A 105186-nucleotide genomic window follows, 5' to 3' on the forward strand; every position below is an offset into this window, starting at 1 on the left:
ACAGTCAGAATCGAGCCTTGTCCCTCCTCCTCCCTTCAAGTCCTACCATACAAGCGAGCCTGCTCGCGAAGAGGCCATGGCAGACGCTATAACTTATTCGTCGTCGTCGAAGTTGTAGCTACCGGGCGCCAGGTTCTCGAACCGCGTGTATTTGCCGATAAAGGCCAGGCGAATAAAGCCGATCGGCCCGTTCCGCTGCTTACCGATGATGATCTCGGCAATGCCTTTGTGCTCGGTCTCCGGGTGATACACCTCGTCGCGGTACACGAACATGATCACGTCGGCGTCCTGCTCGATCGCTCCGGATTCACGCAAGTCGGAGTTCACCGGGCGCTTGTTCGGACGTTGCTCCAGGGAACGGTTGAGCTGGGACAGCGCAACGACCGGGCAGTTGAATTCCTTGGCAAGGGCTTTCAGGGACCGGGAGATCTCGGAAATCTCGTTGGTCCGGTTGTCACCGCTGGAGCCCGGGATCTGCATGAGTTGCAGGTAGTCGATCATGATCAAGCCGACTTCGCCATGCTCACGCACCAGACGGCGGGTTCGTGCACGCATTTCCGAGGGGCTGATGCCGGCGGTATCGTCGATGAACAGCTTGCGATCGTTGAGCAGGTTGACCGCCGAGGTCAGGCGTGGCCAATCGTCATCTTCCAACTGGCCGGAACGTACCTTGGTCTGGTCGATTCGGCCGAGGGACGACAGCATACGCATGATCAGCGATTCGCCTGGCATCTCAAGCGAGTAAACCAGAACCGCTTTCTCGCTGCGCAATACGGCATTTTCCACCAGGTTCATGGCAAAGGTGGTCTTACCCATGGACGGGCGGCCGGCGACGATGATCAAGTCCGCCGGCTGCAGGCCGCTGGTCTTCTCGTCGAGGTCGGTGTAGCCGGTGGAGAGGCCAGTGATGGCGTTGTCAGTGTTGAACAGGGTGTCGATGCGATCGATGGCCTTGGTCAGCAGGTCATTCACACCCACCGGGCCACCGGTTTTCGGCCGGGCCTCGGCGATCTGGAAGATCTGCCGTTCGGCTTCGTCGAGAATCTCGGCGGCGGTACGGCCTTCCGGGTTGAAGGCGCTGTCGGCGATCTCGGTGCTGATACCGATCAACTGACGCAGGGTCGCCCGCTCGCGAACGATCTGCGCATAGGCCTTGATGTTGGCGACCGAAGGCGTGTTTTTCGCCAGTTCGCCCAGGTAACCAAGGCCGCCGACCTGCGAGGTCTGACCTTCCTTGTCCAGTTGCTCGGACAGGGTCACGACATCGATCGGCATGTTCTGATCGGCCAGCTTGGCGATCGCACGGAAAATCAGACGGTGGTCATGTCGATAGAAATCGCCGTCGGAGACTTGATCAAGCACGCGCTCCCAGGCGTTGTTGTCCAGCATCAGACCACCGAGTACAGCCTGTTCGGCTTCGATGGAATGGGGCGGCACCTTCAGCGCGGCGGTTTGCAGATCGTATTGCTCGGGAGCAGAAATTTCGTTCATGGCCACTTGGTTGTTTGAGGAAAAGCAGGGATTTGAAAACGGGCGTTACCAGAAAGACAAAGGGCACGACCTGTGAACAGGATCGTGCCCGATGTTACCGGCAAGCACCCGAGGGTGCCAGCCGACAAGTGCTGCTTAAGCTGCTACCACGACAACGCGTACGGTGGCTTCAACTTCGGCGTGCAGGTGCACGGCTACGTCGAATTCACCTACGTTACGGATAGTGCCGTTCGGCAGACGAACTTCGCTTTTCGCTACTTCAACGCCAGAGGCGGTCAGTGCGTCAGCGATGTCGTGAGTACCGATCGAACCGAACAGCTTGCCTTCGTCGCCAGCGGTGGCAGTGATGGTCACTTCCAGCTCGGCCAGTTGGGCAGCGCGGCTTTCAGCCGACGATTTACGATCTGCTGCGGCTTTTTCCAGCTCAGCACGACGCTCTTCGAACGCAGCCAGGTTGGCTGGGGTCGCAGCGGTAGCTTTGCCGTAAGGCAGCAGGTAGTTACGACCGTAACCAGCCTTAACGTTCACTTTGTCACCCAGGTTGCCCAGGTTGGTGACTTTTTCCAGAAGGATCAGTTGCATGTGAAAATCCTCTTAACTTTTAACCTTCACCGTTCGCGTCATCGGCGTCTTTCGGCGCGAGACGACCGCGAAAATCAATCAGGCTGTCGACGATGGCCAAGACCACCAGCAACGGATAGATCAGCTGCATGAACAGCAACAGCGTGACGTACAACCCCACCAGCCAGAATTTGGCCAGTCGCTTTTGCGCCACCAACCCGTGAATCAGGGCCAGCCCGGCGAAAACCAGCGGTACGCTGCACAGCGGTACCAGCATGGACATCTGGACACCAAGGTTCGGTGTCACAACCATGCCCGCCAGCAGCAACATCGCGGGACCCAGCGGGATTCGGACGGCGCGAAACTCGCGACCAAAACCACCGGGGTTGTACAACAACGCCTGCCAGTAGCGCCCGACAATCAGGCTCAGCACACTGACGATTTGCAACAAGGCCGCAATCAGGCCGGTCAGGATCGGTGTAATCAGGGACGCGAAACGCGCTTGCTCGTCTACCGACATTTGCTGGTAGACCTCACCGAGTAGCGACGGCATGACTTTTATCAAAGCCTGCGCCAGCATCTCGATCTGGGGACCAAAAACCGCCCCCAGCACCACTGAAAACACCACTCCCATCGCTATGCTGACCAGCAGCACGCGGTTCCAGGACTCGCTTGCGCGCAAAACCAACGCAAGGCTCGCAGACCCCAGTAGCACCAGAAGTGCCCGTGGGTCGTCGGAGTAAAGCCACCAGATCAACGCTGGCAGCAGTCCCAGAGCAAGAACGCCCAGGGCGTCCTTCAATCCGCGCCGCAGGAGCACAAGGCATCCGGCGGCAGCACCCAACCAATACAACAACGGCAATGCCGCGCATCCAGCCACTACGAGAGTGGCCTGCATACGGCCCCGCATGATGAACTCAGCTAAGGCACGCATACATTCAATCCTTTGCTACGTGTCGACTGCCCGGTCTCAGCGGCCGTGGCTGTCGGTGTAGGCCAGCAGGGCCAGGAAGCGGGCGCGCTTGATAGCGGTGGCCAGCTGACGCTGATAACGTGCTTTGGTACCGGTGATGCGGCTTGGAACGATTTTGCCGGTCTCGGATACATAAGCTTTCAGAGTGTTGAGATCTTTGTAATCGATCTCTTTCACGTCTTCAGCGGTGAAGCGGCAGAATTTACGACGACGGAAGAAACGTGCCATTTGATAGGCTCCTTAAAAGGTCCGTGGATTACTCGTCAGCGTTATCGCTGTTGTCGCTGTCATCACTATCAGCGCTTTCAGCGCCTTCGTGCTCAGGACGGTCGCGACGCTCACGGCGCTCACTGCGGTTTTCTTCAGCCTTGAGCATCTCGGATTGGCCGGTAACGGCTTCTTCGCGACGGATGACCAGGTTACGGATCACTGCATCGTTGTAGCGGAAGTTGTCTTCCAGCTCGGCCAGGGCCTTGCCAGTGCACTCAACGTTCAGCATCACGTAGTGAGCCTTGTGAACATTGTTGATTGCGTAGGCCAGTTGACGACGGCCCCAATCTTCCAGACGGTGGATTTTGCCGCCGTCTTCTTCGATCAGCTTGGTGTAACGCTCAACCATGCCGCCGACTTGCTCGCTTTGATCCGGGTGGACCAAAAAGATGATTTCGTAATGACGCATGAATGCTCCTTACGGGTTGTAGCCTGCCGCTCAAAAGCGGTCAGACAAGGAGTGAATGACACTTATGGACTTGTGGACGCTAGACACGTTGGTGCCTGCCATCACAGCAAGGGGCGCAATTGTAGAGAAGGGGCGTGGGAGGCGCAAGGGAATTGGTGATTATTTGAACAACCCTCAATTCATGCCACACCACAAAACACTGTAGGAGCGAGCTTGCTCGCGATTGAGGCGCTACATTCAACATTGATGCTGAATGTTACTCCGATATCGCCAGCAGGCCGGCTCCTACAGGTGGTGTTTCAATCAGGGTTTTTTGGCGGCAGCCTTGGCTTTGACGCTACGCTGACGCTGCGCTTCGAACAGGCATACGCCCGTCGCCACGGAAACGTTGAGACTGCTGACGCTACCGGCCATCGGCAAGTTCACCAGATAATCGCAATGCTCGCGGGTCAGGCGGCGCATGCCTTTGCCTTCGGCGCCCATGATCAGGATGGTCGGACCGGTCAGGTCCTGGTCATACAGACTGACCTCGGCCTCCCCTGCCGTGCCCACGACCCACAGGCCACGCTGCTGGAGTTTTTCCAGGGTACGCGCCAGGTTGGTCACGGCCACCAGCGGAATCACTTCCGCCGCCCCGCACGCAACCTTTCGCACGACCGGCGTCAGGGTTGCGGACTTGTCCTTCGGCACGATCACCGCCAGCGCACCCGCCGCATCGGCAGAACGCAGGCAGGCGCCCAGGTTGTGCGGATCGGTCACGCCGTCGAGTACCAGCAGCAACGGTGCGCCTTCGGTGCGATCGAGTAGCTCGTCGAGCATCGCCTCGCCCCAGACTTGGCTCGGACTGACGTCCGCAACCACGCCCTGGTGCACGCCCTCGACCCAGGCGTCCATTTCACGACGCTCGGCCTGGCCGACCTGCACACGATTTTCGTTTGCCAACTCGATCAACGTCTGCACCCGCGGATCACCGCGACCTTCGGCCAGCCAGATCTGCTTCACGCGCTTCGGGTGATGACGCAACAATGCTTCTACAGCGTGTACGCCGTAGATCTTTTCCAACTGACTCATGACTTGGCCTTAGGTTTACGCGCCCCGCCGCTTTTGGCTGGGGCCGAGCCCGCTTTTGGCGGACCTTTACGATGCTTGCTCGGTTTGGCTGGCTTGCCGCCGACAGCCTTGTCAGGCGCCGACCGACTGGTCTTTCCCGCAGACGCCGCTTTACCGCCGCTTTTCGCGCCGGCGAGCAACGCCTGCTTCATTTCACGGCTCTTGCGCACTTCGGCATTTTTCGCCGCCGCATCGCTCGGACGATAGGCCTCGACTGCCTTTTCCTTGGCGGGACGACGACCGGTTTTCGCCGGCGCCGGCTCTGCTTCGGCTTTGCCAGCAGGTACCGCGGTTTCGCTGCCACGTTTTTTGCGGCCGATCGGCGCGCTGATGGTTTTTTCGGCCATCTCGAAGTCGATCTTGCGCTCGTCGAGGTCGACGCGCATGACGCGTACTTCAACGGTGTCGCCAAGGCGGAAGCTACGACCGGTTCGCTCACCCGCCAGGCGGTGATGCACTGGATCGAAGTGGTAGTAATCGCCCGGCAGCGCGGTGACGTGCACCAGGCCTTCGACGTAAATGTCAGTCAGCTCGACGAACAGGCCAAAGCCGGTGACCGCAGTGATCACACCCGGGAACGACTCGCCAACGCGATCTTTCATGAACTCGCACTTGAGCCAGTTCACGACATCGCGGGTCGCTTCATCGGCACGGCGCTCGCTCATCGAGCACTGCTCGCCGAGCTGCTCCAGGGCTGCTTCGTCGTACGGATAGATGCGCGCCTTCGGAATGGTCATCGCACCGGCACGGCGAACGTGCGGGGTGTCCTGCTTCGAATGGATCACGCTGCGGATCGCCCGGTGAGTGAGCAAGTCCGGGTAGCGGCGGATCGGCGAGGTGAAGTGGGTGTACGCCTCGTAATTCAGGCCGAAGTGACCCTGGTTATCGGCGCTGTACACCGCCTGGCTCAACGAACGCAGCATCACGGTCTGGATCAGGTGGAAATCCGGACGATCCTTGATACCAGCCAGCAGTGCCTGGTAATCCTTCGGCGACGGGCCATCCTTGCCTTTGTGCAGGGACAGGCCGAGTTCGCCGAGGAACGCGCGCAATTTTTCCAGGCGCTCCGGCGGCGGGCCGTCGTGAACGCGGTACAACGCAGGAATTTCGTGCTTCTTGAGGAACTCGGCGGTGGCCACGTTGGCCGCCAACATGCATTCCTCGATCAGCTTGTGCGCGTCATTGCGGATGGTCGGACGGATTTCCGCGATCTTGCGCTCGGAGCCGAAGATGATCCGGGTTTCCTGGGTTTCAAAATCGATCGCGCCACGCACGTGACGAGCCGCCAGCAATACCTTGTACAACGAATACAGCTGCTTGAGGTGCGGCACCACGTCAGTGTATTCACCACGCAGCTTGCGGGCTTCGCTGGCTTTGGGCGTTTCCAGCATCGCGCTGACCTTGTTGTAGGTCAGGCGGGCGTGGGAGTGGATCACCGCTTCGTAGAAGCAGTAGTCGGTCATTTCGCCGGATTTGGAGATAGTCATCTCGCAAACCATGGCCAGGCGATCGACCTGCGGGTTCAACGAGCACAATCCGTTGGACAGCTGCTCAGGCAGCATCGGGATCACGCGCTCGGGGAAGTACACCGAGTTGCCACGAACCTGAGCTTCGGCATCCAGTGCCGAACCGAGCTTCACGTAGCTGGAAACGTCGGCAATCGCCACGTACAACTTCCAGCCGCCGGAGAACAGGCGCAGCTTGCCCGGCTTGGCTTCGCAGTAGACCGCATCATCGAAGTCGCGGGCATCTTCGCCGTCGATGGTGACGAACGGCAGATGACGTAGGTCGATGCGCTTCTCTTTGTCTTTCTCTTCGACTTCCGGCTTGAGCTTGCTGGCTTCCTTGAGTACGGCATCAGGCCAGACATGAGGAATGTCGTAGGTACGCAGGGCAACGTCGATCTCCATGCCCGGCGCCATGTAGTTGCCCACGACTTCGACCACATCGCCTTGCGGCTGGAAGCGTGGTGTCGGCCAGTGAGTGATCTTCACTTCGACGAACTGACCGATCTGCGCGTTCGCGTTACGACCCGGCGTCACCAGCACTTCCTGCTGGATCTTCGGATTATCTGCGACGACGAATCCGATGCCACCTTCTTCGAAGTAACGACCGACGATTGTCTCGTGAGCACGGGACACCACTTCGACGATCATGCCTTCGCGGCGACCGCGACGATCCAGCCCGGAAACACGCGCCAGTGCACGGTCGCCGTCAAACACCAGGCGCATTTGCGCCGGGCTCATGAACAGGTCGTCACTGCCGTCGTCCGGCACCAGGAAGCCGAAGCCGTCGCGGTGACCGCTGATGCGGCCCAGGATCAGGTCGAGCTTGTCCACCGGCGCATAAGTGCCGCGACGGGTAAAGATGAGTTGAGCATCGCGCTCCATGGCGCGCAGGCGGCGGCGCAGGGCTTCGATCTGGTCTTCCGTGGTCAGACCAAACTCTTCGACCAGTTGCTCGCGGTTAGCAGGCGAACCTCGATCAGCAAGGTGCTGAAGGATCAGTTCGCGGCTAGGAATGGGGTTTTCATATTTTTCCGCTTCACGAGCGGCCTCGGGATCGAGGGACTGCCAATCGGCCATTAGAGAGTTTTCACCTTGTCTATATACGGGTTAGTTTGGCATAGGCGTAATGAAACGGGAAATTTCAGGCTAAGACGCCTCATCTAAAGCCCTATATCGACACCAGGATGTTGATTTAAATACCGCTGGTGAAATTTTTCAGGTTTTTTTGGTGTCGGGGGTTTACAGTTAAAAAGACGCTCCGTATAGTGCGCGCCATCGACGACGGACAACGTTGCCGATACTGCCCAGATGGTGAAAATTGGTAGACACGCCAGCTTCAGGTGCTGGTGACCGCAAGGTCGTGGAAGTTCGAGTCTTCTTCTGGGCACCAATTTCGAGCTTGAGATTAGTTCAATTTCAAAGCTCACACAAAACCCGCGAAAGCGGGTTTTTTGCATTCTGGGACCTTGATTAATTAAATTTAAAATCAGGGGTTTACAGATCAAATTGCTCTCCGTATAGTGCGCCACATCAACAGCGGCAACGCTCGCGATGAATGCCCAGATGGTGAAATTGGTAGACACGCCAGCTTCAGGTGCTGGTGACCGCAAGGTCGTGGAAGTTCGAGTCTTCTTCTGGGCACCAATTCAAATTCAAGGTCACGACCTTGAATTTCACAGAAACCCGCGAAAGCGGGTTTTTGCGTTTCTGGCCCCTGTAGGAGCTGCCGAAGGTTGCGATCTTTTGATTTTGGTTTTTAAGATCAAAAGATCGCAACCTTCGGCAGCTCCTACAGATCAATTGCTCCGCCCAGAGCGCATATGAGAAACAATATCGTTTATCATTGTTGCAAGATTTTGCAATGCGACAGTGAGGAACCCTGCGAATGATGTTTCGAAATACCCTGCGCCGCGGCCTGACCACCACTCTGCTTGGCCTGGCACTCGCCACCCCCCTCACCCAGGCTGCCGATCCAGTCTCCCTTACACTCTATAACGGCCAACACAAGGAAGTCGGCGATGCGGTCGCCATAGCCTTCGAAGCCAAGACAGGCATTCACGTCAATGTGCGCAAGGGCAGCAGCAACCAGCTTGCCAGCCAAGTCGTCGAAGAAGGCGATCGCTCTCCCGCCGATGTGATCTACACCGAAGAGTCGCCGCCACTGAACAAACTCGGCGAGCAAGGCGTTCTGGCCAAGGCCGACGACACCACGCTGGCCGTTCTGCCCAAGGACTATGTCGCCGCTGACGGCACCTGGATTGGCGTCACCGCTCGGGTGCGTGTCGTCGCATTCAACCCGAAGTTGATTGACGAAAAAGACCTGCCGAAATCGGTGATGGAATTCTCCGATCCAAAATGGCAAGGCAAGGTCGGCTTCGTCCCTACCAGCGGCGCCTTCCAGGAACAAGCCGTGGCGATCATCAAGGTGCACGGCATGGAGGCTGCGGAAGAATGGCTGACCGGCTTGCGCGCTTTCGGCAAGACCTACAGCAACAACATGGTTGCCCTAAAAGCCGTGGAAAACGGCGAAGTCGCGACGGTGCTGGTAAACAACTACTACTGGTTCGCCTTGCAGCGCGAAAAGGGCCAGCTCGATTCGAAACTGCATTACTTCACTGGCGGCGACGTCGGCGGCCTGATTACCGTATCGAGTGCGGCCGTGCTGAAATCCAGCAAACATCCAAAAGAAGCCCAGCAACTGCTCGCCTACATGGCCAGTGAAGAGGGCCAGCGCGTGATCACCCAGACCACCGCCGAATACCCGCTACACAAAGGCATGCAATCGGATCGCGGCCTCAAGCCTTTCAGCGAACTGCAAGCACCGAACGTCACGCCCGCCGACCTCGGCAATGCCGAAGAAGCCTTGGACCTGGAACGCGAGGTTGGCCTGAACTGATGAGCGCATCGCTATCCGCCTCCGCCTCGCACGGTCGATACGTACCAGGGCGCAGGCGGCCTTCCATCTGGTTGATTCTGCCGGTGTTACTGCTGGTCGTGCTCAGCTTGCTTCCCCTGGCCTACGTCGGCCTGAAGGCCTGGCAAGCGGGTTGGGCCCAGGCGCTGCATCTGCTGTGGCGGCCTTATGTGTTTGGCCTGCTGCGCAATACCCTGGCGCTGATGATTGGCGTGACACTGACTTGCGGCGTGATCGGCCTGTCGCTGGCATGGCTGCTGGAGCGCAGCAATCTGCCGGGGCGACGCCTGTGGGGCGTGATTCTGTGTTTACCGTTCGCCGTACCGGCGTTTGTCAGCAGTTTTACCTGGGTGTCGCTGAGCGCACATTTCGAAGGGCTCGGCGGGGCGATCCTGATAATGAGCCTGTCCAAATACCCGCTGATCTTCCTGCCGGTGGCCGCCACCCTGCGCAATCTCGACCCCTCACTCGAAGAGTCTGCCCGCACCCTGGGGCAGAATCGCTGGGGAGTATTTTTCCGCGTCACCCTACCGCTGCTCTGGCCTTCGCTGCTGGCGGGATCGCTACTGATTGCCCTGCACATGTTGGTGGAATTCGGTGCACTGTCGATCATTGGCCTGCAAACCTTCACCACCGCGATTTACCAACAGTTCGAGCTGGAATTCAGCAACGCCAACGCCGCGATGCTCTCGGCGGTGTTGCTGGCACTGTGCTTGATGTTGCTGTGGCTGGAACTGCGCGTTCGCGGCAAAGGCCGGCATGTACGTACAGGCCAGGGCGCGGCGCGACAGGCAGAACAGGTCAGATTGGGCCCCTGGATGATGGCTGGGCAGCTTTACTGCCTGTTGCTGGCGATCATCGGCAGCGGCATTCCTCTGGGAATGCTGGCGTACTGGCTGGCCGTGGGCTCGTCGGCGGCATTCCCGATCGCCGCGATCAGCGAGGCGCTGCTTTCCTCCCTGGCCCTGTCCTTGGGCGGCGCGGCGTTTTGTCTGCTGCTGGCGTTGCCGGTGGGGTTGCTGGTGGTGCGCTATAAAGGGCCACTGGCAATCTGGGCAGAACGTTTGCCGTATCTGCTGCACGCGCTGCCAGGCCTGGTGATTGCACTGACCCTGGTGTATTTCGCGCTCCACTATGTGCCGGTGCTGTACCAGACTTCGACACTGCTGTTGATTGCTTATGCGCTGCTGTTTCTACCGCTGGCCCAGGCACCGATTCGCACAGCACTGAACAAGGCTGCGCCGCAACTGGAAGAGGCGGCGCGCACGCTGGGGGCATCTTCGTTCAGTGCGTTTTGCCGGATAACGCTGCCAATCATTTTTCCGGCGCTGGGAGCAGCGTTTGCATTGGTATTTCTGGATGCGATGAAGGAATTGACGGCGACCTTGCTGTTGAGCCCAACCGGGCTCAACACGCTGGCCACTGAGGTGTGGGCGCATACCGCGAATGTGGAGTTTGCGGCGGCGGCGCCTTATGCGGCGTTGTTGATATTGGTGTCGGGGCTGCCTGTATATCTATTAACAACCCGGATGTATTTGAGCCGCTGAGATCGCTTTCGCGAGCAGGCTCGCTCCCACAGGGCTCGGTAGATCACCTGTGGGAGCGAGCCTGCTCGCGAAGAGGCCAGGCCAGGCCAGGCAAAACATCAAGCCCTGAACTGCCCCAAGCTGGCTTTGAGCTGCGCCGCCAGGCCATCGAGCACCTTGCCGCTGGCCGTGGTTTCCACCACCGCCTGGGCCGCCTTTTCGGCTTGCACATGAATGGTCTCGACCCGACCTCGCACAGCCTGTGCTCCCCGAGCCTGATGCTCGGCAGCCTGGGTCGCCAGGCCGATTGCCGTGTGCACCTGCTCGACCGAAGCCTGCACCGATTGCTGCAACCGCGCGCTGTCACGCAGAACCAACAGGCCTTCACTGGCCTGGCGCCCGGCCTGGCCGATTGCCGCTACGGCCTCGCGGGCACCTTGCTGCAACGCTACGATGTGCGCCTGGATATCGCCGGTGGAGCTTTGCGTCTTGCTCGCCAACGCGCGCACTTCATCTGCCACCACCGCAAAGCCGCGACCGGTTTCGCCGGCGCGCGCTGCCTCAATGGCCGCGTTCAGCGCCAGCAGGTTGGTCTGTTCGGCAATCCCATGAATGACCGTCAGCACTACCTCAATCTGCTCACTCTGCTGTGCCAGGCGCTCAATCACTTGCGCGCCAGTCTCAACCTGGCCCGCCAACGCTTCAATCAGAGTGCCGACTTTCGCCGAAGTCCGGGTGTTTTCGTCGGTGGCCTGGCGGATATCCACCACCTGCTTCAATGCCGCTTGCATGGCCTGGCTTTCCGACTGCGCCTCATCCGCCATTCGTGACAAGGCCCGCAGGCTTTCAGCCACCTCATCGCGCTGCATGCCCGCCGCCGCATCCGCCCCCGCGTTGCGCAATGTCATGGCGCCAATTTCCACACCGGTACGCTGGGCGACATCACCCGCCTCGCGCACTATCGGCTGCAATTTGTCGACGAAGCGATTGACCGCCGACGCCATATCGCCGATTTCGTCCCTGCTGCTGATCTGCACACGCTTGGTCAGATCGCCCTCACCCGCCGCCAGGTCATCCATGGCGACAATCAACATCCTCAGGCGGTTGACGACTCGGCGCCCGAGCACGACCGCCAGCAACAGCAGGACACCAAAGCCCACCAAAGCCAGGCTCACTCCAATACGCCAGCGCAGGGTTGTCGCGGCCTCCTGCACGGTGGCGGTGGTATTGGCTTTCATTTCAGCGGCCGTGGACTGCGCCGATTGCAGACGTGCACCCATGGCCGCTGCGCTGTCGGCCGCCGCGCCTTTGAGGCTGTCGCCCACCAACTGGTCGCCACTGGCAATCAACGCCGAGAAGCGCTTGTCCAGTGCCGCCAGGTCGGCCTCTACCGACGCCGTCGAGACGCCCATCAAGACCTTGCCGATCTCCACGCCATTAGGGTTGATCGAGGCCTCGACGTAGAAGACCGACGGATCGTTCTTCGCCGCGTCCAGCACCTTGTCCAGTGCGCGCTCGCCCTGGCCTTTTTCCAGCAGCGCCTTGTTGATCGGGTTTTCCCGGTTGAGGTAACGCGTCAGATGCTGGCCCGTGGCGTCGTCGTACACCACGAACAGGACATTGGGGTTGCGCTGGGCCCGACGGGCAAACTCGGACAAGGTCGGTACGTCGTTATCCCACATGGCGCGAGGCGCCACCGAGGCCAGAAGCTGTGCCATGTCGCTGGCGGAATCCTTCAGGTCTTTTTCCAGGGTCGAACGCAACTGGGCCTGCTCGTCCTTCAATCGCGAAGACAAGCCAGCCGTGAGGCGTTGACGCGTACTGGCAGACAGGCTGTCCAGGCTCGACGTGACTTCACGCCCCGCCTGCTCGAGCTCACCGGACAGTTTTTGACTGTCCGCCCCCAGGCGCTGGGCGAGATCGGCTTCCAGCGCCGTCACAGTGCTCCGGGTCAGCGCGACCGCCACCAGCACCTGCACCAAAAGGGCGATACCAAGGGTAACGAATACAGGCCGCAACAAACGGCTTTGTAACAACGAGAGAACAGCTGACACTTGAAATCCCTCTGCATTTGCGCCATTAAATTGATGGCACGCCCGAAAGTGACGCTTTAGGCAAAGGTAATAGCAAAGGTCATGCCGTCCTACAGACATATACGACAAAGGCCCCTATTGAGGGGCCTTTGTGTTTTACATCAACAGCTTATCAAGCGAACGGATGGCGCAGAACGATGGTTTCGTTGCGGTCCGGACCCGTCGAAATAATGTCGATCGGCGCGCCGATCAGCTCTTCGACGCGTTTGATGTAAGCACGGGCGTTAGCTGGCAGCTCTTCCAGGGTTTTGGCACCCACGGTCGACTCGGTCCAGCCCGGCACCTCTTCGTACACAGGCTGCAGGCCCACGTAGCTGTCAGCATCAGTCGGGGCAACGGCGTTGCCTTGCGCATCTTTGTAGCCGACGCAGATGTTGATGGTTTCCAGACCGTCGAGCACGTCCAGCTTGGTCAGGCAGATGCCCGAGATGCTGTTCACATCGATAGCGCGACGCAGGATAACAGCGTCGAACCAACCACAACGACGAGCACGGCCGGTAGTCGCGCCGAACTCGTGACCTTGTTTAGCCAGGTGCGCACCGACTTCGTCGAACAACTCAGTCGGGAATGGACCCGAACCTACACGCGTGGTGTAAGCCTTGGTAATGCCCAGGATGTAGTCCAGGAACATAGGGCCAACACCCGAACCTGTAGCTACGCCGCCAGCGGTGGTGTTAGAGCTGGTCACGTACGGGTAGGTACCGTGGTCGATGTCCAGCAGGGAGCCTTGGGCGCCTTCGAACATGATGTCTTTGCCAGCGCGACGCAGGTCGTGCAACTCGGCAGTCACGTCCAGCATCAGCGGCTTGAGCAGCTCCGCGTACTCTTTGCATTCGGCCAGGGTCTTGTCGAAGTCGATGGCCGGCTCTTTGTAGTAACCCACCAGCATGAAGTTGTGGTATTCCACCAGTTCACGCAGTTTGTCTTCAAAACGCGGCATGTTGAGCAGATCGCCCACGCGCAGGCCACGGCGTGCAACCTTGTCTTCGTAAGCCGGGCCGATGCCGCGACCGGTGGTGCCGATCTTCAGCTCGCCACGGGCCTTTTCACGGGCCTGGTCCAACGCAACGTGGAAGGACAGGATCAGTGGGCAGGACGGGCTGATACGCAGGCGCTCGCGCACCGGTACGCCTTTTTCTTCCAGCTTGGTGATCTCGCGCAGCAGGGCGTCAGGTGCAACCACCACGCCGTTGCCGATCAGGCACTGCACGCCTTCGCGCAATACGCCCGAAGGGATCAGGTGCAAGACAGTTTTTTCACCGTCGATCACCAAGGTGTGACCGGCGTTGTGGCCACCCTGGTAGCGCACTACGGCGGCAGCATGTTCGGTCAGCAGATCAACGATCTTGCCTTTGCCCTCATCACCCCACTGGGTGCCCAGGACTACGACATTCTTACCCATAACACTTGTCCTCATTCGCGCAAACTTGGTGCCGGCGGCAGCCGGCAGGAAAACTCAAGAAGCCAGTGGCGATACTTGCCAAAGCCCGTTCTGCTGAATCAATTGCCGGTCGCAGTCCGCTTCACGGGCGGCGGCCAAAGGTTGCCCAGGCAATGCCTGGACAACACGCTGACCCTCACTGCGCAACTGGCAAACCTGCTGCCAGAGTGCCGCATCCGTACTGTCAGGCATCCAGATACCGCCAGACGGTAGCTGGATCTCAGCACGCCCCAGGGTCACCAGGGTTTTCAAATCGGTAGAGAAGCCGGTTGCCGGACGAGCGCGACCGAAGTCGGCGCCGATGTCGTCGTAACGACCACCCTGGGCAATGGACTGGCCCACACCCGGCACGAACACGGCGAACACCACACCGGTGTGGTAGTGGTAACCGCGCAACTCGCCCAGGTCGAAGTACAGTGGCAGCTGCGGGAAACGCACGGACAAACGCTCGGCGATTGCCAACAAGTCATCCAATGCCGCCAACACTGCAGCCGGGGCCTTGGCCAGACGCTCACGCGCAGCCGCCAGCACTTCACGGCCACCACACAAGTCGACCAGGGCGCGCAGCATGCCCGACAGGTCAGCCGGCAAGCCTTCGGTCAAGGTAATGACCTCATCGATGGCTTTGCGTTGCAACGCATCGAACAACTGCTGTTCAACTTCACCGGACAGACCGGCGGCGCGGGCCAGGCCGCGGTAGATACCGACATGCCCCAGGTCCATGTGGACATCCGGTACATCAGCCAGTTGCAGCATGGCGAGCATCAGGCTGATGACTTCCACGTCGCTGCTCGGGCTGGCATCGCCATACAACTCGGCGCCCAACTGGATCGGGCTGCGCGAGGACGACAAGGCACGTGGCTGGGCATGCAGTACGCTACCGGCGTAGCACAGGCGACTTGGCCCTTCGCGGCGCAAGGTATGCGCATCGATGCGCGCCACTTGCGGCGTGATGTCGGCACGGAACCCCATCTGCCGGCCCGATTGCGGGTCGATGACCTTGAAGGTACGCAAATCCAGGTCCTGGCCCGCGCCGGTCAGCAGGGACTCCAGGTACTCGATATGGGGAGTCACGACAAACTCGTAACCCCAGCTCTGGAACAGATCCAACACCTGGCGACGCGCTACTTCAATACGCGCCGCTTCCGGTGGCAGTACTTCTTCGATGCCATCTGGCAATAGCCAGCGGTCTACCGTTGCCATTACGCCTTCCCCTGTATCCGGGCGGCCAGCCTGCGGCCGAGCCTTGAGTGAAGCAGAAAATGATCAGCCCATGTTCATAAATCAGGCGCAGGAGCAACGAAGCGAAACGCCTGTTACCGGCTTCGCCAATCACTTTCCTCGAAAAACCTGTCGAGCATTCAGCTCGGGCACCTGCACAAAACAGCATTCAAACATGCAGACGCAAAAAAGCCGGGAATTTCCCGGCTGCCGCATCATACACACGTTTTCCCAAAGGATCACCCCGCCAGAGGTATTAGCCGCCCGGCGGGATGAATCAGGTCAACGTTGTATCAAGGCTTGGCTTTTTCCAGGTAATGGAAGAAGTCACTGCTTGGGTCCAGGACCATGACGTCGGATTTGTTCGCGAAGCTTTCACGGTAGGCACGCAGGCTACGGTAGAACGCGTAGAACTCCTGATCCTGACCGTAGGCCTTGGAGTAGATCGAAGCGGCCTCAGCGTCACCATCACCGCGAATCTCTTCGGATTCACGATAGGCTTCAGCCAACAGCACGCGACGTTGACGATCGGCGTCGGCACGGATGCCTTCAGCCAGCTCGTTACCCTTGGCGCGATGCTCGCGAGCTTCACGCTCACGCTCGGTGCTCATACGTTCGAACACGCTGCGGTTCACTTCCTTCGGCAAGTCGATGGTCTTGACCCGAACATCGACAACCTCGATGCCCAGCTCCTTTTCAGCCATCTTGTTCAGCGAAGCGGTGATATCCGCCATCAGCGCATCACGCTCACCGGACACGACTTCGTGCAAGGTGCGCTTACCGAACTGGTCACGCAGGCCCGATTCGAGACGACGGGACAGACGCTCGTCGGCAATCTGCTTCAGACCGGAGGTCGCGGTGTAGAAACGCTCGGCGTCCTTCACCCGCCACTTGGCGAACGCATCGACCATCACGGCCTTCTTTTCCAGCGTCAGGAAGCGTTGCGTCGGTGCATCCAGCGTCATCAGGCGAGCATCAAATTTACGCACCTGGTTAACGTAAGGCACCTTCACATGCAGGCCTGGCTGAACATCGGCCTGGACCACGCGACCGAACTGCAGCAACACCGCACGCTCGGTCTGAGCCACGATGTAGAAGCAGTTCCAGGCTGCGATCGCCACGACGACGCCGACAATAAGGGCGATCAGCGATTTATTGCTCATCAGCGACTCTCCCTGGTACGTGCTTGCTGTTGCTGCAGATCAGCTGCCGCACGCGCATTCGCTTCATTGCTGGTGGCTGCCGCGCCGGTCACCTGGGTGCTGGTGCTGCGACCACTTTCGACCATTTTGTCCAGCGGCAGGTACAGCAGGTTGCTCTGGCCATTCTTGTTACCGGTCACGAGAACCTTGCTGGTATTACTGAAGACTTCCTGCATGGTGTCCAGGTACAGACGCTGGCGGGTGACTTCAGGTGCCTTGCGGTACTCGGCGACCAGCTTGCTGAAGCGATCGGCCTCACCCTTGGCACGCGAGACGGTTTCGTCACGGTAGCCATTGGCATCTTCAAGGATGCGCTGGGCCTGACCACGAGCTTCCGGCACGACGCCGTTGGCATAGGTTTCAGCCTGGTTGCGCGAACGCTGCTCGTCTTCACGGGCGCGGATCACGTCATCGAAGGCTTCCTGTACTTCGCGCGGTGCCGCTGCGCTCTGTACGTTCACCTGGGTAACGGTGATACCGGTGCGATAGGTATCCATGAAGCGTTGCAGGCGCTCCTTGATCTCGCTGGCCATCAATTCACGACCTTCGGTTAACACCTGGTCCATCGCGGTGGAACCCACCACATGGCGCAGGGCGCTGTCGGTCGCGTGCTGCAGGCTGATTTCCGGCTGATCGACGCTCAGTACGAAGTCCTGCAGGTTGCTGATCTTGTACTGCACGGTCAGCGGCACTTCGACGATGTTTTCGTCTTCAGTCAGCATTTGACCTTGCTTGGTGTACGCACGCTCACGCGTGACGTTTTCCATGTACTTCTTGTCGATCGGCGGGAAGTAGATATTCAGGCCGGGGCCGACGGTTTCGTAGTACTTGCCGAAGCGCAGCACCACGGCTTGCTCCTGCTCGTCGACGACATAGACCGCGCTGTACAGCCAAACGGCTGCCAATACGACCAGGCCGATGCCCAGCAGGCCGCCGAAGCCGCCGCTCTTGCCCGAACCACCACCATCATCCCCGCGTTTCTTGCCACCACCGAACAACCCATTCAGGCTTTCCTGCAGCTTTCGGAAGGCCTCGTCGAGATCCGGCGGCCCCTTGCGGTCGCCGTTATTACGACGCTTGCCACCCCAAGGATCCTGATTATTCGAGTTGCCACCCGGCTCATTCCAAGCCATAGCGCTCTCCATCTGATAAAGCAAAGACGCACCCACGGCGCGCCGACCAATGCTACAGAATGCCTGTCACCACGGCACAACCGCTTTCTCAGGCTTTTATTGCAAAGTGTGTTGCTCGATGAATTCCACCGGTTGCAAACCTTCGCGGCTCACCAGCCGATTCAACTCGGCGCGTGGCAAACGAACGGCCAGCAAACTGATGCCTTCGTCGTCATGTTCTTCCTTCTGTACCGCCCCGAGTTCGAAGAACTGCGCACGCAGTCGAGCAAATCGGTTGGGCAAGCGCAAGGTGCCAACAAACAAATCATCCCCAAGCAGTTCGGCCACGGCCTGCCTGAGCAGGTCCAGGCCTGTACCGTCCTTGGCCGACAACCAGACCCGCTGCGGCTTGCCATCGGCATCGCGCTGGATCTGCGGCTCCACGCCCTCAAGCAAATCGAGTTTGTTATAGACCTCCAGGATCGGCAAGTCTTGAGCCCCGATCTCCCCAAGCACCACCATGACCTGTTCAATCTGGGCCATGCGCTCGGGCTCATGGGAGTCGATCACATGCAGCAGCAGGTCGGAATTGCTCGACTCTTCGAGCGTAGCCCGAAATGCCTCGACCAGCTTGTGCGGCAGGTGACGAATGAACCCCACGGTGTCGGCCAGCACGATCGGCCCGAGGTCATCGAGTTCGAGTCGGCGCAAGGTCGGGTCGAGGGTGGCGAAGAGTTGGTCGGCGGCGAAAACTTCGGAATCGGTCACCGAGTTGAACAACGTCGACTTGCCGGCGTTGGTGTAGCCCACCAGTGAAACCGTCGGTATGTCAGCCCGCTTGCGGCCACGACGCGACTGCTCGCGCTGGCTGCGGACCTTTTCCAGGCGCCCCTTGATCTGCCGTAGGCGAACCCGCAAAAGACGCCGGTCGGTTTCCAGCTGGGTTTCACCCGGACCGCGCAAGCCGATACCACCCTTCTGCCGCTCAAGGTGAGTCCAGCCGCGAACCAGCCGCGTACTCATGTATTCAAGCTGGGCCAGTTCAACCTGGAGCTTGCCTTCATGGGTGCGGGCGCGTTGGGCGAAGATATCGAGAATCAGACCCGTACGGTCGATCACGCGACACTCGAAAGCGCGTTCGAGGTTACGTTCCTGACTGGGCGTGAGGGTGTGATTGAAAATCACCAGTTCTACCTGCTCGGCTTTGACCAGATCGCGTAATTCCTCGACCTTGCCACTGCCAATCAGGTATTTGGCGGATGGCCGATGACGCGGCACGTTGAAAAACGCGACGGTCTCGGCGCCAGCCGAAATTGCCAACTCCTGAAACTCCTGCGGATCTTCGCGCGCCTCAGGGTCCTGTCCATCCAAGTGAACGAGAATGGCCCGTTCACCACCACCGTGGCGCTCAAAGAACAAAGGAGACTCCTATCAGGCGTTACCTGGCTCAGCATCACCTGCTTCGGATTCGGTTGCGCTAGGCAGACGAATTGGACGAACCGGCACTACTGTAGAGATAGCGTGTTTGTAGACCATTTGGCTGACGGTGTTTTTCAGCAGGATAACGAATTGGTCGAAAGACTCGATCGTACCTTGCAGTTTAATCCCGTTGACCAGGTAGATGGACACCCCAACTTTCTCTTTACGTAAAGTATTCAAGTAAGGGTCTTGTAGCGAATGCCCTTTTGACATGTGCCGCACTCCTTTAAGGATTCAATATAAAAAAATAGGTAAACAGATGGCTTTGGCCGCCCCACCCCCAAGGATAGACGGCAATTGCAAGGACTCAGCTCAATATGGAGATGGTCCCCAGGTATTTCAAGGCGCGCGGCAGATTGTCGCAATCGAGACTGTCCAGCCAGTGTAAATCAGCCCAACTGCGAAGCCAGGTGAACTGGCGCTTCGCCAATTGGCGCGTGGCAATGATTCCACGCTCCTGCATCTCGGCTGACGTCAGCTTGCCATCCAGGTAATCCCAGACTTGGCGGTAGCCCACCGCACGTATAGACGGCAACCCTGTATGCAGGTCACTTCTATTACGCAGGGCTAGGACCTCGTCGATGAATCCCTGTTCCAACATTAAGGTGAATCTTTGTTTAATTCGCTCGTGCAGTACCTGGCGATTCGCCGGAGCAATGGCCAAGTTCGCGACAGTATAGGGCAATTGTTGCCGTCCCGAAGCGGCTGCTTCAGTACTTTGCGCAGATTGTCGCAAGCGAAGCGCAGTCATGCTTTGACCGCTGACACGGTAAACTTCCAGCGCTCGACTCAAACGCTGCGGATCGTTCGGATGAATACGTGCCGCGGAAACCGGGTCAATAACCGCCAATTGCTCGTGCAGCGCCTGCCAGCCAAGGCGTGCAGCCTCTTCCTCGATCTGCGCGCGGACCTCCGGGTCGGCGGCCGGCATATCCGCAAGCCCTTCAACCAACGCCTTGTAATAGAGCATTGTGCCGCCGACCAGCAGCGGAATTTTGCCCCGCGCGGTGATCTCGGCCATGGCTTGCAGGGCATCGCGACGGAAATCTGCCGCCGAGTAGGCCTCGGCCGGGTCGAGAATATCGATCAAACGGTGCGGGAACTCTGCCAACAGCTCTTTTGATGGCTTGGCGGTACCAATGTCCATGCCGCGGTAGACCAGCGCCGAATCGACACTGATCAGCTCGCAGGGCAGCACTTTGGTGAGCTCGATGGCCAGGTCGGTCTTGCCGGCGGCGGTCGGGCCCATCAGGAAAATCGCAGGGGGGAACTGGTTCATCAACGACCGCGCAAGAACAGTTTGTCCAGATCGTCCAGGCCCAGCTGGGTCCAGGTCGGTCGGCCATGGTTGCATTGACCGCTGCGCTCGGTGTTTTCCATGTCGCGCAGCAGACCGTTCATTTCCGGCAGGGCCAGGCGCCGATTGGCCCGGACCGCGCCATGGCAGGCCATGGTGCCGAGCAATTCGTTGAGGTGCGCCTGAATCCGGTCGCTGGTGCCATATTCCATCAAGTCGGCTAACACGTCACCCACCAGTCGATTGGCCTCAGCCTGTTTGAGCAAGGCTGGTATCTGCCGAATGGCCAGGGTTTCCGGGCCGAGGCGCTGCAGTTCGAAGCCCAGGCGCTGGAACCAGGCAACATGCTCTTCGGCGCAATCGGCTTCACGTTGACTGAGTGCCAGGGTTTCGGGCACCAGCAGCGGTTGCCCGCTCAAGCCTTCGCTGGCCATGGCGACTTTCAGGCGTTCGTACATGATCCGCTCATGAGCGGCATGCATGTCTACCAGCACCAGCCCCTGGGCGTTTTCCGAAAGGATGTAGATGCCTTTGAGCTGCGCCAGCGCGTAGCCCAGCGGCGGAATGTCGTCCTGACCAGCTGGCAGCGCTACCGCATTGGCCTCGGGCAACGGCGCGAAGAATTCGCGATAGGCGGCCTGTGCTTCTGCAACCGGAACAGCTGACTGGGGACGCGGGGTGTATTGATATTGATATCCAGCCCCTGCCCCCGAACCGGCGGGCGCATTGATCGAAGGCTGTGCCTGAGGCTGTTCCAGCAGCGCATTGGCGGCCAGGCGCATCTCACCCTGCGGGCCGAACTCACCGGCTTCGAGGCCGGTAGGCCGCACTGCGGCTGTCGCAACCGGCGCCGCCAGATGATCGTCCGGCCGCACATCGCCCAAGGCACGGTGCAGGGTGCCATAGAGAAAATCGTGAACCATGCGCCCTTCACGGAAGCGCACTTCGTGCTTGGTGGGGTGCACGTTGACATCGACGCCCGTCGGGTCGACCTCGAAGAACAGCACGAACGTCGGATGCCGGCCGTTGAACAATACGTCGCGATAAGCCTGGCGCACGGCGTGTGCCACCAGCTTGTCGCGCACGGCACGACCATTGACAAAGAAATACTGTAAGTCCGCCTGGCTGCGGTTGAAGGTCGGCAACCCTACCCAGCCCCACAGATGCAGGCCATTGCGCTCGATTTCGATCGGTAGCGCCTGCTCCAGGAACCCGGGTCCGCAAATGGCCGCCACGCGCCGGGCGCGAGCTGCATCGTCGCGGGCTTCGTGCAGGCTGAGGATGGTCTTGCCGTTATGACGCAGATGAAAGGCCACGTCGAACCGCGCCAGGGCCAGGCGCCTGATGACTTCCTGCAGGTGATCGAATTCGGTTTTTTCGGTCTTGAGAAACTTGCGGCGTGCTGGAGTATTAAAGAACAGGTCACGCACCTCGACCGAGGTACCCACCGGATGAGCCGCAGGCTGCACCCGCGGCGCCATGTCACGGCCCTCGGTCTCGACTTGCCAGGCCTGCTCGGCATCGCGGGTGCGCGACGTCAGGGTCAGGCGCGCAACCGAACTGATCGATGCCAATGCCTCACCGCGAAAGCCCAGGCTCATGACCTGTTCAAGATCTTCCAGGTTGCGGATCTTGCTGGTGGCGTGTCGCGCCAGGGCCAGCGGCAGGTCATCGGCGGAAATGCCGCTGCCATCGTCGCGCACCCGCAGCAACTTGACGCCACCCTGCTCCACGTCGACATCGATGCGCTTGGCGCCGGAGTCGAGGCTGTTTTCCAGCAACTCCTTGATCACCGAAGCCGGCCGCTCAACCACTTCGCCGGCGGCGATCTGGTTCGCCAACCGTGGGCTGAGCAGCTCGATGCGAGCGCTGTTGTTCACGACTTCGTTCATTCCTTGGCCGCCAGTTCAGTGCCTGGGATGGTCAGGTGCTGGCCGATCTTGAGCTCATCGCTCGACAGGTTGTTGGCGCTGCGCAGGGTCGCTGGGGACACTTGATAGCGCACCGCGATCATCGCCAGCGTCTCGCCCGGGTTTACCCGATGGTCACGAGGACCTTGAGCGATTTTTCCGGAATCACGCAGCCAGGCAATGTAAGTGCCCGGTGGCGGATTCTGCTGGAAGAACTGGCGCACGCCGCTGCTGATGGAGCGCGCCAGCGCCTGCTGGTGGCTCGACGCAGCCAGCTTCGAGGCTTCGTTGGCGTTGGAGATAAACCCGGTTTCGACCAGGATCGACGGGATGTCCGGCGACTTCAGCACCATGAACCCGGCCTGCTCGACGCGTTGCTTGTGCAGTGGCGTGACCCGGCCGATGTTGCTCAGCACTTTCTGGCCGACGTTCAGGCTGGAGGTCAGGGACGCGGTCATCGACAGATCGAGCAATACGCCAGCCAGCATGCGGTCCTTATCGTCGAGACTGACGTTGCCGGCACCCCCGATCAGGTCCGAACGGTTTTCGCTGTCAGCCAGCCAGCGCGCGGTTTCCGAAGTGGCACCACGATCGGACAGGGCGAACACCGAGGCACCGAACGCCGCGGCAGAAGGCGCGGCGTCGGCGTGAATCGAGACAAACAGGTCGGCGCCTTTCTTGCGGGCAATTTCCGTACGGCCACGCAATGGAATGAAATAGTCGCCGGTGCGCGTCAGCTCCGCGCGAAAGCCTTTCATGCCATTGACCTGGCGCTGCGTTTCACGGGCGATCTGCAGCACCACGTCCTTCTCGCGCTGACCACGGGAGCCGGAGGCGCCCGGGTCTTCACCACCGTGACCGGCATCGATTACCACAACGATGTCGCGCTTGCCGGCCGGTGCGGGAGGCAGCTTGATCGAAGGTTCGGATGGCGTGACCGGAACGGCCGGCACCGTGGCCACCGATGGCGTCGGCACTGGTGGCGGTGGCGCGGCATCGGCCGGGTTATCGAACAGATCGACCACCAGGCGATTGCCATACTGGGCGTTGGGCGCCAAGGAGAAGCTTTTTGGCGTCACCGCCTTTTTCAGGTCGATGACCACCCGCAAGTCGGTCGGCGTACGTTGTGCCGAGCGCATCGCGGTGATCGGGGTGTTGGACGAGTTGACGTTCAACGGCGCACCGAGGCTCGCGCCATTGATGTCGATGACCAGGCGATCCGGGGCCGTCAGCGTAAAGACGCTGTGCTGCACCGGACCGGACAGGTCGAACACCAGCCGCGTGTTGTCCGGAGCCCGCCACAGGCGAACACTGTTGACCTTCGTCTCGGCCACAGCGTCGACGGTCACCGCCAGAAACATCACCCCTACGGCAGCAACCAACGCGCGAAAGCGCATACCTAACCCCATCATCTATTTGGATTCCAATGCCAAAGCGGCACACCAGGCCTCGCCACGCGAACCCCTGGGTAAAATTTTCAGCGAACGCCCGCTGTCTTGCGGGCTAATGGTAATGGTCAGGTCGGGCTTTGGCAAAAAGCCTGCACCTTTATCGGGCCATTCGATCAGGCACAGCGCATCGTCCTCGAAATAGTCGCGGATGCCGAGAAATTCCAGCTCCTCCGGATCGACCAGGCGATACAAGTCGAAATGGAAGGCACGAATGTCGCCGATCTCATAGGGTTCGACCAGGGTGAAGGTCGGGCTTTTGACCGCCCCGACATGCCCCAAACCACGAATGATACCCCGGGACAATGTGGTTTTCCCCATCCCCAGATTACCTTCGAGGAAGATCAGGCCATGCCCCTCGGTGATACGGGCGATACGTGCGCCAAAGTCGCTCATAGCCTGCTCATCGGCCAGGTACAGGGTTACTTCAGACACGGTGCTTGCTCCTCCAACAACTGACGAATGGCTGGTATCAAATCACTGGCCGCCAGTCCACGGCCGAATTTACCTTGGCGTTCACCGGCATTGGCGTGTAGCCAGACGGCCAGGCAAGTCGCATCGAACGCGTCCATGCCCTGGGCCAGCAGCGCACCCACCAGACCTGCCAGCACGTCGCCCAGACCGGCGGCAGCCATTGCCGGATGACCTTGATGACACACGGCAAGCCGCCCGTCAGGACAGGCGATCAGACTGCCGGCCCCCTTGAGCACCACCACTGCTGTGTATTTTTTGCTCAGTGCATGGGCCGCCGCGGGGCGATCGGCCTGAACCTGGGCAGTGCTGAGTCCCAGCAACCGAGCGGCTTCTCCCGGATGCGGCGTGATCACGCACCCCTTGGGCAAGCTCACCCGGCCTTCCGCCAGCAGGTTCAGCGCATCGGCGTCCCAGACTTGCGGCAGGGGTGCGTTGGCGGCGGCCGACAACAAGCTTCTCCCCCATGCACCCTGCCCCAGTCCAGGGCCGACCACCAATACGGACACCTTTTGAAGCAAATCCATCAGTTGATTGGCCGACGCAGCGCCCAGCGCCATCGCCTCGGGGATCCGGGCCAGGGCAGCCGGCACATGCTCGGGGCGGGTCGCCAGCGACACCATGCCCGCGCCGCTGCGCAATGCACTTTGCGCGCTCAACAGGATTGCCCCGCCCAGCCCGCGATCGCCACCGATCAGCAATACGTGGCCGAACTGGCCCTTATGGGAAGCGCCCCTGCGGGCGGCCAGGCGCGGCAGGTTGCCGGCTGTCAGGCGTCGGGCGGTAATCGGCGCCCCCTCGAGCAGCCGGGGATCGGCGTGCAGGTCATTGAACACCCGCTCGCCCACCACATTTGCCGCGTCGCCGGTGAATAACCCCAACTTCAAGCCGATAAAGGTTACCGTCAGATCGGCTCGCACGGCACAACCGAGGATGCGCCCGGTATCAGCGCATAGCCCGGAGGGGATATCCACCGCCACCACCGGAAGGCCGCTGGCGTTGATCGCGGCGATGACACTGGCGTACGGCTCGCGCACATCACCGGCCAAGCCGGTACCGAGCAAGGCGTCGAGGACAATGCCCCGGTAGTCCGATTGCGCGCTCCACGCTTCGATGACCACGTTTTCGGACACCGCTTCGGCATGGGCCGAAGCCGCATCACCGCGCAGCTGCCGGGGATCGCCTGCCGCCAGAACCCGTACCGTCCACCCGCCGCGCTTGGCCAGCACGGCAACCAGGTAACCGTCGCCAGCGTTATTGCCGTGGCCTGCGACCACCGTTAATTCATTCGCCGCCGGCCAATGCCGGACCAGCGCTCGCCAGGTGGCCCGTGCGGCGCGATGCATCAATTCGAAGCCCGATGTGCCAGCCGCGATCAGGCTCGCATCGAGCCCTCGGACCTGCGCGGCGCTGTACAGCGCGTCGGGTAAATCATCTTTAGTGTGCGGCATGCGTCTACGGGCTCCGATGTCTGGCAGAATTATACGCACCTCAGCTCCGGTTTCTCTCGCCTCATGCCCGCTATTACCACAGATCTGCCTGCCCTCGCCCAATCCATCAAGGACTGGGGCCGTGAGCTGGGCTTTCAACAAGTCGGCATCAGCGGCCTGGACCTCGCCGAGCATGAGCAACACCTGGAACGCTGGCTTGCAGCCGGCTACCACGGCGAAATGGAATACATGGGCGCCCACGGCAGCAAACGCTCGCACCCCGAAGAACTGGTACCAGGCACTTTGCGCGTGGTATCGCTGCGCATGGACTACCTGTCGGGCGATACCAGAATGGCGCAATTGCTCGCCCAACCGGAAAAAGCCTACGTCTCGCGTTATGCCTTGGGCCGCGATTACCACAAATTGATCCGCAAACGCGTGCAACAACTGGCGGAAAAAATCCAGGCCGAGATTGGTCCGTTTGGTTATCGCGCGTTTGTCGACAGCGCTCCCGTGCTGGAAAAAGCCATCGCAGAGAAAGCGGGTCTGGGCTGGATCGGCAAAAACACCCTGGTCTTGAATCGCAAGGCTGGCAGTTATTTCTTCCTGGCCGAACTGTTCGTCGACCTGCCGTTGCCCGTGGATCCACCCCATGCCACCGAACACTGCGGCCGCTGCAGCGCCTGTCTCGACATCTGCCCGACCAACGCCTTCGTCGGCCCCTATGTGCTGGACGCCCGGCGCTGTATTTCCTATTTGACCATCGAACTCAAGGGCGCCATCCCCGAAGAGCTGCGACCGCTGATCGGTAATCGGGTGTTCGGTTGCGATGACTGCCAGATCGTCTGCCCGTGGAACCGCTTTGCCCGTCCGTCCGGCGAAAGCGATTTCAAGCCACGGCACAACCTGGACAACGCTGAACTGGCCGCGTTGTTCATGTGGGACGAGGATAAATTCCTCAGCAGCACCGAAGGTTCTCCCTTGCGCCGGACCGGCTACGAAAACTGGCTGCGCAACTTGGCGGTGGGCTTGGGAAATGCGCCTTCAACGATTCCGGTACTGGAGGCGTTGAAGGCGCGACGCGAACATCCGTCCGAACTGGTGCGCGAACACGTCGAGTGGGCCCTGAAACAACACGGTCTTGTGTAGGAGCTGCCGCAGGCTGCGATCTTTTGACCTTGATTTTTTAAGGTCAAAAGATCGCAGCCTGCGGCAGCTCCTACAGGGGATCGCAGCGTTACGCTTCGTCGTTGTAGACGAACTTGGGCATTTCCCAATGGAAGCGGATCGCCAGCAGGCGTAGTAGGAAGCCGCCGAACAATGTAATCAGGATCGCCTGCTCTCCAGGAAGATTCAGATACAGGCAGAGCATGTAGCACCACGCCGCCGCGAAGGAAACACTGGCGTACAACTCGCGCCGAAAGATCAGCGGAATGTCGTTGCAGAAGATATCCCGCAGGATGCCACCGAAAACTCCGGTGATCACACCGCTGACCGACGCGACCAACATGCCATGCCCCATTTCCAGGGCGGTCATGCAGCCAATCAGTGTAAACGCCACCAGGCCGACGGCGTCCAGCACCAGGAACAACGAGCGCAGATGGCGCATCCAGCGTGCGGTGAACACCGTGATCATCGCTGCAATGGTGGTCAGCACCAGGTATTCCGGGTGTTTGACCCAGGTCAGCGGATAGTGGCCTAGCAGCACATCGCGCACCGAACCACCGCCCAGCGCCGTGACGCACGCGATCAGCACCACGCCGAACCAGTCCATGCCGCGGCGGCCGGCAGACAGGGCACCGGTCATGGCTTCGGCGGTGATGGCGATCAGGTAAAGCATCAGCAACATGGTGGCAGTCCTTGCGAAAAGGCGCGCAGTCTACGCACTTCGCCCGAGCACCAAAAGAGGGCAGCACACACATCACAAACCTGTGGCGTTACCCCTCAACCTGATCAAACCTTGATGAAATGCTGGCGGTAATGCTGCAGCTCAGCGATTGACTCGCGGATATCGTCCAGCGCCAGGTGGGTGCTACCCTTTTTGAAGCTGTCACGCACGTCCGGCGCCCAGCGAGCGGCCAGCTCCTTGAGGGTCGAAACGTCGAGGTTGCGGTAGTGGAAATAGCTTTCCAGGGATTTCATGTGCGTATAGAGGAAGCGCCGATCCTGGCAGATGCTGTTGCCACAGATTGGCGACTTGCCCTTGGGCACCCACTTCTCCAGGAAGGCGATGGTTTGCGCCTCAGCTTCAGCCATGCTGATGCGGCTGTCGCGAACGCGCTGGGTCAGGCCCGAACCGCCATGTTGACGAGTGTTCCACTCGTCCATGCCGGCAAGAATTTCGTCACTGTGGTGGATCGCGATCACCGGACCCTCGGCCAAAGTGTTCAGGTCGCTGTCAGTGACGATGGTGGCCATTTCGATGATGACATCGGTATCCGGGTTCAGACCGGTCATTTCCAAGTCGATCCAGATCAGGTTCTGCGGGTTTTGCATGTGTCGGCTCCTAGGCAATGCTGCGCAGTTTAGCCTAGGCCGGTGGCCGGGCGTGCTAAACTCGCGGCCGTTTTACCTAATCGCTGCATTATTACTACGGAACACCCATGGCCAAACGCCAACTCAATCGTCGTCAAAACTGGCGCATCGAAAAGATTCAGGGCGAACGCGCTGCCCGCGCCGCCAAACGCGAGTCCTCGGCTGTCGAGGCACTTGAGGGCGGCGATCTGGGCCCGGAACAGCACGGCCTGGTTATCGCCCACTTCGGGGTGCAGGTCGAAGTCGAAGCCCGCGATGGCGCGCTGGCCGGCCAAGTGTTCCGTTGCCACCTGCGCGCGAACCTGCCTGCGCTGGTGACCGGCGACCAGGTGGTCTGGCGTGCCGGCAACCAGGGAATCGGCGTCATCGTGGCGCAATTGCCACGCAACACCGAACTTTGCCGCCCGGACAGCCGTGGCCAGCTCAAACCTGTTGCAGCGAACGTCGACATGATCGTCATCGTGTTCGCGCCACTGCCTGAGCCCCATGCCAACCTGATCGACCGCTACCTCGTAGCCGCCGAACACGCTGGCATCAAGCCGCTGCTGCTGCTGAACAAGTTCGACCTGATCGACGAGCACAACGCCCCGGCGCTGAATGCCCTGCTCGCGGTCTATCGCACCTTGGGTTACCCGGTGCTGGAAGTGTCGGCCCACCACGGCGACGGCATGGAACAGCTGCAGAAGCAATTGGACGGGCGCATCAGCGTGTTCGTCGGCCAGTCCGGCGTCGGCAAGTCGTCGCTGGTCAACAGCCTGTTGCCGGAAGTCGAAACCCGCGTCGGCCCGTTGTCCGAGTTGTCCGGCCAGGGCACCCACACTACCACTACCGCGCGCCTGTTCCACTTCCCCGGTGGCGGTGAGCTGATCGACTCCCCCGGCATCCGTGAATTCGGCCTGGGCCACGTCAGCCGTGCCGACGTCGAAGCCGGCTTCATCGAGTTCAACGACTTGCTCGGCACCTGCCGCTTCCGCGACTGCAAGCATGACCGCGAACCCGGCTGCGCCCTGCTAAAGGCCCTGGAAGACGGCCGCGTGCAACAGCAACGGATGAACAGCTACCGCTCGATCATCGCCAGCCTGCCGGAAAACGGCTACTAAACAGATGTGCCGACCGCCCTGCTTCAGCGGGGTGGTTGGAGTCTGCGTCTTCCCCTCCATTTAAACATCAGACTTTTCTGTAAGGCCTACCCACGCTTGTTTGTAGGACATTTCTCTTTTCGCGCCAGTCCCTTGTGGCCGCCCGGCAATCGCCTAGGTTCAAACCCTCTTCGCACTCCTGCGACACTGAGGGATACCCATGCAGACCTACCATTTGTTCATCCGTCATTCGGGCAAGATGATCATTGCGTTCAAGCCATTGGCTACCGAGCGCATTGACACGCGGGTACGTGACGCGGCACAGGCCGAATGTGCGTGGAACACCGATAGCATCGTCACCGCTATTCGCCAGCACACGGCGGTGTAACCATGCGCAAGGGACTGTTTATCGGCATCAACGACTACACCCATGTGTCGAGCCTGAGGGGCTGCAGCAACGACGCCATGGCCATGGCCTCGGTGTTGAAGACCGACGCCAATGGCGATCCGAACTTCAAGAACATCGTGCTGACCTCCGCCGAGGACTACCTGGGCCGGGAAAAACTCGAAGACCAGATCCGCGAGCTGTTTTCCGGGGATTGCAATGTCGCCCTGCTGTATTTCGCCGGCCACGGCAGCTTCGATATCGACACAGACGAAGGCATGTTGATCCCGCAGGACTACAGGAGCGCCAAGGACGGGATTCGCCTCAGCGACATCCTGAACTGGGCCAGCAAGGCCACGAAGATCAAGAACAAAGTGATCATTCTCGACTGTTGCCAGAGCGGCTCGGCCGGCGAGGTGCGCGCCTTGCGCAGTGAGGGGAGCGTGGTCGGCGAAGGCATGACCATCCTGACCGCCTGCAAAAAGGAAGAGCCGGCGATGGAGGGCGCACAACACGGTGTGTTTACCGGGTTGTTACTCCAGGCCTTGCACGGCGGAGCGGCGAACATCCTGGGCAAGATCACCCCCGGCAGCCTGTATGCGTTTGTCGACAACGCGCTCGATGCCTGGGAGCAGCGCCCGGTGTTCAAGACCAACGTCTCGCAGTTCATCTCCCTGCGCGAAGTATCACCGCTGATTCCCAAGGAAATCCTGCGCAAACTCCCCGAGTGGTTTGCCGAAGCGGAGTCGACGTACCCCCTCGCCCCCAGCTTTGAGCCCACCGAACCCGAGTTCAATGCCGAACAAGGCGAGGTCTTCGCCCAGTTGCAAAAGTGCAACCGCCACAGCCTGGTCGAACCGGTGGACGCCGAACACATGTACTACGCGGCCATCCACTCCACCGGCTGCCGCCTCACCGCTCTCGGCGCCTATTACCGCGAACTCGCGATCAAGGGACATTTCTGATGCCAGTGTTTATCAGCTACCGCCACATGGACCGCACCTACGCGATCAGCATCAACACGCGCCTGATCCAGGCCAACATCAAGACCTACCTCGACGTACTGGATGCCGAATCCCAGACCACCGACGACATCACCGGGGTGATCACTCGCAACATCAGCGAATGCACGCACCTGCTGGCGGTGGTCTCGGAGAAAACCGCGCTGTCCTGGTGGGTGCCCTTCGAAATCGGCGAGGCGACCATCACCAATCGGCGTATCTGCTCGTTCAAGACCGGACCGACAGAGCTGCCGCTGTACCTGGACAAATGGCCGAAGCTGAGCAGCGAAAGGGATATCGAGTTCTTTATCGATGCTTATCGCAACGAGTTGACGGTCAAGCGTTCGATGTCATTGGAATCGGTGACGGGCAGTGAGTCGGTGCGCAGCGTCAACAGGACTAACGCCGATCGATTCCACACTGACTTGAAGTCCAGAATCATTCGAGGTTTCTGATTTTCTCACCCAACCCCTGTAGGAGCCGGCTTGCTGGCGATAGACTCAAATGCGCCGAGTGCATCCAGGCAGCACGCGTTATCGTCAACGACCATCGCCAGCAAGCCGGCCCCAACAGCCAGTGTCAGGTCACTGCTTGGCCGGCTCACCCGGCTTCGGCGCCGGGTCATCGAACAGGTTCAAGCGCTCACGCAGTTCGTGGGCCGGCAGCGGCTCCTTGTCCGCCGGCAATGCGTTCGGATCGACCGGTGCAGCCGGAGCGGCAGAACCTTGCGGTACATCGGGAGCAGGCTCGGCGCCTTGCGAACCTTCGATGGCACGCTGTGCCTTCTTGGTCAGCACAACAATGTCGATTCGACGGTTGACCGGGTTGAACGGATGCTCACGATCGAACAACGCCGACGAGGCATAACCGACCACGCGCGCCACTTGCGACTCGGGATAGCTGCCCGCCACCAGTGCACGACGCGCCGCGTTGGCACGGTTGGCCGAAAGCTCCCAGTTACCGAATTCACCGGTGCCGCTGTACGGCTTGGCGTCGGTATGGCCGCTAATGCTGATCTTGTTCGGCACGGCCTTGATGGTATCGGCCATGGCCAGCAGGATGTCTTCGAAATAGGGTTTCAGGCGGGCTGAGCCTGAGTCGAACATCGGCCGGTTCTCGGCGTCCACGATCTGGATACGCAAACCGTCCGGGGTGATCTCGAACAGGATCTGGTCTTTGAATTTCTGCAGTTGCGGGTTCTCTTCGACCTTGTTCTGCAACTCTTGCAGCAGCAGTTCCAGGCGCTCCTTCTCCACCATCTCGGCCATGCCTTCGACCTGTTCGACGTCGACCGTCACCTTGTCCGGCTGCGGCTGGGTCTTCATTTCGGGGTTGAGGGTGTTGTCCGGCGCCATGGTCGGCGTGCCGCCGAGATCAATGATGTACGGCGTGCCACTTTCGGAAAAGCCGATCGGGTCCTTGAAATAACCGGCGATGGCGATCTTCTGTTCCGGGGTGGCGGTGGACAACAGCCACAACACCAGGAAGAACGCCATCATCGCTGTGGCAAAGTCGGCGAAGGCGATTTTCCAGGCGCCCCCGTGATGCCCGCCGGCGATGCGCTTGACGCGCTTGATGATTATCGGCTGATTGTTCTCCATGGCTTAACGACCACGAACCGCTTGTTCCAGCTCGGCGAAGCTTGGGCGGTGCGCCGGGTACAGGACTTTGCGCCCGAACTCCACGGCCAGCGACGGCGGCATGCCGGAAGCGGAAGCCACCAGCGAGGCCTTGATAGCTTCGTAGACGTTCAGCTCTTCCTTGGCATCGTGGGCCAGGGAATGCGCCAGCGGGCCGAAGAAACCGTAGGCCGCGAGAATACCGAAGAAGGTACCGACCAGTGCCGCACCAACGTGCAGGCCGATGGACTTCTGGTCGCCCTCACCCAGCGAGGCCATGGTCACCACGATACCCAGGACCGCCGCGACGATACCGAAACCGGGCATGGCGTCGGCAATACCGTTCACCGCGTGGGACGGGTGCTCCAGGTCCTCCTTGAGGCTGTAGAGCTCCATGTCGAACAGGCCCTCCAGCTCGTGGGGCGCCATGTTGCCGGAAGACATGATGCGCAGGTAATCACAGATGAACGCGGTCATGCGCTCATCCTTGAGGACCGTCGGGTACTTGGCGAAGATCGGGCTCGCCGCGGCATCTTCGATGTCCGCTTCGATGGCCATCATGCCTTCGCGGCGGCTCTTGTTGAGAATCTCGTAGATCAGGCCCAACACTTCAAGATAGAAGGCATGGCTGAAACGCGAACCGAACATGCTCAGGGATTTCTTGAGCACGTGCATGGTCATGTAACCGGGGTTGGCCTGCAGGAATGCACCGAGGGCCGCACCACCGATGATCATCACCTCGAAAGGCTGGATCAGGGCGGCAATCTTGCCATGGGAGAGCACGTATCCGCCGAGCACGCTCGCGAATACGACGATGATGCCGATAATTTTAGCCATAGGTAGGAGAGCACTTACTGAGTCGGGTTCAAGGTCATATTCGGAAGTTAAAAAATCTCTTCTTCTACTTATCGGCAAAACTGCGCCAGACTATAGCCAGTTCAGGCGAAAAGCTAATTTGACCCCCTCCGGGCATAGGTATTGTTGACGATGATCGCCTCCAGACATGGCTAAAAACACGAACGCCCCAACGCCAACTCCGACCACGCTCGAAGACTGGGTCAAACTTCTCGACGGTGTACGCCTGCCGGTTCCGCAGGCCAGTCACGACCGTGTCTGCCGGGCCTTGCGCGACAGTCGCAGCTCTGTGCGCAAGATTGCCGACTTGATGCAGGACAGTCCGGCCCTGGCCTTGAGCGTGATTCGCGCGGCCAACCGACACAGCCATGGCAGCATGACTGAGCCTGCGGAAAATCTTGAGGTCGCCATCAATCGCCTCGGTTTGAAACGCACCGAGGAGCTGCTCGCGCGACTGCCCGCCATGCCCCAGGGCGAGATTCCCAAAGCCCTGCGCCAGTTGCAATTGATCAGCCAGCACGCCAGCCAACAGGCCAACGGTTTTTTTGCCAGCCGCCTGGCGCGCCTGTGGCAGGACATCCATTGGGGCAGCCTGCTGTTTCTGTCACCACTGTGGCCGTTGGCGCTGACGCATCCGCACCTGCTCGAAGACTGGGAGCTGCGGGTCATTCATAAAGGCGAATCGGCGCGCACCGTCGAAAAGCAACTGTTTGGCGCTCGCCTGCTGGAGATCGGCCTGGCCCTGGTGAACCTGTGGCACCTGCCGATCTGGGTTCAACAGGGCTATCGACTGTTGCTGACCGAGCAACGGGAGCTGGTCAAAGTTCTGCGCATTGCCCGTGACAGCGAGCATCCGCTACGCCAGCAGAACCGCCTGGATGACGACCCGACCCTGCGCCGCTGGCTCAATCAACCGGCCAACACGGTACTTTTAGCCAACGGGCTGGCGCTCTCGGCGCACCATGCCTGGGACAGTCCGCACAGTGAGCGCTGGCAGTACCTGACCAGCCTCTACTTGCAAATACCGATGAGCGAGGTGCAACAACAACTGCACCAGCAAGCCGCCAACAGCGCGCGTTATCACGCCATGCCCGACCTTTGGCATCCCGCTGTCGCGCTGATCTGGCCATGGGGCACGAGCCCTGTGCATGCCAGTTTGCAGCCAGCCCCGGCACCCACCGCCGAAGACCTGGCGAAGTGGCGCAAACAATGCGCTGAGTTGCTGGTCGAGCCGAGTCGCTTCACCAACGCCATCCACCTGACCACCTCTGCCCGCGACGCACTGGTTGCCTGCGGCATGCGCAGGGTGATGATCCTGATGGCCGACCGTACTCATACCCAGCTGCGTGTGCACCAGACGGCTGGGCTGCCTGTCGAAGCATCTGGCCTAAACTTTGTCGTCAGTCAAAGCGCCGTGCTGCAACGCTTGCTCGCGCAACAGGCCCAGGTTCGCCTCACGCCGCTCAACAACGCTCAGTTTTCCGCGTTACTGCCCAACAGCCTGCGCAGCCAGTTCAGCGGCGAACACTTGTTGTTGCGTTCGCTGCTCAACAATGGGCGGGTAATCATGATCGTCGTGGCAGACCAGGGTGGCGGGCCATTCTCGGACATCACCCTGCAAGCCTTCGGCAAAACCGCACAATGCATTGAAAAAGCGCTGCACAGCTTTAGCCAGCGCGGCCAATAAGGCTGCGCTACAATCCCCCCTTTTGTGCTCTGGAGACCTCACATGTCTGACTTCTCTGGCTTGCCGCTGGTGATCGAGCCGAGCGACTTGCTCTCCCGCCTCGACGCCCGCGAACTGATCCTGGTGGACTTGACCAGTCCTGCCCGCTACACCGAAGGGCACATTCCCGGCGCGCGCTTTGTCGATCCTAAACGCACGCAACTGGGGCAGGCGCCCGCCCCGGGACTGATGCCACCGCAGGCAGCACTCGAAACGTTGTTTGGAGAGCTGGGGCACAACCCCGATGCCGTCTATGTCGTTTATGACGACGAAGGTGGCGGCTGGGCCGGTCGCTTTATCTGGCTCCTGGACGTCATTGGCCACAGCAAGTATCACTATGTCGACGGCGGCCTGACGGCCTGGCTGGCAGAAGGCATGCCCATGTCAATCCAGATCCCGCCACCCGCTGGCGGCCCGGTTGCGCTGACCCTGCACGACGAACCCACGGCTACCCGCGAGTACCTGCAAAGCCGTCTCGGCGCTGCCGACCTGGCGATCTGGGATGCACGTGGGCCACTGGAGTATTCCGGCGAGAAAGTCCTGGCGGCCAAGGGCGGACACATCCCAGGCGCCGTGAGTTTCGAATGGACCGCGGGCATGGACAAGGCGCGTAACCTGCGCATCCGTACCGACATGCCACAGATCCTCGAACAGCTCGGCATTACCCCTGACAAAGAAGTGATTACCCACTGCCAGACTCACCATCGATCTGGCTTCACCTATCTGGTGGCCAAGGCTCTCGGTTATCCGCGGGTCAAGGGCTACGCCGGCTCCTGGGGCGAATGGGGTAACCATCCCGACACGCCCGTAGAGATTTAAGGTTTTTAAGGACAGTTAATGAACAAGCGTCTGTTTATCGTCAGCCAATACCTGCTGCCCCACAACCTGCTCTCGCGACTGGCCGGCTGCATCGCCGAATGCCGCGTGCGCTGGTTCAAGAATGCGTTCACCGCGTGGTTCGCCAAGCGCTACCAGGTGAACATGTCCGAGGCACTGGTCGAAGACCTGACCGCCTACGAGCACTTCAACGCTTTCTTCACCCGTGCCTTGAAAGACGGCGCGCGCCCACTGGACGAGACACCGGGCGCGATCCTCAGCCCGGCGGACGGCGCCGTCAGCCAGCTCGGCCCGATTGAGCACGGCCGTGTCTTCCAGGCCAAGGGCCACAGCTTCAGCGTGCTGGAACTCTTGGGTGGCGATGCGGCGAATGCTGCGCCGTTCATGGGCGGTGATTTCGCGACTATTTATCTGTCGCCCAAGGATTACCACCGTGTGCACATGCCACTGGCCGGCACCCTGCGCGAGATGGTCTACATCCCGGGCCGCCTGTTCTCGGTCAACCAGACCACCGCTGAAAACGTTCCTGAATTGTTTGCCCGCAACGAGCGCGTGGCGTGCATTTTCGACACCGAGCGCGGGCCGATGGCCGTGGTGCTGGTGGGCGCGATGATCGTGGCATCGATCGAAACCGTGTGGGCTGGACTGGTTACGCCACCGAAACGCGAGCTGAGAACCTTCCGCTACGACGAAGCCGCACGCGCGCCGATCCACCTGGAAAAAGGTGCGGAGCTGGGTCGTTTCAAACTGGGTTCGACCGCTGTCGTGCTGTTCGGGCCGGATCAGGTGAAATGGGCTGAAGAGCTGGTAGCGGGTTCGCCGGTGCGGATGGGTCAGGGTATGGGCCTGCCGAAGGCCTGATACACACCTTTACTGTAGGAGCGAGCCTGCTCGCGATGAACCTGAGGACGACGCGGGCATTCTGAATGCCCGCGTCATCGTTGACGTCCATCGCGAGCATGCTCGCTCCAGGTGTTCTGCGGTGTTACAGCTGGCCGTCGCGGTCGCGGAAGCCCAGCAGGTACAGCACGCCATCCAGCCCCAGGGTGGAAATCGCCTGCTTGGCCGACTGCTTGACCAACGGTTTGGCGCGGAACGCAACGCCCAACCCGGCAATCGCCAGCATCGGCAAGTCATTGGCACCGTCGCCGACCGCAATGGTCTGCTCCAGGCGCAAGCCTTCCTTATGTGCCAGTTCCTTCAGCAGATCGGCCTTGCGTTGTGCATCGACAATCGGCTCGATCGCCACGCCAGTCACCTTGCCGTCGACCACTTCCAGCTCGTTGGCAAACACGTAGTCGATGCCCAGCTTGGCCTGCAATTGCTTGGCGAAATAGGTGAAGCCGCCCGACAGAATGGCGGTCTTGTAACCCAGGCGCTTGAGCTCGGCGAACAGGGTTTCAGCGCCTTCGGTCAGGCGCAGCGAGGCGCCGATCGAGTCGAGCACGCCCACATCCAGTCCTTTGAGCAACGCCAGGCGCTCTTTGAAACTGGCGCGGAAGTCCAGCTCACCGGCCATCGCCCGCTCGGTAATTTCCGAAACCTTGTCGCCCACGCCGGCCGCTTTGGCCAGCTCATCGATGACTTCGGCTTCGATCAGGGTCGAGTCCATGTCGAACACCGCCAGACGGCGGTTACGACGAAACAACGAGTCTTCCTGAAAGGCGATGTCGACGTTCAATTCCTGGGCGACACTGAGGAATTCGGCCCGCAGTGCCTGCGGATCAGCTGCTTCGCCGCGCACGGAGAATTCGATGCAACCCTTGCCTTTATCGTCCGGGGTATCCAAAGGCATGCGCCCGGACAGGCGATCGATGTGATCGATGTTCAAGCCATACTTGGCGGTGATCGAGCTCACGGCCTGCAATTGCCCGGCGGTGACCTTGCGCGTCAGCAGGGTCACGATATGGCGTTTTTTGCCCTGGTTGCCGACCCACTGCTGGTAATCCTCTTCGGACACCGGCGTGAAACGCACCTGTTGATCCAGCTCATAGCCCTTGAACAGGATGTCCTTGAGCACCGACTTGCCTTGTTCGGTATCAGGAATTTCAACCAGGATGCCGAACGACAGGGTGTCGTGGATCACCGCCTGACCGATGTCGAGAATGTTCACACCACCCTGGGCCAGAACGCCGGTAATGGCCGCAGTCAAACCCGGACGGTCGACTCCCGTGATGTTTATCAGGACGATTTCGCGCAAGGCGCACCCCCGCAAGTGGAAAAAAACCGCATTCTACCCACATTCAGTGACCATCGGGCACCGTGAGCGCTTTGACGGCCTAGGGCCTGTCGCTATACTGCGCGTCAACTTCACGGACAAAAGAGCCGAGCTCAAGTGAACCGGCCCACGCCAGTAAAAACCGATAACTTCTTTCTGCTGATCTTCCGTGCACTGCGCCACCGCCGTGTACCGATTGCATTGCGCATTGCCAGCCATAACGTGATCCTGGTCGCTCTGGCCCTGGTGATCTACGCCTGCGTGATGGGTTTGCAGTTCAAGCAGGCCATGCACGAGCAGGCGGATGCGCTGGGTGAAAGCCTGACCATGCAGACGGCCACTTCCGCCACCGAGCTGTTGGTGTCCAACGACATCCTCAGCCTCAATGTCCTGCTCAACAACCTGACCAAGAACAAGCTGGTGGCCCACGCCGCCATCTACAGCATGGATAACCGCATCCTTGCCGAGGCCGGCCAGCGTCCCAAGCATGGCCTGCTGGGCGAGGCCGAAGGCATCTATCAGAGCAAGATCACTTTCCAGGACGTGACCGCCGGTCAGCTGCGCATCAGCCTGGACATGGATCAGTTCCAGCAGCCGATGACCATCAGCCTGCAGAGCATGGGGATTTTGAGCGCGATCCTGCTGGCCCTGTCCCTGGCATTGAGCCTGCGCATGGGGCGATATCTCTCTACGCCGCTACTGCAATTGCGGGTGTGGTTGCGCAACATCGACGAATACACCCCGGCCACCGAGCGTAATGACGAGATCGGCGACCTGGCGCGCCAGCTGCATGCCGAATTCGCGCCGGAACCGGCTGAACCGGAGCCCGTGCCAGAACCTGAACTCGACGATGCCGAGGACGACGATGCTGAACCGGGCTTCGAAGTGCGTAACCTGCGCGATCCGAGTTTCGATGAAAGCCGCCCGATGGCCGCGATGAAGGCCGCGCCACGACGTGTCGTCAGTACCGTTGAAGATGATGACGACGATGCGTTCGCCGATCTGCTCGATGATGCGCCAGCAAGCACCGCCAAACCGTTGGGCAAGCCCGTGGCCTCCAGCGTGCCGCAGCACAGCGCCGTTCTGGCCGTACAGTTGGGCTCACAGGAACAACTGCGACGCCTGCCCCGGACACGCCTGGAAGAGTTGCTCAAACGCTACCGCGACTGCCTCGACCAGGCTGCTTCGCTCTACCAGAGCGAACTGCATACCCTGAACGATGGCAGCACGCTGATGCTGTTCCACAACGAAGACAGCGGCGACGATTACCTGACCAACGCCATCTGCTGCGGCGAGCTGCTGCGGGCGCTGGGCCATCAACTGCAGATCGAAGTCGCCGACAGCGGCATCACCTTGCAATTGCAGCTTGGCTTGACCCTGGGCGACGAACTGTTTGGCCTGAGCCAGATCGACCTGTTGCTGACCGACGCCGCGCAGGATGCCCTGGCCCTGTCGCAGCACAGCCGCAACCTGCTGCTGGTGGAACGCAAGATCAATGACGACGCCCTGATCCGCCAGCGCGCACGGATCCGCCCGATCGCCAGCCCTGAAGGCGCCTGCTGCGTGGAGCGGCTGATGGAGCCTTATCCGTCGATGCTCGAGCGACAGCTGGCGCGGATGCACGAACGCCGCGCGTAGCCTTAGCCCCGCTGTAAAGAAGCTCGCAGATGAGTGATCGTCTGCGGGCTGATCGTTCCCACGCTCTGCGTGGGAATGCCTCAAGGGACGCTCCGCGTTCCAGCCTCACCTCATATCCCAACCCTGGCACCGTTGTGACGCAGAGCGTCACGGGCTGCATTCCCACGCAGAGCGTGGGAACGATCAGTACGCAGCAGAAACAACAAAGCCCGCACGAGGCGGGCTTTGTGTTGTACCGGTCCGAGCCTAGAAGCGAAACACTTCCATATCCGTACGGATCGGAGCAGCCATCGGGATCTTCGGCTGTTTTTCCTGCTCCGCCGCCGGCGCTGCGGGCTTGGCTGCCGGTTTGCGTGGCGCTTCGGCAATCGGTGGCTGGTTGGCCAGCGGCTTGAGCGCGACCGACAGCTGTTCAGCGAGCTTCTGCAGCAACGCACCCTGCGCTTGAACCTGAGCCGCCGTGCTGCCGGTGTGCTGTTCCTGCAGATGGATGATGCGATTATCGCGCACCTGGCCACGACGGTCGATCAAACGCCATTGCGCATCGAGGATAGCCGGCTGCTTTTCACCCGAATCCAGACGCGTGATGGTCAACAGGACCTGGACATCCGGTGTGAACCCCGTTGTCGCAGGCGACAGCACTACGCGCTGGCTGTCCAGGTGACCGGCCACCTGACGCAGCAGCAGTTGATCGATGTCGGAAGACAGGCTGCCAGCCCAGCGGCCATCGGTCGAGGCTTGCAGGCTGCCATCGGGCTGACGCTGCAGCAGGGTTTCGCGCTGCAGGTAGTCCGCCACGGTTACCGGGCCCAACAAAACCGCCATGCCCGCGCTTTGCGCAGGCTGGACCGGACTTCCACTGTCCAGTTGGTACAGCGACACCGGCTGGTGAACGCTGCAACCCGCCAGGCCAAATACGCCGGCGAGCATCAAAATAAAAGGAAGGCGCAGAGCAGTCATCGTCCCATCCAGGTGATTGCCACAAGGCTAATCACAGTGAAAATACTCAATAAATGTGAAGAACGCTCGGCCACGCCGGCGCTTGAAAGGCCATATCATCCGTGAATATGCGTTCCGACTCCAGCGCCAAAGCGCCGATCTACGCGTTAAATCGCAGATCAGGCGCTCTAGGACGCTTAATTGAGGTTTTCGACGAGCAGCGCATCTACCCTCTGGAAGCCACGTGGCAATTTGTTACCACGGCGGCCACGTTCACCTTTGTAGTGCTCCAGGTCGTCCGCTTTCAGTGACAATGTACGTTTACCTGCCTGAAGCACCAACGTAGCGCCATCCGGCACAACGGCGATGTCCGTGACATATTCTTCGCGGCTGGCTACGCGCTCACCGGAAATCCCGATGATCTTGTTGCCTTTGCCCTTACCTAATTGTGGCAGATCGCTGATCTTGAAGATCAGCAAGCGACCTTCGGTGGTCACCGAGGCCAGCCAGTTGTGCTCACGATCGGCCACCGCACGCGGCAGAATCACCTTGGCGTTGTTTGGAAGGCTCAGCAATGCCTTGCCCGCCTTGTTCTTGGCCTGCAGGTCTTCACCTTTTACGACGAAACCGTAACCGGCGTCCGAGGCAATGACGTACAGCGCATCATCTTCGGGCATCAGCACGCATTCAAAGTTCGCCCCTGGCGGCGGCGTCAGACGGCCGGTCAGCGGTTCGCCCTGGCCACGGGCCGACGGCAAGGTGTGCGCGGCCACCGAATAGCTGCGACCGGTGGAATCGATAAACACCGCAAACTGGTTGGAACGCCCCGCCGCCAAGGCCTTGAAACCATCCCCGGCCTTGTAGGAAAGACCGGTGGCGTCGATGTCATGGCCCTTGGCGGAGCGAACCCAGCCTTTTTCCGAGAGCACGACGGTAACTTTTTCGTTCGGCAGCAGATCGTGCTCGGTCAGCGCCTTGGCTTCAGCACGCTCGACGATTGGCGAGCGACGGTCGTCACCATAGGTCTCGGCGTCCTTGATCAGCTCGGTGCGTACCAGCTTTTTCAACTTGGCTTCGCTACTCAGCAGCGCTTGCAGCTTGGCTTGTTCCTTGAGCAGTTCATCCTGCTCGGCACGCAACTTCATCTCTTCCAGTCGCGCCAACTGACGCAGGCGGGTGTCGAGGATGTAGTCAGCCTGGATTTCACTCAGGGCGTATCGTTCGATCAGCGCGGCTTTTGGCTGCTCCTCGGTGCGGATGATATGGATCACTTCATCCAGGTTGAGGTAGGCGATCAACAAACCGTCCAACAGGTGCAAGCGACGCTCGACCTTGTCCAGGCGGAACTGCAGGCGACGACGCACGGTCTGGACCCGGAACGCCAACCACTCGACCAGCAGCGCCCGCAGGTTTTTCAACTGCGGCTTGCCGTCCAGTCCGATGATGTTGATGTTGACCCGGTAGCTCGACTCCAGCTCGGTGCTGGCGAACAGGTGCTGCATCAAGGCATCGTGGTCGAAATTTTTCCGGGCGCCCGGAATGATCACGATGCGGCACGGATTCTCGTGGTCCGACTCGTCGCGCAAATCGGCGATTTGCGGGGCTTTCGATGGTTTTGCCTGCATCATCGCCGCGATCTGTTCCAGCACCTTTGCACCTGAGACCTGATGCGGCAGCGCGGTAACGATGATGTCGCCGTCTTCGATATGATAAACGGCGCGCATGCGCACCGAACCACGACCTGTTTCATAGATTTTCAGCAGGTCGGCGCGCGGCGTGATGATTTCTGCTTCAGTCGGATAATCCGGACCCTGGATGTGCTCGCAGAGCTGTTCGACCGTGGCCTTGGGCTCATCGAGCAAACGCACGCAGGCGCTGGCGACTTCGCGCAGGTTGTGCGGCGGCACATCGGTGGCCATGCCCACGGCGATACCGGTGGTGCCGTTCAGCAGGATGTTCGGCAAACGCGCCGGCAACACCAGAGGCTCGTCGAGTGTGCCGTCGAAGTTCGGCCCCCAGTCCGCCGTGCCCTGGCCCAGCTCGCTGAGCAGCACTTCGGAGTAGCGCGACAGCCGCGCTTCGGTGTATCGCATGGCGGCGAAGGACTTGGGATCGTCCGGCGCACCCCAGTTACCCTGGCCATCCACCAGCGTGTAGCGGTAGCTGAATGGCTGGGCCATCAGGACCATGGCTTCGTAGCAGGCCGAGTCGCCATGGGGGTGGAACTTACCGAGCACGTCACCGACGGTACGCGCCGATTTCTTGTGCTTGGAATCGGCGTCCAGCCCCAGCTCACTCATGGCGTAGACGATACGCCGCTGTACCGGTTTCAGGCCGTCGCCGATATGCGGCAAGGCACGGTCCATGATCACGTACATGGAGTAGTTGAGGTAGGCATTTTCGGTGAAGTCAGCCAGTGATCGGCGTTCTACACCGTCCAGGCTGAGATCAAGGGAGTCGCTCATGCGGGCCTCATCGGTTCGTTGTCTGGCGCAGCAGCATGGTGCCACCGCGCTGGGTAAATTCAAGTTTGTTCAGCGCGCTCATACCGAGCAGCACTTGATCGCCATCCAGGCCTGGCACGACGATGGCGCGCACATCACGCAACACAATGTCGCCCAGTTGCAGCCGGTCGACGCGGGTTCGATAACCCTCGGTGCGACCATTGGCGGTGCTCAGGGTCACCCCGAAGCCTTGTTCCAGTTTCAGCCGCTGCGCCAATTGTGCCGGGATCGCCACATCGGTCGCCCCGGTATCGAGCATGAAATTCACCGGCTGACCATTGATATGGCCGCTGGCAACGAAATGTCCCTGGCCGTTGCCGATCAGTTTCACTTCGACGAAACCATCGCCGAGCTCCGAGCTCACTACCACATTCGGGTTTTGCTGACGCTCTTCCCACTGGCCGAAAAAACGCGTCGCCAGGAACAACGCGGCGCACCAGGCCAAGACCATCAAGACGCGACCGGCACGTTTGCCCGGCGTTTGCTGGCTCATGGCTTGGCACTCCAGCCACCTTCAGGTGCAGCGAAGCGCCAGACGATCGGACGTACCTCGCCATCGGCGCGGGCACCGTTGTTGTTATCGACACCGATCCAGGCACCCTCGGCGTCCACGATCAACGCTTCGGTCAGTGCAAAGCCCTGGGGATAACGACGATTTTCCTGCAATGCCTCATCGGCAAAGGACCAGCAGCGTTCGACCTTGGCAGTCACCGCATCACGACGACAAATCTCGTACGCGTTGCGCTCGAGGGTAAACAACTTGCCGTCGAACCATGACAAATCGGCAAAATCCCGGGGCATCGCTCTGGCGCTGGGAAATTGTGCAGGTTGCATTTCCTTTCCCCCTTCACTCAACAGCACACAACCGCCGTCGCAGTCCCACACGGTTTGCTTGCGCTTGATCAGTAGCAACCCGCGACTCTCGCGCTCGGCAGCCAACCACAACTGGTCACCTTGCGGATTGATCGCCAGGCCTTCGAACAATGCATTGAAACGCAGCAACAGCCCACTGGCCCGGGCCTCGCGAACCATGATCGGCGAAATCTTCAGCCAGGAGGTCGGTCCGGTTGGCGGAATTTGCAGCACCGCCGCATGGGACTCACTGACCACGTAGCGATTTCCGGCGCTGTCGCAGGTGATCCCTTCGAAATCCAAGTCACCGCCACGCACGAACGACGACACCCAGGCCCGCGAACGCAAACCCCAGGGCAAGCCGCTGTCGGGTACGGGCGGGACACCGATGCCCACCGCTTCCGCGTGCCAGGCACCCTCGCCAGTCTCCAGGCGGTAGATCTGATCGTCGTCGCGGTCGGAGACTGTCCACAGCTCGTTGCCGCACTGGGCCAGCCCGGACAGGTTGCCACCGCGCATGCCGTCCACGGCATGTTCGGACAACAGGCGCAACTGCGGTGTCGGCTTGGCAGACACCGTCATCGAGGTCAGCAGCAACGCACACGCCAGGGCAAAGCCCAGCCGCATCAGCCCAGCACCTCCGCCAGGTTGCCCTTGGACTCCAGCCAGTTCTTGCGGTCACCGGCGCGCTTTTTCGCCAGCAGCATGTCCATCATTTCCGAAGTCGCGGCGAAATCCTCACCGAGGGTCAGCTGCACCAGACGCCGGGTATTGGGGTCCATGGTGGTTTCGCGCAACTGCGGTGGGTTCATCTCACCCAGGCCTTTGAATCGAGTGACCTGCGGCTTGCCGCGTTTCTTCTCGGCCACCAGGCGATCGAGAATCCCGTCGCGCTCGGCTTCATCCAAGGCGTAGTAGATCTCTTTGCCCAGGTCGATACGGTACAGCGGCGGCATGGCGACGTAGACGTGACCAGCGTCCACCAATGGGCGGAAATGCTGGACGAACAATGCACAGAGCAGCGTTGCAATGTGCAGCCCGTCGGAGTCGGCGTCAGCGAGGATGCAGATCTTGCCGTAGCGCAGCTGGCTCATGTCCGCGGCGCCCGGATCGACGCCAATGGCCACGGCAATGTTGTGCACTTCCTGGCTGGCCAGCACTTCGCTGCCGTCGACTTCCCAGGTGTTGAGGATCTTGCCGCGCAACGGCAGGATCGCCTGGAACTCTTTGTCCCGCGCCTGCTTGGCCGAACCGCCGGCGGAATCACCTTCCACCAGGAACAACTCGGAACGCATCGGGTCCTGCCCGGCGCAATCGGCGAGCTTGCCCGGCAATGCCGGCCCCTGGGTGATGCGCTTGCGCTCGACCTTTTTGCTGGCCTTCAGGCGACGACCGGCGTTGCTGATCGCCAGTTCTGCCAGCGCCAGACCGGTTTCCGGGTGGGCGTTGAGCCACAGGCTGAAGGCGTCCTTGACCACGCCAGAGACGAACGCCGCCGCTTCCCGGGACGACAGACGTTCCTTGGTCTGCCCGGAGAATTGCGGCTCCTGCATCTTCATCGACAGCACAAAAGCGATGCGCTCCCAGACGTCTTCCGGCGCCAGCTTCACACCGCGTGGCAACAGGCTGCGGAACTCGCAGAACTCGCGCATGGCGTCGAGCAAGCCTTGGCGCAGGCCGTTGACGTGAGTACCGCCCTGGGCGGTCGGGATCAGGTTGACGTAGCTTTCCTGCACTGCGTCGCCACCTTCCGGCAGCCACAGCAGCGCCCAGTCCACGGCTTCCTTGTTACCGGCCAGGCTGCCGCAGAACGGCTCGTCCGGCAGACGCTCGAATTCGCTGACGGCATCGACCAGGTAGGAACGCAGGCCATCTTCGTAATGCCATTCGACTTTCTCGCCGCTGGCCTTGTCTTCAAAACTGACCAGCAACCCCGGGCACAGGACGGCCTTGGCCTTGAGCACGTGCTTGAGGCGGCTGATGGAGAATTTCGGAGAATCGAAGTATTTCGGGTCCGGGGCGAAGAACACGCTGGTCCCGGTGTTGCGCTTGCCAACCGTACCGACGATTTCCAGCTCGGTTTTCTTGTAACCGTCGGCGAAGGTCATCTGGTATTCGTTGCCGTCACGTTTTACACGCACCCGGACTTCGGTCGACAAGGCGTTGACCACCGAAATACCCACCCCGTGCAGACCGCCGGAGAACTGGTAGTTCTTGTTGGAGAACTTGCCGCCCGCATGAAGCTTGGTGAGGATCAGTTCGACGCCCGAAACGCCTTCTTCGGGATGGATATCCACTGGCATGCCACGGCCGTCATCGCTGACTTCCAGCGAGTGATCGGCGTGGAGGATGACCTGCACCGATTTGGCATGCCCGGCCAAGGCTTCGTCGACACTGTTGTCGATGACTTCCTGGGCGAGGTGGTTCGGCCGACTGGTATCGGTGTACATGCCGGGGCGTTTACGCACCGGGTCGAGGCCCGAGAGGACTTCGATGGCGTCGGCGTTATAAGAGCTAGCGCTGGGAGTGGCCATGGGGTCTCGTCGTCAGTCTTTCATTGAAAATAGGGGCAAGGTTTCACAGCGCGGTGAAATCAATCGCCTGGTACAAATCTGCGCCAATGCCGGCAAAACTCAGCATTGCCGGAAGCCGCTCGGCGAAACCCTGGAAACCATGGTCGCCACCCGCCTGGATGCGTAAGGCACAAGCCCGGTAATACTGCTGGGCAAGGCGATAGTCCAGCGTTTCGTCACCGGTCTGCAACCATACCTGATAGCGCTGTGGGTCTTGGGGTGCCGGCACTTCCAGCTCGGCGAGGGCCGTCACGTGGTCGTGGGTCATTTCCCAAGTCTGTTCGGTATACAGGTTTTTCTGTGTACCCAGGAACCCGTCGAACATCCGATGCGGGCTGACGGCAGGGTTGATCAACAGGGCTTTCAAGCCATGGCGCTCGGCCAGGTGAGTCGCATAGTAGCCGCCGAGTGAGCTTCCGACCAGCAGCGGTCGTCCGAGCGCTTCAATCGCCTGCTCCAGCTGGCCAATGGCCTCGCGGGGATGGTGATGCAGGGCCGGCACACGCAGATGGTCGCTCAAGCCCAGGCGCTCCATCACGTCACTCAACTGAGTGGCCTTTTTCGACGCCGGCGCGCTGTTGAAGCCATGGATATAAAGGATCGAGCCGGACATGAAGACTCCCTGTGGGTCGGGTAAGGAAGGCGGAGTTTACAGGGTGTCGCAGATGTTGGATGCCCCCTGTAGGAGCGAGCATGCTCGAGATGGTCGCCAACGATAACGCTGGTGACCTGTTTTCCAGTGTCGTCATCGCGTTTTTCGCGAGCGTGCTCGCTCCTACAGTGACGGTGGGCGTGTCAGTAACCGTCGGAGCCGTAATCGACCTGGAAGTCGAAGCCGGTCACACGTTCCACACCCGTTTCAAGCCGCCCATCCGGCAACAGCCGTAACCAGCGATACCCCGGAGCCTGCTCTCCGACCTTGAAATCCTCACTGCCCGGTTCGAACTGAATGCAGGTCGATGGCGAGGCAATCAGACGCACGTTGTTACGCAATTGATCGATTTCCTGATGCACATGCCCCCACAGCACGGCGCGCACCTGTGGAAAGCGATCCAGAACCTCAAAAAAAGCTTCAGGATTACGCAGCCCGATGGGCTCCATCCACGCACAGCCGATCGATACGGGGTGGTGGTGCAAGCACACCAGATGGTGCCGCTCCGGTGCTTCGCTCAATGAACGAGCCAGCAGTTGTAACTGTTCGTCCTGCAAATACCCCGGCACCGAGCCGGGCACTGCCGAGTCGAGCAGTGTGACCCGCCAGTTGCCGATATCCACCACCGAGTCCAGCAAAGCACTTTGCACCGCGGCCTCGGCCATGATTTGCGGCTCGTCGTGGTTGCCGGGAATCCAACGGGCCGGCGCGTCGAGCTGCCGGGTCAATTCACGAAACTGCTGGTATGACGCAAGAGTACCGTCCTGGGACAGATCGCCCGTGGCCAGGAGCAGATCGATCTGCGACTGCTGCACTCGCACCAATTCAATGACTTTTTGCAGACTGTCGCGGGTATTCATGCCCAACAGCGTGCCGTGCACCTCGCCAAACAGATGACTGTCGGAGAGTTGCACCAGGAATGCCGGATCGGCGCTGGTCAATGAGGATACGCTCGGCAAGGTGTTCTCCCAGGGCGTGAACACGGATTGGGTGAGAGACGTGATTATGCTGGGAGACGATCGAAAGGGGAAACCTGTGAACCTGACGCGGTTCACAACTAACGGACGACTTCGTACTCATGCCCCAGTGCCAGGCAATGGCTCAGCCACTCGCCCAGAAACATGTTTAGCTGGGCCTTTTCGTCGGGCTGGTGCATCGAGGCGTTCGGGTAAGGATAGATGCCGCGAAAGCGCCGTGCATGTTCGGCGCTGACCACTTCGGCCATGCACGCGTCGTGATAGACCTGCACTTCCAGTTGCGGCACCGGCAGCCACGGCAGGCTGTGTTCCTGCCGCACCTGCAGGGTCGTGGTGTAGGGACAAACCTGCAGCACTTCCAGCGCCAGCACGCCCAGCATCTGGTCGCCATGGGTCACGGCAATCCGCCGCGCCGCTGGCTCGCTGCGCATGTCCGGCAACAGTCGCATAAGGCGCGCGTAGTTCGCCTCACAGGACGCCTGCAGCCCCACGAGGTCCACCCGATAGCGATCGCGCAACTTGTTTACGACCATAGCCCCCTCACTTCAACGCGGTTCAGTGCCAGCCATTGCAAGGCAATGATGCTGGGCGCGTTGGCAATACGTCCGTCGCGTACGGCTTGCAGGGCATCTTCAAACGCCCACACCGTGACGCGGATATCTTCAGCCTCTTCCTCCAGCCCATGCAGGCCGCCTACCCCACTACTATCGCAACGTCCGAGGTACAAATGCACGAATTCGTTGCTGCCGCCCGGCGATGGAAAATATCGGGTCATCGGCCACAGTGCCCCAATCACAAGCCCAGCTTCCTCCTGCGCTTCGCGGTGAGCAACTTCTTCCGGTTGCTCATCCTTGTCGATCAGACCAGCGACCAGTTCGATCAGCCATGGATTGTCAGTCTTGCCCATGGCGCCGACGCGAAACTGCTCGATCAGTACCACTTCGTCGCGCTTCGGGTCATAGGGCAGCATGCACACCGCATCGTGGCGCACGAACAGTTCACGGCTGATCTCGCGACTCATGCCGCCGGCGAACAATTCGTGGCGCAAGTGCACGCGATCGAGCTTGTAGAAACCCTCGAAGCACTTTTCACGCCGAACGATATCCACGGCGGTCGGAATGGCTTTGGCAAAATCAGTCATGACTATCCTCTTACTTCAAACCGATACGAGGTTCATTCCCGGAACCTCGACTTCGCGCCATCCTAACGCGCCCGTGAGGTTTGATGCAGCCCCTTTACCTTCATCGAGATAGACGGTGAGTACGAAACCCACTCTAATTAGCTTAGTGGCGAACTGACTGCTCCGTTGATAGTCGAAGCGGGTAACTTTTTGCCTTTCCCTGTTTTATCAAGGACACCCATGTCACTTTTTAAAATTGCCTCCGTGGCCGCTCTCGCCCTGACCCTTGGCGCTTGCCAGAGCCTGTTCCAGCCCAATTATCGCGCGCCGCTGGAAACCACCCGCGACGCCACCGAGCAGCTCAAGCCAGGCTGTTCGGACCAGGACTGCCCGCTGGTGAACATCGACACCCTGCACTTTCCCGCCGAGCCTGCGCTTGACGGCATCATCGAAAAACGCCTGCTGCAAATGACCCGCACCTCGCCCGACGCCCCGGTGGCGCCGACACTGGCGGCCTATCGCGAACAATTTTTGCGCACCGCCGGCCCGCGCAACAGCAGCTATTTGCAGGCCAAGGTACGTGAACAGCATGACGGACTGGTGATCATCGAATTGTCCAGTTACCTGGACACCGGCGGCGCCCATGGCACACCGGGACGAGGTTTCATCAACTACTCGCGCCAACAGCAGAAAGTGCTGACGCTTTCGGACATGCTGGTGCCAGGGCAGGAAGAGGCGTTCTGGAAAGCGGCGCAGGTGGCGCACAACAGCTGGTTGATCAGCACCAAGCTCGATCAGGAACCGGAGTTCGTCAAGAGCTGGCCGTTCCAGAAAACCCAGAACGTGGCGCTGACCTATGGCGGGGTGATCCTCAAGTACGAAACCAGCAGCATCGCGCCTTACGCGCTGGGCCATGTCGAATTGAAGATCCCCTACCCTCGCCTGAACGGCATCATCAAGCCCGAGCTGTTTCCTGGCCGTAACTGAAGGCCCGACCCAGCACCAACTGCAGCAGCCCTGCGAGGATCAACGCCGGCAGGGTTGCGCCAATATCCGGATACAGATTAGCCAGCAGGTGATAGGTGCTGACCCCGCCCAACCAGGCGAGCAGCGCCGGCCAGCGCAATGCAGCTGAGGCAACCTGGCCACTGCGCTTGCGCAGGATGAAGTGATCCACCAGCACCACGCCGAACAGCGGCGCGAACACCGAGCCGATCAACAGCAGGAAGTTCTGGTACTGGGCCAGTGGTGCCAGCAAGGCGATCAGGGTGCAGATCACGCCAATGGCCAAGGCCAGGTGCTCGACTTTCAGGCGCAATAGAATCCCGCTGGAAACGGCTGCCGAGTGAATGTCGGCGAAGGCGTTTTCCGATTCGTCCAGCAGAATCAGCAACAGTGGAATACCCAGGCCCGCGCCCGCCAATGCCAACAGCAAGGCATTGACTTCACCGCTCGGCGCGAACGCCAGGGTGTAGGCCACGCCCAGGCTCATCAGCCAGAAGTTACCGATAAAGAAGCCGATTGCGGTACCACCGAAAACGTTTTTCGCCCGCTTGCCGAAACGCGAGTAGTCGGCGATCAGCGGCAGCCACGACAGCGGCATCGCGATGGCAATGTCAAAACCTACGGCAAACGGCATCGAACCGTCGCCGGCCTGGGCCCACAAGGCGGCCAGGTCGGCCTTGGCGAACAGGTTCCAGGTCAGCCAGATGCACGCTGCCAGCAGCAGCCAGATGCCCCATTTGCGCAGGATCTGGCGCACGAAGGTCAAGGGGCCGCTGACGGCCAACAGGGTCGCAAGCGCGCCGAAAAACAGCGTCCACAGCACTGGATTGGACAGCGCACTGCCATCGCTGAAGGCCTTTGCGCCCAACAGGCTGGCGGCATCGCGCATGACGATGATCTCGAACGAGCCCCAACCAATCAGCTGCAGCAGGTTCAGTACGGCTGGCAGGCTCGCGCCCCGATTGCCCAGGCTAAGCTTGAGCGCGGCCATCGACGACAGGCCGGTATCGCTGCCGATCACGCCGACGGCGGCCAGCAACAGGACGCCGACCAGCGTGCCGAGGAAAATAGCCAGCAAAGAGCCGGACAGACCCAGGCCTGGCGCGAGCAACGCACCGGTCTGCAAGACCATCAGGCCGATGCCGAGAGAGAACCACAGGGAAAAAAGATCGCGACCGCCGAACACACGCTTGTCGGCTGGCACCGCGATGCCAGGTGAATAAGTACTCGGTTGAATGCTCAAGGGTGTTATCTCAGAGGGACATTTGTTGTGATGTGTGATCGTTCCCACGCTCTGCGTGGGAATGCCTCAAGGGACGCTCTGCGTCCAGTGGCGCGGAGCGTCACGGGCTGCATTCCCACGCAGAGCGTGGGAACGATCAGCACGAGGTTGTCAGATCAAACTTTCTGGTAAAGCTGACTGCCTTCCTGCTTGAAGCGCTCGGCCTGTTCGGCCATGCCTTGGGCGACGTCCACGTCCACCGCTTCGATCCGTTGGTTGGCCGCATACTCGCGGACTTCCTGGGTGATCTTCATCGAGCAGAATTTCGGCCCGCACATGGAGCAGAAGTGCGCGACCTTGGCCGAATCCTTCGGCAACGTCTCATCGTGATACGAACGAGCGGTGTCCGGATCCAGGCCCAGGTTGAACTGGTCTTCCCAACGGAATTCGAAACGCGCCTTGCTCAAGGCATTGTCGCGGATCTGCGCGCCGGGATGTCCTTTGGCCAGATCGGCGGCGTGCGCGGCGATCTTGTAGGTGATGATCCCGGTCTTCACGTCATCCTTGTTCGGCAGCCCCAAATGCTCCTTCGGCGTCACGTAGCAGAGCATGGCGCAACCGAACCAGCCGATCATCGCCGCACCGATGCCGGAGGTGATGTGGTCGTAGCCCGGCGCAATGTCGGTGGTCAGCGGGCCGAGGGTGTAGAACGGCGCTTCGTCGCAGCACTCGAGCTGCTTGTCCATGTTCTCCTTGATCAACTGCATCGGCACGTGGCCCGGGCCTTCGATCATGCACTGCACGTCGTGCTTCCAGGCGATCTTGGTCAGCTCGCCGAGGGTTTCCAGTTCGCCGAACTGCGCTTCGTCGTTGGCATCGGCAATCGAGCCCGGACGCAGGCCATCGCCCAGCGAGAAGCTGACGTCGTAGGCCTTCATGATTTCGCAGATGTCTTCGAAATGGGTGTAGAGGAAGTTCTCCTTGTGGTGCGCCAGGCACCACTTGGCCATGATCGAACCGCCACGGGAAACGATGCCGGTCACGCGCTTGGCGGTCATCGGCACGTAGCGCAACAATACGCCGGCGTGGATGGTGAAGTAGTCGACACCCTGCTCGGCTTGCTCGATCAGCGTGTCGCGGAACAGCTCCCAGGTCAGGTCTTCGGCCACACCACCGACTTTTTCCAGGGCCTGGTAGATCGGCACGGTGCCGATTGGTACCGGCGAGTTGCGGATGATCCACTCGCGAGTTTCGTGAATGTGCTTGCCGGTGGACAGGTCCATGACCGTGTCCGAACCCCAGCGAATGCCCCAGGTCAGTTTCGCCACTTCTTCTTCGATGGACGAACCCAGGGCACTGTTGCCGATGTTGCCGTTGATCTTCACCAGGAAGTTACGGCCGATGATCATCGGTTCCAGCTCGGTGTGGTTGATGTTGGCCGGAATGATCGCGCGACCGCGGGCAATCTCGTCACGGACAAACTCTGGTGTGATGATTTTCGGCACGCTGGCGCCGAAGCTGTGTCCGGCGTGTTGCTGGTCCAGCAGGCCGGCGGCGCGGGCCACTTCCAGCTTCATGTTTTCGCGGATGGCGACGTATTCCATCTCGGCGGTGATGATGCCTTTGCGCGCGTAATGCATCTGGCTGACGTTGGCGCCCGGCTTGGCGCGACGCGGGTTGTTGACGTGGGCGAAGCGCAGCTTGGTCAGTTCCGGATCGGCAAGGCGCTCCTGGCCGAAATTGGAACTCAGGCCACTCAGGCGCTCGGTGTCACCGCGGGATTCGATCCATGGCGAGCGCACATCGGCCAAGCCTTTGCGCACATCGATGATGACATTGGGATCGGTGTAAGGGCCCGAGGTGTCGTACACCACCACCGGCGCGTTGACCTCGCCTCCGAAGTCGGTCGGCGTCACGTCCAGGCTGATTTCGCGCATCGGCACGAGGATGTCCGGGCGAGTACCCTGGACATAGATTTTTTGCGAACGGGTAAACGGCTGAACCGATTGTTGATCGACCTTGGCCGAGTCACTCAGGTTGGTGGCGATTTTTGCTTTTGTAGTCATCACGGGCTCTCCAGACAGCATCCAGGCAGTGGAATTTTGTCGGAGCGAACCTGTAAACGAATGGACGCACGTGCGCTGGGAAAACCAGCTGTGCTGTGCTCAGTGCTCGAGGGGTGTTCGATTGTCGAACAACATCCCGGACGAAGCACAAGAGGACTCGCCGGGTGACGAGAAATCTTGTTCCCTACGCAGGCGCTAACCTGATCAGGTTCAACGGGATCCGAAATTATTCGATCTCAGCCTCATAGCAAGGCACCCCGACAAGAACCCGGCCAGTCTAGACATAACTGCCCAAGAACGCCAACACCGCTGCAAACACCGTGATGAATGGCGCAATTACAGGATTGTTGCGGGACGAGCGCGCAACTACACTCGCTACGGCCACGCTGCGCATTGACGCTGCAGGTGCCGCGCCGTAGCCTTGGCGCTCAAATTATCAGCATAATCTTTTAGGGATCGCCTCATGCTGCGCAAACTCTCACTGGCCCTTGCCGTGTCTTGTGCGTCCAATGGAATGGCCTGGGCAGCAGAAGCGCCCTTATCGACCAAGACCGATCTGGTCAGCGTCTATCAGGAAGCGGTCAACAACAACGCCGACCTCGCCGCCGCCATCGCCCAATATGGCGCCCAGAAGGAAGTCGTGCCCCAGGCCCGCGCAGGCTTGCTGCCCAACCTGTCGGGCGGCGCCAATGTCTCCAACGTACGCACGGCCATCGACCAGCCTTCGGCCACGACCAACCGCAATGCGCATTCGTACCAGGCAACCCTGGCGCAACCGCTTTTCCGCGCCGATCGCTGGTTCCAGTTCCAGGCCGCCAAGGACGTCAATGAACAGGCTGCGCTGCAACTCTCCGCGACCCAGCAGAACCTGATCCTGCAGACCGCCGACAGTTACTTCAACGTGTTGCGCAGCCAGGACAACCTTGCCTCGACCAAGGCCGAGGAAGCCGCGTTCAAGCGTCAACTCGATCAGTCCAACGAACGCTTCGATGTCGGGCTCTCGGACAAGACCGATGTGCTCAACTCACAAGCCAGCTACGACACCGCACGCGCCAATCGCATCGTTGCCCAGCGCCAGGTGGATGATGCCTTTGAAGCCCTGGTGACACTGACCAACCGCCAGTACAACTCGATCCAGGGCATCAGCCACAACTTGCCGATCCTCCCGCCAGCACCGAACGACGCCAAAGCCTGGGTCGAAACGGCGGCCAAGCAAAACCTCAACCTACTGGCCAGCAACTACGCCGTCAGCGCTGCCGAGCAAACACTCAAACAGCGCAAGGCTGGACATGCGCCGACCCTCGACGCCGTGGCGCAGTACGAAAAAGGCGACAACGATGCGTTGGGTTTCAGCAACCCGAACGGCTTTCCCCAGGCCTATGGCGGTAACGTCGAGCAAACCACCGTGGGCCTGCAATTGAACATCCCGATCTACAGCGGCGGCCTGATCAACTCCCAGGTGCGCCAGTCCTATGCGCAACTGGACCAGACCGAACAGCAACGCGAATCCCTGCGCCGGCAAATCGTCGAAAACACCCGCGACCTTCACCGTGCGGTGAATACTGACGTCGAGCAGGTGCAGGCGCGCAAGCAGTCGATCATCTCCAACCAGAGTGCTGTGGAAGCGACGGAAATCGGCTATCAGGTAGGTACGCGCAACATCGTCGACGTGCTGGATGCGCAGCGTTCGCTCTACACCTCGGTACGCGACTACAACAACACCCGCTACGACTACATCCTCGACAACCTGCGCTTGAAGCAGCAGGCCGGTACATTGAACCCGGGGGATCTGCAGGATCTGGCACGTTGGCTCAACCCCAACTACAACCCGGACAAGGACTTCCTGCCGCCGGACCTGGCGAAGGCTGCGGCGGAACAACTCAAGGCCCGCCCCTGAGAAACTGTAGGAGCAGGCTTGCTGGCGAGGGCGATTTCAAGAACGCCATCGCCAGCAAGCCGGCTCCTACAGGTTAGCGGTCAATTAAACGGCCTAATCCATCCAGCAACCGCTGCAACGCCCCCTGATTGGTGCGCATCACCTTCAACCCCGCCTCGGCCATCCGCTGCGCATCCCGCGGAAATTCGAACAGCCGCTGCACCGCCACCGCCAGCCCTTGTGCATCCTCAACCTCCTGCAATGCGCCGGCACTGCGTAACTGCGCGGCAATTTCAAGGAAGTTGAACAGGTGCGGGCCACTGAGCACCGGTTTGGCCAAAGCCGCCGGCTCAAGCAGGTTATGCCCGCCATTAGGCACCAGGCTGCCGCCAACGAATGCGCTGTCGGCCAGGGCGTAGAGAAACAACAGTTCGCCCATGGTGTCACCCAATAGCACCGATGTGGCGGCGGTGACCGCTTCTGCGCTGGAACGCCGCACCGTGGCAAAACCCTGCTGGCGGCACAGTTCGAATACCGCATTGAAACGCTCGGGATGGCGCGGCACCAGAATCAGCAAGGCGTCGGGATGGCTCGCCAGCAACTGGCGATGGGCCGCCAGTACCACCTCGTCTTCGCCATCATGGGTACTGGCGGCGATCCACACCGGGCGTTCCAAGGCCTGCCATTGCCCGCGCAACTCGGCTGCACGTTGCAACAGTTGCGGATCGATGGTCAGGTCGAACTTGATCGAGCCGGTGACCTCAACGGTTTCCGCCCGCGCACCCAACTCACGAAAACGCTGGGCCTCGGCCTCGGTCTGCACCGCGAACAGGCTCATCTCGCCCAACATCGGCCCGGTCAGCTTACCGAAGCGGCCATAGCCCCTGGCCGAACGTTCAGACAGTCGAGCATTGGCCAGGGCCACGGGAATCCCCCGCCTGGCGCATTGATGGATATGGTTGGGCCAGAGCTCGGTTTCCATGATCACTGCCAGCTTCGGCCGGACCCGATCAAGAAAACGCTTGGCGGCGCACGGCAAGTCGTACGGCAAATAGCAGTGCTGGATGCGCGGTTCGTTGGCGAACAACGCCTGGATGCGCTCCGAGCCGGTCGGCGTCATGCAGGTCACGGTGATCGGCAGTTGTGGGTAACGCTGCAGCAAGGCCCGAATCATCGGCGCGGCGGCAATGCTTTCGCCCACAGACACCGCATGTACCCAGATCCCACCGGGCTTCATCGTCGGCATCCCGTAGGAGAAACGCTCGCCGATGCGCTTGGCATAGGCTGGTGCCTTGCGCGAGCGCAGCCACAGACGAATCGCCACCAATGGCAGCCCCAGGTAAAACAGCGCGGTGTAGAGAGTTCTATTCATGGCGGCGGAGTTTATCGGTTTTTTCACCGATAGCCTGCAAATGCACGGCAAAACGCTCCGCCAACCATCGAGCGGCCGGCCCGAGTGGCTCATCGCGGCGCCACACCAACTCAACCACCAAGGCCGGCGGGGTCCATTCGCTGGCCAATTCGACGATCAAGCCCTGGTATGCCGAGTACTGCACCACGTGCCGCGGCAGCCAGGCCCAGCCGAGGCCGCGTACCAGCCATTCGGCCATCACGTAAAAACTGTCGGCCCGCCAGACCTGCGGGCTGGCCGGTTCGCTGCCGGGGTAAATGCTGGACTGCGTGGACATCAGCAGCTGGCGATGCTGCGCCAGTTCCTGGCAATTCACTTCGGCCTTCGCCGCCAACGGATGCCCGACGCCACACACCGTGACCATCTCAACGCTGCCCAGCACCCGCCGTTCCAGGGCTTCAGGAATTTGATCGTGATAAAACAACAACCCCAGGTCGGCCCGCCGCTCCACCAGTTTGCGCGCCACATCGCCTTGGGCGGCGCTGGTCAGTTGCACTTCAAGGCTGGGAAATTTTTCCGCCAGGGCTTCAAAGCTTTCGATAACCGGCTGGTACGGCATGGCCTCGTCCTGTGCCAGGCGCAAGCGAGCTTCCTGGCCGCGCATCATCGCCAGCGCTCGGCCATTGAGGCGCTCGCATTGGCGCAGCACTTCACGCGCTTCTTCCAGCAAAGCGTTGCCGGCCTCGGTGAGTTTCGGCTGGCGACCGCTGCTGCGATCGAACAGGTTCACGCCCAGGTCTTCCTCCAGCAGTGCAATCGCGCTGCTAACCGCCGACTGGGCTTTGCGCTGGTCCCGTGCCACGGCAGAAAACGAACGCTGCTCCGCCACACCGACGAAAAGCCGCAGTTGTTCAAGATTCCATTGCATAGGGCAAACCCATCTTCTGAACAGATAGGTAATGACTTTACCGCATCTGGAGAATCTCTAGAATGCCGAACTCAGCAAGCAACACTTCATACGAGGATTGAACCATGACCGCTTACTACTACCTGGCCATTGCCATCTGCGCCGAAGTGATTGCCACTGTTTCGATGAAAGCGGTCAAGGGCTTCAGTACGCCGTTGCCGCTGCTGCTGGTCATCGTCGGCTACGGTATCGCCTTCTGGATGCTGACCCTGGTGGTGCGCAGCGTGCCGGTGGGCGTCGCTTACGCGGTATGGGCCGGCATGGGCATCGTGATGGTCAGCGTCGCGGCGTTGTTCATCTACGGGCAGAAGCTGGATGTGCCGGCAATGCTGGGGATGGCGATGATTGTGCTGGGGGTTGTGGTGATTCAGCTGTTCTCCAAGACTGCAGGGCATTAACACCTTGTAGGAGCCGGCTTGCTGCGGGCGGCGTTCCGACGATAGCGGTGAATCAGGACACCGTGTTGCAAGGATCGCCAGCAAGCCGGCTCCTACAGGGTCTGCTGTATCCCGTATACTGCGCCCTCGTCTTGAACACTGAGGTCGCTGCATGCCATCCGTTATTTCCACCGACGTTCTCATTGTCGGCGCTGGTGTTGCCGGCCTCTGGCTGAATGCGCGCCTGCGTCGCCAGGGCTTCTCGACCGTACTGGTGGAAAGCGCCAGCCTCGGCGGCGGGCAAAGTGTGAAGTCCCAGGGCATCATCCATGGTGGCGCCAAGTACGCTCTGCATGGCGCCCTGACCGGTGCCTCGGAAGCCATCGCCGACATGCCGCGTCGCTGGCGTGAAGCCCTGGCCGGGAATGGCGAACTGGATCTTTCGGGTGTGCGCCTGCTGTCCGAGGCGCACTACCTCTGGTCCCCGGGTACGATCGCCGGCAACCTCACCAGCTTCTTCGCCAGCAAAGCCGTGCGCGGTCGCGTCGATCAGGTCAAGGGCGATCAACTGCCGCCGGCCCTCCAGGACAAACGCTTCAAGGGCAAGGTCTATCGCCTGGCGGAACTGGTGATCGACGTACCAAGCCTGATCCAGCGCCTGGCCGACCTCGCGGGCGATGGCCTGCTCGCCGGCCAGAAGATCGAGCCGCTGCTGGAGGGTGGCGTGCTGGTTGGCCTGAAGGTGGACGAGCGCGAAATCCGCGCCCAACGCATCGTCTTGAGCGCCGGAGGCGGAACGGCGGCGTTGCTCGAAGCGTTGGGGCTGACCCAGCCCGCCATGCAACGTCGCCCGCTGCACATGATCATCGCCAAAGGCCCAAGCCTCAAACCGCTTTACGCCCATTGCCTGGGCGGTGGAACCAAACCACGCATTACCGTGACCACGCACCCGGCGGCCGATGGCCAGTGGGTCTGGTACCTGGGCGGCGATATCGCCGAAACCGAAGGCGTGAATCGTGAGCCGGTCGAACAAATCGCCACCGCGCAGAAAGAACTTGGCCAGTTATTGCCATGGATCGACCTCAGCACGGCGCGATGGGCAACGTTGCGTGTAGACCGTGCGGAACCACTGCAATCGGGGCTGACACGTCCCGACAACGCCTTCGTGGCCGAGGAAGGTCGCCTTCTGGTGGGCTGGCCAACCAAGCTGGCCCTGGCGCCGGACTTCGCCGACCGCGTCATCGCCAGCCTTGACCGCGATGGCATTCAACCGGGTCCTGTCACCGCTTTGCCGCCACTGCCAAGACCGCCGATGGCCATCCCGGCCTGGGAGCAATTGCTGCCATGAGCCAACCGACTCTGCACGACGTGCATCGTCCCCTGGGCAGCACCGGCCTGCTGGTATCGCCCCTGGGCCTGGGCACGGTAAAACTCGGCCGCGACCAAGGCGTGAAGTACCCCAATGGCTTCCAGATCCCCGACGACAATGAAGCGCGGATGTTGCTCAAGCTCACGCGCGACCTGGGAATCAACCTGATCGACACCGCGCCGGCCTATGGCCGCAGCGAAGAGCGCCTTGGCCCGTTGTTGCGTGGTCAGCGTCAGGATTGGGTGATCGTCAGCAAGGTCGGCGAAGAGTTTACCGACGGCCTGTCCCGTCACGACTTCAGCGCCGCGCACACCCGTTTTTCTGTCGAACGCAGCCTGCAACGCCTTGAGACTGACTTCATCGACCTGGTGCTGGTGCACTCCGACGGCAACGACCTGGCGATCCTCGCTGAAAGCGAAGTTTATGCCACGCTCGCCGCGCTCAAGGCCGAAGGCAAGATCCGTGGCTTTGGCTTTTCCGGCAAGACAGTCGAAGGCGGCTTGAAGGCGCTGGAGCAAGGTGATTGCGCAATGGTCACCTACAATCTGAACGAGCAAAGCGAAAAAGCGGTCATTGACTATGCTGCTGCTCATGGCAAAGCCATTCTGGTCAAAAAAGCCCTCGCCAGCGGTCATGTGTGCCTGAGTCCAGGGGTGGACCCGGTGCGCGCCAGTTTCCAATTGTTGTTCGAACATCCCGGTGTGGCCAGCGCTATCGTTGGAACGATCAATCCGCTGCACCTCGCCCATAACGTGGCGACCGTTGCCCAGGTCCTACGTAGCAACTGATGCCGCCTCACGCGGCCTAAAGCAGGAGCCGACATGCCGCGTACGCTCATTAGAAAGAACCCGAGCAACTTCAAGACCCTGCCGTTATTCGTCGAAGCGACTCCCGAAGGCCTGAGTTATCAGAGCGTCGGGAGACCGTTGAATTTCGCCCAGATCCTGCAGCGTCGACGCCCGGTGAGCGTCGCCGATAAGGAACGGTTTTCCCTTGAATTGGCCAACCTTGGGGTCTCTGTACGCCTGACACTGCATTGGCAGAATCGCGATTACTGGGTGCTGGTGCGTCAACGGCGGCAGGATCGCGGCGACGTGGTGCTCAAGCTGATTTCCGGCTACGTGCCCGCCCATGAGCTGAATTTGCCGCTGCACACCGCCATTCAGGAAATCGCCGAAGAGTGCCTGCTGGAAACCCCGGAAGGCTGGCTCGGTGGGCGCTTCAACGACACTTGGTTACCCGCCCCCTATTCGAGCGCACTGCACTACCGCGAAGCCCTGCCATTTCGCCTGTCGCCGCTGTCCGGCTCGGCGCGTCCGGTGCGCTGCGCCAACCTGCCACTGATCGAACGGCCGCGGGCTTACGTCCACTTGCCGACCGCATCGCTGCAATTGATTTACGACTTGCGCCTGGAGGTTCCGAAGGAAGCCAAGTCCCTGAGCCTGTTTCACGTTGACGAACGACTGGAAGGCGATCAACTGGTGGCCCGCCTGGATCGCAAGCGCCCGGATCTGTACCTGATGCCGTTGAAGGATGGCCATCCCTTGGCCGAGCTCTACACCTTGAAAAAGGATCAACTGCACCCAGCAAGCACCCGTGGACTGTACCTGGCCGAAAGCTTTGCCAGGCAGGAAGGTTGGCTGGTGAAAGATGAGCGGATTCGCTGGAAAGACTGGGTACGGCAGCAGGGCTTGACGCCGCCAACGAAGGATTCGGGATTGGCGCGGTTGCGTGGCAAGGCCAAGCAACTGCTGAAGAAGATAGTACCGCGTAAGGCTGCGCGCCCCTGATCGTTCCCACGTGCAAGCCCGGGACGCAGAGCGCCCCAACAGCCGACGCAGAGCGTCCATAGTGGCATTCCCACGCAGAGCGTGGGAATGATCAGGAGAAGGGCTGTGTCATTCGGACTTGCGGATCTTCTCGACAATGGCAGTCGTGGAACTGTTTTCCACCAACCCCAGCACTTTCACCGTCCCGCCGTAAGCGGTCACGATGTCCGCACCGACCACCTGGTCAATCCCGTAGTCCCCACCCTTGACCAGCACATCCGGCTTCACCTCGCGCAGCAAGTTCTCCGGCGTGCCCTCAGCGAAGCTGATCACCCAATCGACGGCACCCAGGCCTGCCAGCACCGCCATGCGTCGGTCGACACTGTTGATCGGACGGCCAGGCCCTTTCAGGCGGCTGACCGACGCATCGTCGTTGACCGCAACGATCAGGCGATCGCCCTGCGCCCGTGCTTGCTCCAGGTACGTCACGTGCCCGGCATGCAGGATATCGAAGCAACCGTTGGTGAAAACGATCTTCTCGTTATGCGCACGCGCATCATCGACTGCCAGCAATAGCTGCTCCAGGCCCAGCACACCGCGCTCGGAACCCTGATCGCGCTGGATGGCACGCCGCAATTCCGGCGCGCTGATGGCCGCCGTACCGAGCTTGCCGACCACGATGCCTGCCGCCAGGTTGGCCAGGCCCACTGCGTGTGGCAGTTCCTCGCCAGCAGCAATCGCCGCTGCCAAAGTGGAAATTACCGTATCGCCAGCACCGGTCACGTCGAACACTTCACGGGCACGTGCCGGCAGGTGCAATGCTGGATGATCCGGGCGCAGCAAGGTCATGCCGTGTTCGCCACGGGTCACCAGCAAGGCGCCCAGGTCCAGGTCGTGCATCAGCTTCGCGCCTTTGTTCACCAAATCATGCTCATCGACGCAACCTCCGACGATGGTTTCGAACTCGCTGAGGTTCGGCGTGATCAGGCTCGCACCGCGATAAATGGAAAAGTCCTTGCCCTTGGGATCCGCCAGCACCGGAATGCCTCGGGCACGGGCGGCCTGGATCAACGCCTGATGGTTTTTCAGCGCGCCCTTGCCGTAGTCGGACAGTACCAGCACCTTGATGCCTTCGAGCAGTTCATCGACCTGCACGGACAACGCCAAAGCGTCGGTGGCGAAGGGTTCTTCGAAGTCGATGCGCAGCAGTTGCTGGTGACGACTCATGACCCGCAGCTTGACGATGGTCGGCTGGTGGGCAATGCGCTGGAACAACGCGCGCACACCGGCACCCTTGAGACTATTGACCAGGCTGTCGGCGGCTTCATCGTCGCCGGTCACTCCGACCAGCGAAGCCGGCGCGCCGAGGGCGGCAATGTTCAACGCAACGTTGGCGGCACCGCCCGGGCGGTCCTCGATGTGATCGACCTTGACCACCGGTACTGGCGCCTCAGGGGAAATCCGTGAGGTACCACCATGCCAGTAACGGTCGAGCATGACATCGCCGACCACCAAGACAGGGGCTTGATCGAATCGCGGCATGGACAACTTCATGGAGCAACCCACATACAAAATGAACAGGGGCGCGATATTAACACAGGGTGAGTCAGGCTCACCCTGATGTCGGTATCAGGCGATGTCTTCGGCCGGCGTATCGAGCCCCATCGCATGCAGCCGCGAATAGTAGCCATTTTGCGCCAGCAATTGAGAGTGGGTCCCACGCTCGACGATTTCGCCGTGGTCCATCACCAGGATCAGGTCGGCCTTTTCGATAGTCGACAACCGGTGAGCGATGACCAGCGTGGTACGACCCTTCATGACTTGATCCAGCGCTGCCTGAATGTGGCGCTCGGACTCGGTATCAAGTGCCGAGGTTGCTTCATCGAGAATCAGCAACGGAGCATTTTTCAACAAGGCCCGGGCAATCGCCAGGCGCTGGCGCTGACCGCCGGACAGCAGTACGCCGTTTTCCCCGACCTGGGTATCCAGGCCTTGCGGCATCTGCGCGATGAAGTCCATTGCATAGGCGTCCGCGGCAGCCTTTTCAATGTCTTCGCGAGGTGCGCCAGCCAAATCGCCGTAGGCGATATTGTTAGCGATGGTGTCATTGAACAGGGTCACATGCTGTGTGACCTGCGCTACGTGCCGACGCAGATTGCGCAGGCGATAGTCTTCGATTTCGACATCGTCGAGCAGGATCTCACCGACTTCATGATGGTAGAAGCGCGGTATCAGGCTGGCGAGAGTCGATTTGCCGCTGCCAGAGCGACCCACCAGGGCGATCATCTGTCCCGGCGCGGCGGTAAAGCTGATGTTCTTCAGCACCTCACGCTCTGTGCCTGGATAGGTGAAGCTCAGGTTGCGTACTTCCAGATAGCCGTTGACGCGATCACGCTCAACGGTTCCGTTGTCGACTTCCGGCTCAACGTCCAGTTGCTCGAAAATGCTTTCGGCGCCAGCGACACCTTTCTGAATGGTCGAGCTGACTTCCGACAGCTGCCGGATCGGCTTGGGCAGCAGACCCGCCGCAGTGATGTAGGCCACCAGGTCACCGGCGGTTGCATCACCACGCAGGAGCAGCACCAGGAACATCAGAGCGGCCATGGCGGTGTAGATCACCAGCTGCAACATCGGCGTATAGACCGCACCGGTCTTGGTCATACGCAGTTGCTTGTCGGTGTTGCCCTGGCTGGCTTCGGCAAAACGCCGCTCTTCGTAGCTCTCGCCACCGAAACTGCGCACTACGCGATAACCCTGGATGGTCTCGGAAGCCACATGGGTCACGTCGCCCATCGCCACCTGGATCTTCTTGCTCTGCTTGCGGAATTTCTTGCTGGTATTACCCACCATGAATGCAATCAGCGGCAGGATCGCCAGCATCACGAGGGTCAGTTTCCAGTTCATCCACAGCAGGTAGGCAAACAGGAAGACCACGGTAAGGCCTTCGCGGATAACTACCTTGATGGCATCGGTGGCGGCACCGGTCACCATGGTCACGTTGAACGTGATTCGCGAGATCAGATGCCCGGAATTGTGGGTATCGAAGTAGCGATTCGGCAGGACCAGCAATTTATTGAACAACTCGACGCGCAGGTCATGCACCAGCCCCAATGACACCTTCGCCAGGTAATAGTTACCGAGGAAGGAGCCCAGGCCTTGCCACGCCGCGATCAGGATGATCAGCAATGGCACGGCCATCAGCAGCTGCAAGTCCTTCAGGTAGGGGACGTCGGGAAAGAGCACCGCTTCAGGATTGCTCAGGCCATCGACGAAATACTTGAGAATCCCCGCCAGCATCGGCTGTGTGGAGGCAAAGATCACGAAGCCCACGATACTCAGCAAGAAAAGACCGAGATAAGGTTTTACATAACCCAACAGCCGAAAATAGATTTTCAGGCTGGAGTCCTGTCCCGCTTTGGGCGGTGCGTCACTCATCGTAGAGCTCACTGGTTAGGAAGAACGCGAAATTTTATCACAAGCGTCAGGATTGACCCGCGCCCATACCAAAACACTGGCCAGGCCAATGGGCAACCAGCTGATAAACCATTCAGCCCTTGGAGTACCATTCAGGCTGGCGGCGTCAAACTGCATCGCCAGGGTAGAGAACAGCCATATGCCGATGATTCCCTTGGCATAGAGCGTTTCCCGAACCTTCCACGCTTCGCGCAGTACAGCGATCCAGGTCGCAGCCCACAACAATAATCCCGGCAGGCCCAATTCGATGGCCACATGGGTGAACAGGTTGTGCGCGTGGTCAAAATACTGCCCATCGGCAAACACCGTGTAGTGACTGCCAAGGCCCAGGCCCCGCCATGGGTGCTCGGCGATCATTTGCAGACTGGCCAACAGGATCTGCGGGCGATAGGAAGCGCCGCGCGCCAGTACCAGGGATTCGAAAAGCCAGAACGCAAGCATGGCGACGATCAGTGCGACCGCCGCAATGATGCGACTGCGCCGGTCACCGCACCAGATCGGCATGGCAAGTATCGTGAGAAACATTGCCAAGGCAGCACCGCGGCTCTGGCTGAGCAGAACGAATAACCCCAGGAAACCCAACGCAACGGCACAAACCACCTGCATCGCGCCAGTACGTGGCGCCCAGAGCACCAGCCACACCGCAGCCAACCCGATGACGTAGCCGCCCAGAATCGGATGGGCCAATTCGCCCAACCCTTCCACACGTGAACTCCAGGCGTTGCCTTGCATCCCATAAAATTTGACGATCGCCACCAATGCAGTGACAGCCAATCCTATGCCTCCCCACTGCATGATGCGGATCACGCGCTCGGGGCGGGCACTGGCGAATACCGGGAAAAACAACAGGAATACCACGACGTACAGCACACGCTTGGCTGCGCGTTCCAGGTCAGGGGTATTCGACCAGGAAAGGCTGAGCAGTGACCAGATCACCAGCCCGAGCAACGGCAGGTAGATCCAGCGCTGGTCATGGAATAATTCCCGAAGCCGGGCCCGCGCGGGCCAGCAGAAGATGATTGCAGGCAACCAGAGAAACGCCACCAAGCCTTGTTGATAGAGCTTGTTGGTAGGCGCAATGGCGATGGCCAACAAAAACCACAAAAGACCTACTGCCATCCATGCTTGCGCCCAACGAGTTTCTTGCATCAAATTGCTCCTGTAAGCGTTCGCCTACCCAACCCGACATGGTTAAAGCTGAATTTTTTCGGCATCATTGCCCGCCACTGTGCCCCGTTCTTCCAACAAGGCTTTCTACGATGCAATGTTCCCGGCTCCCTCAAGCAGCCCTAGATCAATTGATTGACGGTGCCAAAGTACTCGAGGCCGACAGTTACGGGCCAAAAGTCTACCTGTTGCAAGATGGGAATATCCTCAAACTGTTTCGCCGCAAGCGTATTTTTTCATCTGCCTTGTTTCGTCCATACTCGAAACGCTTTATCGACAACGCGCTCGAACTGCAAAAGCTCGGTGTGCCGACCTTGCAGGTCCTGCAGTATTACCGACTGCAGGCGCCGGGCATGACAGCCGTGCTGTACCAGCCATTGCCAGGCCAGACCCTGCGCCAGGTCGCCAGCAAGGACGGATTCAACTGGCCGCAAGCCTTGCCAGAATTGGCCGCACTGATACGCAGCCTCCATCAATCGGGGATTTACTTCCGCTCACTGCATCTGGGCAACATCGTGATCACGCCCGACAATCGTATGGGCCTGATTGACGTGGCTGACATGCGGTTCCTGCGAGCCCCATTGCCTCGCCACTTGATCAAGCGCAACCTGCAGCATTTCGCACGCTATATTGCGCGCGAGAACCTGAACGACACCTTTCCGATGCAGGCATTGGAGCAGGCAGTGTTGCCATCATGAGAGTAGCGCACGGGCGGTCTGGCTGAAGCTCAGCCAGGCTTGATCCGGCGCTAACGCTTGGAATTGTTCAGCAGCGACCGCTTCGGCAGAGACACTGAACGCTCGCAAGATCGCTTCGCGCCACGCACTCACGTCATCAACCGGGGCATACCAGCCGCTATCGGCCAACTGTTCGCGAAACACCGGTAACTCACTGCACAGTACCGGAACGCCCGCCATGACCGCCTCCTGCATGATCAACCCCAGGCCTTCTTCCCGCGAAGGGATCGCCACCCAGTCGAAGGCACGATAAAGACGCGCCGCGTCATCCAGATGGCCCGGCAGCAAGACTTGCTCACGCAGTCCCAGCTCATCGATTCGCGCTTGCAGCGAGGCCCGGGCGCTGCCCTCCCCGACAATGACCAATCTCAGGTCGGCGCGCTTGTGCAATGCCCCTGCAAAGGCATCGAGCAGGCAAATGAAGCCCTTCTCCGAAACCAGGCGCCCCACCGCTCCCAATATTGGTCCTCCGCTCGCAGACAGTCCCAAGCGGCTCAACGCCTCTTCCCGAGGAAGTAAAGCGCTATGGAAAGCGGCAGGCTCAAAGGCACTGCGCAATGTCACGACCGGTACCTGCAAGTCACGATTCAGGGAAGTTGCGAGGGTGTTCGACACGGCAGCCAATGCCAGCTGGGAGGATGGGAGCTGTTGGAAGAGCGCTCGATCACCTGCATGCAGCCGCGTCGCCCCATGAAAAATGACCACTACACGGATATGCGGCAACCCCTTGAGTATCGGCAACAGCGTGCGCGCCACTCCCAACCCGTCAAGCAATAGCAAACGCGCGTCGCTGTCCTTGAGGGCGCGGTGAAACCGGGCGCGCATCCAGGGTTTGGTCAATCGCCAGAAATGCCGCCCTTTCAATTGGGCAGAAGTCAGCCCCCATTCACGGATCTCACCAACGTTCACTCCACATTCGCGCGCACCTCCCTGAAGCAACCAGGTTTTCACCGGGGCCGAGGGTAAGGCATGAGACAGTATCTGCTGATGCACCTTGTGGATCGAGGCAAATGGAGCACCACCGGCCCACATCACATTGAGAATACTCATAGGGCAAGCAGCCAATACAAAAGGTAAAGGGGATAAGCTGCGGTGTCGCTACTTGATGGTCCAGCCAATGCAGACTCCCAACAACAAAAACAAAACGAATTTGACCTGTTCGCGCCGACTACGACGCGCCTTGCGCTGTCGCTCGATAGGCGTTTGCACGTGCAGGCCAAACCCGGTGTGCATGACTGCGTCCGCTTCAAGCGTCAGGGCAGTCAGATTCAGCTGCGCGTATCGTTGTGACAGCGCTTTCTCTCCACCGTGCCCGGAGAATGGCGCGCACAATCGATATTCCTTTACCCTCCGCAGGCCCGGGTTCAGCGAGAACCCCTGCCACTGCGGCTTGTCGGAAATCAATGGATGGCAAGCCACTCCACCTACGACCTCACGCGGCCCCAGATGAATGTAGGGACTGTGAACCCGCAGATCATGAGTATAGCTACGCAGCCACACTTGCAGGATTTCCGGGCGCAATTGGAGAATGGTCATGGAGTCTTCCACAAACCCTGGGCGATAGAATTCCCAGTCATCCTCGCAATGGAAGATGTAGTTCGTGCTGACGTGTTCGTACGCCAGGTCGATTGACGCCAGTTGACCCAGCTTGGGTCGATTGACGAACACCGTGCAGTGTTCCTTCCAGTTAGCTGGAATGACCGCGTGAACGCCTTCGTCACCCGCATCCTCAGTGATGAACACTTCACGGATAGGGGCCGTATTGAATCGATCGAAGCTCTCGAGTGTAGTCTTCAGCAGATCCAGGCGACCACAGCTTGTGACCACTAGCGTGATGTCACTCTCGTGGGAAAAATGCACGGTTTTCTCAATAGGATAAAAGTGGTCAGCAATATCAATGGCCGGCCTACACTTGTCAAACACCCAAATTGAGTCGAATTCTTTCCAACAGACTCAGCGGCGCACGGGCACGCAGTGCAGGCTCAAGCTCCTCAACGATACGCTGGCCGATGCGTGCAAAGCTGAACTGACTGACCGCCAGCTCCTGACCGTTGCGCGCGATACGCTGCGCCAGTTGCGGGTCGCTGCGCAGAATGGCCAGCTTTTCCTGAAGCTGTGCAATGTCCCGATACAACACCACGTTGTGCATATCCTGCAAGCCCAGCGCTTGGCATTCCGCGGCACCCTGATCATAGGCTAGCAAGACACAGCCACAGGCCATGGCTTCGAAGTTCTTGATCATGAATTCGCCCATGCCGACGTCCGCACTGACGAAAAATCGAATGCGGTTAAGCGTATCGCGGTACTCCTCGCCGGACTTGGTACGAGTGACAACCAGGGGTTCGACACTCGCCAGCTCATCGAGCAGTGCCTTGCGGCCGCTATAGGCAACGCTGTTGGTACTGCCAACGAACGCCAGCTCGATATCCCGCTCGCGCCCTTGATCTTCAAGCTGCGTCTGGTCGTAGCCCTTGGGAACGAACACTGCATCGAAGCCCTCCGAACGCAGGCGCTCGGTGACAACGAAACCGGAACTGATGACTCGCGCCCACGGCAATCGACGGTAGTGCGCACTGAACTTACCGGTGTACTTGCAAGGAATGTAGTTCTGGTAGGCATCGTGCTCGAGGATGACCAGGTTGGGAATCGTGCGGATAAATCCGACCTGGCGGATCTCCTGCTTGAACCGCAGGAAAAACACGATCCGGTCGTACCGGGACACGTCGACTTCACGCCGGAAATAACTGCGCAGGTTGCGCTGTTCCTTGCTGCTCAACCACCGCAAGTCGCACTCGCAATGAGCCGCCACCCCGTCGTACAGACGGTCCAGGATGGCCCGCTGATCTTTCTGCACCAGAAATAGAACTTTCATCGTCTTCCTTGCCACAACAGGCAAATGGAGCAACACCTGAAACCGGACCTGCCCTCAGACGGCCGACCTTCAGGCCCATGACACCTTATAAACGCCAAAACAGTTCCTGGCGTCGCACAGCCTTGCGAAAAAATTCATTTTCGCCGTAACGCGAACCGGCCCGGCCCGCCAGAAACCGCTGCAACCCACGCCGCAAGCGACGCTTGAATGGCGGCGGCGGTTGCAGGTCGTGCATCATCGCCAATGCCATTGCCTTGTCACGCTGCTGAGCCAGGGAAAGCTGCAGGCAGTAGGGATGCATCTGCTGACCAAGATCGAACACGGGAGGAAGGGCAATAGCGGTGCCGGTGTCACCCATCGGCCAGCGATCGTTGTCATGAAGGTGATTGGCATAGCCCAACAGCGTCGGTTGCCAATCAAGCCCCTTTAGCGCTTCGAGCACTGCTGCCTGCGCACAAAAATGATCGGGATGGGGATCAAGGGTCGGGTGCGGCAATACGATTACCTCAGGCCGGGCACGCAGCAGCAGGGCTTGCAGATCTGCCAGCAGGTTGTTCCAGGTTGGCGCGCCATCGACATCGCCCGGCAGGCCAAACGGGTTCAATTGGCGAAATACCCGGGTGTCGCGCAAATCCGCTTCCCGCGAGCCTATCGGCTTGGCGGGCGATGCCTGCATGGCTTCCAGTTGCAAGCAGAAATAGCCCAACTGCACGCAATGGTCTGACGGCACTCCCGCCCAGCGCGGCACGGCAATACTGTCCCAGGCACGCAAACGGCCTTTCAGGCGCGCCGCCTCGACCTTGTTCATGCCCATGCGTTGATAATGTTCGGCTTCGATTTCACCGGCGGTGAGCGTCACGATCCAGGCTTCATCTGCCTGACTGTACAAACCGTAAGCCGCGAGCTCGGCATCATCGGCATGCGGGGCGATGACCATCACCCGTTGACGGCGAAAGTCCGGATGTTCAAAAGCCCACAACACAGGCTCACCCTGTAGCCGGCAGAATCTCCCACGCAGGCGCAACTCACCGCGCGACAGCACCTGGGCCTGGCCGCTGAGGTTGAGGTAACGCAGGCCGTCCACTCCCCGTTCGAAGGTCTGCCGGTCAGGGCTGTCGCCCCCCGTCAACTCGACCACTGGATCGAAGAAACGTCCCAGCCACGTGCTTTTTACCTTGAGGGCCAGCACCAGCGTCGCGTCGTCGACCAGCATGACGCCCTCATCCAGGCGCAGGTGCTCCCCGTTCAGGTGAACCTTGGGCTGCGGGGTGTAGGGCGTAAAGGTGTACTGATAGTCGTCTTTGGCGCTATAGAACAGGTGATCGGCAAACCAGGCTTCGTGGGCCACCCAGCCCACCAGCGCAAGCACCAGTGGCAACCACCACACCACCAGGATGCCGGACAGGATCAACAGCACCAGCGCCACCAGCAGACCGATGCGTTTATTGCGCCGATGGCGCTTGAGCAATTGCTGTTTGCGGGTCATGGCTTGACTCATACGGTGTAGACCGGCACAGGGTTGCACCAGCGATCCTTGTATTCCCGGTCGGCACGGCCAAAGGAAAAGCGCAGGGGCTTGTCCAGTGCCCTGGCGTGCTCCCAGGCGCTTTGGGTGTTGAGAAAACTCAGTACGCTACCGGGGCTGAACTCGCGGGTTTCGGGATCGACACCGCCATTGATGTATTCAACGCTGATCCATTGCGGCGTCTCAACGCGATAAACCAGTTGAATGGCGATGGCGGCATCATTGAGGAAGATCACCGAACCGATCAGAAACTCGCGCAACAACTCGATGACCTCGGCCATGCGTTCGGCACCGGTAGCCGGGAAACCCCAGCGGCGCAGGAACAAATCACAATAGATCGCGCCCAGCTCCTGGCTGGAAAACTCGGAAACCGCTCGCACGACGCCACCCGCTTCCTCCAGCAACCTGAGTTCGCGACGCTGGTTGTAGCGAAATTTCTTCGACAACTCTTCGGGCGTGCGCGCCATGGCCAGTTGTTCGGCCTGCAGCCTGATACCGGTGAAACGGTTTTCGTTGAGCGCCGACAAGTAGCGGCCACGATGGCGCAAAGGTGCCTGGGCATCGGCGGCAGCCGGCAGAATGATTTCGGCATTGCCGAGGTCGAACAAGCCCTTCTTGCCGTGACGCTTGAGCACGTCCTTGGACAAGGCAAGGTCGCGCCCCCAGGTCGGAATCGCCGCCTTGATTTCGCCGCCTTGCTCCCACGCCAGGTATCGCACCGGGATGTCGGCGAGCCGCGCCAGGCGCTCGACCACCAGCGGGTGAGTGGCGACGCTGCCGCCATAACGCTGCCAGGCCTCGGCATAAGTCGAGGCATCGGATAGCGACCAGCCGCGTTCGCGCCAGCCTTGAAATCGGTTGAGCATCAGCCCCTCTGTGCCAGTTCGGTAACGTGCGGCAAGTGCCAGAAAGCATCGCGCACCGCGCGGTCGGAGAAGCGTTCACGCAGGCGCTCAAGCATCAACTCGGCGCACTGGCGACGTTGCTGCTCGTCCATTGCGGCCAGATGTTGCAGGCCTTGAGCCAAGTGCTCGGCATCGCCCAAGGGAAACAGAATACCAACGCCTTCGACCACTTCCTTGGCTCCGCCACAGGCCGTTGCGAGCAATGGCACGCCCGCCGCCATGGCTTCGAGCAGCACCATGCCGAATGGTTCATGATCGGAACTGAGGGCAAACACATCGAAAGCGCTGAAATACCGCCGGGCCTCAGGGACCTGACCAAGGAACAGCACCCGGTTGCCAATCCCCAACTCGAGAGCCTGGGCCTTCAAATCCTGTTCCAGACGACCGCTACCCAAAATGACCAGTTGGCTGTTGGCCGGCAACCCGGGGAGCGCCTTGGCAAATCCTTCCAGCAACGTGGCTTGATCTTTGTCCGGGTGCAGACGACCGACGTTGCCGACGATCCATGCATCCGCAGACAGGCCGAGGGTCTCGCGCGCCTCGCGAGCCGACACCTGGCTAGCCTGCAAAGCCGGTACATCGATCCGGTTATAGAGCGTCTGGATCCTTGCCGCCGGCCACTTCGGCAGGCATTGGCGCATGTCGTCACGCACGGCATCGGACACCCCGAGCAGGCTCAGGCGCTTGCGGAAAATATGCGCGAAGAGCTTGCGTGTGCCGCGCTTGTAATCGTCAAACGCATGGTGCACGCCAATCACCGGCAACGAGGTGCCGAGCAAGGCGATGTAGATCGGCTTGAAGCGATGGGCAATGCAGAAACTGAAATTGCGCGAAGCGGCGATCTTGCGCAGATCGCCAATGGCGCCCAGTTTCAGGCCACGAATGGCCTTGGAGCTGTACTCCATGAACAACACTTCATCCGAGGCGCAACCCGCGGCCACCTCGGCATCGGCGACCCCGGTCAGAAACACCGTGGTCACGCGATAGCCGGTGCCCGCGAACAGGCTGGCGTACTGCCGGGCGCAGTCCAGGAACGGCCCGTCATAGCCGTGACAAAACTGCAGCACATGGCGTTCAGCCGAGCGTGTCATAGGTGTCCGCGCCCTCTTTGACCACCAGGATGTCTTCCATGATCAGATACTGTAGATCCGAACCGAAGAACATGTTCAAGGCGTCCGTCGGCGAGCAGATCATCGGTTCGCCACGACGGTTGAGCGAGGTGTTCAGCGACACGCCGTTACCCGTCAGGTTTTCCAGTGCCTTCATCATGTCGTAGTAGCGTGGGTTGTATTCACGCTTGAGCACCTGGGCCCGGGACGTGCCGTCTTCGTGAACGACTTCCGGCACGCGGGTTTTCCATTCTTCAGCCACTTCGAAAGTGAAGGTCATGAACGGCGCCGGGTGATCGATCTTGATCATCTGCGGTGCGACGGTGTCGAGCATCGACGGGCAGAAAGGCCTCCAGCGCTCGCGGAACTTGATCTGGTGGTTGATGCGGTCGGCCACGCCGGCCACGCTCGGGCAACCGATGATCGAACGACCGCCCAGTGCACGCGGACCGAACTCCATGCGGCCCTGGAACCAGGCCACCGGGTTGCCGTCGACCATGATCTTGGCGATCTGCTCGGGCATGTTGTCGAGCTTGCGCCACGTTGGCTTGTTCTCGTGACGAGCACAGGCCGCGATCACGTCTTCGTTGCTGTACGACGGACCGAGGTAAACGTGTTCCATCTTCTCGACCGGTACGCCACGGGCATGGGACACATACGCTGCCGCGCCCACCGCAGTACCGGCGTCGCCGGACGCCGGCTGCACGAACAGCTCCTTGACGTCGTCGCGAGCGATGATTTTCTGGTTGAGCTTGACGTTCAGCGCACAACCACCGGCGTAGGCCAGCTTGCCGGTTTCCTTGAGCACGTCGCCCAGGTAATGGTCGATCATCTGCAAGGCAATTTTTTCAAACAGCGCTTGAATGCTGGCGGCATAGTGAATGTAAGGCTCGTCGGCGATGTCGCCTTCGCGCTTTGGACCCAGCCACTCGATCAGCTTCGGCGAGAAGTAGTAACCCTTGCCCTTCTCTTTGTAACGACGCAGCCCGATAACGTTGGCGTAGTCGGTGTTGATGACCAGCTCACCGTTTTCGAACGAAGCCAGGCGCGAGAAATCATATTTGCTGGCGTCGCCGTACGGCGCCATGCCCATGACCTTGAACTCACCGTCAAGCATGTCGAAACCGAGGAACTCGGTGATCGCGCCATACAGGCCGCCGAGAGAGTCCGGATCGAAAAATTCCTTGATCTTGTGGATCTTGCCGTTTTCGCCATATCCGAAGAAGGTCGTGGCGTACTCGCCCTTGCCGTCGATGCCCAGGATCGCGGTTTTCTCTTTGAAACCGGAACAGTGATAGGCGCTGGAGGCGTGGGCCAGGTGGTGTTCAACCGGCTCGATCTTGATCTTCTTCGGATCAAAACCCAGTTGCTCCAGGCACCAGACGATCTTGTTGCGATAGCGCTTGTAGCGACGGTTACCCATCAGGATCGCGTCAAGTGCGCGGTCCGGGGCGTACCAGTATCGCTTGGCGTACTGCCACCGCGCCTTGCCGAACAGGCTGATCGGTGCGAACGGAATCGCTACCACGTCAACGTCGGAAGGCTTGATGCCGGCCTGTTCCAGGCAGAACTTCGCCGACTCGTAGGGCATGCGGTTCTTTGCATGTTTATCGCGTACGAAGCGCTCTTCTTCCGCCGCCGCGACCAGCTTGCCGTCGATGTACAGGGCTGCGGAAGGATCATGGCTAAGGGCGCCGGACAGGCCAAGAATCGTCAATGCCACAGGGGTCTAGCCTCTTTAGTCTGCGTGCAGGCGCAATGCGCCTCAAAAATTAATGTGCCCTCGCAACGGGCGAGAGACAGCTAAAGGGCGGGATTATAGCTTAAAAGCAGCTTCAAGCCTCTAGCGGCAAGCTGCAAGCGATAGCGGGGTTGACCGTGCCGTTGGTTATTCGGGTGCTGGCCGCCAGTAAATGCTGATATTGCCATCCGTGCCCTGCCGGTAAATCGTATACGGCAAGACAACGGTATCCAGCACGCCAGTCAATACCAAGTCCACCAAAACGAGCGGGACGTAGATACCCGTTGGATCGGGCGGCGCATTCAGCACACAAAAATCGTAGGCCAGGCCGCTGTACACCCGAGGAATGGACTGACAATAGGTTTTTTGCCGTCGAAGCCCGTGGGCCGCGTCGGCATCGTCCTGAAACACCGTTGCGACCGTCCCGCACCCTGTCAAAGCCAGTGAAATGAAACCTGATACAACTAGCGTCTTGATCGTCAAAGCTTGCCCTCCGTAAGCGTCAGGCAAACTAGCATCGCGGTCATTCAGGCCACAGTTCATGGCTTCTCAAAATCATGTAGGACCGTTCGCAGGAACTTGTCCGCTAATCTCTCGAAGGGGTTCAGGCAGCGCCAGAGACGTCCTTGGGTAGACGCTGATCGATGACCTGATAGAGCGCGCTATTCTCGGGCCAATTACGCATGAACCGCGCCCGATCCCGAGCATACGCCGGCGCGAAGCTGGCGAGCGAGCCATGCTGGCACATCGAATCCAGATCGATCAGCGCCCAACGATCCTGCTGCCAGAACAGATTGTGGCCCTTGAAGTCGCCGTGGCTGATGCGCTCGCGAATCAGTTCGGCGAACAGGTGATCCAGCGCCAGCAACTCGGTCTCAGGAGCATCGCCGCTATCAATGTACGGCGCGAATCGCTCGATGATGTCTGGCCCCGGCAGATGCTCGGTGATCAGATAGGCACGACCGCGCAACCCGAGAAAACGCTTTTCCTGCACCGCCAGCGGCTTGGGCGTGGCGATGCCGAGGAATGCCAGGCGATTGCCCTCGCGCCAGGAGTGCCAGGCACGGCTCGGGCGCCAGAAGCGCTTGAGCCAGTGGGCGAAACCCTTGATGTTGTAGCGCTTGATCACCAGCGTACGTCCGTCCACCTCAACCTTGCCGACGCTCGCCGCGCCGCCGGTCTTGTACAGATGCCCCTGATCCAGCAAGGCATCAGCCTGGGCCAATACCGGCAGCATTGCTGCCTCTTCCTCGCGACGGATCGCCCGCAAGCCGAACGCACCGCGCTGGACGCTGAACAGCGTGCATTCGCGACCGGTCTTGATCAGGAAGTCCTTCAGGCGCCAGCTGCGAACCTTGTCGACCTGTTTTTGCAGCGCCTCCATGGGTAGGGCATGCTCGCCGTTGCTCAGCAGGTAGTACACCAGCAATTCTTCGGTGAACGGCTCCAGCGACTTGGGCAACTGGGCGAAAAACACCCCGAGGTTTTCCAGGACCTTCTGGCGCGAGAGTGGCTGGCCCGCCGTTTCGCTGCAGATCCCGGCGCCATCGATCAAATACAGTCGATTGCCCTGGCGCAACAGGTTGTCCAGATGCAGGTCTTCCTGCCACAAACCTTTGCGATGCATCTGGCCGATCGCACCCAAGGCTTGCGCCAGCACGGCTGACTGCTCGTCGGCCAGCACCGGCAGGCCTTCCACCTGCTGCCAGGCATCGCCCAGGCTCTGGGCACCCTCAAGGAACTCAAACAGCAGCCAGCCACCCTCGCCATCCTTCAGGCCATCAGCCAACAGGAGTGGCGTGGTCAGGCCTTGGGCGGAGAGCAATCGCACGCCGTCCAACTCGCGCTGGAAATTCCGTGCTGCCTTGTTGCCAACCAGCAACTTGGCCAGCACTGGCCGACCGCGCCAGACACCGGCACCGACATAACGCTGTCCAGGCAATACCCGCAACAGGGTCAGCAACTGCAACTGCGCCGGCCCGGCAGCATCGGCCAGTGAAAGACTGATGGGCAGGCTCGGCTGACGGCCAGCGTTTTTCAGCTCGGACAAATGCATCAGCGCTTCTCCTTATGGCTACGTCGCGCGGTCAGGCGCGCCAGCCAGCTATCGATCAGCGTGCTGTCCTGAGATTGATCCAGATAGGCGGCCAGCAGAATACGCAGCTGCGCCTCGCTCCATTCCGGCGCCCGACGTAACAGCGGCTCCAGGTCCTTGACCCGATCCCGCTGGCCGAACAGCAGTGGCCGAGTCTTTTCCAGATCGATCAGTTGCGCCTGGTAGCCGTCACCGGTGGCGCACAGGAAAATATGCTTGGGGTAAAAACAGCCATGCACCTGACGCTTGCCGTGCAGGTGCCGCGCCAGTTTTCCGCAGGCTTGAAGTATCGCCACATGTTGCGCCTCGCCGAGGTCCGACCAGCGCTGCAGCAGCGAATCCAGGTCATCCCAGCCGTCCAGGGCGCGAGTGAGGAGAATCGCCCGGACTTCGCCGTCGACCTTGCGCTCACCGAAAAACGCCGCTTTCAGCGCTGGAATGCCGAGCTTTTCGTAGCGGCTGATGTTACGAAACTCCCTGGCAAAACTCGGCTCGCCAAAGGGCGCGTGCAAGGTATGCATCTGGTAGTTGCTCTGACGCTTGAGGTAGAAACCCTGACCCTCCAGATCCAGTCGAAACACGCTGCTCCAGCCTCCACGCAAGGTGTTGGGTTCGTCCACGGCATCGAGCTGCCGGGCCCAGAGCGCATCGAAAGTACCGAGGCCGTGGCGCTCAAGCAGCGCACGGTCTTCAGCGGCCAGGAAATCAGTCATTCGCGTCCCTCGAAAAATCTCACCACATGCCGGATGCGCTTTTTATCGGCGGCATTGAGCCGGCTGCACTGGCGGTATTGCAGGTAAAAGCGCAGGCGCTGGGTAGCCGACAGTTGATACTTGGCGACCTTGTCCAGGCAGGCCAAGTCCTTGGTGATTCGGTATTTGAGCCAGAAACCGCTCCAGAAATCACCGTTGGGGCAGTCGATCAGGAACAGGCGGGCCTGATCGTCGACCAGCAGGTTGCGCCACTTCAAATCGTTATGGGTAAAGTGATGTTCGTGCATTGTGCGGGTGTAGCTGGCCAGTTGTCGGCTGATGCTGTCGACCCAGGCGCGGTCCGCCAGTTTCGCATCGTGCCGCTCGGCCAGCGCCGACAGGTCTTCTGTATGTGGCAGTTCGCGAGTGATCATCGCCCCACGATCGTAGGCCGCACCACGCCGCTCCAGGCCCCAGGCCACTACTTCGGCGGTGGGGATGCCCCACTTGGCGAAACGCTTGAGGTTCTGCCACTCCATTTTCACCCGTGGCTTACCCAGGTAGCGCCGCAAGCCCTTGCCCGCCCCCACGTAGCGTTTGACGTAATAGTTGACGCCATTGCGCTGGACGCGAATGACCTCCGACAACGGATCGCGGGTCAGGCGCTCACCTTGCAGCGCAAACACGGCATCAAGGCTGCCGAAGTCTTCTGCCAGATCGTTGTAAGCAGGCTCAAGCCTCCAGCCCGCCATCAGAGCGCGTCCCCGTATCGCTGTTTACGCTCGTAAAGCTTGTTGGCCTTGCCTTCGAGCCAGCTCAGCAGCCCGGCTTCTTCGCTCAAGACCTGGCGCAGCGGCTGCTGGAAATAGCCCTTGAGAAAACGCAGCTTGTCGCGTCGGGTCAGGCCGATATCCAGCGCGGAAAAATACAGCGCCGCCAGATCCTTGTTACGCCAGCGCGCGGTGATCGTCGGACGGGTCTGGGCGCGGTGCAGGTCGATCACCGAGAGTTTGAAATCGTCTGCGGTCACCGGCTTGTCGGTGTGCAACAGGAAGTGGCAGATGTAACAGTCACGGTGGTTTACCCCGGCACGGTGCATCATGCCGGTCATGCGCGCCACTTCGGCAATCAGCGCACGCTTGAGTTTTGGCTCGGGCGGCTGCTTGATCCAGTTGATGCTGTAATCTTCGAGACTGACAGTCGGCGCCAGCTCTTCGGTGACGATGAACGAATGCTGGTCCGCCGGGTTGCTGCCCTTCTCGCCATAAGCGACGGCGGTCATGGTCGGCACGCCGACTTCCTGCAGGCGTTGGATGGCCTTCCACTCCTGGCCAGCCCCCAGCACCGGCAACTTGGCAGTGAGCAGGTTCTTGAAGATCTCGCCCCAGCCGATGCCACGGTGGATTTTCACGAAAAACCCGTTGCCGTTCACTTCGGTACGCAGCGTGCGGCGAGCCTCAAGCTCCCGGTATACCTCGCCCTGCAAGCCCTCGACTTCGGCGAACGGATCGCGTCCGGCCCAGAGGCTCTTGAACGGTTCAGCCAGCATCAACTTCATTTAAGCGTGCTCCGCCAGAATCACATCGGCCGCGTGTTGCGGCATGCTGTAGAGGTCGGCCGTCTCGGCGAAGGCCAAACCGTTGCGGCTCCAGGCCGCCCTTGCTTGAGCGTCGTTCAGCATACCGGTCAGGTACTGGGTCAGCTGGGCTTGATCGAACGGCTCGTCCAGCACCAGACCGGCGTCGGCCTCGGCGATGTAATGGGCGTACCCGCATACCGCACTGACCAGCACCGGCAACCCAGCCACCAGCGCTTCGAGCAGCACGGTGCCGGTGTTTTCGTTGTAGGCCGGGTGAATCAACAGATCGGCGCCCAACAGGAAACGCGGTATATCGCTGCGACCCTTGAGGAACGTCACGTTGTCGCCGAGCCCCAGCGTGGCGCTCTGCATCTGGAATATCTTGGGGTCGTCCTGGCCAATTACAAACAGCCGGGTGCGCTTCTTCAGATCAGCGGGCAACCCGGCCAGGGCCTTGAGACTGCGATCCACGCCCTTGGTCTTGAACCCGGAGCCGATCTGCACCAGCAGCAAGTCATCGTCCTTCAGATTGAATTCAGCGCGGAACCCGGCGCGAATTTCGTCCGCATCCGCCGGCCGGCGACGATCCTGGGCAATGCCCGGCGGTAGCAGGTGGAAGCGCTCCAGTGGCGTGCCGTAATGCTTGATGAACAGCGGTTGCTGGACCTCGGAAATCATCAACACTTCAGTCTTGGCGTCCTTGGCGAACACCGCGCGCTCGTACTCGGCGAAATGGCGGTAGCGGCCCCAGCGCCGATACAGCGAATTGCGCAGGTTTTGCGCCTTGTCTTCGAAACAGCCGTCAGCGGCGTAGTAGACGTCCAAACCCGGCATCTTATTGAAGCCGATCAAGCGATCCACCGGACGCTTGGCCAAGTCCGCTTCCATCCACTCGCTGAGCTTTTCGTTGCGCCGATGGTTGAAGAATGCCTTGACCGGCGCCACGAGTACCTCGAAACCCGGTGGCACCTCGCCTTCCCAGATCAGCGTGTAGACGCGAATCTGGTGTCCGCGCTTCTGGCACTCCAGGGCGATGCGCATGAAATCTCGCTGCAGGCCACCAAAGGGAAAGTACTTGTACAGGACAAATGCCAATTGCATCAGCGCAGCTCCTCAGCCAGTAACAACGTGCTCAGTCGGCTCGCGACACGCTCGGGATTCAGACGCGTGAAGCACAATGGCCACTCGCGTTTCAGGTCAAACCGATTGGCATCTTCGGCCGTCGGTTGATAAGTGCATTTCTTTTGCAAACACGGTGCGCAGGGGAAATCGCTGGCCATGTGAATCTGCGACTTGCCGTAGGCCCCGGTCAGGCCCGGATTGGTCGGGCCGAACAGCGACAGCGTTGGCACATCAAGGGCTGCGGCCAGATGACCGAGGCCGGTGTCCACCGCCACGCAGGCTTGCGCGCCGGCCAGCACCTTGCCGACCCCGGCCAGATTCAGCTTGGGCAAAACCTCGGCGTGCTTGAAGCCGGCAGCGATGCGCTCGGCACGGGCCTTTTCCGCGCCGTTGCCCCAGGGAAGTTTCACGCCCACGCCGAGGTAACCGACCCGTTCAGTCAGCTCGCGCCAGTAGGCTTCGGGCCAGTGCTTGGTGTCCCAGGTGGTGCCATGCAGGAACACCACATAGGGGTTCTTGCGCGGCAATTCCACCAGGCGCTCGACACTCAGGCCGTAGTCACCCAGCCCCTTGGGCAAGTCATAACCCAGGGCGATGGCGAACAACTGACGCACCCGCTCTACCGCATGCTGACCGCGGGCAACCGCCAGCCGCCGGTTATAGAAACGCGCGGCGACGGGTTCGCGCGCCGAACCTTTATCGAGGCCGGCCACCGGGGCTTTCACATACCGGGTCAGCAGAGCGCTTTTGAGCAGGCCCTGGGCATCGATGACCAGATCGTATTTCGTGGCGCGAAGGCTCTGCTTGAAGCGCTTCCACTCGCCACTCTTGATGGTCTGCCAGAGGTTCTTGCGCCAGCGACGGATCGCCACCGGAATCACCTTGCCCACCGCCGGGTGCCAGGTCGGAATTTCGGCGAAGCCTTCTTCCACCACCCAGTCGAAGGTGATGCCGGGGATGGCCCGCGAGGCGTCGGTCAGCGCCGGCAGCGCATGAATCACGTCGCCCAGCGATGAAGTCTTGATCAGCAATACCCGCAAACTATTTGACCTCGACCACAGTGCCCTGCAAACGCTGCAAGGCTTCGTTCACCGCCTGCGGCATCAGTTGGCGCAGGCAGTTGTAATGGCCGAAACGGCAGGTGCGGTCGAAGCATGGGCTGCATTCGATGCCCAGGCGCACGATCTCGACATGTTCGGCCAAGGGTGGCGTGAAGCCCGGTGACGTCGAGCCATAGACTGCCACCAGCGGGCGGTTCAGCGCGGCGGCAACGTGCATCAGGCCAGAGTCGTTGGACACCACCGAATCGGCGCAGGACAGCAAATCGATGGCCTCGGCCAACGAGGTGCCGCCACTGAGGTTCACCGACTCTTCACGCAAGCCGGGAATCAACCGCGAACGGATGTCTTCACCCACGGCGTGATCGTTTTTCGAACCGAACAGCCAGACTTGCCAGCCCTCGCGAATCTTCGCTTCGGCCACCTTGGCGTAATGCTCGGACGGCCAACGCTTGGACTCGCCGAACTCGGCACCGGGGCACAGCGCCAACACCGGGCGGTCGAGGGTCAGGCCAAACTTGGCCAATGCCGCCTCGCGAGTCACCGGGTCGATCCGCAGGCTCGGGCGCGGGTAAGGCTTGGGCAGCTCAAGGCCTGGCTCGTAGGCCAGGGCCATGAAGCGCTCGATCATCAACGGGTAACGCTCTTTATCCAGCGTGCGTACGTCGTTGAGCAGGCCGTAGCGGAACTCACCACGCCAGCCGGTACGCTTGGGGATGCCGGCGAAGAACGGCACCAGTGCCGACTTCAGGGAATTGGGCAACAGGATCGCCTGGTCGTACTGGCCGGCCAGGGATTTGCCGATGCGCCGACGCGTCGCCAGCTCCAGTGCGCCGTGGCCGAGCGGGAAGCTCAAGGCCTGGCGAACTTCGGGCATGCGCTCAAGAATCGGCCGGCTCCACTCGGGGGCCAGCACGTCGATTTCGCATTGCGGGTGGCGTTGCTTGAGACACTGAAACAGTGTCTGCGCCATCACCATGTCACCGACCCAACTGGGCCCAACGATCAGAATTTTCATGTGGTTTCCATAAACGAACCGGGGAGGCCTACGCCTCCCCGCCTCGAAAATTCTACAGAACAACGCAAATCTACTGTAGAAGCGAGCCTGATCGCGATGGTCGTTAACGATAACGCAGCAAGTCTGGCACTCCGCGGCGCTCTCAAATTCATCGCGAGCATGCTCGCTCCTACAGGGGATATTGGCGTATCAAATATCCCGTTTCAGCTTAGCCCCAGTTCACGCCAGATCCGCATGACCTGTCGCCGTTCGTCCGCGAACTGGTCACCCGGAATCACCCCGGCATTCTTCTGCAAGGCCTGCCGGTGGGCGGCGGAGCGGTAAGCTTTATAAGCTTCACGCAACAGACTGGCGTCCTCGACAGGCATCAGCCCGGCCTTCTCCAATTCTTCCAGAATACGGATATTGTCTGTCCAGCGCAGCAATGGCGGGTACGTTTCGGACCACGCCAGGGCCGCGTATTGCACCATAAATTCAATATCGACGATACCTCCGGCGTCCTGCTTGAGGTCGAAGGGCACTGTGGCTTCGAAGGCATTTGCCCCGGTGCCGGCCGCGGTACTCTTGCTGCCCAGGTTATCGCGCATCTTGGCGCGCATCTCGCTGACCTCCTGGCGCAGGGTCGGCAAGTCGCGTGCCTTGCCCAGGATCGCTGCGCGAACCTGCTCGAATGCCCGGCCGACGTCGTCGCTACCCACCAATACCCGCGCCCTGACCAACGCCTGATGCTCCCAGGTCCAGGCTTCATTTTCCTGGTAGCGCGCAAAGGCCCCCAGCGAACTCACCAGCAGCCCTGATGCACCGGACGGGCGCAGGCGCATGTCGACTTCATAGAGCTGACCGGAGTTGGTCTGCGCTGTCAGCAAGTGAATGATCCGCTGCCCGAGCCGGGTGAAAAACTGCGCGCCATCGATCGACTTCGGCCCGTCGGTTTCTGCCTGTGGATCGCCATCATGGATGAACACCAGGTCCAGGTCCGAACCATGCCCCAATTCCAGGCCACCGACTTTCCCATAACCGACAATGATGAAGCCGGGATCGCACAAGGTGCCATCGGTGCGTAGCGGCGTGCCGTACTTGGCGACCGTTTGCCGCCAGGCCAGGGCCAGTACTTGTTCCAGTATCGCTTCGGCGAGCCAGGTCAGGTAATCGCTGACTTTCATCAACGGCAGGCTGCCGGCGATTTCCGAAGCGGCGACCCGCAAGCGGTGCGCCAGCTTGAAATGGCGCAAGGCCTCCATCTGCTGCTCGAGGTCGTCCTCGGGAATCCGGGTCAGGCGTTCGCGCAACTCAGCGGCCAGCTCCGGCGCCAACGGCGGCTTGAACAACCGGCCTTCGTTGAGCAACTCGTCGAGCAACAGCGGAAAGCGGGTGATCTGTTCGGCGATCCATGGGCTCGCTGCACACAAGGTCAGCAAGCGGCGCAGGGCACCGGGATTTTCGGTCAGCAAAACGAGATAAGCAGAACGGCGGGCTACAGCTTCCACCAGTGGCAACACCCGTTCCAGCACCAGATCCGGATTGGCATGCTCGACAGCCTGGGCCAGCAAGCGCGGAATAAAGGCGTCGAGGCGCTCACGCCCCAGTCGCTGCATGGCGCGCAATTGCGGGCTGCCGCGTAAACTGGCCAAGGCTTTCAGAGCCTGGGTGGCATCGGCGAAACCGCCTTCCTGCAACTGTCGGCAGGCAGCTTCTTCATCCTGAGCCTCTTCCCACAGCGGCAACCACTCTCCACCGACCACCACTTCGTTTTCGGCGCCCTGCTCCTCGTCAGGGTCGGCGATCACCTGAGCGAAGTGCCAGGCCACGCGGCCGCGCCAGTACATCAGGCGCTCATGAAACGCCGGCCAATCGGCAAAGCCCAACATGAAGGCAATGCGCGCCTGATCCTGAGCACTGTCCGGCAGCATCTGGGTCTGGCGATCGGCAATCGCCTGAATCGCATGTTCGGTGTAACGCAGGAACTCGTAACCTTCACGCAGCTCACTGATCACCGCTGGCGGGAGATAACCCTGACCTTCCAGCGTACTCAGTACTTTTAATAGTGGACGTTGTTGCAGACTCAGGTCGCGACCGCCGTGAATCAACTGAAAGGCCTGGGCAATGAACTCCACCTCACGGATGCCGCCGGAGCCGAGCTTGATGTTGTCGGCCATGCCCTTGCGCCGCACTTCCTGCTGGATCAACTGCTTCATGGTGCGCAATGCTTCGATCGCCGAGAAGTCCAGGTAGCGTCGATACACGAACGGTCGCAGCATCTCTTGCAGTTGCGCACCGGCCACTTGATCCCCGGCCACTACCCGCGACTTGATCATCGCGTAGCGTTCCCAGTCGCGGCCCTGGTCCTGGTAGTACTGCTCCAGCGCGTTGAAGCTCAACACCAGGGCACCCGACGAACCGTAGGGCCGCAAGCGCATGTCGACACGGAACACAAAACCGTCGACGGTCATCGGGTCCAGCGCCTTGATCAAGCGCTGGCCAAGACGGATGAAGAATTCCTGGTTGTCCAGCGGGCGCTTGACCCCGACCGTTTCGCCGCCTTCGGGATAGGCAAAGATCAGGTCGATGTCCGACGACAGATTGAGTTCGACCGCGCCCAGCTTGCCCATGCCGAGGACGACCATCTGCTGCGGCTCGCCGCTGCGCCGGCCGGTGGGCACGCCGAACTGCTGGCAATGCCGTGCGTACAACCATTGATAGGCCTGGTCGATGCTGGCATCGGCCATGTCCGAAAGGTCGCGGCACGTCTGGACCAGATCGGCCTGGCGGGTCAGGTCACGCCAGACGATCCGCACCTGGTGGCGCGCCCGTTGGCGGCGCAATGCCCGGCCGAGTTGTTCATCGGTCTCGGCGGCATTTACGGCTGCAGCGATCTGCGCGCATAACTCGCCGGGGGCATAGCCACGGTCCAGTTCACCGGAGCGCACCAGTTCCAGCAGCATCAGCGGATCGCGCACCGATTGCTCGGTGACAAAGTCGCTGGCGGCGGTTACCCGGGAAAATTGCGCCCAGCGCTCGGGCGTCCATGTGGACAGGCCATGGTCGTCATCCAATGCCTCGACAGCATCGCGCAACGACTGCTCGGCGCGGGTGACAAACGGCAAGAGAATAGCGGGCAGGTCGACAAGCGGGGGCAGGCTCATGGTCTATCCTTGATCGGCGTGTAACAGGCTGCATGTAGTGAATCTCGCATACCCACTACCTGAAGGAGTGTCGAACAAAAGTTAGAAATAGCTGAAAATTCTTTTTTATTGGCAGCCAACATCAAGGTTTCACCTTTTTCGGTTGGCAAAAGACCAACCTTAACGATTATTCTCACAACGCAGCCGGGGGCCACAAGCCGCTCATCTGTAGTTTTACTACTCGTATATACATTAGCAAGGCTGAAATGCCGGATGATTTGTAGTAAAACTACACACCGCCGGAACAACCTATCGGCAATCCAAGAATTCATAACGTCTGCCCACAAGGCCAGTCGCTAACTCAGGCAACCGATTCTGGTAGCCTTTCCGCCCTGGAGCAAGCCATGCAAGACCTCGATCCCGTCGAAACCCAGGAATGGCTGGACGCCCTGGAATCGGTTCTCGACAAAGAAGGCGAAGACCGTGCTCACTATCTGATGACCCGTATGGGTGAACTCGCGACCCGCAGCGGTTCGCAGTTGCCTTACGCCATCACCACGCCTTACCGCAACACCATCCCGGTAACCCACGAAGCACGCATGCCTGGCGACCTGTTCATGGAACGCCGCATTCGCTCGCTGGTACGCTGGAACGCGATGGCCATGGTAATGCGTACGAACCTGAAAGATTCTGACCTCGGCGGTCACATCTCCAGCTTCGCTTCCAGCGCGACCCTGTATGACATCGGCTTCAACTATTTCTTCCAGGCCCCGACCGACGAACACGGCGGCGACCTGATCTACTTCCAGGGCCACACTTCGCCAGGCGTCTACGCCCGCGCGTTCATGGAAGGCCGTATCACCGAAGATCAAATGAACAACTTCCGCCAGGAAGTCGACGGCCAGGGCCTGTCGTCCTATCCGCACCCTTGGCTGATGCCTGACTTCTGGCAGTTCCCGACCGTATCCATGGGTCTGGGTCCGATCCAGGCGATCTACCAGGCGCGTTTCATGAAGTACCTGGAAGCCCGTGGCTTCATTCCTGCCGGCAAGCAAAAAGTCTGGTGCTTCCTGGGCGACGGCGAGTGCGACGAGCCGGAATCCCTGGGCGCGATCTCCCTGGCTGGCCGCGAGAAGCTGGACAACCTGATCTTCGTCATCAACTGCAACCTGCAGCGCCTCGACGGCCCGGTTCGCGGCAACGGCAAGATCATCCAGGAACTCGAAGGCGTGTTCCGCGGTGCCCAGTGGAACGTGACCAAAGTCATCTGGGGCCGTTTCTGGGACCCACTGCTGGCCAAGGACGTCGACGGCATCCTGCAACGTCGCATGGACGAAGTCATCGACGGCGAGTACCAGAACTACAAGGCCAAAGACGGCGCGTTCGTACGTGAACACTTCTTCAACTCGCCAGAACTCAAGGCGATGGTTGCAGACTTGTCCGACGACGAGATCTGGAAACTCAACCGTGGCGGCCACGACCCGTACAAGGTCTACGCGGCGTACCACGAAGCGGTCAACCACAAAGAACAACCTACCGTCATCCTGGCCAAGACCATCAAGGGTTATGGCACCGGTGCCGGCGAAGCGAAGAACACCGCGCACAACACCAAGAAAGTCGATGTCGACAGCCTGAAGTTGTTCCGCGATCGCTTCGACATCCCGGTCAAGGACGAAGAACTGGAGAACCTGCCGTTCTTCAAGCCTGAGCCAAACAGCGCCGAAGCCCGCTACCTGAGCGAGCGTCGTACCGCACTGGGTGGCTTCGTGCCGCAGCGTCGCGCGCAAAGCTTCAGCGTGCCGACTCCACCACTCGATACCCTCAAGGCTATCCTGGACGGCTCGGGCGACCGTGAAATCTCCACCACCATGGCCTTCGTGCGCATCCTCGCGCAGCTGGTCAAGGACAAGGAAATCGGCCCACGCATCGTGCCGATCATTCCGGACGAAGCCCGTACCTTCGGTATGGAAGGCATGTTCCGTCAGTTGGGCATCTACTCGTCCGTCGGCCAGCTCTACGAGCCAGTCGATAAAGACCAGGTGATGTTCTACAAGGAAGACAAGAAGGGCCAGATCCTCGAGGAAGGCATCAACGAAGCGGGCGCCATGAGCTCCTTCATCGCTGCCGGTACTTCGTACTCCAGCCACAACCAGCCAATGCTGCCGTTCTACATCTTCTACTCGATGTTCGGCTTCCAGCGTATCGGCGACCTCGCGTGGGCCGCTGGCGACAGCCGTACCCGTGGCTTCCTGATCGGCGGTACCGCCGGCCGTACCACCTTGAACGGTGAAGGCCTGCAACACGAAGACGGTCACAGCCACCTGCTGGCTGCCACCATCCCGAACTGCCGTACCTACGATCCAACCTACGGCTATGAGCTGGCGGTGATCATCCAGGACGGCATGAAGAAGATGACCGAAGAGCAACAGGACGTCTTCTACTACATCACCGTGATGAACGAGTCGTACCAGCAGCCAGCCATGCCGGCCGGTGCCGAAGAAGGCATCAAGCGGGGCATGTACCTGCTCGAGGAAGACAACCGCGAAGCGGCACACCACGTTCAGCTGATGGGCTCCGGCACCATCCTGCGTGAAGTGCGTGAAGCGGCGAAGATCCTGCGTGAAGAGTTCAACGTCGGCGCCGACGTGTGGAGCGTTACCAGCTTCAACGAACTGCGTCGCGACGGCCTGGCCGTTGAGCGCACCAACCGTCTGCACCCTGGCCAGAAGCCTAAGCTGAGCTACGTGGAAGAGTGCCTGAATGGCCGCAAAGGTCCGGTCATCGCCTCTACCGACTACATGAAACTGTTCGCCGAGCAGATCCGTCAGTGGGTACCGTCCAAGGAATTCAAAGTCCTGGGTACCGATGGTTTTGGCCGCAGCGACAGCCGCAAGAAACTGCGTCATTTCTTCGAAGTCGACCGTCATTTCGTGGTGTTGGCAGCCCTGGAAGCACTGGCTGACCGTGGTGACATCGAACCTAAGGTTGTGGCTGAAGCCATTGCCAAGTTCGGTATCAACCCGGAAAAACTCAACCCACTGGACTGCTGAGGAGAGATTCTGTGAGCGAACTCATTCGCGTACCTGACATCGGCAGCGGTGAAGGTGAAGTAATTGAACTGTTTGTGAAGGTCGGCGACCGCATCGAAGCTGACCAGAGCATCCTGACACTTGAGTCGGACAAGGCGAGCATGGAAGTGCCTGCGCCGAAGGCCGGCATCATCAAGAGCCTGAAAGTGAAGCTGGGCGATCGCCTGAAAGAGGGCGACGAACTGCTGGAGCTGGAAGTCGAAGGCGCCGCTGCTGCGGCTCCAGCGGCTGCCCCTGCGCCTGCTGCAAAAGCTGCAGCTGCACCTGCTCCTGCGGCAGCTCCAGCGCCGGCCGCTCCAGCTGCTGCACCGGCTGCCGCTTCGGTACAGCAAGTGCACGTGCCGGACATCGGCTCGTCGGGCAAGGCCCAGATTATCGAGATCCAGGTCAAGGTCGGCGACACCGTCGAGGCTGATCAGTCGCTGATCACCCTGGAATCCGACAAGGCGAGCATGGAAATCCCGTCGCCTGCCGCTGGCGTGGTCAAGGCCATCAGCGTCAAGCTTAATGACGAAGTTGGCACTGGCGACCTGATCCTGGACCTGGAAGTGGCCGGTGCTGCTGCACCTGCCGCCGCGCCTGCCCAGGCTGCCGCTCCTGCACCTGCCGCTGCGCCTGCTCCGGCAGCTGCTCCTGCTGCTCCCGTTGCAGACAGCGTTCAGGACATCCACGTTCCGGACATCGGTTCGGCGGGCAAGGCCAAGATCATCGAAGTGCTGGTCAAGGCCGGTGACTCGGTTGAAGCCGATCAGTCGCTGATCACCCTGGAATCCGACAAGGCGAGCATGGAAATCCCATCGCCTGCCGCTGGTGTGGTGGAAAGCGTTTCCATCAAGCTGGACGACGAAGTCGGTACCGGCGACCTGATCCTCAAGCTGAAAGTCAAAGGCGCAGCGCCTGCTGCTGCCCCGGCACCTGCTGCCGCTGCTGCGAGCGCGCCTGCGCCAGCCGCTGCTCCTGCTCCTGCTCCTGCTGCCGCCGCACCTGCTGCGGCCGCTCCGGTTGCTGCTCCAGCCAAGCCTGGCGCCAAGGTTCACGCAGGCCCGGCCGTACGCCAACTGGCCCGTGAATTCGGTGTCGAGCTGAGCGCTGTCGGCGCCAGCGGTCCGCACGGTCGCATCCTGAAAGAAGACGTGCAGGTATACGTCAAGGCCATGATGCAGAAGGCCAAGGAAGCACCGGCCGCCGCTGCTGCTGGCGCAACCGGCGGCGCGGGTATCCCGCCGATTCCGGTCGTGGACTTCAGCCGCTTCGGTGAAATCGAAGAAGTGCCGATGACCCGCCTGATGCAGATCGGTGCGTCGAGCCTGCACCGCAGCTGGCTGAACATCCCGCACGTGACTCAGTTCGATTCGGCTGATATCACCGAGCTGGAAGCGTTCCGTATCGCTCAGAAAGCCGTTGCAGAGAAGGCCGGCGTCAAGCTGACCATCCTGCCGCTGCTGCTCAAGTCCTGCGCGCATCTGCTCAAGGAGCTGCCGGACTTCAACAGTTCGCTGGCACCAAGCGGCAAAGCAATCATCCGCAAGAAATATGTGAACATCGGCTTCGCCGTCGACACCCCTGAAGGCCTGCTCGTACCGGTCATCAAGAACGTTGACCAGAAGAGCCTGTTGCAACTGGCAGCCGAAGCCGCTGCGCTGGCCGCCAAGGCCCGCGACAAGAAGCTCACCGCTGACGACATGCAAGGCGCCTGCTTCACCATTTCCAGCCTCGGCCACATTGGCGGCACCGGCTTCACGCCGATCGTCAACGCGCCGGAAGTGGCGATCCTCGGTGTTTCCAAGGCAACCATCCAGCCAGTCTGGGACGGCAAAGCCTTCCAGCCGAAACTGATGCTGCCGCTGTCGTTGTCCTACGATCACCGTGTGATCAACGGCGCCGCTGCTGCACGCTTCACCAAGCGTCTGAGCGACCTGCTGGCGGACATCCGCACCATCCTGCTGTAACACCGGCGGGCCCTCCTTCACGGGAGGGCCTGTCGCGTTTCACGTTTTCCGAGCGCCACGCTCGTACCTCAACCCCGCCAATTTGGCGGGGCTTTTTTTGTCCGGCGTTCTAACCTCAACAGATACTTTCCTACATTTGTGGCTGATATCCCCCACAAGTCGAATCCATTTCCGCCCGGTATTTTTCAAGGCCAAATAACTAGCCTTGCCTGCAAGGCCATTTAAAGCCAATTGATTAAAAACCGAATGGATTCGAATATGTTCAAACCAACTGTCGGGCCAATCATTGGCCACACCACCACGAACCATGCACGTATATTCTTGCGTGGAGAATCAAGTAAAGACGCCCATGCATTCGCCGGCATTCGCTATCGGCAACTCGATGACGAGCATTGGTCAAACGGAATTTTCGCTGAACTCGAGAAAGCCCGGGACATGTCCGCCGTCCTGGCTCTCAGCGACCTGGCTGCCGACACCGTGTATGAATATCAGGCTGGATGGTTCAGCGCGATGCAGCCTGTGTGCTCTGCCAAGGCAATGCAGGAACTGAGCTTGCAATGGCCAGTGCGGATTCATCGCCTGCGTACCCGCTCGAACCAGGCCGGAAAATCCAGGGCCTATGTTGTGGGCTCATGTCGCTATCTACGCCTCACCGCAGGCATTGCCGCCGAACCTCATCTGGGTGACAGGATGTTCGCGACAATCTCAAGACTGGCCGAGCAGGCCGAACCGCCTATCAGCGCCATGCTGATGACCGGCGACCAGATCTATGTCGATGACTTGAACCTCATTGCTCCGGACCGCGAGCTCAAGGATATTCTTCTCAAGTATCGCGTGGCTTTTTCCCAGCCAAACATTGCAAAGTTAATGTCGACCCTGCCGACTTACATGATCCTGGATGATCATGAGATCGAAGACAATTGGCCGGCCAACAGAAACAAGTCCGATGACTTCCTATATGCCAATGCGATAAACGCCTATGAGATCTACCAGGCCAGCCATGGCCCGTCACACCCACTCTGCGCCGATGGCCAAATCGACAGGAAGCTGGACAAATACTGGTACTTGTTCGCCGATGGCGATATCGAGTGGTTTGTCACCGACAGCCGAACACGGCGCAATCTTGCAGCCAGCGACCGACGCATCCTCGATATCGAGCAGGAGCAGGCCTTGTGCACCTGGCTGGTTAACAGTTCGGCCCGGGTCAAATTCGTGGTCACCAGCGTCATGTTCTACCCCGACAGCAAACGCCAGGGTGATGACGCCTGGAAAGGCTTTCCCGAACAGCGGCTGCGGCTGCTGGAAACGATTCGCACACACGCGATCAAGAATGTCTTTATCGTTTCAGGCGACGTCCATGGTTCACTGATCAGCCGCCTGACCCACAGCGAGGACCCGGCCTTTGAAGTTCATACCATCGTCTCCTCGCCCCTGTGCAACAGCAAACTGCTGCCCTATGCGCAAGCGTCTACCTTCCTGCTGGATCAGCCGCTCGCGCGAACCGCTCAAGGCAATTATCGGCACGAATTGAAGGGCAAGGTCATCAGCCAGGATAACTTCGCGCATGTGATCGTCGATACGGAACAGCTTCACGTGCGATATCACGACCGGGATGGCGGCCTTTTGCAATCGATCGCTATTTCGCTGCATTAAAAAGCAAAGATCGCAGCCTGCGGCAGCGCCTACAGGATGCGATCTTTTCGGCTCAATCCAATCTTTTAGTCGCGTGCTGGAGAAATCTTCTCCTCTGCCGACATATTCTTATAGCACTTGGCCTTCATCTCTCTTGTCAGTCAGTGTCGCAATGATGCAACCTTGCCGCAGGCAACAGTAAAGAGGGCGAGAGCCCGGCGCGATCAGCAAATTCGAAGCGAGTCCCCTCCATGAAAAGCCAACCCGATGCCGCCAGCCGTATGGTGGCCGAGGTAGTGACGCAGTTGCCTGTGCCCTCGCGGCTCGGCATGCTGCGTTTCGAACGGCTGAACGAACCAAGCTGGGCACTGCTGTTTCTCGATCCCAATTGCGAACGCCAGTTCGGCCTGCCGGCCGTGGAATTGTGCGCCCTGGTCGGTTCGCCCTACGCCAGCCTGATGGAGCCGCAAGCACGCTATCAGCTGCATGACGCGATTCAGGCGCAGTTGAGCGAGAGCACCCACTATCTGATCCGCTACACCCTGCACACCGCCTCGGGCGCGTTGAACCTGCTGGAGCTGGGTGAAGCCTACAAACAACACAATCGACATCTGCTGCGCGGCTACCTGCTGGTCATCGACGGCCTGTTCGAGGATGACCCACTGCTGCCAGCGCTGGATCTCGAAACCCAGAACTCGCGCCTGCAAATCGCCCTCGAACTCAATCAGCGCGCCCAGCGGGAACAATTGCAGCATCTGGATCGGGTCCGTGCCCAGCAGGACCTTATCCTGCTGCTGACCCGCCAGCGCTACAGCAGCAACAATTCCCTGCAGGAAGCCGCCGAACTGATCACCCGTAGCGCCTGTGAGATTTACCAGATCGACTGTGCCAGTCTTTGGCACCTGGAAGGATCGATGCTGGCCCCCATCTCGGCCTACCACCGCTCAACCCAGGAATACCTGCTGCCGGCGCCGATCGACGCCAGCGGTTTCCCCGATTACCTCGACGCCCTGCATACCGGTCGCGCCATCGACGCCCACAACGCCATGCGCGACCCGCGCACCCGGGAAATCGCCGAAAGCCTGCGCTCGCGTGATGTCAACGCGATGCTCGATGCCAGCATTCGAGTCGACGGCCAGGTGGTCGGCGTGTTGTGCCTGGAGCAAACCGGCGCGACCCGCGCCTGGCAGCAGGACGAAATCGCCTTCGCTGGCGAGCTGGCGGATCAGTTCGCCCAGGTCATCAGTAATCACAATCGACGCACCGCCACCAGCGCCCTGCATCTGTTCCAGCGTGCGGTCGAGCAAAGCGCCAACGCCTTTTTGCTGGTCAATTGCGATGGCATCGTCGAGTACGTCAACCCAAGCTTCACGGCGATCACCCAGTACACCACCGAAGAAGTCCACGGCCAGCGCCTGGCGCAACTGCCGGCACTGGAGAACCTCAGTGAACTGCTGTTCGACGCGCCCTCGGCGCTGGCCATGAGCAACAGTTGGCAGGGGGAATTCAAGAGTCGGCGCAAAAACCTCGAACCCTATTGGGGTCAGTTGTCGATATCCAAGGTCTATGGCGACAACCGCGAGTTGACCCATTACATCGGTATCTACGAAGACATCACACAGACCAAGCTCGCCCAGCAACGCATCGAGCGCCTGGCCTACACCGATAACCTGACCAACCTCGGCAACCGCCCGGCTTTCATCCGCAACCTCGATGAACGCTTCGCCCGCGACAGCGACGCGCCTATCAGCCTGCTACTGGTGGACATCGACAACTTCAAGCGGATCAACGACAGCCTCGGCCACCAGACCGGCGACAAGCTGCTGATCAGCCTGGCCCGGCGCCTGCGCAACAGCCTCAACCCGGGCGGCAGCCTGGCGCGGTTTGCCAGCAACGAGTTCGCGGTCTTGCTTGACAACACTGGCCTTGAACTCGGGCAGCAGGTCGCCAACCAGTTGCTCACGACCCTCGACAAACCGATGTTCGTCGACAACCAGCTGATCAGCGTGACCGGCTCGGTTGGCCTGGCTTGCGCGCCCCTGCATGGGCGAGACCCGCAGACCCTGATGCGTAACGCCGGCCTGGCCCTGCACAAGGCCAAGGCCAACGGCAAACATCAGGTGCAGGTTTTCACCGAGGCCCTGAACGCCGAAGCCAGCTACAAGTTGTTCGTCGAGAACAACCTGCGCCGCGCCCTGACCCAGAACGAACTGGACGTGTTCTACCAACCCAAGCTCTGCCTGCGCAGCGGTCGCCTGCTGGGGATGGAGGCGCTGTTGCGCTGGAACCACCCGGAAAAGGGCATGATCCGCCCGGACCAGTTCATCAGTGTTGCCGAAGAAACCGGCCTGATCATTCCGATCGGCAAATGGATCGCCCGCCAGGCCTGCCGCATGAGCAAAGCGCTGAGCGCCGCCGGCCTGGGCAACCTGCAGGTAGCGATCAACCTGTCACCCAAGCAGTTCTCCGACCCGGACCTGGTAGCGTCCATCGCCAACATCCTCAAGGAGGAAGCGCTGCCGGCGAGCTTGCTGGAGCTGGAACTGACCGAAGGTTTGCTTCTGGAAGCCACCGAAGACACTCGCCTGCAACTCGACCAGCTCAAGCGCCTGGGCCTGACCCTGGCCATGGACGACTTCGGCACCGGTTACTCGTCGCTCAGTTACTTGAAAAAATTCCCCATCGATATCATCAAGATCGATCGAAGCTTCATTCACGAAATCCCGGATAACCAGGACGACATGGAAATCACCTCCGCGGTGATCGCCATGGCCCACAACCTTAAACTCAAGGTCGTGGCCGAAGGCATCGAGACCGCCGAGCAGTTGGCTTTCCTGCGTCGCCACCGTTGCGACGTCGGCCAGGGCTACCTGTTCGACCAACCGATCCCGGGCCTCGACCTGATCGACAAGCTCAAACGCTATCCGCGCGGCCCGATTGCCTGACATCGCGTCAACACTCGGGCAAACTGCATTTCTGATTATTCCAACGACTGAGAGGACTGACGATGGTTCTGCGCTCGGAAATTCTGGTGAACAAAAACGTGCTCCCAACAAAAGAACAAGCTCTGCCTGGCCGCGAAACCCCCATGACCGTGCCGGAAAAACACTTCGTCCACGACGCCCCGCTACTGGGTCCATTCGCGATGGATGTGGATTTCGCGATCTTCGGCCTTGGCTGCTTCTGGGGCGCGGAACGCAAGTTCTGGCAGCGTGAAGGCGTGGTCAGTACGGCCGTGGGTTACGCTGGCGGCTTCACCCCGAACCCGACTTACGAAGAAGTCTGCTCCGGCTTGACGGGCCATAGCGAAGTCGTGCTGGTGGTCTACGAGCCGGCAAAAGTCAGCTACGAAGCGCTGCTAAAGATGTTCTGGGAACTGCACAACCCGACCCAGGGCATGCGCCAGGGCAACGACCTCGGCACCCAGTATCGCTCGGTGATCTACGCCACCAACCCGACCCAACTGGAAGCCGCGAAAAAAAGCGCACAGGTGTTCCAGGTCGAACTGACCAAGGCCGGCAAGGGCATCATCACCACCGAAATCGACGAAGCGCCGACGTTCTATTTCGCCGAGGCGTACCACCAACAGTACCTGGCGAAAAACCCTGAAGGCTATTGCGGCATTGGCGGCACCGGCGTGACCTGCCCGATCTGACCACTGACCGATCGTTCCCACGCTCTGCGTGGGAACGATCATCGCCTCATTCGGCGATCAACCAATCCATCCGCCACCCGCCCTGGGTCTGCCCAAGCTTCTCGGACAACCACGGCAGCAACTCACGCAACTCTTCCTCCAGCCCCCACGGCGGATTGGCAATGGCCAGACCGGAGCCGTTGAGGCTGTTCGGCGTATCCAGCGGATGCACCAGCAGCTCGACCCGCAACAACTTCGGCGCACCGGTACCGGCCAGGTCCTGATAGAACCGGCGCAGCGCGCGCTGATCCTTCACCGGGTACCAGATCGCCGCTACAGTCTGGCGCATCCGCCCGACCGCCTCTTTCAAGGCCGCGGCGCAGCGCTGCATCTCATCCAGTTTTTCGAAGGGCGGATCGATCAACATAACCGCACGCTTCTCCGGCACCGGCAGCAACGCCCGCGGCACATGCCAGCCTTCGCCAAGATGCACCTTGACCCGACGATCACCGGCCATGTTGTCCTTGAGCAGCACGCCATCTTCCGGATGCTTCTCGTTGAGCAACACGCGGTCCTGCGGGCGCGTCAGGCGCCGCGCCAACTCCGGTGAGCCCGGATAAAAGCGCAACTGGCCGTCCGGGTTCATCTCATGCAACACCTGCATGTAATCGGCGGTCAGGATCGGCAGATCCGGCTGATCCCACAACCGCGCAATGCCTTCCAGATACTCACCGGTTCGGCTGGCCTGATCGCCCTGGAGGTCGTACAGGCCAATGCCGGCGTGCGTATCGAGATAGGCAAACGGCTGCTCCTTGCGCGACATCAGGGCGATGAGGCGGGTCAAGGTCAGGTGTTTGAACACATCGGCGTGATTGCCGGCATGGAAGGCGTGGCGATAATTCATGGTTGCTCCTGCGAAGGCCGGCAAGTTTACCTTTTACTGGGCGGCAAGTCAGGAGCTCGCGGCTGAGTGGCAAACCCAGCCCTGTAGGAGCCGCCGGAGGCTGCGATCTTTTGATCTTGACCTTGTGGCATTACCTACCCCTGCTGAAGGCCGACCCCGCAACCAGTGCCCAACCACATCCAGCACATCGCATCCATCGCGCAACGCAATGGCGCAGAGCAAGGCAAGGTAGAAATGGACCTGCCATTAGCCTTCTGCCCACCCCCCAAAAAAAACGGCCCGCCTCCTGTAGGAGACGGGCCGTTTTTGCGAAAGGTTAGAGCCTCAGCTCATCCCCATCACTTGTTCAAACGGAAATCTGCCTCGGCAGCAGCAAAGCGCTGCAGCATGCCAGCAGTCGGCGTGCCCAGCTTGCTGACGATGTAGATCGCCAGGCTGGCGAAGATGAAACCAGGGATGATTTCGTACAGGCCCAGCAGTTCGAAGTGCTTCCAGACGATCACGGTGATCGCGCCGACCAGGATGCCAGCCAGTGCGCCGTTGCGGGTCATGTCTTTCCAGATCACGGAGATCAGCACGACCGGACCGAATGCGGCACCGAAACCTGCCCAGGCGTAGCTCACCAGGCCCAGCACACGGTTTTCCGGGTTGGCCGCCATGGCGATGGCGATCAGGGCAACCAGCAGCACCATGGCGCGGCCGACCCAGACCAGTTCAACCTGGGAAGCGGATTTGCGCAGGAAGGTCTTGTAGAAGTCTTCGGTCAGAGCGCTCGAGCACACCAGCAACTGGCAGCTCAGGGTGCTCATGACGGCAGCCAGGATGGCCGACAGCAGAACGCCGGCAACCCATGGGTTGAAGAGGATTTTGGCCAGTTCGATGAACACACGCTCGTGGTTTTCACTGACCGGCATGGCCACGGCCGGATTGGCCGAGAAGTAGGCGATACCGAAGAAACCGACAGCCACGGTGCCACCCAGGCACAGGATCATCCAGGTCATGGAGATGCGACGGGCATTGGCAATCGACTTCACCGAATCGGCCGCCATGAAACGCGCCAGGATGTGCGGCTGGCCGAAGTAGCCCAGGCCCCAGCCCATCAGCGAGATGATGCCGATGAAGGTGGTATTTTTCAGCATGTCGAAGTTGCTTGGATCTTGCGCTTCAATGGCCAGGAACGTGGTGTCGACGCCGCCGGTGGCCAGCAGCACGATGATCGGCGTCAGCAACAGGGCGAAGATCATCAGCGTGGCTTGCACGGTGTCAGTCCAGCTGACCGCCAGGAAACCACCGACGAAGGTGTAGGCAATCGTCGCCGCAGCACCGGCCCACAGCGCCGTCTCGTAGGACATGCCGAAGGTGCTTTCGAACAGACGGGCGCCAGCCACGATGCCGGAAGCGCAATAGATGGTGAAGAACACCAGGATCACGACGGCGGAAATGATCCGCAGCAAGCCGCTTTTGTCTTCGAAACGGCTGGAGAAGTAGTCCGGCAGAGTCAGCGCATCGCCATTGTGCTCGGTCTGCACGCGCAGACGGCCGGCGACGAACAGCCAGTTCAGGTAAGCCCCGATGATCAGGCCGATGGCGATCCAGCTCTCGGACAGACCGGACATGTAGATGGCGCCCGGCAGGCCCATCAACAACCAGCCGCTCATGTCGGATGCACCGGCGGACAACGCGGTCACGACACTGCCCAGGCTACGGCCGCCCAGGATGTAGTCGGAAAGGTTGTTGGTGGAGCGATAGGCCATGAAGCCGATCAGCACCATTGCTGCGATGTAGATCACGAACGTGATCAGGGTTGGATTGCTTACGCTCATTGAGTGATGCCCTGGCTTTGTTTTTATGTAGCGGCGGCTGGTGAAGCGCTGGCAAACGGTGACGATTGACAGACGATCCGGGATCCCGCGCATTTATGACCGATGTTTCCCCAGGAAAGCCATCGGCCGGCACACCGGTCTTGCGACTGGTTGCACCTTGGGCGCGAATGCTATGCAACAAAGCAAATAAGGTGCAACCCATTTCTGGGGAATAAGTTGCACCTAGTCGGAAATTTATATCAAACCAAGGTTTTTGCTCCTTTTCGGAGCAAGAATGATCGTCTATCCATCCAAAAAGCACCAAGGCAACGCGGTAATGGCGCAGTGGAATTTTTTTCCTGACGAACTGCCGTTTATTCCCGTAAAAAAAGGGTTGCACCCGGTTGCACCTCATTCATCACACGGCTAATCTTTGCGCCAGCTGATGCCACGCAGTCGTGGCAAACATGAGGATAAAAACATGGCTACCACCACCCTTGGGGTCAAACTCGATGACCCGACCCGCGAACGCCTCAAGGCTGCCGCGACCTCGATTGATCGCACGCCGCACTGGCTGATCAAGCAGGCAATTTTCAATTACCTGGAAAAACTCGAGGGTGGTGCAACCCTGTCCGAGCTCAACGGTATCGCCCGAGACACTGACGAAGCGGGCGACGTCCATGTCGACCACGCGCACCAGTGCTTCCTCGAGTTCGCCGAGAGCATCCTGCCGCAATCGGTCTTGCGTGCGTCGATCACCGCCGCGTACCGTCGCCCGGAACCGGAAGTGGTGCCGATGCTGATCGAGCAGGCTCGCCTGCCGGCGCCGATGGCCGAAGCCACCAACAAGCTCGCTGCCTCTATTGCGGAAAAACTGCGCAACCAGAAGAGCGCCGGCGGCCGTGCCGGTATCGTTCAGGGCCTGCTGCAAGAGTTCTCCTTGTCGTCCCAGGAAGGCGTGGCGCTGATGTGCCTGGCCGAGGCGCTGTTGCGCATTCCGGACAAAGGCACCCGTGACGCCCTGATCCGCGACAAGATCAGTACCGGCAACTGGCAGCCACACCTGGGCAACAGCCCGTCGCTGTTCGTCAACGCCGCGACCTGGGGCCTGCTGCTGACCGGCAAGCTGGTGTCCACGCATAACGAAGCGGGCCTGACTTCGTCCCTCAGCCGCATCATCGGCAAGAGCGGCGAGCCGATGATCCGCAAGGGCGTCGACATGGCCATGCGCCTGATGGGCGAGCAGTTCGTCACCGGCGAGACCATTGCCGAAGCCCTGGCCAACGCCAGCAAGTTCGAAGCCAAGGGCTTCCGCTATTCCTACGACATGCTCGGTGAAGCCGCACTGACTGAGCACGACGCGCAGAAGTACCTGGCCTCGTACGAACAAGCCATCCACTCGATCGGCAAAGCGTCCCACGGTCGCGGGATTTATGAAGGTCCGGGCATTTCGATCAAGCTGTCGGCCTTGCACCCGCGCTACAGCCGTGCCCAGTACGAGCGCGTGATGGATGAGCTGTACCCGCGCCTGCTGTCGCTGACCCTGCTGGCCAAGCAATACGACATCGGCCTGAACATCGACGCCGAAGAAGCCGACCGCCTCGAGCTGTCGCTGGATCTGCTCGAGCGCCTGTGCTTCGAGCCGCAACTGACGGGCTGGAACGGCATCGGTTTCGTGATCCAGGCTTATCAGAAGCGTTGCCCGTACGTGATCGACTACGTGATCGACCTGGCTCGCCGCAGCCGTCATCGCCTGATGATCCGCCTGGTGAAAGGCGCGTACTGGGACAGCGAGATCAAGCGCGCCCAGGTTGAAGGCCTGGAAGGCTATCCGGTCTACACCCGCAAGGTGTACACCGACGTGTCCTACATCGCTTGCGCACGCAAACTGCTGTCGGTGCCGGAAGTCATCTACCCGCAGTTCGCCACGCACAACGCCCACACCCTGTCGGCCATTTATCACATTGCCGGTCAGAACTATTACCCGGGCCAGTACGAGTTCCAGTGCCTGCATGGCATGGGCGAACCGCTGTACGAACAAGTTGTAGGAAAGGTTTCCGAAGGCAAGCTGAACCGTCCGTGCCGTGTGTACGCACCGGTCGGCACCCACGAAACCCTCCTGGCTTACCTGGTACGTCGCCTGCTGGAAAACGGCGCCAACACCTCGTTCGTCAACCGTATTGCCGACCAGTCGATTTCCATCCAGGAATTGGTGGCCGACCCGGTAGCAAGCATCGAGCAGATGGCGACCGTGGAAGGTGGCTTCGGCCTGCCGCATCCTCGCATTCCGCTGCCGCGCGATTTGTACGGCTCCGAGCGCGCCAACTCCAGCGGCATCGACATGGCCAACGAACATCGCCTGGCGTCCTTGTCCTGCGCTCTGCTGGCTACTGCGCACAACAACTGGAAGGCCGCGCCGATGCTCGGTTGCGCTTCCAGCAGCGAAACCCCTGCACCCGTCTTGAACCCGTCCGATCTGCGTGACGTGGTTGGCCACGTACAGGAAGCGACTGTCGAAGACGTCGACAATGCGATCCAGTGCGCACTGAACGCCGCGCCGATCTGGCAGGCTACCCCGCCGGCCGAACGCGCCGCGATCCTCGAGCGCGCCGCAGACCTGATGGAAGCCGAGATCCAGCCGCTGATGGGCCTGCTGGCTCGCGAAGCCGGCAAGACTTTCGCCAATGCCATCGCCGAAGTGCGCGAGGCCGTGGACTTCCTGCGTTATTACGCGGTGCAGGCTCGCAACGATTTCACCAATGATGCCCACCGCCCGCTGGGTCCGGTGGTGTGCATCAGCCCGTGGAACTTCCCGCTGGCAATCTTCAGTGGCCAAGTGGCTGCGGCGCTGGCTGCCGGTAACCCGGTATTGGCCAAGCCTGCGGAACAGACGCCGCTGGTCGCCGCTCAAGCCGTGCGCCTGCTGCTCGAGGCCGGGATTCCACAAGGTGTCCTGCAACTGTTGCCGGGCCGTGGCGAAACCGTCGGCGCCGGACTGGTGGGCGACGATCGCGTCAAAGGCGTGATGTTCACCGGCTCCACCGAAGTTGCGCGCCTGCTGCAACGCAACATTGCCGGTCGCCTGGACAGCCAGGGTCGTCCGATTCCGCTGATCGCCGAAACCGGTGGCCAGAACGCGATGATCGTCGACTCTTCGGCACTGACCGAACAGGTGGTGATCGACGTGGTTTCGTCGGCCTTCGATAGCGCCGGCCAGCGTTGCTCGGCCCTGCGCGTGCTGTGCCTGCAGGAAGATTCTGCCGACCGCGTGATCGAAATGCTCAAGGGTGCCATGGCTGAAAGCCGCCTCGGCAACCCTGAGCGCCTGTCCGTGGACATCGGCCCGGTGATCGACGCCGAAGCCAAGGCTGGCATCGAGAAGCACATCCAGGCCATGCGCGACAAAGGTCGCAGCGTGTACCAGGTGGCCATCGCCGACGCCGAAGAAGTTAAACGCGGCACCTTCGTGATGCCGACGCTGATCGAACTGGAAAGCTTCGACGAACTGCAACGGGAGATCTTCGGCCCGGTGCTGCACGTGGTGCGCTACAAGCGCAAGGACATCGATCAACTGATTGCCCAAATCAACGCTTCCGGCTACGGCCTGACGCTGGGCGTGCACACCCGTATCGACGAGACCATCGCCAAGGTGATCGACAACGTCAATGCCGGTAACGTCTACGTCAACCGCAACATCGTGGGTGCCGTGGTCGGCGTGCAGCCATTCGGCGGCGAAGGCCTGTCGGGTACTGGCCCGAAAGCCGGTGGTCCGCTGTACCTGTACCGCCTGCTGTCGACCCGCCCTGCCGATGCGATCGAACAATCCTTCGCTCGCGGCGACGCTGCCGTAGCACCGGACGTTCGCCTTCGCGATGCCATGAGCAAACCGCTGACCGCCTTGAAAGCCTGGGCCGACAGCAACAAGTTCGCCGACCTGAGCACCCTGTGCGCGCAGTTCGCCGCACAATCGCAAAGCGGTATCACCCGCGTCCTGGCCGGCCCGACCGGCGAACGTAACAGCTATGCGATCCTGCCGCGCGAGCACGTGCTGTGCCTGGCGGAAGTCGAAGGCGACCTGCTGACGCAACTGGCTGCGGTATTGGCTGTCGGCGGTTCGGCGGTATGGCCGGAAGCTGAACTGACCAAGGCCTTGCTCGCCCGTCTGCCGAAAGACATCCAGGCACGCATCAAGCTGGTTTCCGACTGGAACAAGGACGACGTGGTGATTGATGCGGTTCTGCATCACGGCCATTCCGACCAGTTGCGCGCGGTTTGCCAGCAAGTGGCAAAGCGTGCCGGTGCCATTGTCGGCGTCCAGGGTCTGTCGCAGGGTGAAACCAACATTGCGTTGGAGCGCCTGGTGATCGAGCGTGCGTTGAGCGTTAACACCGCTGCTGCGGGTGGTAATGCCAGCCTGATGACCATCGGCTAAAACCGGTAAACCGGGCTGCCGCAATAGCCGCCCGGCACGCAATACCCTGTGGGAGCGGGCTTGCCTGCGATAGCGATGTATCAGTCACTGATGATGTTGACTGGTCTGACGCCATCGCGGGCAAGCCCGCTCCCACAGTTACTTATGGCGTCTGCTAAGTCACCATCACGCAGATCAATCATCCTGTTCAGCCTCTATTCCCCCGCCTAGACTCGCCCTACTCCAACAAAAGGTAGGCCGCCATGTCCGAGACGTTGCTCAGTTCCCGCAATCTGGCTTTCGAGCTGTATGAAGTCCTCGATGCCGAGGGCCTGACCCAGCGTGAGCGTTTCGCCGAACATAATCGCGAAACCTTCGATGCCGCCTTGGGCACCGCCCGCAACATCGCCGAGAAGTTCTTCGCCCCGCACAATCGCAAGGGTGACGAGAACGAGCCGCGCTATGAGGACGGTCAGGCAATCCTGATTCCGGAAGTGAAACCGGCAGTCGAGGCGTTCCTCGAAGCCGGCTTCCTCAATGCAGCGCGCAGTTTCGACGCTGGTGGCATGCAACTTCCTACCCTGTTGTCGCAAGCCTGCTTCGCGCATTTCCAGTCCGCCAACGCGGCGTCGACCTCCTACCCGTTCCTGACCATGGGCGCGGCCAACCTGATCGAAAGTTTCGGCACCGAGGAGCAGAAACGCCGCTTCCTGCAACCAATGATCGACGGCCGCTTCTTCGGCACCATGGCCCTGACCGAACCCCACGCAGGTTCGTCGCTGTCGGATATTCGTACACGAGCCGAGCCTGCGTCCGACGGCACCTATCGACTCAAGGGCAACAAGATCTTCATCTCCGGCGGCGATCATCCGCTGTCGGAAAACATCGTGCACATGGTCCTGGCCAAGCTGCCGGATGCCCCTGCTGGTGTGAAGGGCATTTCGCTGTTCATCGTGCCGAAATTCCTGGTCAACGATGACGACAGCCTCGGCAAACGCAACGACGTGCTGCTGGCGGGGCTTTTCCACAAGATGGGCTGGCGCGGCACCACCTCAACCGCGCTGAACTTCGGCGATAATGGCGAGTGCGTAGGCTATCTGGTAGGCAAGCCGCATCAGGGCTTGAGCTACATGTTCCAGATGATGAACGAGGCGCGAATCGGCGTCGGCATGGGTGCGGTGATGCTTGGCTACGCCGGCTACCTGTATTCGCTGGAATACGCCCGCGAGCGCCCTCAGGGTCGCGTGCCGGACAGCAAGGACCCGAACACCGCTCCGGTGGCGATCATCCAGCACGCCGACGTCAAGCGCATGCTGCTGACGCAAAAAGCCTACGTCGAAGGATCGTTCGACCTGGGGCTGTACGCGGCGCGGCTGTTTGATGACACCACGACACTGGAGACCGAGGCCGAACGCAAACAGGCCCATGAACTGCTGGACTTGCTGACCCCCATCGTCAAATCCTGGCCGTCGGAGTTTTGCCTGAAGGCCAACGAACTGGCGATCCAGATCCTTGGCGGCCACGGCTACACCCGCGAATACCCGGTGGAACAATACTACCGCGACAACCGTCTGAACCCGATTCACGAAGGCACCCACGGCATTCAGTCGCTGGACCTGCTGGGGCGCAAACTGGCACAGAACGGCGGTGCGGGCCTCAAACAACTGGTCCGCCTGATCGCCAACACCGCCGAGCGCGCGCACGCCCATGACTCGCTGACCGCGCTGCGTGAACCACTGGAGAAACTGGTGGCGCGCCTGCAGGCCGTGACCATTGGCTTGCTGACCGACCTGGCCCAGGGCAAGGTCAACAGCAGCTTGGCTAACTCGGCGTTGTACCTGAAAGTTTTTGGTCACACGGTAATTGGCTGGCGCTGGCTGGAACAGGCGATTCGCGCCGAGGAAGGGCTGGCCAAAGGCAATGCGGTCGATGTGAACTTCTATAAAGGCAAGCTCCAGGCGGCGCGGTACTTCCTGACCTGGGAAATCCCGGCTTGCCACCATGAGTTGACGATTCTTGAGGCGCGGGATGATGTTTGCCTGGGCATGCAGGATGAGTGGTTCTGATCCAAGTCTGAGGTGCTGCCGAAATCCATTCGCGAGCAGGCTCGCTTGTATGGTAGGACTTGAAGGGAGGAGGAGGGACAAGGCTCGATTCTGACTGTTGACGCA

At 60.4% G+C, this 105186-nt stretch carries 84 protein-coding genes, 2 tRNA genes and 1 riboswitch; of the genes, 28 read left to right on the forward strand and 58 right to left on the reverse strand.

Features of this window, described 5'->3' with window-relative positions; translation table 11 throughout:
* Window positions 1-93: 93 nt before the first annotated feature.
* The 7 genes from dnaB to rnr form a co-directional block, all read right to left on the reverse strand.
* Window positions 94-1491: a replicative DNA helicase gene (gene dnaB, locus AC1Q8Q_RS20875; protein WP_008058980.1), complete on the reverse strand. Its 1398-nt coding sequence runs from the start codon at window positions 1489-1491 to the stop codon at window positions 94-96.
* 135 nt (window positions 1492-1626) lie between these two features.
* Window positions 1627-2073 carry a 50S ribosomal protein L9 gene (rplI, locus tag AC1Q8Q_RS20880; protein ID WP_008058981.1) on the reverse strand — a complete coding sequence of 149 codons (447 nt, stop codon included), beginning with the start codon at window positions 2071-2073 and terminating at the stop codon, window positions 1627-1629.
* A 19-nt stretch (window positions 2074-2092) separates the two neighbouring features.
* Window positions 2093-2986, reverse strand: a complete 894-nt coding sequence (locus AC1Q8Q_RS20885; RefSeq protein WP_020797699.1) for a YybS family protein — start codon at window positions 2984-2986, stop codon at window positions 2093-2095.
* 36 nt (window positions 2987-3022) lie between these two features.
* Window positions 3023-3253, reverse strand: a complete 231-nt coding sequence (gene rpsR, locus AC1Q8Q_RS20890) for a 30S ribosomal protein S18 (RefSeq protein ID WP_002551829.1) — start codon at window positions 3251-3253, stop codon at window positions 3023-3025.
* A 28-nt stretch (window positions 3254-3281) separates the two neighbouring features.
* Entirely contained in the window at window positions 3282-3704 is a 423-nt protein-coding gene (gene rpsF / locus AC1Q8Q_RS20895; protein ID WP_003217491.1) for a 30S ribosomal protein S6, read from the reverse strand.
* Window positions 3705-4007: 303 nt separating this feature from the next.
* A complete protein-coding gene (gene rlmB, locus AC1Q8Q_RS20900) occupies window positions 4008-4775 on the reverse strand; it encodes a 23S rRNA (guanosine(2251)-2'-O)-methyltransferase RlmB (RefSeq protein ID WP_020797700.1) in 768 nt (255 codons plus the stop codon).
* The gene (rnr, locus tag AC1Q8Q_RS20905; RefSeq protein ID WP_492615453.1) at window positions 4772-7399 is read right to left on the reverse strand and encodes a ribonuclease R; all 2628 of its coding nucleotides are present in this window, start codon (window positions 7397-7399) and stop codon (window positions 4772-4774) included. Before rnr ends, rlmB begins: the two co-directional genes overlap by 4 nt.
* A gap of 225 nt (window positions 7400-7624) precedes the next feature.
* Here rnr and AC1Q8Q_RS20910 point away from each other — a divergent pair.
* The 4 genes from AC1Q8Q_RS20910 (at window position 7625) to AC1Q8Q_RS20925 (ending at window position 10783) form a co-directional block, all read left to right on the forward strand.
* A tRNA-Leu gene (locus tag AC1Q8Q_RS20910) sits at window positions 7625-7712 on the forward strand.
* Window positions 7713-7879: 167 nt separating this feature from the next.
* Window positions 7880-7966: transfer RNA gene (locus AC1Q8Q_RS20915), tRNA-Leu, on the forward strand.
* A 241-nt stretch (window positions 7967-8207) separates the two neighbouring features.
* Window positions 8208-9218 (forward strand): extracellular solute-binding protein, encoded by a 1011-nt coding sequence (locus AC1Q8Q_RS20920; protein ID WP_492615454.1) that lies wholly within the window; start codon window positions 8208-8210, stop codon window positions 9216-9218.
* On the forward strand, window positions 9218-10783 hold the full coding sequence (locus AC1Q8Q_RS20925; protein ID WP_033044036.1) for an ABC transporter permease: 1566 nt from the start codon (window positions 9218-9220) through the stop codon (window positions 10781-10783). The genes AC1Q8Q_RS20920 and AC1Q8Q_RS20925 overlap by 1 nt, the downstream gene beginning before the upstream one ends.
* A gap of 98 nt (window positions 10784-10881) precedes the next feature.
* Here the strand turns inward: AC1Q8Q_RS20925 and AC1Q8Q_RS20930 are convergent, their stop codons facing one another.
* The 12 genes from AC1Q8Q_RS20930 to AC1Q8Q_RS20985 form a co-directional block, all read right to left on the reverse strand.
* Complete coding sequence (locus tag AC1Q8Q_RS20930; RefSeq protein WP_033040616.1) at window positions 10882-12816, reverse strand: methyl-accepting chemotaxis protein; 1935 nt, start codon at window positions 12814-12816, stop codon at window positions 10882-10884.
* Window positions 12817-12967: 151 nt separating this feature from the next.
* A complete protein-coding gene (locus AC1Q8Q_RS20935; RefSeq protein ID WP_020797705.1) occupies window positions 12968-14257 on the reverse strand; it encodes an adenylosuccinate synthase in 1290 nt (429 codons plus the stop codon).
* Window positions 14258-14311: 54 nt separating this feature from the next.
* Window positions 14312-15499, reverse strand: a complete 1188-nt coding sequence (locus AC1Q8Q_RS20940; protein WP_020797706.1) for an ATP phosphoribosyltransferase regulatory subunit — start codon at window positions 15497-15499, stop codon at window positions 14312-14314.
* A 311-nt stretch (window positions 15500-15810) separates the two neighbouring features.
* Complete coding sequence (hflC, locus tag AC1Q8Q_RS20945) at window positions 15811-16680, reverse strand: protease modulator HflC (protein WP_020797707.1); 870 nt, start codon at window positions 16678-16680, stop codon at window positions 15811-15813.
* Window positions 16680-17852, reverse strand: coding sequence for an FtsH protease activity modulator HflK (hflK, locus tag AC1Q8Q_RS20950; protein ID WP_033040620.1), 1173 nt, complete (start codon window positions 17850-17852; stop codon window positions 16680-16682). Before hflK ends, hflC begins: the two co-directional genes overlap by 1 nt.
* A 96-nt stretch (window positions 17853-17948) precedes the next feature.
* Complete coding sequence (gene hflX / locus AC1Q8Q_RS20955) at window positions 17949-19250, reverse strand: ribosome rescue GTPase HflX (protein WP_492615455.1); 1302 nt, start codon at window positions 19248-19250, stop codon at window positions 17949-17951.
* Between the two features lie 12 nt (window positions 19251-19262).
* Window positions 19263-19523 carry an RNA chaperone Hfq gene (hfq, locus tag AC1Q8Q_RS20960; RefSeq protein ID WP_007902656.1) on the reverse strand — a complete coding sequence of 87 codons (261 nt, stop codon included), beginning with the start codon at window positions 19521-19523 and terminating at the stop codon, window positions 19263-19265.
* Between the two features lie 94 nt (window positions 19524-19617).
* Window positions 19618-20589, reverse strand: coding sequence for a tRNA (adenosine(37)-N6)-dimethylallyltransferase MiaA (gene miaA, locus AC1Q8Q_RS20965; protein ID WP_033040623.1), 972 nt, complete (start codon window positions 20587-20589; stop codon window positions 19618-19620).
* Entirely contained in the window at window positions 20589-22499 is a 1911-nt protein-coding gene (gene mutL / locus AC1Q8Q_RS20970; RefSeq protein WP_492615456.1) for a DNA mismatch repair endonuclease MutL, read from the reverse strand. The genes miaA and mutL overlap by 1 nt, the downstream gene beginning before the upstream one ends.
* Window positions 22496-23878 (reverse strand): N-acetylmuramoyl-L-alanine amidase, encoded by a 1383-nt coding sequence (locus AC1Q8Q_RS20975; RefSeq protein WP_404821820.1) that lies wholly within the window; start codon window positions 23876-23878, stop codon window positions 22496-22498. Before AC1Q8Q_RS20975 ends, mutL begins: the two co-directional genes overlap by 4 nt.
* A 51-nt stretch (window positions 23879-23929) precedes the next feature.
* The gene (gene tsaE / locus AC1Q8Q_RS20980; protein WP_033040627.1) at window positions 23930-24400 is read right to left on the reverse strand and encodes a tRNA (adenosine(37)-N6)-threonylcarbamoyltransferase complex ATPase subunit type 1 TsaE; all 471 of its coding nucleotides are present in this window, start codon (window positions 24398-24400) and stop codon (window positions 23930-23932) included.
* Window positions 24388-25887 (reverse strand): bifunctional ADP-dependent NAD(P)H-hydrate dehydratase/NAD(P)H-hydrate epimerase, encoded by a 1500-nt coding sequence (locus AC1Q8Q_RS20985; protein ID WP_033040629.1) that lies wholly within the window; start codon window positions 25885-25887, stop codon window positions 24388-24390. Before AC1Q8Q_RS20985 ends, tsaE begins: the two co-directional genes overlap by 13 nt.
* A 63-nt stretch (window positions 25888-25950) precedes the next feature.
* Here AC1Q8Q_RS20985 and queG point away from each other — a divergent pair, with 63 nt between their 5' ends.
* The gene (gene queG / locus AC1Q8Q_RS20990; RefSeq protein WP_492615457.1) at window positions 25951-27015 is read left to right on the forward strand and encodes a tRNA epoxyqueuosine(34) reductase QueG; all 1065 of its coding nucleotides are present in this window, start codon (window positions 25951-25953) and stop codon (window positions 27013-27015) included.
* An 88-nt stretch (window positions 27016-27103) separates the two neighbouring features.
* Here the strand turns inward: queG and AC1Q8Q_RS20995 are convergent, their stop codons facing one another.
* Both AC1Q8Q_RS20995 and orn read right to left on the reverse strand, forming a co-directional pair.
* Entirely contained in the window at window positions 27104-27715 is a 612-nt protein-coding gene (locus AC1Q8Q_RS20995) for a trimeric intracellular cation channel family protein (protein ID WP_008064122.1), read from the reverse strand.
* Window positions 27716-27819: 104 nt separating this feature from the next.
* Window positions 27820-28362 (reverse strand): oligoribonuclease, encoded by a 543-nt coding sequence (gene orn, locus AC1Q8Q_RS21000; RefSeq protein ID WP_020798550.1) that lies wholly within the window; start codon window positions 28360-28362, stop codon window positions 27820-27822.
* Between the two features lie 107 nt (window positions 28363-28469).
* On the opposite strand from orn, the gene rsgA reads away from it, so the two are divergent.
* The 4 genes from rsgA (at window position 28470) to AC1Q8Q_RS21020 (ending at window position 31321) form a co-directional block, all read left to right on the forward strand.
* Entirely contained in the window at window positions 28470-29501 is a 1032-nt protein-coding gene (rsgA, locus tag AC1Q8Q_RS21005) for a small ribosomal subunit biogenesis GTPase RsgA (RefSeq protein WP_033043516.1), read from the forward strand.
* 199 nt (window positions 29502-29700) lie between these two features.
* Window positions 29701-29868 carry a hypothetical protein gene (locus tag AC1Q8Q_RS21010; protein WP_020798552.1) on the forward strand — a complete coding sequence of 56 codons (168 nt, stop codon included), beginning with the start codon at window positions 29701-29703 and terminating at the stop codon, window positions 29866-29868.
* Window positions 29869-29870: 2 nt separating this feature from the next.
* On the forward strand, window positions 29871-30830 hold the full coding sequence (locus AC1Q8Q_RS21015; protein WP_492615458.1) for a caspase family protein: 960 nt from the start codon (window positions 29871-29873) through the stop codon (window positions 30828-30830).
* Entirely contained in the window at window positions 30830-31321 is a 492-nt protein-coding gene (locus AC1Q8Q_RS21020) for a toll/interleukin-1 receptor domain-containing protein (RefSeq protein ID WP_492615459.1), read from the forward strand. The genes AC1Q8Q_RS21015 and AC1Q8Q_RS21020 overlap by 1 nt, the downstream gene beginning before the upstream one ends.
* A gap of 129 nt (window positions 31322-31450) precedes the next feature.
* Here the strand turns inward: AC1Q8Q_RS21020 and motB are convergent, their stop codons facing one another.
* Together motB and motA are read right to left on the reverse strand one after the other, a co-directional pair.
* Window positions 31451-32467 carry a flagellar motor protein MotB gene (motB, locus tag AC1Q8Q_RS21025; protein WP_151143881.1) on the reverse strand — a complete coding sequence of 339 codons (1017 nt, stop codon included), beginning with the start codon at window positions 32465-32467 and terminating at the stop codon, window positions 31451-31453.
* A 3-nt stretch (window positions 32468-32470) separates the two neighbouring features.
* Window positions 32471-33322, reverse strand: coding sequence for a flagellar motor stator protein MotA (motA, locus tag AC1Q8Q_RS21030; protein ID WP_008063575.1), 852 nt, complete (start codon window positions 33320-33322; stop codon window positions 32471-32473).
* Between the two features lie 166 nt (window positions 33323-33488).
* Between motA and AC1Q8Q_RS21035 the strand changes: the two genes are divergently transcribed.
* The 3 genes from AC1Q8Q_RS21035 to asd are packed head-to-tail and all read left to right on the forward strand — an operon-like array spanning window position 33489 to window position 36764.
* On the forward strand, window positions 33489-35027 hold the full coding sequence (locus tag AC1Q8Q_RS21035; RefSeq protein WP_033043513.1) for an HDOD domain-containing protein: 1539 nt from the start codon (window positions 33489-33491) through the stop codon (window positions 35025-35027).
* A gap of 42 nt (window positions 35028-35069) precedes the next feature.
* Window positions 35070-35885 (forward strand): rhodanese-like domain-containing protein, encoded by an 816-nt coding sequence (locus tag AC1Q8Q_RS21040; RefSeq protein ID WP_033043512.1) that lies wholly within the window; start codon window positions 35070-35072, stop codon window positions 35883-35885.
* 18 nt (window positions 35886-35903) lie between these two features.
* Window positions 35904-36764 carry an archaetidylserine decarboxylase gene (asd, locus tag AC1Q8Q_RS21045; RefSeq protein ID WP_492615460.1) on the forward strand — a complete coding sequence of 287 codons (861 nt, stop codon included), beginning with the start codon at window positions 35904-35906 and terminating at the stop codon, window positions 36762-36764.
* A 124-nt stretch (window positions 36765-36888) separates the two neighbouring features.
* Here asd and serB read toward each other — a convergent pair whose 3' ends face one another.
* Window positions 36889-38103: a phosphoserine phosphatase SerB gene (gene serB / locus AC1Q8Q_RS21050; RefSeq protein ID WP_020798560.1), complete on the reverse strand. Its 1215-nt coding sequence runs from the start codon at window positions 38101-38103 to the stop codon at window positions 36889-36891.
* Between the two features lie 135 nt (window positions 38104-38238).
* On the opposite strand from serB, the gene AC1Q8Q_RS21055 reads away from it, so the two are divergent.
* Window positions 38239-39759, forward strand: a complete 1521-nt coding sequence (locus AC1Q8Q_RS21055; protein ID WP_020798561.1) for an AhpA/YtjB family protein — start codon at window positions 38239-38241, stop codon at window positions 39757-39759.
* 246 nt (window positions 39760-40005) lie between these two features.
* On the opposite strand, the gene AC1Q8Q_RS21060 is transcribed toward AC1Q8Q_RS21055, so the two are convergent.
* From AC1Q8Q_RS21060 to AC1Q8Q_RS21100, 9 genes are all read right to left on the reverse strand, one after another.
* Window positions 40006-40719, reverse strand: coding sequence for a PqiC family protein (locus tag AC1Q8Q_RS21060; protein ID WP_020798562.1), 714 nt, complete (start codon window positions 40717-40719; stop codon window positions 40006-40008).
* 176 nt (window positions 40720-40895) lie between these two features.
* A complete protein-coding gene (gene parC, locus AC1Q8Q_RS21065) occupies window positions 40896-43163 on the reverse strand; it encodes a DNA topoisomerase IV subunit A (protein WP_179056864.1) in 2268 nt (755 codons plus the stop codon).
* A 7-nt stretch (window positions 43164-43170) separates the two neighbouring features.
* The gene (locus AC1Q8Q_RS21070) at window positions 43171-43695 is read right to left on the reverse strand and encodes a retropepsin-like aspartic protease family protein (protein WP_020798564.1); all 525 of its coding nucleotides are present in this window, start codon (window positions 43693-43695) and stop codon (window positions 43171-43173) included.
* The gene (locus AC1Q8Q_RS21075) at window positions 43692-44681 is read right to left on the reverse strand and encodes an esterase-like activity of phytase family protein (protein WP_020798565.1); all 990 of its coding nucleotides are present in this window, start codon (window positions 44679-44681) and stop codon (window positions 43692-43694) included. The genes AC1Q8Q_RS21070 and AC1Q8Q_RS21075 overlap by 4 nt, the downstream gene beginning before the upstream one ends.
* A complete protein-coding gene (parE, locus tag AC1Q8Q_RS21080) occupies window positions 44681-46588 on the reverse strand; it encodes a DNA topoisomerase IV subunit B (RefSeq protein ID WP_020798566.1) in 1908 nt (635 codons plus the stop codon). The genes AC1Q8Q_RS21075 and parE overlap by 1 nt, the downstream gene beginning before the upstream one ends.
* A 43-nt stretch (window positions 46589-46631) precedes the next feature.
* Window positions 46632-47240 carry a YqiA/YcfP family alpha/beta fold hydrolase gene (locus AC1Q8Q_RS21085; protein ID WP_020798567.1) on the reverse strand — a complete coding sequence of 203 codons (609 nt, stop codon included), beginning with the start codon at window positions 47238-47240 and terminating at the stop codon, window positions 46632-46634.
* 182 nt (window positions 47241-47422) lie between these two features.
* Complete coding sequence (gene cpdA / locus AC1Q8Q_RS21090; protein ID WP_168757127.1) at window positions 47423-48238, reverse strand: 3',5'-cyclic-AMP phosphodiesterase; 816 nt, start codon at window positions 48236-48238, stop codon at window positions 47423-47425.
* A gap of 98 nt (window positions 48239-48336) precedes the next feature.
* Window positions 48337-48789, reverse strand: coding sequence for a DUF1249 domain-containing protein (locus AC1Q8Q_RS21095; protein WP_008063540.1), 453 nt, complete (start codon window positions 48787-48789; stop codon window positions 48337-48339).
* The gene (locus AC1Q8Q_RS21100) at window positions 48780-49397 is read right to left on the reverse strand and encodes an NUDIX domain-containing protein (RefSeq protein ID WP_020798570.1); all 618 of its coding nucleotides are present in this window, start codon (window positions 49395-49397) and stop codon (window positions 48780-48782) included. Before AC1Q8Q_RS21100 ends, AC1Q8Q_RS21095 begins: the two co-directional genes overlap by 10 nt.
* Window positions 49398-49616: 219 nt before the next feature.
* Between AC1Q8Q_RS21100 and AC1Q8Q_RS21105 the strand changes: the two genes are divergently transcribed.
* Entirely contained in the window at window positions 49617-50363 is a 747-nt protein-coding gene (locus AC1Q8Q_RS21105) for an RsiV family protein (protein WP_008063538.1), read from the forward strand.
* Here the strand turns inward: AC1Q8Q_RS21105 and cytX are convergent.
* Both cytX and thiC read right to left on the reverse strand, forming a co-directional pair.
* Complete coding sequence (gene cytX / locus AC1Q8Q_RS21110) at window positions 50332-51624, reverse strand: putative hydroxymethylpyrimidine transporter CytX (protein WP_042955490.1); 1293 nt, start codon at window positions 51622-51624, stop codon at window positions 50332-50334. The genes AC1Q8Q_RS21105 and cytX overlap by 32 nt on opposite strands.
* Window positions 51625-51779: 155 nt before the next feature.
* Window positions 51780-53669, reverse strand: coding sequence for a phosphomethylpyrimidine synthase ThiC (gene thiC / locus AC1Q8Q_RS21115; protein ID WP_008063536.1), 1890 nt, complete (start codon window positions 53667-53669; stop codon window positions 51780-51782).
* 164 nt (window positions 53670-53833) lie between these two features.
* Window positions 53834-53939: riboswitch (TPP riboswitch) on the reverse strand.
* Window positions 53940-54132: 193 nt separating this feature from the next.
* Here thiC and AC1Q8Q_RS21120 point away from each other — a divergent pair.
* The gene (locus AC1Q8Q_RS21120; protein WP_020798574.1) at window positions 54133-55566 is read left to right on the forward strand and encodes a TolC family outer membrane protein; all 1434 of its coding nucleotides are present in this window, start codon (window positions 54133-54135) and stop codon (window positions 55564-55566) included.
* A gap of 73 nt (window positions 55567-55639) precedes the next feature.
* On the opposite strand, the gene waaA is transcribed toward AC1Q8Q_RS21120, so the two are convergent.
* A complete protein-coding gene (waaA, locus tag AC1Q8Q_RS21125; protein ID WP_020801204.1) occupies window positions 55640-56917 on the reverse strand; it encodes a lipid IV(A) 3-deoxy-D-manno-octulosonic acid transferase in 1278 nt (425 codons plus the stop codon).
* Complete coding sequence (locus AC1Q8Q_RS21130) at window positions 56910-57824, reverse strand: LysR family transcriptional regulator (protein ID WP_083350046.1); 915 nt, start codon at window positions 57822-57824, stop codon at window positions 56910-56912. Before AC1Q8Q_RS21130 ends, waaA begins: the two co-directional genes overlap by 8 nt.
* A 104-nt stretch (window positions 57825-57928) precedes the next feature.
* On the opposite strand from AC1Q8Q_RS21130, the gene AC1Q8Q_RS21135 reads away from it, so the two are divergent.
* The 4 genes from AC1Q8Q_RS21135 to AC1Q8Q_RS21150 all read left to right on the forward strand — a co-directional run bounded on the left by AC1Q8Q_RS21135 (window position 57929) and on the right by AC1Q8Q_RS21150 (window position 61399).
* On the forward strand, window positions 57929-58261 hold the full coding sequence (locus tag AC1Q8Q_RS21135; protein WP_008055699.1) for a DMT family transporter: 333 nt from the start codon (window positions 57929-57931) through the stop codon (window positions 58259-58261).
* Window positions 58262-58412: 151 nt separating this feature from the next.
* A complete protein-coding gene (locus AC1Q8Q_RS21140) occupies window positions 58413-59588 on the forward strand; it encodes an NAD(P)/FAD-dependent oxidoreductase (RefSeq protein WP_033045423.1) in 1176 nt (391 codons plus the stop codon).
* Entirely contained in the window at window positions 59585-60397 is an 813-nt protein-coding gene (locus AC1Q8Q_RS21145; RefSeq protein WP_492615461.1) for an aldo/keto reductase, read from the forward strand. Before AC1Q8Q_RS21140 ends, AC1Q8Q_RS21145 begins: the two co-directional genes overlap by 4 nt.
* A gap of 33 nt (window positions 60398-60430) precedes the next feature.
* Entirely contained in the window at window positions 60431-61399 is a 969-nt protein-coding gene (locus AC1Q8Q_RS21150) for a hypothetical protein (RefSeq protein ID WP_020801209.1), read from the forward strand.
* 108 nt (window positions 61400-61507) lie between these two features.
* Here AC1Q8Q_RS21150 and hldE read toward each other — a convergent pair whose 3' ends face one another.
* The 3 genes from hldE to AC1Q8Q_RS21165 form a co-directional block, all read right to left on the reverse strand.
* Window positions 61508-62932 carry a bifunctional D-glycero-beta-D-manno-heptose-7-phosphate kinase/D-glycero-beta-D-manno-heptose 1-phosphate adenylyltransferase HldE gene (hldE, locus tag AC1Q8Q_RS21155; RefSeq protein ID WP_033039386.1) on the reverse strand — a complete coding sequence of 475 codons (1425 nt, stop codon included), beginning with the start codon at window positions 62930-62932 and terminating at the stop codon, window positions 61508-61510.
* A 75-nt stretch (window positions 62933-63007) separates the two neighbouring features.
* Complete coding sequence (msbA, locus tag AC1Q8Q_RS21160; RefSeq protein WP_020796232.1) at window positions 63008-64813, reverse strand: lipid A export permease/ATP-binding protein MsbA; 1806 nt, start codon at window positions 64811-64813, stop codon at window positions 63008-63010.
* A gap of 15 nt (window positions 64814-64828) precedes the next feature.
* Window positions 64829-66001, reverse strand: coding sequence for an O-antigen ligase family protein (locus tag AC1Q8Q_RS21165; RefSeq protein WP_020796231.1), 1173 nt, complete (start codon window positions 65999-66001; stop codon window positions 64829-64831).
* Window positions 66002-66111: 110 nt separating this feature from the next.
* Here AC1Q8Q_RS21165 and AC1Q8Q_RS21170 point away from each other — a divergent pair, with 110 nt between their 5' ends.
* A complete protein-coding gene (locus tag AC1Q8Q_RS21170; RefSeq protein WP_033039387.1) occupies window positions 66112-66717 on the forward strand; it encodes a BUD32 family EKC/KEOPS complex subunit in 606 nt (201 codons plus the stop codon).
* Here the strand turns inward: AC1Q8Q_RS21170 and AC1Q8Q_RS21175 are convergent.
* The 16 genes from AC1Q8Q_RS21175 to glnE all read right to left on the reverse strand — a co-directional run bounded on the left by AC1Q8Q_RS21175 (window position 66712) and on the right by glnE (window position 85615).
* Window positions 66712-67806, reverse strand: coding sequence for a glycosyltransferase (locus AC1Q8Q_RS21175; RefSeq protein ID WP_168757123.1), 1095 nt, complete (start codon window positions 67804-67806; stop codon window positions 66712-66714). The two genes, AC1Q8Q_RS21170 and AC1Q8Q_RS21175, sit on opposite strands and share 6 nt — an antisense overlap.
* A gap of 48 nt (window positions 67807-67854) precedes the next feature.
* On the reverse strand, window positions 67855-68616 hold the full coding sequence (locus tag AC1Q8Q_RS21180; protein WP_020796228.1) for a hypothetical protein: 762 nt from the start codon (window positions 68614-68616) through the stop codon (window positions 67855-67857).
* 55 nt (window positions 68617-68671) lie between these two features.
* Window positions 68672-69628 (reverse strand): glycosyltransferase family protein, encoded by a 957-nt coding sequence (locus AC1Q8Q_RS21185; RefSeq protein ID WP_020796227.1) that lies wholly within the window; start codon window positions 69626-69628, stop codon window positions 68672-68674.
* Between the two features lie 85 nt (window positions 69629-69713).
* The gene (locus AC1Q8Q_RS21190) at window positions 69714-71114 is read right to left on the reverse strand and encodes a PIG-L deacetylase family protein (RefSeq protein WP_492615462.1); all 1401 of its coding nucleotides are present in this window, start codon (window positions 71112-71114) and stop codon (window positions 69714-69716) included.
* Between the two features lie 8 nt (window positions 71115-71122).
* Window positions 71123-72019: an antimicrobial resistance protein Mig-14 gene (locus tag AC1Q8Q_RS21195; RefSeq protein ID WP_179056881.1), complete on the reverse strand. Its 897-nt coding sequence runs from the start codon at window positions 72017-72019 to the stop codon at window positions 71123-71125.
* Entirely contained in the window at window positions 72019-73149 is a 1131-nt protein-coding gene (locus AC1Q8Q_RS21200; protein WP_020796224.1) for a glycosyltransferase, read from the reverse strand. Before AC1Q8Q_RS21200 ends, AC1Q8Q_RS21195 begins: the two co-directional genes overlap by 1 nt.
* Complete coding sequence (locus AC1Q8Q_RS21205; RefSeq protein WP_020796222.1) at window positions 73133-74890, reverse strand: carbamoyltransferase family protein; 1758 nt, start codon at window positions 74888-74890, stop codon at window positions 73133-73135. The genes AC1Q8Q_RS21200 and AC1Q8Q_RS21205 overlap by 17 nt, the downstream gene beginning before the upstream one ends.
* A 165-nt stretch (window positions 74891-75055) precedes the next feature.
* Window positions 75056-75391 carry a YceK/YidQ family lipoprotein gene (locus AC1Q8Q_RS21210; RefSeq protein ID WP_080725275.1) on the reverse strand — a complete coding sequence of 112 codons (336 nt, stop codon included), beginning with the start codon at window positions 75389-75391 and terminating at the stop codon, window positions 75056-75058.
* Window positions 75392-75512: 121 nt separating this feature from the next.
* Window positions 75513-76964 carry a lipopolysaccharide kinase InaA family protein gene (locus tag AC1Q8Q_RS21215; protein WP_151143877.1) on the reverse strand — a complete coding sequence of 484 codons (1452 nt, stop codon included), beginning with the start codon at window positions 76962-76964 and terminating at the stop codon, window positions 75513-75515.
* Entirely contained in the window at window positions 76964-77716 is a 753-nt protein-coding gene (locus tag AC1Q8Q_RS21220) for a lipopolysaccharide kinase InaA family protein (protein WP_020796219.1), read from the reverse strand. Before AC1Q8Q_RS21220 ends, AC1Q8Q_RS21215 begins: the two co-directional genes overlap by 1 nt.
* On the reverse strand, window positions 77713-78447 hold the full coding sequence (locus AC1Q8Q_RS21225; protein WP_020796218.1) for a lipopolysaccharide kinase InaA family protein: 735 nt from the start codon (window positions 78445-78447) through the stop codon (window positions 77713-77715). The genes AC1Q8Q_RS21220 and AC1Q8Q_RS21225 overlap by 4 nt, the downstream gene beginning before the upstream one ends.
* Window positions 78447-79253, reverse strand: a complete 807-nt coding sequence (rfaP, locus tag AC1Q8Q_RS21230) for a lipopolysaccharide core heptose(I) kinase RfaP (protein WP_020796217.1) — start codon at window positions 79251-79253, stop codon at window positions 78447-78449. The genes AC1Q8Q_RS21225 and rfaP overlap by 1 nt, the downstream gene beginning before the upstream one ends.
* Window positions 79254-80375, reverse strand: coding sequence for a glycosyltransferase family 4 protein (locus AC1Q8Q_RS21235; RefSeq protein WP_020796216.1), 1122 nt, complete (start codon window positions 80373-80375; stop codon window positions 79254-79256).
* Window positions 80375-81436 (reverse strand): lipopolysaccharide heptosyltransferase I, encoded by a 1062-nt coding sequence (waaC, locus tag AC1Q8Q_RS21240; RefSeq protein ID WP_020796215.1) that lies wholly within the window; start codon window positions 81434-81436, stop codon window positions 80375-80377. The genes AC1Q8Q_RS21235 and waaC overlap by 1 nt, the downstream gene beginning before the upstream one ends.
* A gap of 1 nt (window position 81437) precedes the next feature.
* Window positions 81438-82472: a lipopolysaccharide heptosyltransferase II gene (gene waaF / locus AC1Q8Q_RS21245; RefSeq protein ID WP_020796214.1), complete on the reverse strand. Its 1035-nt coding sequence runs from the start codon at window positions 82470-82472 to the stop codon at window positions 81438-81440.
* Between the two features lie 203 nt (window positions 82473-82675).
* Entirely contained in the window at window positions 82676-85615 is a 2940-nt protein-coding gene (gene glnE, locus AC1Q8Q_RS21250; RefSeq protein ID WP_020796213.1) for a bifunctional [glutamate--ammonia ligase]-adenylyl-L-tyrosine phosphorylase/[glutamate--ammonia-ligase] adenylyltransferase, read from the reverse strand.
* 383 nt (window positions 85616-85998) lie between these two features.
* Here glnE and aceE point away from each other — a divergent pair, with 383 nt between their 5' ends.
* The 5 genes from aceE (at window position 85999) to msrA (ending at window position 95919) form a co-directional block, all read left to right on the forward strand.
* The gene (gene aceE, locus AC1Q8Q_RS21255) at window positions 85999-88644 is read left to right on the forward strand and encodes a pyruvate dehydrogenase (acetyl-transferring), homodimeric type (RefSeq protein WP_020796211.1); all 2646 of its coding nucleotides are present in this window, start codon (window positions 85999-86001) and stop codon (window positions 88642-88644) included.
* Window positions 88645-88655: 11 nt separating this feature from the next.
* Window positions 88656-90632 carry a dihydrolipoyllysine-residue acetyltransferase gene (gene aceF, locus AC1Q8Q_RS21260; protein ID WP_168757119.1) on the forward strand — a complete coding sequence of 659 codons (1977 nt, stop codon included), beginning with the start codon at window positions 88656-88658 and terminating at the stop codon, window positions 90630-90632.
* A gap of 258 nt (window positions 90633-90890) precedes the next feature.
* Window positions 90891-92285, forward strand: coding sequence for an alkaline phosphatase D family protein (locus AC1Q8Q_RS21265; protein ID WP_492615463.1), 1395 nt, complete (start codon window positions 90891-90893; stop codon window positions 92283-92285).
* Between the two features lie 230 nt (window positions 92286-92515).
* Window positions 92516-95209 carry a putative bifunctional diguanylate cyclase/phosphodiesterase gene (locus tag AC1Q8Q_RS21270; protein ID WP_020796208.1) on the forward strand — a complete coding sequence of 898 codons (2694 nt, stop codon included), beginning with the start codon at window positions 92516-92518 and terminating at the stop codon, window positions 95207-95209.
* 62 nt (window positions 95210-95271) lie between these two features.
* On the forward strand, window positions 95272-95919 hold the full coding sequence (gene msrA / locus AC1Q8Q_RS21275) for a peptide-methionine (S)-S-oxide reductase MsrA (protein ID WP_020796207.1): 648 nt from the start codon (window positions 95272-95274) through the stop codon (window positions 95917-95919).
* Window positions 95920-95965: 46 nt separating this feature from the next.
* Here the strand turns inward: msrA and AC1Q8Q_RS21280 are convergent, their stop codons facing one another.
* Together AC1Q8Q_RS21280 and putP are read right to left on the reverse strand one after the other, a co-directional pair.
* On the reverse strand, window positions 95966-96802 hold the full coding sequence (locus tag AC1Q8Q_RS21280) for a 23S rRNA (adenine(2030)-N(6))-methyltransferase RlmJ (RefSeq protein ID WP_020796206.1): 837 nt from the start codon (window positions 96800-96802) through the stop codon (window positions 95966-95968).
* A gap of 338 nt (window positions 96803-97140) precedes the next feature.
* Complete coding sequence (putP, locus tag AC1Q8Q_RS21285) at window positions 97141-98625, reverse strand: sodium/proline symporter PutP (RefSeq protein WP_168757117.1); 1485 nt, start codon at window positions 98623-98625, stop codon at window positions 97141-97143.
* Window positions 98626-98899: 274 nt separating this feature from the next.
* On the opposite strand from putP, the gene AC1Q8Q_RS21290 reads away from it, so the two are divergent.
* The 3 genes from AC1Q8Q_RS21290 (at window position 98900) to AC1Q8Q_RS21300 (ending at window position 105081) form a co-directional block, all read left to right on the forward strand.
* Window positions 98900-99034, forward strand: coding sequence for a hypothetical protein (locus AC1Q8Q_RS21290; protein WP_020796203.1), 135 nt, complete (start codon window positions 98900-98902; stop codon window positions 99032-99034).
* A gap of 51 nt (window positions 99035-99085) precedes the next feature.
* The gene (putA, locus tag AC1Q8Q_RS21295) at window positions 99086-103036 is read left to right on the forward strand and encodes a trifunctional transcriptional regulator/proline dehydrogenase/L-glutamate gamma-semialdehyde dehydrogenase (protein WP_020796202.1); all 3951 of its coding nucleotides are present in this window, start codon (window positions 99086-99088) and stop codon (window positions 103034-103036) included.
* A 242-nt stretch (window positions 103037-103278) separates the two neighbouring features.
* Window positions 103279-105081 (forward strand): acyl-CoA dehydrogenase, encoded by a 1803-nt coding sequence (locus tag AC1Q8Q_RS21300; RefSeq protein ID WP_168757116.1) that lies wholly within the window; start codon window positions 103279-103281, stop codon window positions 105079-105081.
* The last annotated feature ends 105 nt before the right edge of the window (window positions 105082-105186 follow it).

The organism is Pseudomonas sp. GW823-FHT06B06 (assembly GCF_058795195.1).

Bases quoted from the DNA above. Each gene is read 5' to 3' on its own strand.
- AC1Q8Q_RS21130 (WP_083350046.1), bottom strand. From the start codon at position 57,824: ATGCAATGGAATCTTGAACAACTGCGGCTTTTCGTCGGTGTGGCGGAG.
- AC1Q8Q_RS21225 (WP_020796218.1), bottom strand. From the start codon at position 78,447: ATGGCGGGCTGGAGGCTTGAGCCTGCTTACAACGATCTGGCAGAAGAC.
- AC1Q8Q_RS21165 (WP_020796231.1), bottom strand. From the start codon at position 66,001: ATGCAAGAAACTCGTTGGGCGCAAGCATGGATGGCAGTAGGTCTTTTG.
- putP (WP_168757117.1), bottom strand. From the start codon at position 98,625: ATGAGCGTAAGCAATCCAACCCTGATCACGTTCGTGATCTACATCGCA.
- orn (WP_020798550.1), bottom strand. From the start codon at position 28,362: ATGCAAAACCCGCAGAACCTGATCTGGATCGACTTGGAAATGACCGGT.
- AC1Q8Q_RS21120 (WP_020798574.1), top strand. From the start codon at position 54,133: ATGCTGCGCAAACTCTCACTGGCCCTTGCCGTGTCTTGTGCGTCCAAT.
- AC1Q8Q_RS21100 (WP_020798570.1), bottom strand. From the start codon at position 49,397: ATGACTGATTTTGCCAAAGCCATTCCGACCGCCGTGGATATCGTTCGG.
- AC1Q8Q_RS20935 (WP_020797705.1), bottom strand. From the start codon at position 14,257: ATGGGTAAGAATGTCGTAGTCCTGGGCACCCAGTGGGGTGATGAGGGC.
- AC1Q8Q_RS21015 (WP_492615458.1), top strand. From the start codon at position 29,871: ATGCGCAAGGGACTGTTTATCGGCATCAACGACTACACCCATGTGTCG.
- AC1Q8Q_RS21280 (WP_020796206.1), bottom strand. From the start codon at position 96,802: ATGAATTATCGCCACGCCTTCCATGCCGGCAATCACGCCGATGTGTTC.
- AC1Q8Q_RS21040 (WP_033043512.1), top strand. From the start codon at position 35,070: ATGTCTGACTTCTCTGGCTTGCCGCTGGTGATCGAGCCGAGCGACTTG.
- AC1Q8Q_RS21060 (WP_020798562.1), bottom strand. From the start codon at position 40,719: ATGACTGCTCTGCGCCTTCCTTTTATTTTGATGCTCGCCGGCGTATTT.
- AC1Q8Q_RS21215 (WP_151143877.1), bottom strand. From the start codon at position 76,964: ATGCATTTGTCCGAGCTGAAAAACGCTGGCCGTCAGCCGAGCCTGCCC.
- asd (WP_492615460.1), top strand. From the start codon at position 35,904: ATGAACAAGCGTCTGTTTATCGTCAGCCAATACCTGCTGCCCCACAAC.
- waaF (WP_020796214.1), bottom strand. From the start codon at position 82,472: ATGAAAATTCTGATCGTTGGGCCCAGTTGGGTCGGTGACATGGTGATG.
- AC1Q8Q_RS21020 (WP_492615459.1), top strand. From the start codon at position 30,830: ATGCCAGTGTTTATCAGCTACCGCCACATGGACCGCACCTACGCGATC.
- AC1Q8Q_RS21200 (WP_020796224.1), bottom strand. From the start codon at position 73,149: ATGACACGCTCGGCTGAACGCCATGTGCTGCAGTTTTGTCACGGCTAT.
- AC1Q8Q_RS21270 (WP_020796208.1), top strand. From the start codon at position 92,516: ATGAAAAGCCAACCCGATGCCGCCAGCCGTATGGTGGCCGAGGTAGTG.
- putA (WP_020796202.1), top strand. From the start codon at position 99,086: ATGGCTACCACCACCCTTGGGGTCAAACTCGATGACCCGACCCGCGAA.
- AC1Q8Q_RS21145 (WP_492615461.1), top strand. From the start codon at position 59,585: ATGAGCCAACCGACTCTGCACGACGTGCATCGTCCCCTGGGCAGCACC.
- rlmB (WP_020797700.1), bottom strand. From the start codon at position 4,775: ATGAGTCAGTTGGAAAAGATCTACGGCGTACACGCTGTAGAAGCATTG.
- waaA (WP_020801204.1), bottom strand. From the start codon at position 56,917: ATGAATAGAACTCTCTACACCGCGCTGTTTTACCTGGGGCTGCCATTG.
- hldE (WP_033039386.1), bottom strand. From the start codon at position 62,932: ATGAAGTTGTCCATGCCGCGATTCGATCAAGCCCCTGTCTTGGTGGTC.
- AC1Q8Q_RS21175 (WP_168757123.1), bottom strand. From the start codon at position 67,806: ATGAGTATTCTCAATGTGATGTGGGCCGGTGGTGCTCCATTTGCCTCG.
- motB (WP_151143881.1), bottom strand. From the start codon at position 32,467: ATGGAGAACAATCAGCCGATAATCATCAAGCGCGTCAAGCGCATCGCC.
- AC1Q8Q_RS20940 (WP_020797706.1), bottom strand. From the start codon at position 15,499: ATGGCAACGGTAGACCGCTGGCTATTGCCAGATGGCATCGAAGAAGTA.
- AC1Q8Q_RS21235 (WP_020796216.1), bottom strand. From the start codon at position 80,375: ATGCAATTGGCATTTGTCCTGTACAAGTACTTTCCCTTTGGTGGCCTG.
- msbA (WP_020796232.1), bottom strand. From the start codon at position 64,813: ATGAGTGACGCACCGCCCAAAGCGGGACAGGACTCCAGCCTGAAAATC.
- AC1Q8Q_RS21135 (WP_008055699.1), top strand. From the start codon at position 57,929: ATGACCGCTTACTACTACCTGGCCATTGCCATCTGCGCCGAAGTGATT.
- parC (WP_179056864.1), bottom strand. From the start codon at position 43,163: ATGAGCGACTCCCTTGATCTCAGCCTGGACGGTGTAGAACGCCGATCA.
- AC1Q8Q_RS21170 (WP_033039387.1), top strand. From the start codon at position 66,112: ATGCAATGTTCCCGGCTCCCTCAAGCAGCCCTAGATCAATTGATTGAC.
- AC1Q8Q_RS21185 (WP_020796227.1), bottom strand. From the start codon at position 69,628: ATGAAAGTTCTATTTCTGGTGCAGAAAGATCAGCGGGCCATCCTGGAC.
- msrA (WP_020796207.1), top strand. From the start codon at position 95,272: ATGGTTCTGCGCTCGGAAATTCTGGTGAACAAAAACGTGCTCCCAACA.
- AC1Q8Q_RS21190 (WP_492615462.1), bottom strand. From the start codon at position 71,114: ATGACCCGCAAACAGCAATTGCTCAAGCGCCATCGGCGCAATAAACGC.
- AC1Q8Q_RS21010 (WP_020798552.1), top strand. From the start codon at position 29,701: ATGCAGACCTACCATTTGTTCATCCGTCATTCGGGCAAGATGATCATT.
- AC1Q8Q_RS21140 (WP_033045423.1), top strand. From the start codon at position 58,413: ATGCCATCCGTTATTTCCACCGACGTTCTCATTGTCGGCGCTGGTGTT.
- hflC (WP_020797707.1), bottom strand. From the start codon at position 16,680: ATGAGCAATAAATCGCTGATCGCCCTTATTGTCGGCGTCGTCGTGGCG.
- hfq (WP_007902656.1), bottom strand. From the start codon at position 19,523: ATGTCAAAAGGGCATTCGCTACAAGACCCTTACTTGAATACTTTACGT.
- AC1Q8Q_RS21220 (WP_020796219.1), bottom strand. From the start codon at position 77,716: ATGACTGATTTCCTGGCCGCTGAAGACCGTGCGCTGCTTGAGCGCCAC.
- AC1Q8Q_RS20885 (WP_020797699.1), bottom strand. From the start codon at position 2,986: ATGCGTGCCTTAGCTGAGTTCATCATGCGGGGCCGTATGCAGGCCACT.
- miaA (WP_033040623.1), bottom strand. From the start codon at position 20,589: ATGAACCAGTTCCCCCCTGCGATTTTCCTGATGGGCCCGACCGCCGCC.
- AC1Q8Q_RS20975 (WP_404821820.1), bottom strand. From the start codon at position 23,878: ATGTTTCTGGCGGTGACCGTCGACGCTGTGGCCGAGACGAAGGTCAAC.
- AC1Q8Q_RS21035 (WP_033043513.1), top strand. From the start codon at position 33,489: ATGGCTAAAAACACGAACGCCCCAACGCCAACTCCGACCACGCTCGAA.
- rfaP (WP_020796217.1), bottom strand. From the start codon at position 79,253: ATGAAGTTGATGCTGGCTGAACCGTTCAAGAGCCTCTGGGCCGGACGC.
- AC1Q8Q_RS20995 (WP_008064122.1), bottom strand. From the start codon at position 27,715: ATGTTGCTGATGCTTTACCTGATCGCCATCACCGCCGAAGCCATGACC.
- parE (WP_020798566.1), bottom strand. From the start codon at position 46,588: ATGGCCACTCCCAGCGCTAGCTCTTATAACGCCGACGCCATCGAAGTC.
- AC1Q8Q_RS21105 (WP_008063538.1), top strand. From the start codon at position 49,617: ATGTCACTTTTTAAAATTGCCTCCGTGGCCGCTCTCGCCCTGACCCTT.
- rnr (WP_492615453.1), bottom strand. From the start codon at position 7,399: ATGGCCGATTGGCAGTCCCTCGATCCCGAGGCCGCTCGTGAAGCGGAA.
- dnaB (WP_008058980.1), bottom strand. From the start codon at position 1,491: ATGAACGAAATTTCTGCTCCCGAGCAATACGATCTGCAAACCGCCGCG.
- AC1Q8Q_RS21150 (WP_020801209.1), top strand. From the start codon at position 60,431: ATGCCGCGTACGCTCATTAGAAAGAACCCGAGCAACTTCAAGACCCTG.
- rpsF (WP_003217491.1), bottom strand. From the start codon at position 3,704: ATGCGTCATTACGAAATCATCTTTTTGGTCCACCCGGATCAAAGCGAG.
- glnE (WP_020796213.1), bottom strand. From the start codon at position 85,615: ATGAGCCTGCCCCCGCTTGTCGACCTGCCCGCTATTCTCTTGCCGTTT.
- AC1Q8Q_RS20920 (WP_492615454.1), top strand. From the start codon at position 8,208: ATGATGTTTCGAAATACCCTGCGCCGCGGCCTGACCACCACTCTGCTT.
- AC1Q8Q_RS21300 (WP_168757116.1), top strand. From the start codon at position 103,279: ATGTCCGAGACGTTGCTCAGTTCCCGCAATCTGGCTTTCGAGCTGTAT.
- rpsR (WP_002551829.1), bottom strand. From the start codon at position 3,253: ATGGCACGTTTCTTCCGTCGTCGTAAATTCTGCCGCTTCACCGCTGAA.
- rplI (WP_008058981.1), bottom strand. From the start codon at position 2,073: ATGCAACTGATCCTTCTGGAAAAAGTCACCAACCTGGGCAACCTGGGT.
- AC1Q8Q_RS21070 (WP_020798564.1), bottom strand. From the start codon at position 43,695: ATGAGCCAGCAAACGCCGGGCAAACGTGCCGGTCGCGTCTTGATGGTC.
- queG (WP_492615457.1), top strand. From the start codon at position 25,951: ATGCCCGCTATTACCACAGATCTGCCTGCCCTCGCCCAATCCATCAAG.
- AC1Q8Q_RS20985 (WP_033040629.1), bottom strand. From the start codon at position 25,887: ATGCCGCACACTAAAGATGATTTACCCGACGCGCTGTACAGCGCCGCG.
- AC1Q8Q_RS21265 (WP_492615463.1), top strand. From the start codon at position 90,891: ATGTTCAAACCAACTGTCGGGCCAATCATTGGCCACACCACCACGAAC.
- aceE (WP_020796211.1), top strand. From the start codon at position 85,999: ATGCAAGACCTCGATCCCGTCGAAACCCAGGAATGGCTGGACGCCCTG.
- AC1Q8Q_RS21290 (WP_020796203.1), top strand. From the start codon at position 98,900: ATGATCGTCTATCCATCCAAAAAGCACCAAGGCAACGCGGTAATGGCG.
- AC1Q8Q_RS21195 (WP_179056881.1), bottom strand. From the start codon at position 72,019: ATGCTCAACCGATTTCAAGGCTGGCGCGAACGCGGCTGGTCGCTATCC.
- AC1Q8Q_RS20925 (WP_033044036.1), top strand. From the start codon at position 9,218: ATGAGCGCATCGCTATCCGCCTCCGCCTCGCACGGTCGATACGTACCA.
- AC1Q8Q_RS21075 (WP_020798565.1), bottom strand. From the start codon at position 44,681: ATGCGGCTGGGCTTTGCCCTGGCGTGTGCGTTGCTGCTGACCTCGATG.
- AC1Q8Q_RS21085 (WP_020798567.1), bottom strand. From the start codon at position 47,240: ATGTCCGGCTCGATCCTTTATATCCATGGCTTCAACAGCGCGCCGGCG.
- motA (WP_008063575.1), bottom strand. From the start codon at position 33,322: ATGGCTAAAATTATCGGCATCATCGTCGTATTCGCGAGCGTGCTCGGC.
- hflK (WP_033040620.1), bottom strand. From the start codon at position 17,852: ATGGCTTGGAATGAGCCGGGTGGCAACTCGAATAATCAGGATCCTTGG.
- AC1Q8Q_RS21095 (WP_008063540.1), bottom strand. From the start codon at position 48,789: ATGGTCGTAAACAAGTTGCGCGATCGCTATCGGGTGGACCTCGTGGGG.
- rsgA (WP_033043516.1), top strand. From the start codon at position 28,470: ATGGCCAAACGCCAACTCAATCGTCGTCAAAACTGGCGCATCGAAAAG.
- thiC (WP_008063536.1), bottom strand. From the start codon at position 53,669: ATGACTACAAAAGCAAAAATCGCCACCAACCTGAGTGACTCGGCCAAG.
- mutL (WP_492615456.1), bottom strand. From the start codon at position 22,499: ATGAACGAAGTCGTGAACAACAGCGCTCGCATCGAGCTGCTCAGCCCA.